This is a genomic window from Helicobacter pylori, from assembly GCF_003637685.1.
Taxonomy (GTDB): domain Bacteria; phylum Campylobacterota; class Campylobacteria; order Campylobacterales; family Helicobacteraceae; genus Helicobacter; species Helicobacter pylori_CJ.
This window is the reverse complement of sequence record NZ_MVWW01000004.1, coordinates 56759-164122: the sequence shown is the minus strand read 5'-3', so window position 1 is coordinate 164122 and position 107364 is coordinate 56759. Positions and strand designations below refer to the sequence as shown.

Sequence of the window (107364 nt, the reverse complement as noted above, 5' to 3'; positions counted from 1 at the left end):
GAAACCATCCCCATGAACCTAATCCTACACAAAAAGATTTAACAGATCAAGAGGATTTATTAAAAACAAGCGAAAATTTAAACGAAACCACCAAAGAAGCTACAAAATTAAGCCCGCTTGAACAAGCCAACGCAAAAAATCTTCTTAAAGAACAACACGCTATAACCCCACTCAAAGAGTTTGGCGCAAATTACCCCGAGTTTGCCTTAAAGCCTAAGGAAGCGTTAGAGAAATATTACAAGAAAAGAACGGACAAGTCGCAGGCGTAGCTTATAGGGACGATTTAGGAGGGATTGATTTTGTGTGGGGAACGCCAAAGACTAAAGACAGCGTAGGTTATGGGTTAGCGCATGTATTAGAACGAAGAGAACAGCAAGCGTTTTCTTTAGGCTTAAGTGAAGCAGAAGCTAAAGAATACGCCTTAAATATCGTTAAATCTATCCCTGAAGTGTTAGAGAAAGGCACTAAAGGCACGGATCATTTAGGGCGTGTGTTTGTAGATTATGGAAATAAGAGAGTAGGTTTAAATAACACATGGAATAACAAAGATTTAGAAAATCATTGGGTGATAAGCAGTTATGAATTACGAGATACAACAGAGAAGCCCACGCATTTTCCGACCTCGCAAGCAATCACTAAAGAAAAGGACATTTATTCTTTAAACTCCGTAGGACCTAATCCTACACCAAAACCGCTAAATAGTCAAGAGGATTTATTAAAAACAAGCGAAAATTTAAACGAAACCACACCAAAACCTACCCATTTAAGCCCTTTAGAACAAGCAGAAGCTGAAAAGTATGAATTAATACTAAAAACGAAGATAAAACGAAATTATAAGGATAGTGTAGCCCATAGAAAAACATTAGCAAAATCTCAGAATAGCGATCGAACATCAGTTATGAGCTGAGTGCTAGACATATTTGATAAAGCTAATGCGTTTTGAAACTTTAACATAAAAAATTAAACACAAGGAGTAAGGAATGAAAAGCATTAAAAAGCCTCACCTTGACCATACACAAGCCCTTGCGTCTTGTGTGTCAGGGTCTATTGGCACACTTAAAGTGTTTTTAGTGTGGGTTAGAAAATTATTCTCTAACCCATACTTTAGTAATCACACAAAAAGAAACAACAAGTCAATGAATGAAAAATGAATTAATCTTAAAAACGATATACCAATCAAAGCTTTAATACAAGACACCAAACTCTCTAAGGGGCAACCATAGGTCGATTTCCTATAGCGATGTCTGTAAGAATGTTACCATAAAAACCCTAACAAAGCCAAATAACGGCTTAAATCTTTTCAAGGAGAACGCAAGGAGAATAAATAAATGAAAAACAAAAAACGATGTTAAAGCAGAGATGAACAAGGCGGACATTATCCACTCTTTCATTCCGCAGGATAGCTGAAAATGCTAAAAAGCAATGAGTGGGCTACCATTGAAACTATAAAACAAAAACTTGAAAAAGCCAAGGAAGTCAGGAAATGAAAACTAACGAAGAGTATAGCTACAATCAAATCATAGAGGAAGCGAGAATGATAATGGATAAGGCGAATCATTAAAGAGTGAGTTGGTTATTACAAGCTATGAAGTGGATAAATCAAGGAATGGGCTAATTGAGTCGCCTTTAGCACCAAATTACAAGGGGAAAGATACTAATCCCCTAAACCTTGATAACCCCAATCCTACCACAAAAGAATAAGCAAGGCAATAAACTACCCAACCCAGTCAGTATGAGAAAAATAAGCCTAAAAACCCCTTTAAAAATTCTGGCTTTGTTCTAATCAAATGCCAATAATTGAGTTTTTAAAAAATGATTTTTTAAACTCTATAAAAATGAAATAACCCTTTTTATGGTTTAGTTTAAAGCCCAGTTGGTTTTAGTGAGATTTTCTCTGATGGAAAAAAGCTTGTCTTTGACTTCGTTACTGCTCAATTTCCTCACTTTATCCGAATTGTATTTCAAATCCTGGCTAAGAAGAGACAATCTGTTAGACAAATCGGCAATATCCACCCTTAGCCCTTCATCTCTGGCTAATTTGAGCGCGGGGATTAGATCCGTATCTTTTGAAAATATCAAAATCCTATCAGCTATTTTTTTAAAGGCTATTCTTTGAATGTCAAGACCCATGAGCATATCCACCTGTTTTTGTTCTAATAACGCCCTATAACTCCCATCAAACTCCACTCTTATTGCGTTTAACTTAGTCCTCCCTAATCTCAATTCCACTTGATCCAATGAAGCCAGATCGTGTTGGAAATTTTCCACATCGCTATAAATCTTCTCCCATTTAGTCGCTTCACTGCTTTGTAAGATTTCTTCAATGTCGCTGCTGGTGAAGATTTTCATTTCTGTTCCGGGATTTTTTTCATTTTGGAGGGTGTCATTCCTTTTATCCCATAACGCATGTTCAAAATCAAAGGGTGGGGTGGTATAAAAGTAAATACGACTGATCCATTCATCATCTAGTAAAAAAGCTCTGATAGTAACGATCACATCTAAAGCGATATTGTAATTAACGCATTTTGTTTGTTTAATATCGCGTCTGAAATTCTCCCAATCCACTAGTATGATTGTGTTTGCTTTCATTTATTGCTCCCTTATTTATACGCTAAATTTTTTAAAAATTCTTAATGCAATCTTGTATTTTGCACCAACAAGAAACATGGATATAATAATAGCGTTTTTTAAACCTTGCAATTAAATAATAGGAATGATTGATGCGTATTTTAGGAATAGACCCAGGCAGCAGGAAATGCGGGTATGCTATCATTTCTCACGCTTCTAACAAGCTTTCTTTAATCACGGCTGGGTTCATTAATATCACCACGACACGCTTGCAAGAACAAATCTTGGATTTGATAGAAGCCTTGGATTGCTTATTGGATCGTTACGAAGTCAATGAAGTAGCGATTGAAGATATTTTTTTTGGGTATAACCCTAAAAGCGTGATCAAGCTCGCGCAATTCAGGGGGGCGTTGTCCTTAAAGATTTTAGAAAGGATCGGAAATTTTAGCGAATACACGCCCTTACAAGTCAAAAAAGCCCTAACCGGTAACGGGAAAGCCGCTAAAGAGCAAGTGGCCTTTATGGTCAAACGCTTGCTTAACATCACAAGCGAAATCAAGCCTTTGGATATTAGCGATGCGATAGCCGTTGCTATCACGCATGCGCAACGCTTAAAGCCCCACTAACTACCATTTGTAAGCCACTTCAAAACGCGCATTAAAACCGGGCTCTGCGATCGCTCTTTTAACAGCGTCAGTGCCTGGCATATCCGGGCTCATGACATAGGGGCTTGTTTGATCCACATAGAATTTGTTAAAAACATTGTTAAACACGGCTGAAAGCAGCAAACCCTTCCAGCGGCTTTTGGTTTTAGGACTCCAATTGATATAAAAATTACTCACGCCATAGCCCGGTTTATGCATATGCACTAACCCTAATTGGGATCCACATTTGGCTAAATCGGTAGGGGTTTTGGGTTTCTCAGCCGTCCCATAATCAGGCAAGTAAATATCAAACCCGCAATAATCCAAACCGGTCACAAAACGGCTAAGCCATGCAAGATTGATCCCTGTTTTTGGAATGGTGTAATCCAATTTGATGATAAAAACATTACCGGTGCTTGCGGCAAGCTCATAGCTGTCCGCCATTAAATACCCCCTAGTGGTGGGCCAAGTGCGCGAGATCCCCACATTCAAACTCACGCCCTTGTATCTAAAAGTCCCACCCACTTCATAGCCATAAATGCGAATCGCTTGACTGAGATTATTCACAACTAGAGTTTGCGCGTATTGGGAGATGAAATTATCCAAAGCCTGATAAAACGCCGCAGCCCTCCCGCTAAAATACTGGCTTGAATAATCAATATTAAATTCAGCGTTAGAGCCCACTTCAGGCTTGATATTTTTAGCGTATCGCAAATCGTTTTGGCGCATATACACGCCATCTCCTGGCATAACCCCCCTTGTAACTTGAGAATAAGTGATTTTTAAAGATAAAGGCTCAATGGGGCTTAGCACAAGAGCCGCGCTAGGGCTAAAGCCTTGAGTGTAGCGGTGGTTCCAGTCTTTATCATAAAGCGTGTAAGCGTCCCACCTAACCCCAGCTCCAAAAGTGATGATTTTATGAGGCGAGTAATTCGCTTGCACATAGCCTCCATAAATATTCCCATTGGCTTTCCCTCTTTGGCACAGCGTAGGGTCATTGGGGTTATTGTCCACAAGAGTGCAAGCGATTTGTTTTTGCCCTTTATCATCAGTATAGACTTGATTAGGCCTGTATAATTCTGATTTGGGGATGCGAGCGTCAAAAACGCTTAAATTTTGGTAATTGAATCCGTATTCAAAAAGGCTGTCTGTGGCTTCATCAATCACATGTGCGACTTTTAGGTTTAACCCGGTGTTGTTTAAAAACAAATTCCTAGGCTGTGAGCTTGGTTTATCCACATCAGAAAAGCTTGGGGTGCAATACCCGCCTTCAACGCATGGGTAATTTTCTCTTTCCCATGCGCTCGCTAAAGAAGTGGGGAATTTAGCATAAACGCCATTAGGATCAAATAAAGGATCAAACTGAGCGTTTCTGATGCTTGTATAAAGGGTAAAATCCAACCGTGGGTCGCCAAAAGAATTTCCCGCTTCCCTTTTGTATTGTAATGAAAGATTGTTAGCGCTATTGATAGAGTGATACAAATACCTTGTGAAACTATCTAGCACATTAGGACACCCTTGAGCGCCATCAGGACTAAAAGGGGCTTCACAAGGATAGGCTAACCCTATAGCGTTACTTCTTAAAGGGCGTGTGGCGTTATCTCGTGTCATGTTCCAGCTAAAAGTGAGCGTGTCTCTGTCGCTCAAATAGCCATTCATTTTAATCAAAGCGTTGTTTTGCTCGCTAGGGGTTCCTGGCTCTTTATCGGCTTGTGTGGGATGAAAAAGGTTTTTCATCGCTGTGGCGCCGCTTCTATAATAGAAGATGTTTTGGTGCGTGTAGTAAGCGATAATATCAAAATGCGCGTTTTGATAAGCCGATCTGAAAGTCTCTCTGTCCCCAAAATTGGTATAAAAACTCACCGCCCCGCTAGCCGCATAACTTTTCCCCCTAGGGATAAAATCAGCCGCTCCTTTAGTCTCCATTTTAATCACTCCCGCAATCGCTCCTGGCCCTGCACTCGCATTAGCCGCACCTTTGGTAACTTCCACGCTTTTGAGCATGCCAGGGTCAATCACGGTGTTGCCTTGGTGGTGGTAGATATTGCCATTTTGTGCAGCCCCATCCACCGTAACCCTTAAAAGCCTGTCTTCAACACCTCTCACATAGATTTTCTGCCCCATCACGCTCCCTCCACCCACATTCACATCAGGGTTAGTCCTAAACAAGTCTTTGACTTCATTGCTTTGGCGTTGATCCAATTCTTTAGAAGTTACCTTAAACTCATTATTATAAGTGAAAATCCTTTTAGCTTGGGTGGTAACCTTATTTAAAGTGCGCTCCTCGCTATAGCAAGTCTCAGTGAGTAGGGGTAAACATAAAGCGTATCTAAGCTTTGGGTATGATCTTAAAAACATCCAACAACTCTCCTTAAATTTAAAAATTCAAAAAATAAAAATCAAAAAAAAAAAAACAAAATCCGCTAAAACATTGAGATAGAATAGTATGATAATTATTATTAAAACCAGATTAAAAATAAAATTTTGTTTTTAATCTTTCTTATTTTCATTAATTGTTACGAATAGAAATACTTAAGGGGGGTTTTTATTCTTAAAAAAAAGATTTTTTAAGGAAATTGAATCTTGTTAGTCTTTATATAACAAATTATGTAATAATCACCACAAGTAATTGGCCTAGTGTCGGATTACGAAGATTTAAGATCAAATAAAGGAAAAAAGATGGTTAATAAAGATGTGAAACAAACCACTGCTTTTGGTGCTCCCGTTTGGGATGACAACAATGTGATTACGGCCGGCCCTAGAGGTCCTGTTTTATTACAAAGCACTTGGTTTTTGGAAAAGTTAGCGGCGTTTGACAGAGAAAGGATCCCTGAAAGGGTGGTGCATGCTAAAGGAAGTGGGGCTTATGGCACTTTCACCGTGACTAAAGACATCACTAAATACACTAAAGCGAAAATTTTCTCTAAAGTGGGCAAAAAAACCGAATGCTTTTTCAGATTTTCTACTGTGGCTGGTGAAAGAGGCGCTGCGGATGCGGTAAGAGACCCTAGAGGTTTTGCGATGAAGTATTACACTGAAGAAGGTAATTGGGATTTAGTAGGGAACAACACGCCTGTTTTCTTTATCCGTGATGCGATTAAATTCCCTGATTTCATCCACACTCAAAAACGAGATCCTCAAACCAATTTGCCTAACCACGACATGGTGTGGGATTTTTGGAGTAGTGTTCCTGAAAGCTTGTATCAAGTAACATGGGTTATGAGCGATAGAGGTATCCCTAAATCTTTCCGCCACATGGATGGTTTTGGCAGCCACACTTTCAGTCTCATCAACGCTAAAGGCGAACGCTTTTGGGTGAAATTCCACTTTCACACCATGCAAGGCGTTAAGCACTTGACTAATGAAGAAGCCGCAGAAATCAGAAAGCATGATCCTGATTCCAATCAAAGGGATTTGTTCGATGCGATCGCTAGAGGGGATTTCCCAAAATGGAAATTAAGCATTCAAGTGATGCCAGAAGAAGATGCTAAGAAGTATCGATTCCATCCGTTTGATGTAACTAAAATTTGGTATCTCCAAGATTATCCGTTGATGGAAGTGGGCATTGTAGAGTTGAATAAAAATCCTGAAAACTATTTCGCAGAAGTGGAGCAAGCGGCATTCACTCCGGCTAATGTCGTTCCTGGAATTGGCTATAGCCCTGATAGGATGTTACAAGGGCGCTTGTTCTCTTATGGAGACACACACCGCTACCGCTTAGGGGTTAATTACCCTCAGATACCGGTTAATAGGCCAAGATGCCCGTTCCACTCTTCTAGCAGAGATGGTTACATGCAAAACGGGTACTACGGCTCTTTACAAAACTATACGCCTAGCTCATTGCCTGGCTATAAAGAAGATAAGAGTGCTAGGGATCCTAAGTTCAACTTAGCTCATATTGAAAAAGAGTTTGAAGTGTGGAATTGGGATTACAGAGCTGATGATAGCGATTACTACACCCAACCAGGTGATTACTACCGCTCATTGCCAGCTGATGAAAAAGAAAGGTTGCATGACACTATTGGAGAGTCTTTAGCCCATGTTACCCATAAGGAAATTGTGGATAAACAATTGGAGCATTTCAAGAAAGCTGACCCCAAATACGCTGAGGGAGTTAAAAAAGCTCTTGAAAAACACCAAAAAATGATGAAAGACATGCACGCAAAAGACATGCACCACACAAAAAAGAAAAAGTAACCCTTTTCTTTAAGCGTTCTTATTTTTTAGGAACGCTTTGTCTTTCAAAATTTAGGTTTTTGGATACTCATCAATCCTTTGGTGGTGTGTCCTACTTTTTCATTCATTCAACGGATTTAGAAATTACAATAAAGAGTTATAGTTATGAAACGAAGGGATTTTATTAAAACGACTGCTTTAGGCGCTACAAGCGCTGTTTTAGGAGCACAGATTTTGCAGGCAGAAGAAAGCAAAGGGAGTGTTGCAAAAAAATATAAAATAGAGGCTGAGTACAGCATTGATTTTGATTCTGCAGAACACACTTCACTTTTCATTCCCATGCCGAGTGTTGTAGCGAGCAATGTGCATTTACAAGGCAATCATGCCAGCTATAAAAGCATGCTCAATTTTGGAGTGCCTTATTTGCAAGTGGATTTTTTAAAAAGTGCTCAAAAAAAGCAAGTCCATTTGTCTTATGAGATCGCTAGCTATCAATTGAATGAGCGTTTGTTTGAAACGAGCGATTTTGTAGCAATGGGGCGTTATGAAAGAGACGATGCGAGCATGGCTAACATTGCCAACCAACTCAAGGGAACAACCCCCAAAGAAAGCGTCCGTAACTTTTATGCGTTCATCAAGCATGAGATGCCCAAGAGACAAAAGGCTCTAGAGGGTAAAGAAAATTTACCTAAACGAGATAGTTTGCCTTGGTTTGCAACTATCTCTAAAGAGAGCATGTTTGTGTCCTTATGCCATGCGTGCGGGATTAAAAGCGCTGAAGTGCAAGGCTTGAAATTGGCTCAAAACAGCGTGGTGAAAAACGCTCCTAGAGTGGAAGTGTATTTGAAAGATTCATTTCTAGCGTTTGATTTTCAAAATAACCACAAGGGAGTCTTTATCCCGTTGAATCGTCATAAAGACATGCAGTTAGATTCTGCCTTGTTGGCGACTTTTGGCGATGCCTTTGCCCTTGTAGATGGTAGGGATTTAGGCAATTACGAGAGCAAACTTTTTGAAAAAAGAGTGTCCTATACGATTGTCTAAAGGCATGAAATTTAGGAATATTCCTTGATAGCGGGCTTTCCTTTTTAGGGAGAGTTTGCAAAAAGGGTTTAAAGGATTGTCTTTATGCGAGAATTTTTTAAGAAACTTGGCACAGAATACGCTTCTAAGCTGTTTTTGGTTTATTGGCTTAGATGGATGTTGAGCGCGTTGGTGATGCTGCCTTTTATGGAGATTTTTTATTATTTCAATTTTCCGTTGTGGCTCAATCTTTTCTTGGGGCAAACCATTGGAGCGGTGATTTTTTTCAAGCTAGACAAGTTGATTTTTTCTAAAAAATGATTTTTACAAGCCTAAAAAGCCACTAAGTTTTTTCTTAAGCTTTTGTATTCTCCTAAGCTTTTTTGAGGAATTCAGATTTTAAAGACAGGCTCTGCCCTTCTATTTTACAATCCACATTGTGATCGCTATTGACAAGTTTGATGTTTTTGATTTTAGTGCCTTTTTTAAGCACTAAGGATGAGCCTTTAACCTTTAAATCCTTAATGAGAATGACCGAGTCCCCATTTTGTAAAAGATTATTATGGCAATCTTTAACGATCAATTCTTCATCATTAACTTCATTTTCATTCCACTCATACAAACAGCTAGAGCAAACCAATTGCGTGCCATCATGGTAGGTGTAGGCGTCGTTGCATTTAGGGCATGGGGGTAAATCTTGCATGATAATCGTCCTTATTGTGGTATTAGTGCGATGATATTACCTAAATCAAGGTTATAAAACGCTTTATTTTAGATAAGCACCAACCCCATAAGATCGCATGGTGAAAAATTATCGCCTGCTTTTCGCAAGCTATTTAATTTTTTAAAAAATTCTTTTAGCTTTTTTAATGTTATCAATTTAATTTTTTTCTAGTTATCATTCAAAAAATCTCTTTTTAAAATAGGTTACTAAATGTTACTAATAAGTTAAAATTTATTAAAATAATCATAATGATTAAAGATTTTAACCACTATTGTAGAAAAATAACAAGAGAGTTTGCAAAAACTCTTATTAAAAACAAGGAGCAAAAAAGATGAAAAAAGCGGGCTTTCTTTTTTTAGCGGTGGTGGCTATCGCTGTTATGAGTTTAAACGCTAAAGATCCGAATGTGTTGCGTAAGATTGTTTTTGAGAAATGTCTGCCTAATTACGAGAAAAGTCAAAATCCTTCGCCATGCATAGAAGTCAAACCCGATGCCGGCTATGTGGTTTTAAAAGATATTAACGGCCCGTTGCAATATTTGTTGATGCCAACAACTCACATTAGCGGTATTGAAAGCCCTTTGCTGCTTGATCTCTCTACGCCTAACTTTTTTTATTTATCCTGGCAAGCGCGTGATTTTATGAGTAAAAAATACGGCAAACCTATTCCTGATAGCGCGATTTCTTTGACGATTAACTCTAGCAAAGGGCGATCGCAAAACCATTTTCACATCCATATCTCTTGCATTAGCCTTGATGCGCGCAAACAGCTGGATAATCATCTAAAAAAAATCAACAGCCGTTGGTCGCCATTATCAGGGGGCTTGAATGGGCATAAATATTTGGCACGTCGGGTAACAGAGAGCGAATTAGCGCAAAAAAGCCCGTTTGTCATGCTTAATAAAGAAGTGCCTAACGTGCACAAACGCATAGGAGACTATGGCTTGGCGGTGGTGCAACAAAGCGATAACTCCTTTGTCTTATTAGCGACACAATTTAACCCATTGACTTTAAATCGCGCTTCAGCCGAAGAGATTCAAGATCATGAATGCGCGATTTTGCGCTAAAGCGAGTTAGATTTTTAAATTTGAGCGATAAGCTTTAAAAAGTGTAATTAAGGGGTGGTGTTACAAAACTCCCTATCCCCTTATGAATTTGGTCGATCTTTTTGATTAACAAAACTTAAAATCCGCAATCAATCATTCTAAAAAGCTATTTAGGAACAACTTTTGCTTTATTTGGCATAGATTGAATTTCTTTACATTAAAGGATAACCATGCTTAGGTCTTTATGGTCTGGTGTCAATGGGATGCAAGCCCACCAAATCGCTTTGGATATTGAGAGTAACAATATTGCTAATGTGAATACCACTGGGTTTAAATATTCTAGGGCTTCTTTTGTGGATATGCTCTCTCAAGTCAAACTCATCGCTACCGCGCCCTATAAAAACGGGTTAGCAGGGCAGAATGACTTTTCTGTGGGGCTTGGGGTAGGCGTGGATGCGACGACTAAAATCTTTTCACAAGGCAATATCCAAAACACAGATGTCAAAACCGATCTAGCGATTCAAGGCGATGGCTTTTTCATCATTAGCCCTGATAGGGGGATCACGCGCAATTTCACTAGAGATGGGGAGTTCCTTTTTGACTCGCAAGGGAGTTTGGTTACCACCGGCGGGCTTGTGGTGCAAGGGTGGGTGAGAAACGGGAGCGATACCGGCAATAAAGGGAGCGATACGGACGCTTTAAAAGTGGATAACACCGGCCCTTTAGAAAACATTAGGATTGATCCTGGAATGGTGATGCCAGCCAGAGCGAGCAACCGCATTTCTATGAGAGCGAATTTAAACGCCGGAAGGCATGCGGATCAAACAGCGGCGATATTTGCTTTGGATTCTTCAGCCAAAACCCCTTCAGATGGCATTAATCCGGTGTATGATTCAGGCACGAATCTTGCTCAAGTCGCCGAAGACATGGGATCTTTATACAATGAAGATGGCGACGCTCTTTTATTGAATGAAAATCAAGGGATTTGGGTGAGCTATAAGAGTGCAAAAATGGTCAAAGACATTCTCCCTTCTGCAGAAAACAGCACGCTTGAGTTGAATGGGGTTAAGATTTCTTTCACGAACGATTCAGCGGTGAGCAGGACTTCAAGCTTAGTGGCGGCGAAAAATGCGATCAATGCGGTCAAAAGCCAAACAGGGATTGAAGCTTATTTGGACGGCAAGCAATTGCGTTTGGAAAACACCAATGAATTAGACGGCGATGAAAAGCTTAAAAACATTGTGGTTACGCAAGCCGGGACCGGGGCGTTCGCCAACTTTTTAGACGGCGATAAAGATGTAACGGCTTTCAAATACAGCTACACGCATTCTATTAGCCCTAATGCGGATATTGGGCAGTTTAGGACCACTGAAGACTTGCGCGCCTTAATCCAGCATGACGCTAATATCGTAAAAGATCCTAGTTTAGCGGACAATTACCAAGACTCAGCCGCTTCTATAGGGGTTACAATCAACCAATACGGCATGTTTGAAATCAATAATAAAGACAATAAAAATGTCATTAAAGAAAACCTTAATATCTTTGTGAGCGGGTATTCTTCAGACAGCGTAACGAACAATGTTTTGTTTAAAAACGCCATGAAAGGGCTTAATACCGCTTCTTTAATTGAAGGGGGAGCGTCAGCGAGCAGTTCTAAATTCACCCACGCTACGCATGCGACAAGCATTGATGTGATAGACAGCTTAGGCACTAAACACGCCATGCGCATTGAGTTTTATAGGAGTGGGGGAGCGGAATGGAATTTTAGAGTGATCGTGCCTGAGCCTGGGGAATTAGTAGGGGGGTCAGCGGCTAGGCCTAATGTGTTTGAGGGAGGCCGTTTGCACTTCAATAACGACGGATCGCTTGCAGGCATGAACCCGCCTCTTTTGCAATTTGACCCTAAAAATGGCGCTGATGCCCCTCAACGCATCAATTTAGCCTTTGGTTCCTCAGGGAGCTTTGACGGGCTAACGAGCGTGGATAAGATCTCTGAAACTTACGCGATTGAGCAAAACGGCTATCAAGCGGGCGATTTGATGGATGTCCGCTTTGATTCAGACGGGGTGCTTTTAGGGGCGTTCAGTAATGGCAGGACTTTAGCGCTCGCTCAAGTGGCTTTAGCGAATTTCGCTAACGATGCGGGCTTACAGGCTTTGGGGGGGAATGTCTTTTCTCAAACTGGAAACTCAGGGCAAGCCTTAATCGGTGCGGCTAATACGGGGCGTAGGGGTTCGATTTCAGGATCCAAACTGGAGTCTAGTAATGTGGATTTGAGCCGGAGTTTAACGAATTTGATTGTGGTTCAAAGGGGGTTTCAAGCGAACTCTAAAGCGGTAACCACATCTGATCAAATCCTTAACACCCTATTGAATCTTAAGCAATAAACCAAAGGATTACTCTAATACAATATAATAGGGGCTAATTTAAAGATTAAGGTTTAGTATGCATGAATACTCGGTCGTTTCTTCTTTGATCGCTCTTTGCGAAGAGCATGCGAAGAAAAATCAAGCCCATAAGATTGAAAGAGTCGTGGTCGGTATTGGTGAAAGAAGCGCTATGGATAAGAGCTTGTTTGTGAGCGCGTTTGAGACTTTTAGAGAAGAATCTTTGGTGTGTAAAGACGCTATTTTAGACATTGTAGATGAAAAGGTTGAATTAGAGTGTAAGGATTGTTCGCATGTTTTTAAGCCTAACGCACTAGATTATGGAGTGTGTGAGAAATGCCACAGCAAGAATGTCATTATCACTCAAGGCAATGAAATGCGTTTGTTGTCTTTAGAAATGTTAGCGGAATAAAAACCGATGCAAGAAGAATTGAACGCTTACCAGCAAGAAATTGAAGACACTAGAGGAGTTTTAAAAAAGATCCGTTTGGAATTGAAGCAAGTCCAAGAAATCTTGCGTAAGAAAAAGAGCGTTTTAAAAGGTTTGAAGCAAGAAATCTATCAAAAAAAATCAGAAAAAGAAAACTCCCGCTCAAACAAAGAAACGCAAAATACAGAAGAGGATGTGATTTTCCCTAAATCCCTTGAAGAAGTGGAGGTTTTCACTAGTGATAATCAGGTTATCATGGCAAAACCAAGCAAGCGCGTGTTTGATGAAGGGATTTACTTGCAATACCGCAGCGTTTTGCGCGAAAACAGGCTTTTAAAAAACCATCTCTCTAAAAAAGATTTTGAAAATGCATTGCTCAAAATTGAATTGAGGGATTTGCATAAAGAAATCAAGCTCTATCAAGTCCAAAACCTTTTGAAAGACAAATAATGCCCACGATTTTAGTGAGCGCTTTAGAAGCGAGCTCTAATATTCATTTAGAGGAATTACGCCGCAATTTGCCTAAAGGTTATCGTTTTATTGGCGTGTTTGAAGGGAAAAACGCGCTCTATAGCCCTAGGGAATTTTCTGTCATGGGTTTTAGAGACGTGATAGGCCGTTTGGGGTTTTTACTCAAAGCCCATAAAGAAATGGTCCAATTAGCCAAACAAGCGGATATGGTGCTTTTAATGGATTCTTCTTCTTTCAATATCCCCCTAGCCAAAAAAATCAAAAAACAAGATCCGCATAAAAAAATCATGTATTATATTTTACCGCAAGTTTGGGCATGGAAAAAATGGCGCGCTAAAAGCCTTGAAAAATACTGCGATTTTTTGGGAGCGATTTTGCCTTTTGAAGTGAGCTATTACCAAAAAAAAGCCCAATATGTAGGACACCCTTTATTAGATGAAATTAAATACTATAAAAAAGATATTAAGGGCGAAACTCTAGTGTTTATGCCAGGAAGCCGAAAAAGCGAAATCGCTAAAATGTTCCCTTTGTTTGTCAAAGTAGCTCAAATTTTAGAACAAAACGAAGGGTTCAAAAGGCGTGTGTTGGTGGTGCCGAGTTTCTTTAAGGGGTTGGATTTGAAAGCTCTTTATGGAGAAGACATTCAATTATTTGAAATTTCTTATGATGCGCATAAGAGTTTGTTTGAAGCGGAATTTGCGTTCATTTGCAGCGGCACAGCGACTTTAGAAGCCGCTTTGATTGGCACGCCTTTTGTGTTAGCGTATAGGGCTAAAACGATGGATTTTTTGATCGCTAGAATGTTGGTCAATTTGCATTATATAGGTTTAGCGAATATTTTTTATAACGCCTTAAATGATGAAACTCCAGGGCTTGGGGAGAGCCAATTGCACCCGGAATTGATCCAGCATTTTTTGAGCGTAGAGGGTTTGTTAAAAGCGTATAAAGAAATGGACAGAGAGCGCTATTTTAAAGAAAGTTTGAGATTAAGGGAATATTTAAAACATGGGAGCGCGAGAAAAGTCGCCGAAGAGATGGCTTTTTTGCTGAATTTAACTTAATTTTTACTATAATCTCTACTGAATAAGCTTAGGAGATTAAATGAATAAAGAACCTATGAGTATGCATGGATACAATAAGATTTGTGCGGAATTAAAGCAATTAAAAGAGGTGGAACGGCCTAATATTGTGAAAGAAATTGATATTGCTAGAGGGCATGGGGATTTGAAAGAAAACGCTGAATACCATGCCGCTAAAGAAAAACAACGCTTCATTGAAGCGAGGATCGTGGATTTAAGCGAAATTGTCGCTAACGCTCAAGTGATTGATCCGAGCGCTTTAGCCCATAATAAAGTGAGTTTTGGGAGCACGATTAAAATCCTTAATTTAGACAACGATAAAGAGTTTTCTTACACGATAGTAGGGAGCGTGGAGAGCGATCCGGCTAAAGGGTTAATCTCTTTTGGTTCGCCGATCGCTAAGAGTTTGATCGGTAAGAGCAAGGGCGATGCGGTGAGCATTCAATTACCCAATGGCGAGAGCGATTTTGAAATTTTAGACATTTATTATAAAGAGATTTGTTTTGATGAAAATTAAAATCCAAAAAACCCACCCAAACGCCCTTATCCCTGAATACCAAACCGAGGGTTCTTCAGGCTTTGATTTGCACGCTGTAGAAGAAGTAACGATCAAACCTCATAGCGTGGGGTTGGTGAAAATAGGGATTTGTTTGTCTTTAGAAGTGGGGTATGAATTGCAGGTGCGCACCCGTAGCGGTTTGGCTTTGAATCATCAAGTGATGGTGTTAAATTCTCCTGGCACGGTGGATAATGATTATAGGGGCGAAATTAAGGTCATTTTAGCGAATTTGAGCGATAAAGATTTTAAAGTCCAGGTAGGGGATAGGATCGCTCAAGGGGTGGTTCAAAAAACTTATAAAGCCGAATTTATAGAATGCGAGCAATTAGATGAAACTTCAAGGGGGAGCGGAGGGTTTGGTAGCACGGGAGTGAGCAAGGCATGAGTATTAAGGAAAATTTAGAGCAGGTTAAAAGCGAATTTAAAAGCGATGAAAAGCTTTTAGAGGGGGCGTTTAGATTAGAAAAATTTTTCAAACGCTACAAGTGGGTGTTGTTGTTTATCGTGGTGGCTTTTATCGCTTATTTAGGGGATACAAAATTACAAGATTATAAGCATGAGCAAACCAGAGAGCGGATCACTCAAATTTATAACGAAGTGCTAGAGAGTCCTAATAATATAGCTTTGCAAAAAAGATTGAAAGAAGTCGCCCCAGAGTTGTATGATTTGTATCAATTCGCCAGAGCGAGTGAAAGAAACGATGCAAACGAGTTTAAAAAACTTTCGCAATCTTCTAATGAAATCGTTAAAACTTTTGCACAATATTCTTACGCATCGCTCTCTAGAGATAAAAACTTGCTTAAAAAAAGCCCCATTCTTAAAGAAATGAGCGCTTTACAAGAAGTGAACTTGTTGTATGAAGAAAATTCTAAAGACGCGATCAAAAAAGCGCATCAAAGTTTATCCACTATCCCTCTAAGTTCTTCACTCTATGCTATAATCTCTGTTTTAAAACACTATGGAATGTTAGAAGATATTCAGCAAAACCCTTCCAAACCAACCAATCTAAAAAAAGAAACTATTCAAGGAACGCATTGATTTGATGAATAAACCATTTTTAATCTTACTCATAGCCCTAATTGTCTTTAGCGGCTGTAACATGAGAAAATATTTCAAACCCGCTAAACACCAAGTTAAAGGCGAAGCGTATTTCCCTAACCATTTGCAAGAAAGTATCGTTTCGTCTAATCGTTATGGAGCCATTTTGAAAAATGGGGCGGTTATAGGCGATAAAGGTTTAACGCAGCTAAGAATCGGTAAGAATTTCAATTACGAAAGCAGTTTTTTAAATGAGAGTCAAGGGTTTTTCATCCTTGCGCAAGATTGTTTGAACAAGATTGATAAAAAAACAAGCAAAAAAAAGGTGGCTAAGACTGAAGAAACGGAATTGAAATTAAAGGGCGTTGAAGCGGAAGTCCAAGATAAAGTCTGTCATCAAGTGGAATTGATTAGCAATAACCCTAACGCCAGCCAACAATCTATCGTTATCCCTTTGGAAACTTTTGCCTTGAGCGCGAGCGTTAAAGGGAATCTTTTAGCGGTGGTGTTAGCGGACAATTCAGCGAATTTATACGACATCACTTCTCAAAAATTGCTTTTTAGCGAGAAAGGTTCTCCAAGCACCACGATCAATTCTTTAATGGCGATGCCTATTTTTATGGATACGGTCGTGGTGTTCCCTATGTTAGATGGGCGCTTGTTGGTCGTGGATTATGTGCATGGAAACCCTACGCCTATTAGAAACATTGTTATCAGCAGCGATAAGTTTTTTAACAATATCACCTACCTTATCGTAGATGGCAATAACATGATCGCTTCTACAGGGAAAAGGATACTCTCAGTGGTGAGCGGTCAAGAGTTCAACTATGATGGGGATATTGTGGATTTGCTTTATGATAAGGGGACTTTATACGTACTCACGCTAGATGGGCAGATTTTGCAAATGGATAAGAGTTTGAGGGAATTAAACAGCGTGAAACTGCCCTTTGCTTCGCTCAATACCATTGTGTTAAACCACAATAAATTGTATTCTTTAGAAAAGCGTGGGTATGTAATAGAGGTGGATTTGAATGATTTTGATTCGTATAATGTCTATAAAACGCCGTCTATAGGCAGTTTTAAGTTTTTTTCATCCAATCGTTTGGATAAAGGGGTGTTTTATGATAAAAATCGGGTGTATTATGATCGCTACTATTTAGATTATAATGATTTTAAACCAAAACTTTATCCTGTTGTAGAAAAACCGGCATCTAAAAAATCTCAAAAAGGCGAAAAAGGGAACGCTCCTATTTATTTGCAAGAAAGGCATAAAGCTAAAGAAAAGCCTTTAGAAGAAAACAAAGTTAAGCCAAGAAATAGCGGGTTTGAAGAAGAAGAGGTTAAAACCAGAAGGCCTGAGCCTATTAGGGATCAAAATAACGCTACCCAACAAGGCGAAAAACAAAACGCTCCTAAAGAAAACAAGGCTTCTAAAGAAGAGAATAAACCAAATTCTAAAGAAGAAAAACGCCGCTTGAAAGAAGAAAAGAAAAAAGCCAAAGCCGAACAAAGAGCGAGAGAATTTGAACAAAGAGCAAAAGAGCATCAAGAAAGAGATGAAAAAGAGCTTGAAGAAAGAAGAAAAGCTTTAGAAATGAATAAGAAGTAGGCCTATGCCAGCTAGGCAATCTTTTAAGGATTTAAAAGACTTGATTTTATGCGATATAGGTAATACGCGCATCCATTTCGCGCAAAATTATCAGCTCTTTTCAAGCGCTAAAGAAGATTTAAAGCGTTTGGGTATTCAAAAGGAAATTTTTTACATTAGCGTGAATGAAGAAAATGAAAAAGCCCTTTTAAATTGTTACCCTAACGCTAAAAATATTGCAGGGTTTTTTCATTTAGAAACCGACTATGTAGGGCTTGGGATAGACCGGCAAATGGCATGTTTGGCGCTAAATAATGGCGTGGTGGTGGATGCGGGGAGCGCGATTACGATTGATTTAGTCAAAGAAGGCAAGCATTTGGGAGGGTGTATTTTGCCCGGTTTAGCCCAATATATTCATGCGTATAAAAAAAGCGCTAAAATTTTAGAGCAACCTTTCAAAGCCTTAGATTCTTTAGAAGTTTTACCTAAAAACACCAGAGACGCTGTGAATTACGGCATGGTTTTGAGCGTCATTGCTTGTATCCAGCATCTAGCCAAAGATCAAAAAATCTATCTTTGTGGGGGCGATGCGAAGTATTTGAGCGCGTTTTTACCCCATTCTGTTTGCAAGGAGCGTTTGGTTTTTGACGGGATGGAAATCGCTCTTAAAAAAGCAGGGATACTAGAATGCAAATGATGCAGAATTTGAGTTTTTTGGGCATGTTTTTAGCCGCTTTGAGCATGTCTTTAGGGCATTGTGTGGGCATGTGTGGGGGGATTGTGAGCGCGTTTAGTCAAATAAGGTTTTCTAAAGTTACAAGCTTTTCTTACCAGATCGCTTGCCATGCCCTCTATAATGTGGGGAGGATCAGCACCTACATGCTCTTAGGGGCTATAACGGCAGGTTTAGGGCATAGTCTTAGCGTGGGCATGGGTTTTAGGGGTGTTTTATTGATGAGCATGGGGATTATTTTAATCTTTTTAGCGCTCTTAGGATCTAAAGTGGAAAAATTAAGCTTTCAAATCCCTTTCATCTCTTTTTTGATGAAAAAAACCTTGCAATCTCAAAACATTCTAGGGCTGTATTTTCTAGGCGTGCTGAACGGGTTTTTACCTTGCATGATGGTGTATTCGTTTTTAGCGAGCGTGATTCTCAGTCATAGCGCGTTTATGGGAGCGATGCTAGGCCTTTCTTTTGGGCTTGGCACCAGCATGCCGTTGTTTTTAATGGGGGTTTTTTTAAGCAAAATTTCCATTTCTTACAGGAAATTTTTCAATCTTTTGTCTAAAGGCTTAATGGGGGTTTTTGGGCTTTATGTCCTTTATATGGGGATCATGCTCATTAGCCACCAAACACCCCATGCAATGCACCACCAAAGCGATATGATGTGCCATCAAAACAACGCCACACCACAGCAAGAGAGCCACCATGACCGCTAACAAAGCCCTTTTTTTGGACAGAGACGGCATTATCAATATTGATAAAGGCTATGTGAGTCAAAAAGAAGATTTTGAGTTTCAAAAAGGGATTTTTGAATTGCTAAAGCATGCGAAATCTTTGGGCTATAAACTGCTTTTAATCACCAACCAATCTGGGATCAACCGGGGCTATTACACCCTTAAAGATTTTGAAAACCTCACCGAATACCTCCAAGAAAGCTTGCTCAAAGAATTAGGTTTTAATTTGGATGGCGTCTATTTTTGCAGGCACGCCCCAGAAGAAAATTGCGCTTGCAGAAAGCCAAAGCCTTTTTTGATTTTACAAGCCGCTAAAGAGCATCAAATTTGCTTGGATCAATCTTTCATGATAGGCGATAAAGAGAGCGACATGCTAGCCGGCTTGAACGCTAAAGTTAAAAATAACCTTTTATTGAGCGCAAATTTTTTAAAAACTCCTCATTCTTGGATACAATGTAAAAATCTTAAAGAGATGATCAATTGGATTAAATAAGGATAAATCATGCGTTATATTGATGATGGATTAGAAAATCAAACGATTTTAATCACCGGTGGGGCTGGCTTTGTGGGCAGTAATCTGGCCTTTTATTTTCAAGAGAACCACCCTAAAGCTAAAGTAGTCATTTTGGATAAATTCCGCAGTAACACGCTTTCTAGTAATGGCCGCCCGAGTTCTTTAGGGCATTTTAAGAATTTGATCGGTTTTAAGGGTGAAGTGATTGTAGCTGACATTAATAACCCCTTAGATTTAAGGCGTTTAGAAAAATTGCATTTTGATTATTTGTTCCACCAAGCCGCTGTCTCTGATACGACCATGCTCAATCAAGAATTAGTGATGAAAACCAATTATCAGGCTTTTTTAAACCTTTTAGAAATCGCTCGATCAAAAAAGGCTAAAGTGATTTATGCTTCTTCAGCGGGCGTTTATGGCAACACCAAAGCCCCCAATGTGGTAGGCTCAAACGAAAGCCCTGAAAACGTTTATGGCTTTTCCAAGCTTTGCATGGACGAATTTGTTCTTTCGCATTCAAGCGATAACATTCAAGTGGGCTTAAGGTATTTTAATGTCTATGGGCCTAGGGAATTTTATAAAGAAAAAACCGCTTCCATGGTTTTGCAACTCGCTTTAAGCGCAATGGCGTTTAAGGAAGTCAAGCTTTTTGAATTTGGCGAGCAATTAAGGGATTTTGTCTATATTGAAGATGTGATCCAAGCGAATGTGAAAGCGATGAAGGCTCAAAAAAGCGGGGTTTATAATGTGGGCTATTCGCAAGCCAGAAGTTATAATGAAATCGTTAGCATTTTAAAAGAGCATTTAGGGGATTTTAAAGTGAGCTATATTAAAAACCCCTACGCTTTTTTCCAAAAGCACACCCAAGCGCATATTGAGCCTGCTATTTTGGATTTAGATTACACCCCTTTATACGATTTAGAAAGCGGTATTAAAGATTATTTGCCCCATATCCATGCGATTTTTAAAGAGCAATACGCATGAAAAAAATCTTAGTCATAGGCGATCTGATCGCTGATTATTATTTGTGGGGGAAGAGCGAACGCCTTTCGCCTGAAGCCCCTGTGCCTGTTTTAGAGGTCAAAAAAGAGAGCAAGAATTTAGGCGGAGCGGCCAATGTGGCTAATAACCTTACCTCTTTAAAAGCTAAAGTCTTTTTATGTGGGGTAGTGGGCGATGATTTAGAGGGCAAGCATTTCATTAGCGCTTTAAAAACAAGGGGGATTGACACTTCAGGCGTTTTGATAGATAAAACCCGTTGCACCACGCTTAAGACGCGCATCATCGCGCAAAACCAGCAAATCGCGCGCGTGGATAAGGAAATCAAAGACCCCTTAAACGCTGATTTAAGAAACAAACTTTTAGATTTTTTCACAGAAAAAATCCAAGAAATAGATGGCGTTATCCTTTCAGATTACAATAAGGGCGTGTTGGATTTTGAACTCACTCAAACAATGATCGCTCTAGCCAACCAACACCACAAGCTCATTTTATGCGACCCTAAAGGGAAAGATTATAGCAAATATTCTCATGCGAGTTTGATCACGCCTAATCGCGCTGAATTAGAGCATGCGCTCCATTTGAAGTTAGACAGCCATGCGAATTTATCAAAAGCGCTCCAAATCTTAAAAGAAACTTATCAAATCGCTATGCCTTTAGTTACCTTGAGTGAACAAGGCATCGCTTTTTTAGAAAAAAACGAGTTAGTCAATTGCCCCACTATCGCTAAAGAAGTTTATGATGTAACGGGGGCAGGCGATACGGTGATAGCGTCTTTAACGCTCTCTTTATTAGAATCAAAAAGCCTAAAAGATGCTTGCGAGTTTGCCAATGCGGCGGCGGCTGTGGTGGTGGGTAAAATGGGGAGTGCGTTAGCAAGTTTAGAAGAAATCGCTTTGATTTTGAACCAAACGCACCCTAAAATCCTCCCTTTAGAAAAGCTGTTAGAAACTTTAGAACACAACCAGCAAAAAATTGTTTTCACTAATGGCTGTTTTGACATTCTCCATAAAGGGCATGCGAGTTATTTGCAAAAGGCTAAAGCTTTAGGGGATATTCTCATTGTGGGGTTAAATAGCGATAATTCCATTAAAAGGCTTAAGGGGGATAAACGCCCCATAGTGAGCGAAAAAGACAGAGCGTTTCTTTTAGCGAGTTTGTCTTGCGTGGATTATGTTGTGGTGTTTGAAGAAGATGCGCCTATAAAATTAATTCAAGCCCTAAAGCCTGATATTTTAGTCAAGGGAGCGGACTATCTCAATAAAGAAGTCATAGGGAGCGAATTTGCTAAAGAAACCCGTTTGATGGAGTTTGAAGAAGGTTATTCCACAAGCGCTATCATAGAAAAAATTAAAAGGACACATAATGATTGATGATTTGATTCAAAAAGAATTTTTAGCCCATAAGGAAGCGTTAGAAAAAAGTTTAGAAAGTTTGCAAGAAGCGTTAAAGCAAAGCGTTCATCTTTTGATAGAAACTTTAGAAAATCAAGGGAAAATCCTTATTTGCGGTAACGGGGGGAGTGCGAGCGATGCGCAGCATTTTGCCGCTGAATTGACTGGGCGCTATAAACTAGAAAGGAAAGGCTTGAGCGCGATAAGTTTAAGCACGGATACCTCAGCCCTCACCGCCATTGCGAACGATTATGGTTATGAAGAAGTGTTCGCCAGACAAGTGGAAGCGCTAGGGAATAAAGAAGATATTTTAATAGGGATTTCTACAAGCGGTAATTCCAAAAATGTCCTGAAAGCTTATGAAAAAGCTAAAGATTTAGGGATGAAAACGCTTAGCTTAGCGGGGCGTGATGGGGGGAAAATGAAGCCTTTAAGCGATATGGCTTTGATTGTCCCTAGTGATGACACCCCACGAATCCAAGAAATGCACATTCTTATGATCCACATCTTATGCGACTGCATTGAAAGGCATTTCGCTCGTAAAAGTTAAATTCAAAGACTATGCACTTGAATTAAAAAAAAGATCCCACAAAATGCAGTGAAATCAAAGAAAGGATCAAAAAACAATAAAAACCCAAGTCAAAACAAATTGTTTTTCATTGATTTTCTTTAGATCGTGTCCCCATTGAAAATTGAATTTTTCACAATCACATAATCCACTTTTCGAATCGCTTCAAGGTCTCTCCCGCCTGCATAGGAGATTGAAGATTGCAAATCTTGATGCATTTCAACCAGCGTGTCTTTTAACGAGCCTTTATGTTGGATCCAAATCTTCTTACCTTCAACATTTTTCTTTTCACCTTTTTGGAACTCTGATGCCGAACCGAAATATTCCTTATACACGACACCATTTTCTATTTTTGTTTCTCCAGATGACTCTTCATGCCCTGCAAAAAGCGAGCCAATCATTACCATTGTTGCGCCAAAGCGTATGGATTTTGCAATATCCCCATGCGTGCGAATGCCGCCATCTGCAATAATGGGCTTTCTTGCTGCTTTAGCGCACCACCTAAGAGCCGCCAGCTGCCAACCACCCGTGCCAAAGCCTGTTTTGATTTTAGTGATACACACTTTCCCAGGCCCGATGCCAACTTTCGTAGCGTCAGCACCGGCGTTCTCTAATTCACGGACTGCTTCTGGCGTGCCAACATTCCCGGCAATCACAAAAGTTTCGGGAAAATGCGTTTTGATGCGCTGGATCATTTCAATGACAGAATTTGAATGGCCATGCGCAATATCGATTGTGATGTAGTCTGGCGCTAATCCTTGTTTGGCCAACTCTTCTACAAAAAGATACTCTTCCTTTTTCACCCCCACGCTGATTGAACTGATCCATTGGCGTTCTTTCATTTTTTTGACAAACGGGATTCTTGCCGGTCCATTAAAGCGGTGCATGATATAGAAATAGCCATTTTCTGCTAGAAATTCTGCGATCGATTCGTTAATGATTGTTTGCATGTTGGCTGGGACTATAGGCATTTTAAACGCGTGTTTACCTAAAATAACGGTCGTATCGCACTCTGAACGGCTATTCACGATGCATTTATTAGGAATGAGTTGGACATCTTCGTAATCAAATACTTTCAATGACATGATCCTTTTTTGCTTTAAAACATTATTTTTACCTTAATTTGAATAAAAAATCAAGAGAAAATGATACAGGCTCGATCAAATTTTGGGCGTCAAAGACCTTATGAATAACCATAATAAGCAAGGGTTACAATATTGCAAAGAAAACGCTACAATAAACTTTCTCTGATCACAAAAAATAAGGAAATCATAAGATGTTGCAAACCATCAACTTAACGCAACGCTATGCGACTAAAAAATTGTTTGAAAACGTGAATATCAAGCTGGATAAAAACAAGCGCTACGGGCTTATTGGGGCTAATGGGGCAGGGAAGTCCACTTTTTTAAAGATTTTAAGCAAGAGCATTGATTGCAGCAGTGGGGAAGTCATTATCACAAGCGGGATGAAAATGGGGGTTTTAGGGCAGGATCAATACGCTTTTGAAGATTTGAGTCTTAAAGATGCGGTTTTGATAGGCAATAAGCGTTTGTATGACGCTATCAAAGAAAAAGAGCGCTTATACACCGAGGGCGATTTGAGCGATGATAAAGTGAATGCGAGATTAGGGGAGTTGGAAACCATTTGCGTAGAAGAAGATCCCATGTATGAATGCGAAGTGGTGATTGAAAAAATCCTAGAAGATTTAGGCATTCCTAGCTCTAGGCACAACGATTTGATGAAAACCTTGCCAAGCAGCGATAAATTTAAAATCCTTCTCGCTCAAGTCTTATTCCCTAAACCGGACATTTTGCTGTTAGATGAGCCTACGAACAACCTGGATTTAAACGCTATTGAATGGCTGGAAAACAACCTCAAACGCCATGAAGGCACGATGGTCGTCATCAGCCATGACAGGCATTTTTTAAATGCGGTATGCACGCATATTTTGGATTTGGATTTTCACAGCGTGCGCGAATTTAGCGGGAACTATGACGATTGGTATATCGCTTCTACTTTGATCGCTAAACAGCAAGAAGCCGAACGCAATAAAAAACTCAAAGAAAAAGAAGAGTTAGAAAAATTCATCGCTCGTTTTAGCGCTAACGCTTCCAAAGCCAAGCAAGCCACAAGCCGCCAAAAACAACTGGATAAATTAGACATTCAAAGCTTAGCGGTATCTAGTAGAAGAGATCCTAGCATTATTTTTAAACCCAAAAGAACCATTGGGAATGAAGCTTTAGAATGCGAAAATATCTCTAAAAGTTATGATGGGCAAATTGTTTTAAATCAAGTGAGCTTGAAAGTGATGCCTAAAGATAAAATCGCCCTCATAGGGCCAAACGGCGTGGGTAAATCCACGCTTTGTAAAATTTTAGTAGAAGAGTTAAAGCCGGATAAGGGCGTGGTGAAATGGGGGGCTACCGTTTCAAAAGGCTATTTTCCTCAAAACGTGAGCGAAGAAATTAGCGGCGAAGAGACCTTGTATCAATGGCTCTTTAACTTCAATAAAAAGATTGAAAGCGCCGAGGTTAGGAACGCTTTAGGGAGGATGCTTTTTAATGGCGAAGAGCAAGAAAAGTGCGTGAACGCTTTAAGCGGAGGCGAAAAGCATAGAATGGTTTTATCCAAGCTCATGCTAGAGGGGGGGAATTTCTTAGTCTTAGATGAGCCAACTAACCACTTGGATTTAGAAGCGATTATCGCTTTAGGCGAAGCGCTCTTTAAATTTGATGGGGCAGTGATTTGCATAAGCCATGACAGAGAGCTCATTGATGCGTATGCTAACCGGATCATTGAATTAGTCCCAAGCCCTAAAGGCGCTTCAATCATTGATTTTAAAGGCAGTTATGAAGAGTATTTAGCGAGTAAAAAATGAAACCGCAAGACATTGAAATCGTTCAAAGCGTTTTAGAGATTACAGGACCGATTAAGGTTACTTTGGTTTATGATAAAGCCAAAGAGCTTTATGAAAAAGGTGAGATTAAAAACATGTTTGATTGTGGGGGCAACACCCCACACCAGAGTGTTAACGCCTTTATTTATACAGCCCTAAACAATGGCGAAGAACTACCCTTTTTTAAGGTGCAAGAAAAGCCAGCTTTAATCGCTTTAAAAAGCGCAGCTAAAGAGCCGGTTTTAAATATAGAAAAGCCCGGCGTTTCAAGCACTAAAATCGCGCATAATAAAATCATGCATGAAAGGGATTTGCACCCCTTTTTAACTTACATGGCTTTTCATAATGAAAATTTGAAATGCTACACGAAAACCATTTTTCACGAAGAGAGTTTGAAATCGCCAAAAGGCATGGACAGGTGGCTTTATCCGGACATGGTGGGGGTTAGGTTTTTGCACGCTGAATTGTCTAATGAAAATTTAATCGCTTTTTCTAAAAAATTTGACACTTTGCCCGTTAAACTGGTGAGCTTTGAATTGAAAAAAGAAATCAGCGTGAATAATTGCAGGGAGTGTTATTTTCAAGCGATTTCTAACAGCTCGTGGGCTAATGAGGGGTATTTAGTGGGTCGTCATATTGATACGCACAATTCTAAACTCATGGATTTGTTGAAGCGTTTGCATGCGAGTTTTGGGATTGGCGTGATTGATTTGAGAACTGATGAGGACAAAAGCGCTATTTTATTGAACGCTAAATATAAGGAAAAAATTGATTACACTATGGCTCAAGAGCTTAGCGACAAAAATCCAAAATTCAGCGGTTTTTTAAAAAGCGTTGTGGATTATGACCCGGATTTCCCAAACCGCTATAAAGATGAATTTGATGAGGTTAAAAAGAAAGAGGAGTTATACCCTAACTCATCGCTTTCTTTTTAAAATGAGGTTTTAAAAAACGCTTTAAGCGTTTTTATAAGGGCGTTTCAAAAACCCTAAATAAAGCACTAAAGAGCAACACGACCAAGCCACGCCTAAACAAAACCCTCCTAAAACATCGCTAGGGTAATGCACCCCTAAATAAACCCTATCATACGCCATTAAAACAATCCAAAAAAGTAAAATAACAGCGCCAATAGTTTTGGTGCGATTGTTTGCGTTAGAGTAGCATAACAACAACGCCAAAGAGCCGTAAAAAAGCGCTGAAGCCAAAGCATGCCCGCTAGGGAAACTAAAGCCATGCGCAAAAACCAATTCGCCATTGGTTACAGGCCGTGGGCGCGCCACTAAAAGCTTAAGGAGTTTTAAGGTGAATTCACCTAATAAGATGCTAAGAAAAAACCACACCCCCAAAGCGATGCGTTTTTGAAACCCAAACCACACGCCAATGAGTAAAGCGATAGGAGTGGTGAGCTTGCTTTGCGCAAACCAAGTGCTAAAAAACACGAAAGAAAGCCACGCGCTCCCTTGAATGGGGGCAGGGTTACGGATTAGATCTATAAAAAATAAATCCAATTGTTGCACCCACTCTTGGCGCAAAGCCACCCCACTTATCATTATGCCAAATAAAATAAAAAAAACGACCCCAATAATCCCAAGCGTTTTAGCCGCTTTTTTCTCTCTTGTGCTTATCGTTCTGTCAAATACCATTCAAACCCCTTTTAAAAATGTCTTTTGAAAAATGGGATTATAGCTTATTTACCCCACAAATACATAGAAAACGCAAGGGAAAAAAAATAATATTCTTTGCTATAATGAAACCTTTAAAGGCTAACAACGCCAAACAAAACCGCCAATCAAAAAAACACAAAAAAGGGGCTTTTATGGAAAACAAAAACAAAGCGAACGAATCTTCTTCATTAGAACGCAACGAATTGCACAACACCATTTGGAAAGTGGCGAACGAATTGAGAGGCTCAGTGGATGGCTGGGATTTCAAGCAATACGTTTTAGGCATTCTTTTTTACCGCTACATTTCAGAAAACATGGCTAACCACCACAATGAATACGAGCGAAAGCTTGATCCTAACTTTGATTACGCTTCATTAAGCGATGAAGAGGCTGAAATCGTAAGAAAATCAACCATTGAAGAAAAAGGCTTTTTCATCCCGCCAAGCGCTTTATTTTGTAATGTTTTAAAAAATGCACGTAGTAACGAAGATCTCAATGTAACCTTACAAAATATTTTTAACGAAATAGAAAAATCTAGCCTTGGCGCTCCATCAGAAGAAAACGTCAAAGGCTTGTTTGCGGATTTAGATGTCAATAGCAACAAATTAGGGAGCTCTCATAAAACTAGGGTGGAAAAACTGACTAAAATCCTTGAAGCCATAGGGGGCATGCAATTAGGCGAATACCAACAAAGCGGGATCGATGTTTTTGGCGACGCTTATGAATATTTAATGGCGATGTATGCGAGCAATGCCGGCAAAAGCGGAGGGGAATTTTTCACCCCCCAAGAAGTGAGCGAATTACTCGCTAAAATCACCCTGCACAACCAAGAGAGCGTCAATAAAGTTTATGACCCATGCTGCGGGAGCGGGAGCTTGCTTTTGCAATTTTCTAAAGTGTTAGGCGATAAAAACGTCTTAAAAGGGTATTTCGGGCAAGAAATCAATTTGACCACTTACAACCTTTGCCGTATCAACATGTTTTTGCATGACATCAATTACTCTAAATTCCACATTGCGCTAGGGGACACGCTTTTAGACCCAAAGCATGAAGACGATGAGCCTTTTGATGCGATCGTTTCCAACCCTCCCTATTCCACTAAATGGGTAGGCGATAACAACCCCCTTTTAATGAACGATGAGCGTTTTAATAAGGCCGGTGCGCTAGCGCCCAAAGACAAAGCCGATCTCGCCTTCACCATGCACATGCTTTCTTATTTATCCAATCAAGGCACGGCTGCGATCGTGGAATTTCCCGGGGTGCTTTATAGAGGCGGTGCTGAAAAGAAAATCAGAGAGTATTTAGTCAAAGAGAACTTTATTGACTGCGTGATCGCTTTGCCTGACAACCTCTTTTTTGGAACGAATATCGCTACTTGCATTTTAGTGCTTAAGAAAAACAAAAAAGACGACACCACGCTTTTTATTGATGCGAGTAAGGAGTTTGTCAAAGAAGGCAAGAAAAACAAGCTCAAAGCGCACAACCGAGAAAAGATTTTGCAAACCTATATTGAAAGAAAAGCCATCAAACATTTTTCGGCTCTAGTGTCTATGGAGCAAATCCAAGAAAACGATTACAACCTTTCCGTCAACCGCTATGTGGAGCAAGAAGACACGAAAGAGATTATTGACATTAAAGCGCTTAATATTGAGATTTCTCAAATCGTAAAAAAACAGAGCGCTTTAAGAAACAGCCTTGATCTTATTATTAAAGAATTAGAAGCTTAAAGGGGGCAAAATGAACCAAATAGAGCAACTGCTCCACACTTTAGCGCCTAAGGGGGTGGGGTTTAGGAAGTTGGGGGATATTGGGGAATATATAAGAGGCGTTACTTATAAAAAAAATCAAGAAATCAATAACCTAGAATGTGGAATTAAAGTATTGCGAGCAAATAACATAACTCTATCAAATCATTTAAACTTTGAAGATATTAAGGTTATCAATAAAAATGTAAAAATTAGAAAAGAGCAATACCTTAAAAAAAACGATATTTTAATTTGTGCTGGGAGTGGAAGTAGCGAACATATAGGAAAAGTGGCTTTTATTAACACAGATTTTGATTATGTTTTTGGTGGCTTTATGGGAGTGATTAGAATTCGTGAGGTAAATAGTCGCTTTGTGTATCATATTTTTACAAGTAATATTTTTAAACAATATTTAGAAAAATCTTTGAATACAACAACAATAAATAACTTGAATGCAAACATATTACAAAATTTTTTAATCCCCATCCCACCCCTAGAGATCCAACAAGAGATCGTTAAGATTTTGGACGCTTTCACAGAATTAAACACAGAATTAAACACAGAATTAAACGCGCGCAAAAAGCAATACCAGTATTACCAAAACATGCTTTTAGACTTTGATGACATTAACCAAAACCGCAAAGACGCAAAAATTAGCGCAAAACCCTACCCCAAACGCTTGAAAACCTTACTCCACACTTTAGCGCCTAAGGGGGTGGGGTTTAGGAAGTTGGGGGAGGTGCTAGAATACGATCAACCCAATAAATATTGTGTAACAAGTAAAGAATTTGATAAAAGTTATCCTACTCCCGTTTTAACCGCAGGAAAAACCTTTATTTTAGGTTATACAAATGAAAAAGACAATATTTATCAAGCGAGTAAAAGCTCTCCGGTTATTATCTTTGACGATTTCACAACGGCGACCCAATGGGTTGATTTCCCTTTTAAAGTAAAATCAAGCGCTATGAAAATCTTACTCCCCAAAAATCCTACAATTAACATCAGATTTATCTTTTTTTACATGCAAACTATTCCTTATAATATCGGTGGGGAACATGCAAGGCACTGGATTTCTCGCTATTCACAATTAGAAATCCCCATCCCACCCCTAGAGATCCAACAAGAGATCGTTAAGATTTTGGATCAATTTTCAATCTTAACCACCGATTTATTAGCCGGTATCCCCGCTGAAATAGAAGCACGAAAAAAGCAATACGAATATTACCGAGAAAAACTACTGACCTTCAAACCCCTAAACCCACTAAAAAGAAGTTGACAAGGAATAGCATGAATTACGAAACGATCGCAGAAAGCAATGAAAGCACGGTGGTAGCGGAATTTCATAGCGATAGTGAGAGGAAAAGCGCTTATGAGAGCGAAGCAGAGCTAGAAAGGGCGTTTATTAAGCTTTTAGAAAAACAAGGCTATGAATTTAAACAAATCCACAACGAACAAGAATTAAAAGACAATTTAAAAGAGCAGTTAGAAAAGCTTAACGATCATCATTTCACGCCTAAAGAATGGGACGCTCTTTATTCTCAATTCATCGCTAATAAAAACGATGACTATAAAGCTAAAACAAAAAAGATCCAAGAAGATCCGATTTTTAACCTAACCCTTGAGAACGGAAAAACCAAAAACATTAAAATCATTGATAAGAAAAATATCCACAGAAACGCCTTGCAAGTGATCCACCAATACAGCAATAAAGGGGGGAAGTATCAAAACCGCTATGATGTGAGCATCCTTGTGAATGGCTTGCCTTTAGTGCATGTGGAATTGAAAAAAAGAGGCGTGGCGATTAGAGAGGCGTTCAATCAGATCAAGCGCTATAAAAGGGATAGTTTTAGCGCTGAAGACGGGCTTTTTGAATTCGTGCAGATTTTTGTCATCAGTAACGGCACGAGTAGTAAATACTATTCAAACACCACGAGGATAGCCCAAATTGAAAAAAACAGTAAAGCCGATACTTTTGAATTCACGAATTATTGGGCGGACAGCAAGAATCATAATATTGAGGATTTAATGGATTTTGCTCAGTCGTTTTTTGCGAAGCGCAGCCTTTTGAACGTTTTAACGCGCTATTGCGTTTTTACGAGTGAAGAGGTTTTATTGGTGATGCGGCCTTATCAAATCGTGGCGGCAGAAAGGATTTTGGAAAAAATCAAAGCCACGCATGATAGTAAAACTTATAAGAAAAGCCAAAGCGGAGGCTATATCTGGCACACGACAGGGAGCGGTAAAACCTTAACGAGCTTTAAAAGCGCGACTTTAGCTAAAGAATTAGAACACGTTTCAAAGGTTTTGTTTGTGGTGGACAGGAAGGATTTGGACTACCAAACCATGAAAGAATACGATAAATTCCAAAAAGATTGCGCCAATTCCAACACCAGCACCAAGATTTTAAAACAACAGCTAGAAGATTCTAGCGCTAAAATCATTATCACCACGATCCAAAAATTAGACAAATTCGTTAAAGCCCACCTTAAAGGGCATGCGATTTTTAATGAAGAGGTGGTGATGATTTTTGATGAATGCCACAGGAGTCAGTTAGGCTCAATGCATCAAATCATCACTAAAGCGTTTAAAAAATACCACCTTTTTGGATTCACTGGCACGCCCATTTTTAGAGACAATTGCGATAAAAACAACCCTTTAGGCACGACAGAGCAAAAATTTGGGAAATGCCTACACCAATACACCATTATTGATGCGATCAGGGATAAAAACGTGTTGCCCTTTAGAGTGGAATACCACAACACCATTAAAGCTAAAGAGGACATTAAAGATAAAGAGGTTAGAGCGGTTGATGAAAAAAACGCCCTTTTAGATACTAGGAGGATCAAAGAAATCGCTAAATGCATTGTTGAGCGTTTTAATCAAGCCACTAAAAATAAAAAATTCAATTCCATTCTGGCATGTTCTGGTATAGAAGCGCTGAAAAAATACTACCAAGCTTTTAAAGAAGAAAAACACAACCTTAAAATCGCTACCATTTTTAGTTATAGCGCTAATGAAGAAATTGAAGCGCTAGAAGATGAAAACAATGAAAGCGCTAGCGGGCTAGACAAAAGCTCAAGGGATTTTTTAGAGGGCGCGATTGCGGATTATAACGGGATGTTTAAAACTTCTTTTGACACTTCGGATCAAAAATTCCAAAGCTATTATAAGGATCTTTCTTTAAAAATGAAAGAGCGTGAAATCGATCTTTTAATGGTGGTGAACATGTTTTTGACCGGGTTTGACGCTACAAGGCTCAACACCCTTTGGGTGGATAAAAACTTGAAATACCATGGGCTAATTCAGGCTTTTTCACGGACTAACCGCATTTTAGACAGCGTTAAAACGCATGGGAATATCGTTTGTTTTAGGGATTTAGAAAAGGATCTGAATGATGCGCTCACGCTTTTTGGCAACAAGGACGCTCAATCTGTTGTGTTATTGAGAAAATATGAAGACTATTTGAAAGGCTACACGGATAACAATAAAGAATATGAGGGCTATGAGGGTTTGATTGGAAGGCTTTTAGCGGAGTTTCCTTTAAAAGAGCCGATCGTTTCAGAAAGCCAGAAAAAGGATTTTATCAAGCTTTTTGGCAAGATTTTGAAATTAGAAAATATTTTAAACAGCTTTGAAAATTTTAACAAAGACGATTACATCAATCCCAGGGATTTTCAAGACTATCAAAGCAAATACCTTGATTTTTACGATGAAATGAGGCCAGAAAAAGGGAGGGATAAAGAAGAGATTAACGACGATTTGATTTTTGAAATTGAACTCATCAAGCAAGTGGAAGTCAATATTGACTATATTTTAAACTTGATTGAAAAATATGCTAAAGAGGATGATCTAGAAATTCAAGGCGTTAAAACCAAAATAGAGCCGATCCTTAACTCCAGCATAGAATTAAGGAATAAAAAAGATTTGATCATGGGTTTCATTGACAAATACAACAAAGATGAAGAAGTCCATGCGCATTTTCAAAACTATATCCACCAAAAAAGAGAAGAGGAATTCCAAAACATTATAGAAGAAAACCGCTTGAATGAAGAAAAAGCCTATTCGTTCATGCAGCATGCCTTTAAAGGGGGCGAAATTGATTTTAGCGGGACAAAATTCCCTGAAATCATTGAAGAAAAAGTCTCCAGGTTTGACAAAAATTCGCGCTATCAAGAGGTGAAAGAAAAAGTCGCTGCAAGCCTTTCTCGCTTTTTCCACCGCTTTTGTGATCTAACTAGCGCTATATTTAAGAAAAATGGGGTTAAGAAAGATGAGGTTAATGGAAAATAGTTCATTTTTGAACGCTTCCACACTCAATTTCAAAAACAGCGTCGCTTAATGGGTTTTCTTGTAAAATAAAAGAAAGTTTAAGGAGGTTTATTATGTTAAAAGAATTACGCCAAAAACGCCCTTTAGTGCATAATATCACCAATTATGTGGTGGCGCAATTTGTGGCTAATGGTTTATTAGCCTTAGGGGCATCGCCTTTAATGAGTGATGCGATTGATGAGATGCAAGATTTAGCAAAAATTTCTGACGCGCTCGCTATCAATATTGGCACTCTCAATGAACGCACTATTTTATGCGCTAAAGAGGCTATCAAACATTACAAGGCTTTGAATAAACCCATCGTGTTAGATCCGGTGGGGTGTTCAGCGAGCGCTTTGCGCCATGACACAAGCTTAGAGCTTTTAGAAAGCGAAGGAATTAGCGCGCTTAGGGGTAATGCTGCCGAATTAGGCTCTTTAGTGGGTATTTCTTGCGAAAGTAAGGGGTTAGATTCCAAGCATTCCGCTACGCCTGTAGAAATTGTCAAACGAGCGGCTCAAAAATATTCTGTGATAGCGGTAATGACGGGTAAAATAGATTACGTGAGCGATGGGAAAAAAGTTTTTAGCATCAGTGGAGGGAGCGAATATTTGGCTGTGATTACTGGGGCTGGGTGTTTGCATGCAGCAGCATGCGCGAGCTTTTTGAGTTTGAAAAAAGACCCCTTAGATTCTATGGCGCAACTTTGCGCGCTCTATAAACAAGCCGCTTTTAATGCGCAAAAAAAAGTGTTAGAAAATAACGGCTCTAATGGTTCGTTCTTGTTTTATTTTTTAGACGCTCTAAGCTTGCCCATAAAGTTAGAAAATAGCCCTATTAAGGAAGAGTTATGAAAATTTATCCGCAAGTTTTAAGCATTGCTGGTAGCGATAGCGGTGGGGGCGCTGGGATACAGGCCGATTTGAAAGCGTTTCAAACTTTGGGCGTGTTTGGGACAAGCGTGATCACTTGTATAACCGCTCAAAACACACAGGGCGTGCATGGGGTTTATCCATTGAGCGTGGAGAGCGTGAAAGCACAAATCTTAGCCATTAGAGATGATTTTTCTATCAAAGCGTTCAAAATGGGAGCGTTATGCAACGCTCAAATCATTGAATGCGTGGCGGACACTTTAGAAACTTGTGATTTTGGGTTGTGCGTTTTAGATCCGGTGATGGTGGCAAAAAATGGGGCTTTGCTTTTAGAAGAAGAGGCGATTTTAAGCTTAAAAAAACGCCTTTTACCTAAAGCCAATTTACTAACCCCTAACCTCCCTGAAGTCTATGCGCTCACAGGCGTTCAAGTGCGAGATTATAAAAGCGCTTCAAAAGCGATGGGTGTTTTAAGGGATTTAGGCGTCAAAAACGCTGTGATTAAAGGGGGGCATACAGAGCATTTTCAAGGGGAGTTTAGCAACGATTGGGTGTTTTTAGAAGATATTGAATTTATCCTAAACGCCAAGCGCTTTAACACCAAAAACACGCATGGCACGGGTTGTGTTTTGTCTAGCTTGATTGTGGGCTTACTCGCTCAAGGGCTGGATTTAAAAAACGCTATCACAAAGGCTAAAGAGCTTTTAACTATTATCATTCAAAACCCCTTAAATATTGGGCATGGGCATGGGCCTTTGAATTTGTGGAGCGTTAAAAAGCATGTTTGATGCGAATTGTTTGAAACTCATGTTTGTGGCTGGTTCGCAAGATTTCTACCATATAAAAGGCGACAAAAACGATAGGACAAACGCGCTTTTAGACACTTTAGAATTAGCTTTACAATCTAAAATCACAGCGTTTCAATTCCGCCAAAAAGGCGATTTAGCCTTACAAGATCCTGTTGAAATCAAACGATTAGCCCTAGAGTGTCAAAAATTATGCAAAAAATACGGCACGCCTTTTATTATTAATGATGAGGTGCGACTCGCGCTAGAATTAAAGGCTGATGGCGTGCATGTGGGGCAAGAGGACATGGCTATAGAAGAGGTAGTAACTTTATGCCAAAAGCGCCTTTTTATCGGTTTGAGCGTCAATACTTTAGAGCAAGCCCTAAAAGCACGCCATTTAGACGGCGTATCCTATTTAGGGGTAGGCCCTATTTTCCCCACACCATCTAAAAAAGACATTAAACAAGTTGTAGGCGTCAATCTTTTAAAAAAAATACACGATAGCGGGGTAAAAAAACCTCTTATAGCGATTGGGGGCATCACGACAGATAACGCTTCAAAATTGCAAAAATTCAGCGGTATCGCCGTCATTAGCGCGATCACGCAAGCCAAAGATAAAGCCTTAGCGGTTGAAAAACTTTTAAAAAATGCATGAGGAATTCTAAAATTCCGCATGGATTAATGTAAAAAGAGGGTATCGCTCTTTTGTTGGATAAAAAAGCGCTTAAATCCATCATAAAGGCGTTTTTAAAACGCTAAAACTTACCCTAGCGTATCCAATAAGCGCTCTTCAAAGGCAAAAAGCATGGGGGTTTTTTCGCACACAATTTCCACAAAAGAAAAGCCTAAAAGGGTGTTTTGAGCCTCTTTTAAAACCTCTTGAGTCCTTTGGAGGGTGGTTTTTAAAAAAAGCTGTTTTTCTTTTTCCTTCAAATAAATAACGCCGCCAATTTCGCCCAAATTAGGATACAGAGCGTAAAAATCAACGCTTTGTTTTTTGGCTCTCATCTGCAAAAAGGCTTTTTTGCGTTCGTTTTCAACCACAAAGCTTAAAACCTGCGATTGCAAGCTTAAAAGCATGTTGGCTGTATTCAAAAACTCTTGCGGATTTTTAGCATGGACTAATTTTTCGCTCAAAAACTCTTTGTATTCTTTTAGGGGGGTGTTGTCTTTGGTGCTCAATATTTCTTTTAATTTCTTCATTTCAATGGTTGGCAAATCGTCTAATGCGTCTAAGATTTTTGGGGCAGGCACTAAATTTTTAAGCACAATATCGCCCAGCTGATTCCTTTGCATAGTCGCAAAATAAGGCTGATTGATTTTTAATTCCTGTTCGCTTTTGGTGGGGATAATTTTATTACCCACTTGCAAAAGAAAAAGATCTTTATCTTGTTTTTCTAGCGCTTTTAAAAGAATGGGTAAGGTAGCGTTAAAATGGTGCGCGGCGTTTTTGGAATGAAGAGCGTTAAGCTGGTTTAGGGCGTTTAGGGCTTCTAGCATTAAAGGGCGTTGTCTTTGATAAAATCAAGGATTTTAAAACTCGCTTCTAATTTATTCATAGAAGGGATTTTTTGGGTTTTTTTATGGCTAAAGAGCCACAATTCATTCTCTAATGAACCAAAGGGGCGTGAATCTTTAATGAGATTCAAAGCGGCCACAGAGCAATCCTTGCCGTTATCTTGAAAAGGTTTTAAAAGATTTTGCGCGTTTTTGATAGCGTTTTGTTGATCGTCTTCAGCTTTAAAACCGATTTTAACGAATTGGTTGGGATCAACAGAAGCTAACAAATCCTTATTTTGAACGCATTCAATGTTTAGGGTTTCGCCGATTTCGCTTTTTTTAAGCTTATGGTTAAAAGAAGTTTTAGGCAAATAATCGCTAATGGCGGCTAAATTGAAGAGCAGGGGTTTTAAGGCATGCTTTTGCAAGTTTTTAGCGGCGTTATTTAAGGCGTTTTCATAAGAAGCGGTGTCGCTAACTAAAACGCTTGCGATTTCTTTAGGCAAGGGGGTAGGGAAGTTTGATGCAATCAAAGTAACTTTGGCTCCCTTAAAATATAACGCTAGAGCCAAAGCGCTCGCTTGAATCCCGCTAGAAAGATTGCTAATCGTTCGAACGCTGTCAATCTTTTCCACGCTCGCACCGCCCATGATTATGACTTCTCTGTTTTCAAAATAAGCGTCTTTTAGGAGCGTTTGAGTGGCTTTAAAAAGGATTTCTAAAGGCTCAGCCATCGCCCCTTCGCCTTTAGTGTCGCATGCTAAAAGGCCGTTTTGCGTGTCTAAAATAATGTGGTTGGAATCTTTCAAGCGTTTTAAATTACTTTGAGTGATAGGGGAATTGAGCATGTTAGTGTTCATGCTAGGGGCTAGGATTTTAGGGGAAGCGCAAGCTAAAAAAGTCGCGCTAACGATATTATCCGCTAAAGCGTGAGCGATTTTAGACAAGCTGTTAGCGCTTAAAGGGGCAAAGATGAGTAAATCAGAATTAGCAGCGCATGCGATGTGGTTATGGTGCAATTTGTTTTGGTGGTTGTAATACCATTTTTCATTACGATCATGCAAGACTTTATGATGGCTCAAGGCTTCAAAGCTTAAGGGCTTGATGAATTTTTTTGCGCCCTCACTCATGACCACTTGGATACTAGCCCCGCTTTTAAACAACAAGCGCGTTAATTCTAGGGATTTATACGCCGCAATAGATCCGCTCACGAGCAATAAAACGCGCTTGTTTTCTAACAATCTTAAGGGGTAAAATAAATCTTCTAAAAAATTCATAGTAATTTTAACAAATCATCAGGCTCTAGCCATTGGTTATTATTATGGCTGCTGTATTCAAAATCAGGGGCGACTTTTTGGCCTTTTTCATGGAGTTTGGTGAGCGTGTAATCTTTAGGCGTTTGGAAACTTATAGTGGGCTGAATGATAAAAAAGTCTTCAAATTCTAGGGCTAAATGGCTTTCATCTTTGGGAATCATCACTTCATGGAGTTTTTCGCCCGGACGAATCCCTATGATTTTAGTAGGGGTATTGGGGGCTAGGGCTTTAGCGAGATCAGTCATTTTCATGCTGGGGATTTTAGGCACAAAAATTTCACCCCCATGCATTCTTTTCAAGCTTTTAAGCACAAAAGAAACCCCCTCATCTAAGGTGATCCAAAATCGTGTCATGCGAATATCGGTGATAGGGATTTCACTCGCTTTGTTTTGGACTAATTTTTTAAAAAACGGCACCACGCTCCCACGGCTCCCCACCACATTACCATAACGCACCACGCCAAATTGCGTTTGAGAAGCGCCTTTAAAGTTGTTCGCGCTCACAAAGAGCTTGTCGCTGCACAATTTGGTTGCGCCGTAGAGGTTAATGGGGTTAGCGGCTTTATCGGTGCTTAAGGCGATGACCTGGCTGATGGCATTTTTTAAGCATGCGTTAATCACATTGCTCGCTCCCATGATATTGGTTTTAATGCATTCTAGGGGGTTGTATTCAGCGATAGGCACATGCTTGAGCGCAGCCGCATGGATACAAATATCCACGCCCTCTAAAGCGTAATTCAAGCGCTCTAAATCCCTGACATCGCCGATAAAAAAACGCATCCTAGGATCATTAAATTCCATGGCCATTTCGCTTTGTTTTAATTCATCTCGGCTATAAACGATGATTTTTTTAGCGTTGGTGGTGTCTAAAACTTTACGAACAAAGCATTTGCCAAAACTCCCGGTGCCACCGGTGATTAAAATCGTTTGGTTATCTAGCATGTTTTGATTCTTTGGCATGCTTTACCAGCGATAGCCTAAAGAGGCGCTAAAGATTCTCAATTGCCCAATGGTTGGGGATTGATACAAACTAGAGCGGTTGCTTTTAAAAGTGAAACTCCCCGCTACGCCCAAATCAAAACCCCTAAAATTGTATTTCGTCCCAAAAGCCACAGTATAGCCATTAGAATCCGGAATGCCTATCGCGTCTTGGGGGCTTGGGGCTTGGTCATAATCAAAAGCGCCCATCAAACGCAAGCTTTTACCCATGTAAGTTACCCCTAATCTAAAGGTGTTGGTGTCCCTCCAGCCAGCCCCCATGTTCATCACGCTTTTAAAATTCGCTAGGCTTACCATTTTTTTAAGCGTTTCAGAGTCTAGTGAAGCCACCGTCCCGCTTAAGCCCTTGTAAGTAGCGTTCGCAAAATCAGGGGTGACTAAAAATTTATTCCCTTGACTCCAAAAGGTGCGCTCAAACACCCCTTCAACCCTTAGGTGATCTTTAAAAAATTGGTGGGCGTAGGCTAAGCTTAAAGTTTGGGGGAGTGAAACATTGATATTCAAGCTGCCTTTAGTCAAAACGCTCCCTAAAGAAGGGCCAAGCTCTGTGATAGCCACCAAACCGCCTTTCATGTTAAAGGTAACTGAAGAATTATACACCACAGAAAACATGCCATGATCAAACACGCGCAAACTCGAACCCACTCTATACCCCCCCGATACGCCTTGCCCGTTAGACTTTTGCACGACTTCAGTCGTGCCATAAAGATTCGCGCTCGCTTTGATTAAACCGCTATAACCCATGATTTTTTTCAAGCCGTTGTAAAACTCTTGACAGCTTTGATCGCTCATATCCCCACCGGCTTTTTGGCAATTAAGCGCCGGTTGGTAGCCAATATTGCCTAATAAAGTCATCATATTACTTGGCACTTGATTCGCAAAAACATTGTTGGGTAAGTTTAAAATTTGCTCCGCGCTCAAAACCGAAGCGCCCTCTAAAGGCACATAAACGGTGTTATTAAAGCTCCCGGTCGCATAAAGCCCCCTTAAACCCACACCCACAGAAAAGCGCTTATTGATAGTGTAGCTCATGCTAGGGGCAAGCTCTACCATCATGATAAAAACATCATGCAAAAATTCCCCCCCCTTACCATTCCATTTCATGCCTAACCCACTAGGAGCGGTAAAACTCCCCCCAAAAGTGAAGCCGTTATGCGTGCGCGTTTTATAAAAGAATTTGGGTAAAACAAAATTAGTCGTGCCCGTCCAGCCATTCACGATTTGAGAATCAGGATTTGAAGCGAGGGTTACAACTTTTTGATTGGTTAGATTCATAAGCCCTTGAACACGATTGATTGCTTGTGATAAGCCATTGGTAGCAGCCGTATTGCCAAGCGCTTTAAGGATATTGCCAAGCCCTATAGTGTTGATGATGCCTAAAATATTTTGTTGGCTTTTATCAATTTCTAAACTCGTAACTGAATACAAGCCTTGATTAGTCGTAGGGACTTTAAAGCTAAAGGCCGGGATATTAATCACGGTGGTGGTCATTTCAAATTCGCTTCTGTTTTCACCCCAATCGTTATTAAAGCCCATGTTCGCTGGGTTGTAAAAAGAAGCGTCAGCGCCCCTAGCCCCAGCGACATACGCCGAGCCTAAAGCCGTGCCATTTAGGCTTTGCTCTTGGATTTTAAAGCCATTGGCATAAGAAAGCAATGGTAGGCTCAGAGCGATTAAATGGCGTTTTTTGAGCTTTTTAAAATAACAGAATGGGGAAAAGTTTTTCATTGAAGCTCGCTATCAGCGTTTTCATTGTCTTCTAAATCTTGCAAAGAAGGCTCATAGGGTTCAATCCTAATAGCAATTTTTTGCGTCAAATTCTGGAAAGAAATCAGGCCATTTTTTCTTTCATAAAGGATAATTTCTCCGCTTTTTTGAAACCTTTGGATCACGTATTCAGGGGTTAGGTGGCGTTTCCCTAAGCCTTTAAAAATATCCCTCCCTAAAACAATGTCATCAAACAAATCCCCATAGCTCACCTTACCAAACAAATCCCTTGCGGCAATCCATTTAGCCGAACATTTTTGGCTAAAACAAATGTTTCGTTTAGTCATATAAATATCGCCCACTCTTTGGCTGAGCTTATAAAGGGTTACTTCAATATTATGGTCTTTATCGGTTTTAATCGTGCCGTAATCATAAAAGCGAAAAACCGGCGTGTTAATATAAATGAGCCTGAATTGGCGCAAGGCATTCAAAGTCTCTTCTCTTTTTTTATTGGCTTCTTCTTGTCTGATTTGCTCCCTAGTTTTGGGGGTTTGCTTAGAAAAAGGGTGCTTGGAGCAAGAGACAAAAAAAAGCGTCATGAAAAATAATAAAAAAGCACTTCTAAAATACCGCATGATTATAGAGTAAGAGGGTTTATCCTCTCGCTCCGCTCAAAATACGATACCAAATCCTGCCGTCTAATTTAAGCTCCATGCTCACTTGACACAAGCCGTCTTTATAGATGGTCTCAGTGATTTCAGCGTTACGAATGAGGGCGTTGACTCTGGTTTTAATCACGGAATTTTGTAAAACCATGTCTTTGACGGTGTCTTGAGCGTTCACCCTAATACCATACATTTTTTCACCCAACTGGCGGTAGCCATCAACGATAGCCGCCCGCTTGGCCAAAGCTAGGGCTTGAGAGGGCGAAATGGTGGATTCTGGAGCCACGCCCATGCCCACTGCGTTTAGTTCAATGACATTATTAGGCGTGAGAATAGGGGTGTTAGGGATAGCGTTAGTGGGATTAGAGCTAATAATGGGCTGATCGTTATTCTCAATGCGTGGGCTTGGGAGAGGCTGAATGCTCTTTCTTGGGGTGAAATTGGTTGGGGGATAAATGGGGGCTTGCAAGCCATTAGCTGAAGGGGGGATGAGCTGGGCGTTAGTGTTACGCTTTTTAAAAAGACTGCAACCACTTATCAAAAGAGCGGCAACAAGCAATGAATTAATACCAAAAAAGGCAGTGTGCAAACGCATGGGCATTTTCCTTAAAATGAGTTCATCAAGTCTATTATATCATTTTTGAAGGGATTTGTCATGCTAGTGTTTTACTGATTTGATATTGAAAAACATTGATCACAACATTTAAAAAATACCAAATGCATTTTTTACAATCTGATATAAAAAATCTTATGCAAGCAAGCAATAACTCCTTGAAATGCGGTCTTTTGGGTTAGGGGTTTTTTTAAAAAGGGGTTGTAATAGAGGGTTATTTCAAAATACTTTCTATGAGAGAACGGATTTTGCCATAGAAATCAAGCAAAGTTAAAAAACATTTTTTAATAAAAAGCTTTAATTGTCAATTATTAAAACAGATCCAAAGACTAGAAGTAAGATCAATTTTTTTTAAGATTCAAAAAGAGTTTTTAATTTCTTTAATCTCTTTATAATCACTAACCTTTTTTAAAACAACAACTATTTTAAATCCCTATAGTAGTAAAAATAATGCGAGTGGTGTCCTTGGCGGGATTCGAACCCACGACCTTACGATTAGGAATCATACGCTCTATCCAGCTGAGCTACAAGGACATTTTATAAGAAAGCAAGAAACTCTATTGATAAGCCCCTTGCTGAGTGGATCAAATTTACTTGCCTTCTCCAACTTTTTGTTTAAGGATTTTGCCGGGTTTGAATTTAGGCACTCGTTTGTCTTCGGTTTTATAAGTTTTATCGCTTCCTGGAACTTTACCCTCTTTGCCTTTTTGCTCTGCGGTTTCAAATTTGCCAAAACCAATCAACTCCACGCTCTCACCCTTGCTTAAAGCTGTTTCTACCGCCAAAGTAAAGGCGTTGATCGCTTCTTCGGCTTCTCTTTTGCTGTTGTATTTACCCGCTTCTTTAACCAAATCAATAAATTCCGCTTTGTTCATGTGGATAACCCCTTTTCTAATAGATGCCAAAACCAAGCGATTTTAATGCTTAGCCTGACTGATTGAGCGGTAATTATAATCAAATCCTAAAGATAAATCAAGCAAAAACGCTTTTTTAAGGGGGTTTAATGCATAAAAAATTTAATTTTGTTGGACGCTCTTTTTATCTCTAGCGTTAAGGATTAAAGGCGTGCCTAAAAAATTAAATTCTTTCCTTAAAGTGTTAATCAAATAGCGTTTGTAACTGAAATGCAAGGCTTTAGGGCGATTCATGATAAGAGAGATTTGAGGGGGTTTGGTGGCAAATTGCGTGGCGTAATACACTTTCACCAATTTCCCTCCATCGCTTGGCAAGGGGTGTTTTTGGGTGGCTTGAAAAATCACGCTATTGAGTGAGCTTGTGGGAATGCGTTTGGAAAAACACTCATAGACTTCTATGATTTTATGCTTGATTTCATCTATATGGTGCGCTTTTAAGCAGCTGGTTGTGATCACGGGGGCGTATTCTAAAAAACGGAATTTCCTTTTTAAGGTTGCCATGATCTCTTCATAAGGGGCGTAGCGGATGTCCCATTTGTTTAAAATAAGAATGATACCTAAAGAGTGTTTATCCGCTAAAGAGCTAATTTTTTCGTCCAATTCCACAAAAGGAGCGCTCACGTCTAAAACTAAAAGCGCGATGTGGGATTTTTCTAAGGCTTTTTGCGTGCGTTCTAGTGTGTATTTTTCAATGCCTAAAATTTTACCCCTATGCCTGATGCCAGCGGTATCCACAAAGCAGATTTTTTGATCGCCTATTAGAATGGTTTCATCTATGGGGTCAATGGTCGTGCCAGCCACGCTAGAGACAAGACTCCTTTCTTTTTTTGTGAGCGCGTTTAAAAGCGAACTTTTGCCCACATTCACCCTCCCAATGATGCCTACTTGAATGATTTCTTCTTCTTTAGTTTCTTCTAAAGCGTTATTAGGGGTTTCTAAGCTTTCTAAAATATCCGCATCAAAATCTTGCTCTATGATTTGGTTTAAATTCAATGCGTTCAATATAGCATCAATTAATGCACTAATGCCCCTATTGTGCGAAACGGAGATGTTAAAACTCTTGGGAATGCCAAAAGAAGAAAACGCATAAGCTCGCTCTTTTTCTTTGTCGTTATCAATCTTATTGATCACTAAAAAGCAGTTAGGGTTGATCTTAAAAACCTCTCTAAAAAGCTTGATGTCTTCATCGCTAGGGATAGACTTGCCATCCACAACATATAAAATCAAATCGCTCATTTGAGCGGCTTTTAAATTAAGGGCTTTGATTTCTTTAGACAAAAGAGCGTCTTTAGCCATGCCCCCTGTGTCTAGCAATTCCACTTCATGACCATTCAAGGCGATTTTTCGTTTGTTAATGTCTCGTGTAGTGCCTGCAAAATCTGAAGTGATAGCGATCCTTTCTCTAGCCAGGCGGTTAAATAACGAGCTTTTCCCCACATTAGGCTGGCCTAAAATCGCAATGGTTTTTAAAGTTTTAGGGCTTGTATTCATCTTTTTTATCGCTTCAATTTAATCAAAATTAGATTACAATATTATAGTTATTTAAAGCTTAAATAAGGGTCTAGTATTGTTTTTAGTCAAAAAAATAAGCGTGGCAATAATGATTTTAATATGCTTTTTAGCTTGCTCGCAAGAGAGGTTTATTAAGTTGCAAAAAAAAGCCCAAGAGCAAGAAAATGACGGCTCTCAACGCCCTAGCTATGTGGATTCGGATCATGAAGTCTTTAGCGAAACGATTTTTTTACAAAACATGGTGTATCAGCCTATAGAGGAAAGAAACGCTTTTTTCCAACTAACCAACGACGAAGACAATGACCCTAAAGAAACTCCTTTGATTTTATTGAATGAGCCAAGCGATAATAATGAAAAAAACCCACCCTTATACCCAAATGAGTCTCACAACAACACTAATAATGCCAATAATGATATAAAAAACCCGTTCCTTTACAAAAAAAGAAAAGCCAAAAATCCAAAGCTCATTGAATACTCCCAACAAGATTTCTACCCCCTAAAGAATGGGGATATTATTATGAGTAAAGAAGGGGATCAATGGTTGATAGAAATCAAATCCAAAGCCTTGAAGCGTTTTTTAAAAGATCAAAACGATAAAGATCGCCAGATCCAAACTTTCACTTTTAATGACACTAAAACGCAAATCGCGCAATTTAAGGGCAAAATTTCTTCGTATGTTTATACCACCAATGACAGCGATTTGAGTTTAAGGCCTTTTTATGAATCCTTTTTGTTAGAAAAAAAGAGCGATGATTTTTATACGATAGGGGATAAGGCTTTAGACGCCATTGAGATTTCAAAGTGTCAAATGGTGTTAAAAAAGCATTCAACCGATAAATTAGACAGCCAGCATAAAGCCATCAGTATTGATTTGGATTTTAAAAAAGAGCGTTTTAAGAGCGATACGGAACTTTTTTTAGAATGCCAAAGTTAGGGCGTTTATTACGACAATTTAGATTTTTTTGGGTAGCATGTTAGCGTTTCAAAGGCATGGATATTATTAAAAAGTAAGGAATGTTTATGTGGATCACCCAAGAAATCACGCCGTATTTGCGTAAAGAATACACCATAGAAGCGAAATTATTAGATGTTAGAAGCGAGCATAATATCTTAGAGATTTTTAAATCTAAGGATTTTGGTGAAATTGCGATGCTCAACCGCCAATTGCTGTTTAAAAATTTTTTGCACATTGAAAGCGAGTTGCTCGCTCATATGGGTGGTTGCACCAAAAAAGAGCTTAAAGAGGTTTTGATTGTGGATGGGTTTGATTTGGAATTAGCCCACCAGCTTTTTAAATACGACACGCATATAGATTTTGTGCAAGCGGATGAAAAGATTTTGGACAGCTTCATTAGTTTTTTCCCCCATTTCCATGAAGTGAAAAATAATAAGAATTTCACGCACGCTAAACAACTCTTAGATTTAGACATTAAAAAATACGATTTGATTCTTTGCTTGCAAGAGCCGGATATTCATAAAATAGATGGTTTAAAAAGAATGCTTAAAGAAGATGGCGTGTTTATTTCGGTGGCCAAACACCCGTTATTAGAGCATGTGAGCATGCAAAACGCCCTTAAAAACTTGGGCGACTTTTTTGCTGTTGCCATGCCTTTTGTAGCGCCTTTAAGGATTTTGAGCAATAAGGGTTATATTTACGCTTCTTTTAAAACCCACCCCTTAAAAGATTTAATGACGCCAAAAATAGAAGCGCTAACAAGCGTGAGATACTATAACGAAGACATTCATAGGGCCGCATTCGCTTTGCCTAAAAATTTACAAGAAGTCTTTAAAGACAATATCAAATCTTAAAATGATCTTAAAAAACGCTATCGCTCTCACAGGGGGGATAGGCACCGGTAAAAGCACCACCATTAAAATACTAGAATCGCAAGGCTATGAAATTTTAGATGCGGATAAGATCGCCCACCAATTATTGCAAGAGCATCGGTTAAAAATCGCCCAACATTTTGGATCAGATATTTTAGAAAAAGATATTTTAAACAGGAAAAAACTTGGCGCGATCGTGTTTAAAGACCCTAATAAATTAAAATGGCTAGAGGATTTTTTACACCCCTTAATCCGTGAGTGCATGCTTAAAAAAGCCTGTGAATTAGAAAAGAATCATCAAGCGTATTTTTTAGACATCCCTTTGTTTTTTGAAGTAGGGGGTAAAAAACGCTACCCTGTGAGTAAGGTGGTGTTAATCTATGCGCCTAGGGCTTTACAAATTGAGCGCCTTTTAGAGCGAGACCAACTCAAAGAAACTGAAATTTTGCAACGCTTAGCTTGCCAAATGGATATAGAGCAAAAACGCGCCATGAGCGATTACATTATAGACAACAGCTCCAGTTTAAAAGATTTGAATAAGCGAGTTGAACGCTTTTTAAAAACGCTCTTATAAGCTCGTTTTGTCTCTAAGCATGTTAAACTACCACTAAATTTTTTGTAAGGCTAAACACATGATCACTTTAAAACAAGCCCTTTCTTTATCCCAAGATGAATTAGAAACCCTTAAAAACGAAATTGACGCTAAGGTTAGAGCTTCAGATTTGAACGCTTATATTAAAGCCCCTAGCCTTAATGGCGCTAGCGCTAAAGGGGTGCCAATCCTTATTAAAGACAATATCAGCGTTAAGGGGTGGGAAATCACTTGTTCCAGTAAGATTTTAGAAGGCTATATTGCCCCTTATCATGCGAGCGTGATGGAAAACTTGCACCAAAACAGCATGGCAGGGTTTGGGCTTTCTAACATGGACGAGTTTGCGATGGGAAGCACCACGGAGTCTAGTTGCTATGGCACCACTAAAAACCCACGAGACAAAAACAGAGTGCCTGGAGGGAGTAGCGGAGGGAGTGCAGCAGCCGTAGCGGGTGGCTTAGCGGTAGCGGCTTTAGGGAGTGATACAGGGGGGTCTATCAGGCAGCCGGCGAGCTATTGCGGGTGCGTGGGGTTAAAGCCCACTTATGGGAGGGTGAGCCGTTATGGTTTGATTGCGTATTGCTCTAGTTTTGATCAAATCGGTCCTATCACGCAAAATGTAGAGGACGCTTCTATTTTATTTGACGCTATTAGCGGGCATGATAGTAAGGACTCCACGAGCGCGAATCTCAAGCCCACGCAAACTTTTAAAAACCTTAACAGAGACAGACGCTTTAAAATCGCTATCTTAAGGGATCACATTAAAGACGCGAGCAATGAAGTGCAACTCGCTTATGAAAACACCCTTAAAGCCTTGAAAGAAATGGGGCATGAGATTGTGGAAAAAAAGATGTTGGATTCGCATTATCAAATCTCTATCTATTATATTATCAGCATGGCTGAAGCGAGTTCGAATCTGGCCAGATTTGATGGGGTGCGTTATGGGAGGAGGGCTCAAAATATTAAAGATTTGAAAGAATTGTATCTCAAAAGCCGCAGTGAAGGTTTTGGCGATGAGGTGAAACGGCGCATCATGTTAGGGAATTTTGTCTTAAGCAGTGGGTATTATGACGCTTATTATTTGAAAGCCCAACAAATGCGTTTGATAATTAAAGAGCAATACAACAAGATTTTTGAAGAAGTGGATTTGATTTTCACTCCTGTAGCTCCCACGAGCGCCCACTTATTCAACTACCATGCAAGCCCTTTAGAAATGTATTTGAGCGATATTTACACGATTGGGGCGAATTTGAGCGGTTTGCCGGCGCTTTCCTTGCCGGTCGCTAAAGATCCTTTAGGCTTGCCCATAGGGATGCAATTCATTGCTAAGGCTTTTGATGAGCAAAGCCTTTTAGATGTTTCTTACGCTTTAGAGCAAGAATTAGATTTAAAATTAGATTAAGGATAGAAAATGAGAATTTTACAAAGGGCTTTGACTTTTGAAGACGTGTTGATGGTGCCTAGAAAATCCAGCGTTTTACCTAAAGACGTGAGCTTAAAGTCTCGCCTAACCAAAAACATTAGGTTGAATATCCCCTTTATTAGCGCGGCTATGGATACGGTTACAGAGCATAAAACCGCTATCGCTATGGCGCGCCTTGGGGGTATTGGCATCGTGCATAAAAACATGGATATTCAAACGCAAGTTAAAGAAATCACTAAGGTTAAAAAGAGTGAGAGCGGGGTGATTAATGATCCTATTTTTATCCATGCGCACAGGACGCTAGCGGACGCTAAAGTCATAACGGATAATTACAAGATTTCAGGCGTGCCTGTGGTAGATGATAAGGGGTTGTTGATTGGGATTTTAACCAACAGAGACGTGCGTTTTGAAACCGATTTGAGTAAAAAAGTGGGCGATGTGATGACTAAAATGCCTTTAGTTACCGCTCATGTGGGCATTAGTTTGGATGAAGCGAGCGATTTGATGCACAAGCATAAGATTGAAAAATTGCCTATTGTGGATAAAGATAATGTTTTAAAAGGCTTGATCACGATCAAGGATATTCAAAAACGCATTGAATACCCTGAGGCCAATAAAGATGATTTTGGGAGGTTGAGAGTGGGGGCGGCTATTGGAGTGGGGCAGTTGGATAGGGCTGAAATGTTAGTTAAAGCGGGGGTGGATGCGTTGGTGTTAGACAGCGCGCATGGGCATTCAGCCAATATCTTACACACTTTAGAAGAGATTAAAAAAAGCTTGGTAGTGGATGTGATTGTGGGGAATGTGGTGACTAAAGAGGCCACAAGCGATTTGATTAGCGCGGGAGCGGACGCTGTTAAAGTGGGTATTGGGCCAGGAAGCATTTGCACCACTAGGATTGTGGCTGGAGTGGGAATGCCCCAAGTGAGCGCGATTGATAATTGCGTAGAAGTAGCGTCTAAATTTGATATTCCTGTGATTGCAGATGGAGGGATCCGCTATTCAGGCGATGTGGCTAAGGCTTTAGCTTTGGGGGCATCAAGCGTGATGATAGGCTCTTTACTCGCTGGCACAGAAGAATCTCCAGGGGATTTTATGATCTATCAAGGGAGGCAATATAAAAGCTATAGGGGCATGGGTAGCATTGGGGCTATGACAAAAGGGAGTTCTGATAGGTATTTTCAAGAGGGCGTGGCGAGTGAAAAGCTAGTCCCAGAAGGCATTGAGGGGCGTGTGCCTTATCGTGGTAAGGTTTCGGATATGATTTTCCAATTAGTAGGGGGCGTGCGCTCTTCTATGGGGTATCAGGGGGCGAAAAATATTTTGGAATTGTATCAAAACGCTGAATTTGTAGAAATCACTAGCGCGGGGTTAAAAGAAAGCCATGTGCATGGCGTGGATATTACTAAAGAAGCCCCTAATTATTATGGGTGAATTTTAAAAGAAAACAAGACAAATCGTTAAAAAACTCGTTAAAAAGCTTGGTTTAATGAGTTTTTAAAACTTAATTGCTACAATTAAGGAAATTTTCAATAAGGCTTAGAGAAACTTTTTCATGGAACACAGAGTATTTACTATTGCTAATTTTTTTAGCTCCAATCATGATTTTATCACCGGGTTTTTTGTCGTTTTGACAGCGGTTTTGATGTTTTTCATTTCGCTTGGCGCGTCGCGCAAAATGCAGATGGTACCTATGGGTTTGCAGAATGTGTATGAGAGCATCATTAGCGCGATTTTGAGCGTGGCTAAGGATATTATAGGCGAAGAATTAGCCCGCAAATACTTCCCCCTAGCAGGCACGATCGCTTTGTATGTCTTTTTTTCTAACATGATAGGCATCATTCCTGGTTTTGAATCCCCTACGGCTAGTTGGAGTTTTACGCTGGTTTTAGCGCTGATTGTGTTTTTTTATTACCATTTTGAGGGCATTAGAGTGCAGGGCTTTTTTAAGTATTTCGCTCATTTTGCAGGCCCTGTGAAATGGCTCGCCCCTTTCATGTTCCCTATTGAGATCATCTCGCATTTTTCTAGGATCGTGTCTTTATCGTTTCGTTTGTTTGGGAATATTAAGGGCGATGACATGTTCTTGCTCATCATGCTTTTATTGGTGCCTTGGGCTGTTCCTGTAGCGCCCTTTATGGTTTTGTTTTTCATGGGGATTTTGCAAGCTTTTGTTTTTATGATTCTCACTTATGTGTATTTGGCAGGGGCTGTTTTAACCGATGAAGGGCATTAAGCAAAACATTCTTGTTTGGCTTTAATATTGTTTTTAAAATTTTGTTTTATGGTAAAGCTTTTAAAAGGATAGGGGGTGATTTTGAAACCATATTCCCCTTATCCTTTGATAACGCTTTTTAAAATTACCGCTTGCTTGTGTAAGTTCTATTTTATTATCAATACCCAATTTTAATAGCTTTTATAATTTTTTAAGCAATCATTAGATAAAATCCACCATACTTCTGTTTTGGATGTGTTTGGGTTTTAGAAGTGTTACTTTTTTATAACTTTTTCATATTCTTATGGGTATGTTGTCATTTTTTTACCGGAGAATTTTATCTTGAAAAACATTTATGTAGGGAATTTGGTTTATAGTGCTACTAGTGAGCAAGTCAAGGAGCTTTTCAGTCAATTTGGCAAAGTTTTTAATGTCAAGCTGATTTATGACAGAGAAACGAAGAAACCTAAAGGTTTTGGCTTTGTGGAAATGCAAGAAGAGGGCGTTAGTAAAGCGATCGCTAAATTGGATAATACGGATTTTATGGGCAGAACGATTAGGGTAACCGAAGCCAATCCTAAAAAGTCTTAATCTTAAAGCATTAGAAAATTAGAAAATAATTTTCTAATGCGCTTCATTCTTTTAATGCGTCTTATTTAGATTGCTTATAGAAGCTAAAAGGGGTTAAAACCCTTTTAAAATCCACTTAAAATTTTAATCCATTCTTAAAAGCGGTTAAAAACTAGTTTTGTTCTAATCAAACAGGGACAACTTTAAAACGCTCTTTAGTATTTTTATTATTGATTATACAAACTGCCAATATTTCAAATATTTGAAATGGAGTTCTCTCATTAAAGCGATTTTAGGGCTATAAGGTTCTTCTTTTCGCGCTATCGTAGAGATTTGCTCATCATCAGCGATCACAAAAGGTTGTAACACCAGATTTTTCACGCCATGGATAAAAGTAGCGTCCATTATCGTATCCACAGGAACAACCCATTTTCGGCTGTGTTTCAAAAAAACTTTGGCAATCTTGGGCGTGATCACATAGCCTTGAGTCCCCACCCCATGACTATAAGCTTTAATGATCCCCACACGCTCTTGTATCTCGTGGTTTTTATGAATCAATGGCTCACTTTTCACGCTGGCATCATACAATAAATGCATCAAGCGGATATAGCCTAACTCTTGGATGTGTTTTTCTAAAAAATCCAAGCCCTCTTTAAAATCCTCTTTTAAGGTTATATCGTCTTCTAAAATACAGATCGCTTCATTGAGTTCTATGCATTTTTCCCACAAGGAATAATGGCTCGCATAGCACCCAAGCTCTCCCAAGCTCATAAACTTCGCATGGTATTTTAAAGCGTAATAAAACTTAGAAACCTCACTGATGGGATTGGTTGTAATCCCCATGTCTTTGATGTTTTGCGTGATGAAATAAGGGTGTAAATGCTTTTTCACTAAGGGGTGCAACCCGCCTTCAAAAGTTTTAGAATAAATCGCATCAAAAATTTGCGCTTGGTGGTGGGTGGCATTGATGCTATTGAGTAAAGTCGTGGTGTCTCTAAAAACTAAACCAAATTTATCGCACACTTTTTGATTTAAAGAAATGATAAAAACACGCAAAGCTTAGACTCCCATAATTTTTAACAGAGTATATCGTTTTTAGGCTCTGTTTTACAATAAAACTTTTAAGAGAATAGGGGGTATTAAAATAGTTCTCCCCCCTACAACCCCTAACTAAATCCCCACAACCCCCTAAAGAGCGCTTTTTTAAGAGATTACTGCTTGATTAAACAAGTTCTTTTATTATATTGATTGTAAAAAATGTTTTGAGCGTTTTTAAATTTTATGATCAATATTTAATTAAAAACAAAGTAAGAGAACGAAATGATATTGTGGCTAAAATAAGATTAAAATAACAAGAAACCTAAAATACCTTACAAGTTTTGAGAATCCAATGAATGTTTGAAGCGAGAACTCATAACCCTAAAATCTAGGGTTATAAGCTATAATTTTAATGGTGTTCTAAATAAGAAATCACGCTTAAGGCTGCCGTAGCGCCATCGCTTGCCGCACAAACTACTTGCTTAGGGGCAAAAATGCGAATATCTCCTGCCGCAAACAAGCCTTGAACATTCGTCTTCATGGAAAAATCCACGACTATAGATCCATATTCATCGCATTTGCACAGCATGGAGTTATCTTCTTGTTTCAACACAGCGTTATTCACATCATAACCCACAAAAATAAAAAACCCCGGCACGACTAATTCTCTTTTTTCGTTAGTGGCTGTGTTTTTAATGCTTAAAGAAGACACGCCAGAAGCGTCGCCCTTGATTTCTTCTACCACATAAGGGGTTAAAAACTCAATCTTATCGTTCTTTTTGGCATGCTCTAAAGTGATAGGCGCGCACCTAAAACCATCTCTTCTGTGGATGAGATAGACTTTTTTGCAGATGTTGGCTAGATAAATCGCCTCTTCTACGGCGGTATCGCCCCCACCAAGCACCGCTACTTCTTTATTTTTGTAAAAGAAGCCATCGCATGTCGCGCAAGTGCTCACGCCTTTACCCCAATATTCTGACTCACCCTTGATGCCTGTGCGTTTAGGACTACCACCGGTAGCGATAATCACGCTCTTAGCTTCAAAGGTCTTGCCATCTTCTGCCAAAATAACAAAATGAGAGCCTTTTTTAGAAACCCTTTGAATAGCGGTCATCTCATGCTTTAAGCCAAAACGAAAGCACTGCTCTTGCCATGGCTGCATGAAATCCAACCCGCTCACCACTTCCTTAACGCCCGGATAGTTTTCAATCTCACTACTGCCAGTGATTTGCCCTCCAGGCATTCCTTTCTCAAATAAAACGGCGTTTTTAACACCGCCTCTAGTCGCATAAAGCCCCGCACTCAAACCCGCAGGACCACCTCCAATAATCGCACAATCTATCATGGCTACTAGCCTAGAAGTTTGTTCAATTGCTCTTTTAAAGCAACTTTAGTTTGCACGCCCACTAGCTGATGGACAACTTCGCCATCTTTTGTGAATAAAAGCGTAGGAATGCTCCTGATACCAAATTTCGCGCTCAATTCTTCTTGCTCATCGGTATTGACTTTACAAATCTTAGCCTTACCTTGATATTCGCTAGCTAATTCATCAATCACAGGGGATAGCATCTTACAAGGACCACACCATGGCGCCCAAAAATCCACTAACGCAACCCCTTTTTTAATGGTGCTTTCAAAATTTTCTTCAGTTAATTCAATATAGTGACTCATTGGTTACTCCTAAATATATGATTTTGATTAACGAGAATTATATTAGCTTAAGAATGTTAATGAAAACGCATTGATTTTTGATAAAAATCTAAAAAGTGATATTTTCTAAAAGCTCAAATTTACCATTTTTCACAATAAGGGCGTCAATGCAAAAATCGCTATTGGGATCTTTTTGAGACAAATAACAGCGGATCGTTTTAATCATCTTTTTTAATTTGCTCGGCGTGATCGCATAAATGGGATCAAAATTTTCCCCGCTTTTGACTTCAATGAAATGCAAAACCCCTTTTTTCAAAGCGATAATATCAATTTCGCCAAATTGTGAAAAAAAGTTCCTCTCCACCATTTCAAAACCCAGCGTTTTTAAAAATCCGCAAGCTTCTTCTTCAGCCTTTAAGCCCTTTTCTCTATGTTTGTTGTTTAAAAATCGCATTCAATTTTCCAAACGAATCATCTTAGGGGTATCCAACACGCTTTGTAAATTTTCAAGCTCTTTAAGAGCGTTCAGCATAGATTTTTCGTTGGTGGTGTGCGTGGAAAATAAGATTTTAGCCTTGTTGGAATGCAAGATTTCTTTTTGCAAAACATTGTTGAGTGAAATATCATTTTGTGCTAAAATCGCGCTGATTTGAGAAAAAACCCCTTTTTCATCGCTCACTAACAAGCGCGCATAATAAGCGCATTGGATTTCTTCTTTGGGTTTTAGGGGGAGTTTTTGAGGGGTTTCAAAGCCCAGCATTAGAGAGCTTTTTTTCCTTGCGATTTCTATAATATCGCTAATGACCGCGCTTGCGGTAGGCTCTCCCCCAGCCCCAGCCCCATAATACAAAGTCTCGCCCACCTTATCCCCTATAACGCTGATAGCGTTCATCACCCCATCCACTTTAGAGAGCATGCATTCGTTTTTAATCATGCTTGGATGCACCCTTAATTCAATGCAATCCTGGTGTTTTTTAGCGATGCCTAAAAGTTTGATGCTATAACCAAACTCTTTAGCAAACTCCATGTCGTCTGGCTCTATCTTTTCAATGCCTTCAATCAAGATTTCTTCTAATTTCGCGTCAATGCCATACGCTAAGGACGCTAAAATCAACAATTTGTGCGCCGCATCAATGCCTTTAATGTCAAATTCAGGGTTCAATTCCGCATAGCCTAAATGTTGCGCGTCTTTCAAAGCGTCCTTAAAGCTCGCTTGATTTTTAAACATCTGGCTTAAAATGTAATTGCTCGTGCCGTTTAAAATCCCTTTAAAAGAAAGGATATGATTAGCGCTCAAGCCGTCTTTTAAAGCCTTGATAATGGGGATACCCCCACACACGCTCGCTTCAAAGCCTATGGGGGTGTTTTTAGCGGTTTGCTCTAATTCATAGCGGTGGTACGCTAACATGGCTTTATTGGCTGTAACGAAGGCTTTTTGTTTGGCTAAAGTTTTTTTAGCTAGAAGATAAGGCGCTTCAACCCCACCCATAAGCTCCACAACAATATCAATCTCTTTATCTTCTATCAAGCTTTCTAAATCATCACTGATTTCAAAAGGATAGCCTTTGTGCTTTTGAATGTCTCGCACCACCGCTTTTTTAATTTTAATTTCCACGCCGGCCCTGTCTTTGATGATTTCTTGATTTTCTTGCAAGATTTTAGCGACCGCGCTCCCCACACACCCTAAACCCACAAGCCCTATATTCAATCTTTTTTTCATGCTTTTTCCTTTAATTTCGTTTTTTTAAAACGGCGTTTTTTTCCTGTTCGCTCGCTTTTTCTATCGCTTCAAAACTCCCAAAATAATCCAATAATTTTTTCACGCTGGCTTCTCCTATGCCCCTTTCTTTTAAAAGAGCGATTTGTTTCATGTTTTTAAGTTTAGTGGATCTGTGGAAGTTTATCGCATACCGGTGGCTTTCATCGCGCAATTTTTGCACCCATTGCAAGCGTTTGTCGCTAGGGAGCAATTTAAAAGTATTGCTGGGCGTATGGATAATGTCTTTAGCACCCCCTTTAGAACGATAAGCCTTAGAATCCCTTTTTTCTTTAGAAATAGCGATCACTTCTACAAAACTCCCGCTACTTTTTAAAATTTCTAAAGCGATGTTTAATTGCACCCTCCCTCCATCTATTACCCACAAATTAGGCGGTGGCTCTTTAGCAAAATCTAAAGCCCTTCTGGTGAGCAATTCGCTCATTTGATCGTATTCGTTCAAGCCTTTTAAATGGTAGCGCCGATAAGAGTTTTTTTGAAATGCATTGTTTTCATACACGACCATTCCCCCCACGCATTGGTTGTTGGCATGGTGGCTTGTGTCAAAGATTTCCACCCTATAAGGCACGCACTCTAAATTGAAAAGCGATCGCGCTTCTTCTAAAATCAGATCTTCATCAGAGATTTTTTCTTGGCTAAAAATCTCTTGAGCGTTTTTCATAGCGATTTCTATTAAAGCGAGCTTATCGCCCTTTTTAGGAATGCTAAGAGCGATTTTTTTAGAATATTGATGAGAGATAAATTCTTGCAATTCTTTAAGCACCTCATTAGAGCAAGTGCTCAATAAGATCTGTTCAGGCATCAAAGGCAAATGCGATTGGTAATGGTTGATAATGGCTTGTTTCATCGCCTCATCAGCGTCAAACCCATTGAGAGAGTGGATTTTTTCAAACGCTGAAGAAATGATTTTACCCCCGCGCATAAACATTTTCACTAACACCGCCTTATTGCTTGCGCCATAAAAAGCAAAAATATCCAAATCATAGAGTTTGGCTAAATCCATGCAAGTGAAGGGGGCGATTTTTTGGATTTTTGCAATCCTATCCCTGTAAATGAGAGCTTCTTCAAAACGCAAGTTACTAGAAAGACGCTCCATTTTCAATTCAAGCTCTTTGATGAGCCTGTCTTTATTTTCAATCATTTCTAAACATTCTTTAGCGATTTTTAAATACTCTTCTTTGGTGATTTTATCCTCGCATGGGGCTTTACAACGCTCTATTTGATAAAACATGCATGCTTTTTTATCCTTGATGCAATTTTTCTTTTGAACTAAAGGGAGCAATTCATACAAGCTGTCTAAAATGTCCTTAGCCCCACTCGTGAAAGGGCCAAAATATTTAACGCCAGGCTGTTTTAAAATTTTTCGTGTGATTAAAGGGATAGGGAAATCAGTGGAAAAATCCATGTAAATATAAGGGTAAGTTTTATCATCTCTTAAAAGAATATTATATTTAGGCTTGAGCTGCTTGATTAAAGAATTTTCCAAAATCAAAGCGTCTTGCTCGTTTTCCACTAAAATGGTTTCTAAAAAAGCGATTTGTTTGACCATCATTTGAATGCGTAAGCTTGCGCGAGGATTGGGCGTGATTTCATTATTGCGGATGGAAAAATAGCTTTTGATGCGCTTTTTTAAGTTTTTCGCCTTACCAATATAGAGTAATTGGCGGTTTTTATCAAAATATTGATACACCCCACTGCTATTAGAAAGGTTTTTTAAACTGGACAATAAATCAGCCATTCACTTCTCAAAAAAACTTCGTTGGTAGTAAATCAAAGCGCGCGCTTTTTCAAAACATTCATGCAAACGAGCGTCTTTAATGGGGTTATGGAACAACCCTAAAGCGCTAGGGCGAAAAAAACGGGCTTGTTTTTTAATGGGGGCATAAAAATTGGCTTTTTCTAAGGAATCTTTAGGCACATAACCTAAAATTTCTAACCCATTCAACCCATCAAACCCATAAGCATGCCCTTGTACGTTTAAAAAATGGCTGATTTCTTTAGCGAATCGCTGGTTAAATTCCTTAGAAGCCCAAAGATCTTTAAACGCAAAAAGCAATTTAGAGTCTTTTATGAAGATAAAAAGCAAATTTTCTTGTAAACTTAAAGGCATAAAAACCTTAAGCTTTTTGAGTTTCAAAAGAGTTTCAAGCTTTTTATAAGACTTTTTTTGAATGAGTAAGGAGAAAATATTTTGTTCCATAAACTGATCTTAACATGCTTTTTAACGCTTGTGGCAATAACGATTCAAGCTTGCGGCTATAAAGCCCCCCCATTCAATGAAAAACCCACCAAAAAAACTTCAAACAGCTCTAATTCTTCTATGCAAACGCCCACCAACAACACCACACCAGAATTTTTAAACGAGCCTTAAAATCACTGCTCTTATTTAAGGGCTTTGATTTCTAGGGTTTTTGTGGCTAACTTTTGCGCCTCGCTTTCATCATGCGTTACCATAATGAAAGTAGCGCGAGAATTTTGGTGGATTTCTTTGATGAGATCCTGTAAATTCTTACGATTTAAACTATCTAAAGCGCTAAAAGGCTCATCTAATAAAATGAGTTCTGGCCTGTGGATAATCCCCCTAATAATGCCCACTCTTTGGGCTTGCCCCCCACTCAATTCATTAGGGAATTTATCCATAAGGCTCTCATCTAACCCCATTTTTAACGCTAAGGCTTTGGCTTCTTTTTGAGCGGCTTGTTTGTTTATGCCTTGTAAATTAAGGCAAAAGGTCATGTTTTGCAGAGCGTTTAAATGAGGGAATAAGGAATTGCCTTGAGCGATATAGCCTATTTTTTGGCGTAAAAAAGCGTTATTTGAAAGGGTCTCATTAAAGATTTTAACGCTCCCCAAACTGGGTTTTAAAAGCCCTAAAATCAAACCTAAAAGCGTGCTTTTACCGCTCCCGCTCTCCCCTAAAACGCATAAAAAATCCCCTTTTTCAATGCTTAAATTAAAATCCTTAAAAATAGTGCGATTGTGGTAGTTAAAAGACACATTCTCTATTGTAACGATTTCTTTCATGCTATAACCCTAAGCTTTCTAAAAAATCTTTAGCTACGATTTTAGGGCTTTTTTTCAACACTTCCACCTGATAGTTTAAATCCTGCATCATCTCATCGTTAATTTTTGAATCCAATTTTTCTAAGATTTCTAGTGCTTTAGGATACTTTTTTACTATTTCTTTTCTTATAACAATACCGGCTTGATAATTAGGGAAAAACCCTTTATTATCCTTAAGCACCTTTAAATCCAATTCTTTGATTTGAGCGTCTGTGGTGAAGACATCTAAAGCGTTGATCTTATGGGATTCAAAACTTTTATAACGCAAATTAATATCCATTTCATGCAAACTTCTAAAATGAAAGCGATAAGCTTTCACTAAACCCTTAAAAGCGTCCTCTCTTTCAAAAAAGTCAAACTCCGCTCCAAAATCAAAATTTTGGCTATGAAAGGCTAAATCGCTGAAAGTTTCAATAGCGTATTTTTGAGCGTCTTCTTTAGAAATCGCTAAAGAATAGGTGTTGTTAAAGCCCAAAAGCCCCACCCACAAAAGATTAAATTCCTTCTCATAACGCTTTTTAATCGTTTCAAAATCCACTTTTTGAGTCAAAGGGTTTTTGAGCGTGTTCACCCAAGCGGTGCCGGTATATTCCACATACAAATCAAAATCGCCCCTAATTAATGCCGGATGGATATTCATCGTCCCCCCACCAATGCCAAACGCTCGCTTGATAGGGATATGGTGTTTTTCTAACAAAAGGCTTAAAATTTCGCCCAAAATATACTGCTCGCTGCTAGGTTTTGTCGCCACGACTAAGGGCTTTTCTTCTATGGCGTTTCTAGGAATGAGCCATAACACGCTCGCTAGCAATAAAAAAAGAAACACCGCTAAATTAGTATAAACTCTTCTTTTTTGTTTTTGGGTGGCGTTTTGAGAAAATAAGCGTTGCAAGGCGTTTTCATGCTGAAAGACGCTCACAAATTGATCCGCTAAAACGCTAAAAAGAGCAATGATGAAACTGCCCGCCACTAAAAGCGTGGTGTTTTGCGTGTTTAGCCCTCTAAAAATCGCCTGCCCTAAGCCTCCAGCCCCAATGAGCGCCCCGATCCCAGCCATCGCTACTAACATCACCACCGCAACCCTTAAGCCCGCTAAAATTTGGGGGATAGCGAGCAAGAAGTGCACCCTAAAAAACAACTCTTTGGGGTTACACCCTAGCCCAACAGCGGCCTTAATGACTTCTTCTCGCACTTCTTTTAAAGCGTTATAAGTGCTATGGACAATGGGCAATAAGCCGTATAAGACCAACACTAAAAGTGCGTTTTTTAACCCAACCCCAATCACAGGAATGAATAACGCAAATAACGCTAGCGATGGGATGGTGTAGAGGAAATTCACCACAGGGAGCAAAAACGCCCTAGCCTTTGAGTTATAAAACACAAAAACCCCAATCAAAACCCCAAACACCAGAACGATAAGACTAGAAAGCGCAACGATGATAAAATGCTGCGCGATCAAATCTATAAAATAAATAAAGCGATCATGAAATTCTTTTACCAAATATTTTACCATACTTATTTTTAACACCATAGCAACTAAATGCTGCGTAGCCACATCCACAGAATGGAGCAACCATTCATACAATTCTTTAATCAATTGTTTAAAAACGCCCATGCCTAGCATTATAACCAAACTTATTTGAATAAAGGGGTTTTAAAACGCTAAAGGCATTTTTTAATGTTGGTTGTAAGTTAAAACTGAAAGGTTCGTTTGCCTAAATTGGTGCTCACTTCTATCCATAGCGGCTGGTTTTCGCATAAAATTTCATAGGCTACGCTTTGATTCCTAACCAAAGAAACGCTTTTAGGCGTGGGGTAGAGCGAGCAAGAACGCCCTTGATTGATGTCAATTTTTAAAATAACCACGCTCTCCACTACAGCGCTCACCTTTAAATAATACGACTCCCTAGCCCCTTGCCATTCTAAATAGGGCGTTTCTTGAGGGACAATCTCTAACGCTACTAAAGGGCTTTGAGCCAGTTTCAAGCGCGTTTTTTGCTCCTGCTCTTTTAATTCTTGTTCTCTGTTGATCCCCTTATCAATCAAATCAAAAAGGTTTGAAGAAGCGTCCTTTTCTCTAGCAATAAGGCTCGCTAACAACAAAAAGATTAAAAGATAATTTTTATTCATGCGATTCATTCTTGCTGTTTGTGGGGATTAAATTCTTCATCTAAAATAGAATGGATTTTACTCAAATCGTTCGCATCGGTTGAAAAAAAGATTTCCACACGGTTGTTTTTCATTCTGTTTTCTAGGGAATCATTAGGCGCAATAGGGTTTGTAGAGCCGTAAGAAGAAAAAGACAATTGGTTAGGATCCACGCCGTATTGTATAAGGACTTTCATCACCCTATAAGCGCGATTGGCGGCTAATTCATAGTGGCTTTTAAAACGGGTTTTAGCTAAAGGCGTATTATCCGTAAAACCTCTCACATTAATATGCACCCTTTTAGGGAGTTTTTGAATGATTTTAGCGATCCGTTCAATATAGAGCATCATGTCTTGATTGATAGCGTCTGAAGTGGCGTTTTCAAACAACAAACTAGAGGGGAGCTTTAAAACAGAGCCTTGATCAATTTGCTCTAAAACACTGCCTTCGCCTTTACGAGCGATAGTGGCTTTTGTTTCAGTATTTTGCGAAGCCGGTTTGGAGCTTTCGCTTGCCATTTGCTCTTCTTCTTTCCCTGAATCAGGGGGGATCACTACAACCGGCTGCATCGCCTCTGGCTTGGGAGCGTAATTAAAAATCTTAATAAATTCGGTTTTTAAGGCTTCCACTTTGGATTTATTGACCGCTGAAATGGCATAAAGAGCGATAAAAAGCGCGAGCAACAACGACAAAAAGTCCGCATAAGGAACCGCCCATTTTTCGCCGGCAGGGCATTCGGTGGGTTTGTTTTTCTTAGCCATCTTTAGCCCTCAAATTGAGATTTTTTAGGCTCACCGGGAGCGATGTAGTTTAAGAGTTTGTTTTCTAAATCCCTTGGATTTTCCCCATTAGCGATGCCTAAAATCCCCTCTAAAAGAACGGTTTTTTCTTTGATAATGTCTTTAGACTTAGCCTTGAGCTTATGCCCAAAAGGGCCAAAAATCGCATAAGAACACATAATCCCTGTAACAGTAGCCGTAAAAGCCCCAGCGATCCCTGCTGCCATTTCAGCCGGGTTGTCTAGTTTTTGCAAGGCTAGCATAAGCCCCATAACCGCCCCCACTAACCCCATAGTAGGAGCGGTCTCACCGGCAGTCTCCCAATAATGAGCGGCGCCGTGGTAATACTCTTCCATTTCTTCAATGCTGATTTCTAAACTTTCCTTAACGGATTTTAAATCCTTGCCATCTATGATCATAGACAAGCCATTACGGGTGAAATCGTCTTCAATTTGCGCCACCCGCCCCTCCAAACTCAACACCCCATCTTTTCTAGCCAAAGTGGCTAATTCCACTAAATTTTTAATGGTTTCGTTTAAGTTGATTTTAGGGTTTAAAAAAACGATTTTTATCTCTTTGTAAGCGGCTTTCACATAACGCGCATGCGTGCCTGTCATGGCGGCAAAAAGCGAAGTAGGCACGATGATAATGACTGAACTCAAATGGATAATGTGCAACGGGTTACCATCTTCTAAAATATCGCCTAACGAAATAGAAGCGACCGCCAATACCAAGCCTAGTATGGTTGATAAATCCAAAACTTACCCCTTAATCTAAATTTCATAATCTTGTAAATGCGTGATTTTATGTGTGCCACAAACCCTACATTCAGGGTTTTTAGGTGCTTGAATTTTTTTAAAATCCATCGTTTTAATATCGGCTATAAGTAAAGTATTTATAAGTAAAGTTTCAAACCCTAAAAAATATTTAAGGCATTCGCTCGCTTGGATACACCCTAAAACCCCGGGCAAAACCCCAAAAAGCCCTGAAAGAGGATTTAATCCTTTTTTAGGAGGCTTATCAAAAACACACGCTAAGCATGCACTATTAGGTAAAACGCTCATGCTTTGCCCCCTGTATTTTAAAACCCCGGCATGCGAATAGGGTTTTTGGGCTAACACGCAAGCGTCATTGATCAAAAATTTAGCGTTAAAATTGTCCGTGGCGTCTATGATAAAATCGTAAGGCTCTATGAGAGGAAGAGCGTTATGGGCCTTAAAGCGTTCTTCAAAAGCCTCTATTTCAATACTAGCATTGAGTTGTTTTAAGCGAGCTTTCGCGCTAGAGGCTTTAGAATGGTTTAAAAAATCCTGTGAATGGATGATTTGGCGTTGCAGATTACTCATATCCACCACATCAAAATCCACAATACCTATTTTTCCTACCCCAGCAGCGCACAGATACATCAAAACCGCTGATCCAAGCCCACCGGCTCCAATGACTAAAACGCTAGATTTTAAAAGCTTCAATTGGCCTTCTTCGCCCACATCTTCTAGCATGATATGGCGCAAATAACGCTCTTTTTCTAGCCGGCTTAACAATTAAGCCATCCTTGAAACCCAGATTTTAGAATGCTCTCTTTCGGCAAAAAAACTTGTTTTATCCCCATGCCCTGGATAAATTTCTATGTCTTTAGAAAAATCTAAATTTTGAAACCTTATCAAGGACTCTTTCATGTCTTTTTCATTAGAATAAGGGAAATCATAGCGGCCAATGCTGCGATAAAAAATAAAATCCCCGCTAAAAATCACCCCTCCTATTTCTATGATAGAACAACCGGGCGTGTGTCCGGGAAAATGCCAGTATTTAATGGTAGTGTTTGCTATCTCTAAAGTGGTGCAACCCTTATTGCAAGGCACGCTAAATGTGGGGCTAAAAACCGGCATGCCCAAATGAAAAATATCATTTTCTAGCATGAACACATCGTCTTTTGGGGCGTAAATGGGGGTGTCTTTAAGGGTTTTTGACAATTGAGCGCTATCCCATACATGATCATAATGCCCATGCGTGATTAAAATCGCTTTAGGGTTTTTGGCGTTTTCTAACACCCATTCGCTGCTAGAAAATCCGGGATCGATAATAAAATCTATCCCACTAGAAAGCTTCACAATATAAGCGTTTTCTTCCACCGCCCCGCATTCTCGCCTTAAAATTTCCAAACTCCAAACTCCCTTCAAACTAGCCTAAAAAGTCATTATTATTGAATATCATAGCGCAAAAATAAGGCGATTTTGACTAGAATAGCGCTTCTATTATTGTTGGTTGAGATGAGTTTGAATGAAAGGAAAATCGTGCGTTCGTTTGGGAATTACATGCAAGAGTGGCTTTATGGAGAAAAAGGGTATTACAGAAAGGCGCTGATCGGTCAAAAAGGGGATTTTTACACTTCGGTGTCTTTGAGCAAGTTTTTTGGAGGCGCTATGGCGTTTTATATCATCAAGCTTTTAGAGGAAGAAAAATTATTTTTGCCTTTAAAAATTGTAGAAATTGGCTCTCACCATGGGCATTTTTTGAGCGATATAGCCAGTTTTTTAAACGCTTTGAGCGTGGGCGTAATGGAAAAATGCGAGTTTGTCAGCTGTGAGCCTTTAAAGGAATTGCAAAAACTCCAACGAACTATTTTCAAACAAGCCACGCAATTGGATCTAATCAGTTGCGCTTTAGAAGAGCTTGATTTTAAAGAGCGCGAAAGTGCGTTCGTTGTCTCTAATGAATTGTTTGACGCGTTCGCTTGCGAGATCATTAAAGACAATCAAATGCTTTTTATTACCCATGATCATCAGGGCGTTTGGGGCGGTATTGATGAACCCACTAAAGAACTTCTTAAAAATTTGAATTTAAAACAAGGGTGTGCGCCGTTGTTTTTAGAGGCTTTTATTAAGGGTTTGTTAGAAAAATTAAATCAGGCTTCTTCTTGGGTGTTTTTGAGCTTTGATTATGGCGATGAAATAGAGCGAAAAGACATGCATTTAAGGGCTTTTAAAAACCATCAAGTATTAGATTTTAAGGATATTTTAAATAATTTAGCTTCTTTGTATCAGCAAAGCGATTTGACTTATGATGTCAATTTTTCTTTGGTGCGCTTCTTGTTTGAAAAACACCATGCACAATTTTCATTCTTCAAATCGCAGGCTAACGCTTTGCTGGATATGGGGCTTATGGGATTGTTAGAAATGTTTTCAAAGAGCGTGAGTTATGAAAGGTATTTAAAAGAAGCGGCTAAAATCAAGCCCCTAATTAGCCCCGGGGGTTTGGGGGAGCGTTTCAAAGCGTTAGAGTTTGTGAAAAAAAGTAAAATATAAATTAAAAGCATTTTTACAATTTAAATAATATTTAATAATAAAGAGTTTGTGTTTTTTAAAGGGGGGGATTGGTATCTTGGATTTTTAGAATATTAAACACTAAGTATTTACTATTAAACATTACGCTTTCAAAATTAGTTTGTTTGAAAAGTTGAGAGGGGCTAACTTCTTTCTCAATTTAAGGTAAGAGCGTCAGGACATTTTAATGAAAAAGTTGATTAAAATGCTAAGTTATAGTAAAGAAGGAAGGAATATAATACGCCCTTCGCTCTTACCTTAAGCGGCATTATACCAAAAAAAAAAAAAAAAAGATGTTATTTGAGCTTTATTTTTAACATTCTGTTTTTCTTTTTTATAAAATGAAACACTTTTTAAGTTTATTTATTTATTTAATATTGGTGTTTAAAAGAAAGAATCGCTATAATTTTGAAACAATTTAAACCTATTGATGGGATAAAGGGGGTTTTTTGAAAATTTTTCTTTCTTGCAAGTCTTTGTTGAGCCAAAAAAGTTTGGAATTTTATTTGAGCGGTTGTCTCTCTCCTATAGAAGTTTGCGACTTTGTTTTAAGCGATGATGAAACGCTAGAGATTGATAAGCCCCTATGCTTTATAGAGAAATGCTTAAGAAAGCCTTTCACCAAACAGAGCGTGAAAGAAGATGTAAAAAATTTTTATCGCGCTTTAAAGACGAGCGAAAAACCTTGCGAAGAAATCCAATTTTCTAAAGAGCAAAAGATCCAACAATTGCTAGAAGAATACACCCACAAATTATGCCAAATCATCAGCCAGTAAAAAAATTCAAGATTATTGGGGGGGATTGTAAGGGATTGGGCTTGAATTTGCCTAACATTTCTAGCACGCGCCCCACCAAAGCGATCGTAAGAGAGTCGTTTTTTAACACTTTGCAAGCAGAAATTAAAGGGGCGCATTTTATAGAAGTGTTTTCAGGCAGCGCTTCTATGGGTTTGGAGGCTTTGAGTAGGGGGGCTAAAAGCGCGGTGTTTTTTGAGCAAAATAAAAGCGCTTATGCCACACTTTTAGAAAATATTTCCCTCTTTAAAAACCGCTTAAAAAAGGAAATGGAAATCCAAACCTTTTTAGATGACGCTTTTAAACTTTTGCCCGTGCTGGGTTTAAAAAATGGCGTTTTGAATATTATTTATTTAGATCCGCCTTTTGAAACAAGCGGGTTTTTAGGGATTTATGAAAAATGTTTTCAAGCTTTAGAAAGGTTATTGAAACGCTCTCATTCAAAAAATCTTTTAGTGGTTTTTGAGCATGAAAGCCTGCATGAAATGCCTAAAAGTCTTGTAACTTTAGCTATAATCAAACAGAAAAAATTCGGGAAAACCACTTTAACTTATTTTCAATAGGAATAGGCATGGCAGAAGAACAAGAAAATACCGCGCAACAACCCCAAAAAAAAAGCAAAGCCCTTTTATTTGTCATCATTGGAAGCGTGCTAGTGATGCTTTTATTAGTGGGGGTGATTATCATGTTGCTTATGGGGAATAAGGAAGAATCTAAAGAAAACGCTTCTAAAAACACCCAAGAAGTTCAAGCTAATCCTATGGCGAACAAAAATCAAGAAGCCAAAGAAGGCTCCAATATCCAACAATACCTAGTGCTTGGGCCTTTGTATGCGATTGATGCACCTTTTGCGGTGAATTTGGTCTCTCAAAATGGCAGACGCTACCTTAAGGCTTCTATCTCGTTAGAATTGAGTAATGAAAAGCTGTTAAATGAAGTCAAGGTTAAGGACACAGCGATCAAAGACACGATTATAGAAATTCTATCGTCTAAAAGCGTGGAAGAAGTGGTTACTAATAAGGGCAAAAACAAGCTTAAAGATGAAATTAAGAGCCATTTGAATTCGTTTTTGATTGATGGCTTTATTAAAAATGTCTTTTTCACTGATTTTATTATCCAATAGTTTTAAATGATTGGCGTAGATATTGTCTCTATTGCTAGGATAGAAAAGATTGCAAAACGCTTTGAAATGAAGTTTTTAGAGCGTTTTTTATCGCCAAGTGAAATTGTTTTGTGTAAGAATAAATCTAGTAGTATCGCTGGGTTTTTCGCGCTCAAAGAGGCTTGCTCTAAAGCCCTTCAAGTAGGCATTGGTAAAGAATTGAGTTTTTTAGATATGCGTATTTCTAAAAGCCCTAAAAACGCCCCCTTAATCACCCTTTCTAAAGAAAAAATGGACTATTTTAATATTCAAAGTTTGAGCGCAAGCATCAGCCATGACGCTGGTTTTGCAATAGCGGTTGTAATGGTTTCTTCTTCAAATAAATAAATAACGCATTCTAAAACCCCCATAACACTCTGTTTTTAAAAAACGCTAGCTGTTTAAAAAAACACTAAAAACCTTTTTCAAATCGTTTTAATAACAAATTGTAAATAAAAAAATCAAACTTCAAAATTTAAGTTAATTATAATAATTATTTTTATAATATGCATCGGTTTGAATTAAATAAGAAAGGTTATCATAATGAATGGTTATTTGAGGGTAAAAACCCCTTATTTTTTAGCGTTGGGTGTTTTGACTTTTTCTTTTAGCTCTTCGGTGGGCGCGAAAGATAAGCACCATTTTTTAAAAAAAGTTACAACCACTGAGCAAAAATTCAGCTCAAGCGCCCCGCTTTCTTGGCAAAGTGAAGAAGTGCGTAATTCCACAAGCTCTCGCACCGTGATTTCTAACAAAGAACTCAAAAAAACGGGTAATTTGAATATTGAAAACGCTTTGCAAAACGTGCCTGGGATTCAAATCAGAGACGCTACAGGTACAGGCGTGTTGCCTAAAATTTCAGTGCGCGGTTTTGGTGGGGGCGGTAACGGGCATAGCAACACCAACATGATTTTAGTCAATGGTATCCCCATTTATGGTGCGCCGTATTCTAATATTGAACTGGCGATTTTCCCTGTAACTTTCCAGTCAGTGGATAGGATTGATGTGATTAAGGGAGGCACAAGCGTTCAATACGGCCCTAACACTTTTGGAGGCGTGGTGAATATCATCACTAAAGAAATCCCAAAAGAGTGGGAAAATCAAGCGGCTGAAAGGATCACTTTTTGGGGGCGATCTTCTAATGGGAATTTTGTCGATCCCGAGGAAAAAGGCAAGCCTTTAGCCCAAACTTTAGGAAACCAAATGCTGTTTAACACTTACGGGCGAACGGCTGGAATGTTGGGTAAGCATATAGGCATTAGCGCTCAAGGCAATTGGATTAACGGGCAAGGTTTCAGGCAAAACAGCCCCACAAAGGTGCAAAACTACTTGCTTGATGCGATCTATAAGATTAATGCGACCAATACTTTTAAAGCTTATTACCAGTATTATCAATACAATTCTTACCATCCAGGCACTTTGAGCGCGCAAGATTACGCTTATAACCGCTTCATCAACGAGCGCCCTGACAATCAAGATGGAGGGCGAGCCAAACGCTTTGAGATCGTGTATCAAAATTATTTTGGCGACCCGGATAGGAAAGTGGGGGGAGATTTTAAATTCACTTATTTCACGCATGACATGAGCAGGGATTTTGGGTTTTCTAACCAATACCAAAGCGTGTATATGAGCAGTCAAAACCAGATTCTCCCCTTTAAAGGGAAAGGAAAGATTAGCGCAACTAACCCTAATTGCGGGTTGTATTCTTATAGCGATACGAACAGCCCTTGCTGGCAATTTTTTGATCAGATCCGCCGCTTCGTGGTGAATGCTTTTGAGCCCAAACTCAATCTCGTTGTCAATACCGGTAAAGTCAAACAAACTTTTAATATGGGAATGCGGTTTTTAACTGAAGATTTATACCGCCGCTCCACCACCAGGAAAAACCCTAGCGTGCCTAATAATGGCAGTGGGTTTGATGCAGGAACTTCACTCAATAATTTCAATAATTATACCGCCGTGTATGCCAGCGATGAAATCAATTTCAATAACGGCATGCTAACGATCACGCCTGGCTTGAGATACACTTTTTTAAATTATGAAAAAAAAGACGCTCCCCCTTTTAAAGAAGGCCAAACAGGAAAAACCATTAAAGAGCGTTATAACCAGTGGAATCCGGCAGTGAATGTGGGCTATAAACCCATTAAAGATTGGTTGTTTTATTTCAACTATCAAAGAAGCTATATCCCGCCCCAATTCAGCAATATCGGTAGTTTTGTAGGCACAAGCACGGATTATTTTCAAATCTTTAATGTCATGGAAGGCGGCTCAAGATATTATTTCAACAACCAAGTGAGTTTTAACGCGAATTATTTTGTGATTTTTGCGAATAACTATTTTACCGGGCGCTATGGGGATAACAGAGAACCAGTCAATGCGAGGTCGCAAGGCGTGGAGCTGGAACTCTACTACACGCCTATTAGAGGGCTTAATTTCCATGCGGCTTACACTTTCATAGACGCCAATATCACAAGCCATACGATGGTCACTAACCCTGCTGATCCTAAAGGGCCTAAAAAAGATATTTTTGGCAAAAAGCTCCCTTTTGTAAGCCCGCACCAGTTTATTCTAGATGCAAGCTACACTTACGCTAAAACCACGATTGGACTGAGCTCTTTCTTTTATAGCCGCGCTTATACAGATGTGTTAAACACCGTGCCTTTCATTCAATACGCGCCCACGATTAAAAATGGGGCTATCACCACCAAAACAGCGGGCATGACGCCGTACTATTGGGTGTGGAATTTGCAAATTTCTAGCACTCTGTGGGAGCGTAAAAAGCAAAGCGTTCATGCGAGCTTGCAAGTCAATAATATTTTTAACATGAAATATTGGTTTAGCGGGATAGGCACTAGCCCTAATGGTAAAGAAGCCGCGCCTCCTAGAAGCATCACAGCGTATGTGAGCTATCATTTTTAAGGTTTAGGGCTTTAATGTTTTAAGAAGTTGGGAATAAAAAATAATATTTTGTTTTAAATGATTTCTTAAGGTTTGATAATTGGGGCAAAAGGTTTTTACGCAACGCCAAAAATTTTGAGAATGGTTTTTGTGGATCGTGTGGGCGAGTTCATGGATGATGACATAATCAATGACTTCTTTTTGGGCGCAAATCAGTAAGAGAGCAAAACTCAAGCGGTTACGATAAGAGCAGCTCCCTAAAACTTTAGCGTTATTTCTAATGCTAAAACCGGTGTATGCAGTTTGCATTTTTTGAGCGATCAAAGGGAGTTTGTGATCCAAATAAGTTTTTAAGATTTTTTTAAGATCTGTTAGGGTGTAATCGTTGGCGTTTTTGACCTCATCAAACACAAGGATTTTATTTTGATAGGTTTCTAGGTTAGCGCGCAAGAGCGAGTGTTTTTCTTGCATGCTTAAAAAGGTTTTTTTTAGCCAAGCTTCTTGTTTTTTTAAAAAAGCGCTCGCCCTAGCTTGAGGGCAAGAATCAGGCATTTTTAGAATCACTTCCAAAGAGGGCGTGATATTCAAGCTTAGGGTTTTGATTTTTTTACTTTTTTGAATGGTAATAGGAATATCATCTAACATGATGCGTATTTTACTAAAATTTGCGCTAGAATGTAAGTCTGTTTAATATTGATTTTATTTGTATTAAGAATTAAGGTTAACATGCGTGTTTTTATTATTCATTTAAGCCCCAAAACCTGTCAAAATTTTTCTTTAAAAGAAACTTATATAACCCCCCTTTTAGAGAGCCTTAAACTTCAAGGGATCTCTTATGAAATTTTTGATGCGATCTATTCTAAAAGCTCTCCCACTCAATTACACCCCTTGATTTTAGAGCATTTGCACCCTTCTTTTATGGTTGAAGATTTATTGGCTTTTTGTAAGAATGAAAAACACCCCCCTTGCGCGTTCAAAAATTTCTTTTACGCGCTCAAGCATTGCGGGAAGAGGATGGGGTTTGGGGAGCTTGGGTGTTATGCGAGCCATTATTTGTTGTGGCAAAAATGCATAGAGCTCAATGAAGCGATCTGTATTTTAGAAGACGATATTGTTTTAAAAGAGCGTTTTAAAGAGAGCCTGGAGTTTTGTGATAAACACATCAACGAGTTAGGCTATATCCGCTTGATGCATTTAGAAGAAAATGTGGCTAAACAAAAAACTCCCGTTAAAGGGGTTTCTCAAATCTTGAATTTTAAAGATGGCATTGGCACTCAAGGGTATGTTTTAGCCCCCAAAGCCGCGCAAAAATTATTGAAATACAGCACGAAAAAATGGGTGATGCCTATAGATTGCGTGATGGATAGGCATTATTGGCATGGGGTCAAAAACTATGTGTTAGAAGAATTTGCGATCGCTTGCGATGAGATGAACGCTCAAAACTCCAACACAGAAAAACAAAGGCCTAAAAAATTACCTTTAAGCATCAGGATTGGCCGTTCTTTGCATAAAAGCGCAGTTAAAATCTTGGATAAAGTTTTAGGTATAACCCAAAACCAATCATTAGAAAAAACTAATCATTAGACTTTACAAACATTAGAATAAGTCTTTGAGCATTTCTTGCATGATAGGGGAAGTTTTATTCAATTGATTTAAAGACTTAAGCGGTTTGCTAAATAAAGCAATAAAGTAATAATCGTTATTAAACATGCTATATTTCTTTTTTCACAATCTCAATTAATTTTTTAATTGGATGAGACTAGGAGGGATGAAACTTAGGGAGTTAGAATGATCTTAAAACGAGTTACTGAAGCTTTAGAAGCGTATAAAAATGGCGAAATGCTCATTGTCATGGACGATGAAGACAGAGAAAATGAGGGGGATTTGGTTTTAGCTGGGATTTTTTCTACCCCTGAGAAAATCAATTTCATGGCCACGCATGCTAGGGGGTTGATTTGCGTGTCTTTGACCAAAGATTTAGCGAAAAAATTTGAATTACCCCCTATGGTTAGCGTGAATGATTCTAACCATGAGACCGCTTTCACGGTTTCCATTGACGCTAAAGAAGCCAAAACCGGGATTTCTGCTTTTGAGAGGCATTTAACGATTGAATTGTTGTGTAAAGACACCACCAAACCGAGCGATTTTGTGCGCCCGGGGCATATTTTCCCTTTGATCGCAAAAGATGGAGGCGTGTTAGCGCGCACGGGCCATACGGAAGCGAGCGTGGATTTATGCAAATTAGCCGGATTAAAGCCCGTGAGCGTGATTTGTGAAATCATGAAAGAAGACGGCTCTATGGCGAGAAGGGGGGATAAATTTTTGAGCGACTTTGCTCTTAAACATAACCTTAAAACCCTCTATGTCTCTGATTTGATTAGTTATCGTTTGGAAAATGAAAATCTGCTGAAAATGTTTTGTCAAGAAGAAAAAGAATTTTTAAAACACCAAACGCAATGCTACACTTTTTTAGACCACCAGCAAAAAAACCATTACGCTTTTAAATTTAAAGGCGCAAAAAACCATGATTTGGCCCCTTTAGTGCGTTTCCACCCTATCAAAGAGGATTTTGATTTTTTAACGACGGGTGCATTTGAAGTGTTTTTTAAAGCGTTAGAATATTTAAAGCGCGAAGGGGGTTATTTGGTTTTTATGAATACCCATTCTGAACAAAACAATATCGTTAAAGATTTTGGGATCGGAGCGTTGGTGTTAAAAAATTTGGGGATAAAGGATTTCAGGCTGTTAAGCTCTTGTGAAGACAGGCAGTATAAGGCTTTGAGCGGGTTTGGGCTTAAGCTTGTGGAAACGATTAGCCTTTGAGGCTTGTTGAGCTTCGTTGAATGTGTTGTAATGTTTTTAAGGTATAATAAACTCTTTTTAAGTCAAGCAATAAAGTTTGCAATCTGATGAGAGTAATAATAGAGTTTATGCTGATTTCATTAAAAACATTCCTAAAAATATTATTGAAAATATTCCTAAAAACCTTCCAAAAGATTTGGATGGTTTGCGTTATTATTTGGGGGTTAGGCTGTAGTTTTTTAAACGCTAACAGCATTCAATTAGAAGAAACGCTCAAACGAAGCCCTAAAAATCTTATTTGGCAACACTTTAAAAAGAAGTTTAAAAAGAGCAATACGATCCCTTATGCCCCAAATAGCCGTTGGAAATATTTAGGCACAAGTATAGGGATTTTGGGCGTGTCGTTGGTGATAGGGATTGTGGGGTTGTATCTCATGCCAGAGAGCGTAACGAATTGGGATAGAGAAAAGTTTGGCGTCAAAAGTTGGTTTGAAAATGTCCGCATGGGGCCAAAACTAGACAATGATAGTTTTATTTTTAATGAAATTTTGCACCCTTATTTTGGGGCTATGTACTATATGCAACCGCGCATGGCTGGGTTTAGCTGGATGGCATCAGCGTTTTTTTCTTTTATCACTTCCACGCTTTTTTGGGAATATGGCTTGGAAGCGTTTGTGGAAGTACCTAGCTGGCAGGATTTGGTGATCACCCCTTTATTAGGCTCCATTTTAGGGGAAGGGTTTTACCAGCTCACACGCTATATCCAACGCAACGAAGGCAAGCTTTTTGGCTCTTTATTTTTAGGGCGTTTAGCCATCGCCCTTATGGATCCTATAGGCTTTATCATTAGGGATTTAGGGCTTGGGGAAGCTTTAGGGATTTATAATAAACATGAAATCCGCTCTAACTTAAGCCCTAATGGCTTGAATTTGACTTACAAATTTTAAGAATTTAAAATTTAAGAAAATTATAAAGAGTTTTGATAGAATACCCTTTTTTAAAAGACGCGTTTTTAAAACTAATTTTAGGAGTATCCTTGAAACGATTAGAAGTCTCTAACCAAGCCAAATTACCCACTCAATTTGGGGAGTTTTATATCCAATGTTTTAGAGAAAAGGGTTCTAATGGCTCTAAAGATCATTTAGTCATTTTCACCCCTAATTTTTCTCAAAACCCCTTAGTGCGCTTGCATTCAGAATGCTTGACCGGCGACGCTTTAGGCTCTCAAAAATGCGATTGCGGGGGGGCGTTGCAAATGGCGTTAGAAAGGATTTCTAAAGAAGGGGGGCTAGTGATTTATTTGCGCCAAGAAGGGCGTGGGATAGGGCTATTTAATAAAGTCAATGCCTACGCTTTACAAGATAAGGGCTATGATACCATTCAAGCCAATGAAATGATAGGGTTTAAAGACGATGAAAGGGATTATAGTGTTGCGGGTGAGATTTTAGAATATTACCATATTAAAAAAATGCGCTTACTCACGAATAACCCTAAAAAAATCGCCGCTTTAGAAAAATACGCTGAAGTAACAAGAGAGAGTTTGATTGTGTGCGCTAACGAACACAATCAAGGGTATTTGGAAGTTAAAAAGCTCAAAATGGGGCATTTATTGTGAAAACTCTTTTAAAATAAGCTTTAAAAACATTTTAAAATCATGCTTTAAAGGGTGCAATATAAATATAGGGGTAAGATAATGATAGAAGTGCGATTCTTTGGACCCATAAAAGAAGAAAATTTTTTCATCAAAGCGAATGATTTGAAAGAATTAAGAGCGATTTTACAAGAAAAAGAGGGCTTAAAAGAGTGGTTGGGCGTTTGTGCGATAGCCCTTAATGATCGCTTAATAGACAATTTAGATGCGCCTTTAAAAGATGGCGATGTGGTAAGTTTGTTGCCACCAGTTTGTGGGGGCTAGGTGTTAAAAATCATTCAAGGGGCATTAGATACTAGCGAGCTTTTGAAAGCCTACCAAGAGGAAGCTTGCGCGAAAAACTTTGGAGCGTTTTGTGTGTTTGTGGGGATTGTGAGAGAGGAAAATAACATTCAAGGCTTGAGTTTTGATATTCATGAAGCGTTATTAAAGGCTTGGTTTGAAAAATGGCACCATAAAGCTAAAGATTGGGGCGTGGTGTTAAAAATGGCGCACAGCCTGGGCGATGTTTTGATAGGACAAAGCTCATTTTTATGCGTTTTAATGGGGAAGAATAGAAAAAATGCCTTAGAACTATACGAAGATTTTATTGAAGATTTTAAGCGTAACGCTCCTATTTGGAAATACGATTTAGTCAATAATGAACGCATCTACGCCAAAGAAAGAAGCCACCCTTTAAAAGGGAGCGGGCTTTTAGCTTAAAAAGGAGTTTAATGCAAACGATTCATATAGGCGTTTTGAGCGCAAGCGACAGAGCGTCAAAAGGGGTTTATGAAGATTTAAGCGGTAAAGCGATACAAGAAGTGTTGCGTGAATATCTGCTCAATCCTTTAGAATTTCATTACGAAATTGTCGCTGATGAAAGGGATTTGATTGAAAAATCGCTGATTAAAATGTGCGATGAGTATCAATGCGATCTAGTCGTTACCACAGGAGGCACAGGCCCTGCTTTAAGAGATGTAACCCCAGAAGCCACAGAAAAAGTGTGTCAAAAAATGCTTCCTGGGTTTGGAGAGCTTATGCGAATGACTAGCTTAAAATACGTGCCTACAGCGATTCTATCGCGCCAGAGCGCTGGCATTAGGAATAAGAGTTTGATCATCAATCTTCCTGGTAAGCCAAAAAGCATTAGAGAGTGTTTAGAAGCGGTTTTTCCGGCGGTTCCTTATTGCGTGGATTTGATTTTAGGGAATTACATGCAAGTGAATGAAAAAAACATTCAAGCGTTTCGCCCCAAACAATAGGATAAAAAAATGCCACTCACTCATTTGAACGAAGAAAATCAGCCTAAAATGGTGGATATAGGGGATAAAGAAACCACTGAAAGAATCGCTTTAGCAAGCGGTCGTATCAACATGAATGAAGAGGCTTATAACGCTATCATTAATCATTGCGTTAAAAAGGGTCCGGTATTGCAGACTGCTATTATTGCTGGGATCATGGCGGCTAAAAAGACAAACGAGCTCATTCCCATGTGCCATCCAATCATGCTCAATGGGGTGGATATTGACATTTTAGAAGAGAAAGAGACTTGCAGTTTTAAACTCTATGCGAGAGTCAAAACTCAAGCTAAAACGGGCGTGGAAATGGAAGCGCTAATGAGTGTGAGCGTAGGGCTTTTAACCATTTATGACATGGTAAAATCCATTGATAAGAGCATGACAATTAGCGGTGTGATGTTAGAATATAAGAGTGGAGGCAAAAGCGGGGATTATAACGCTAAAAAATAGAAAAAAACTAATAATCTAAAGATGTTAGGGTAAAATAACATTTTGACAACAAAAGCGTGTTGGTTGCTTCGGGTTTGTTGTTATAGAAGTCTAAAATATTACAATCAAGGATAGAACGATGAAAGCAAATAATCATTTTAAGGATTTTGCATGGAAAAAATGCCTTTTAGGCGCGAGCGTGGTGGCTTTATTAGTGGGATGCAGCCCGCATATTATTGAAACCAATGAAGTCGCTTTGAAATTGAATTACCATCCAGCTAGCGAGAAAGTTCAAGCGTTAGATGAAAAGATTCTGCTTTTAAGGCCAGCTTTCCAATATAGCGATAATATCGCTAAAGAGTATGAAAACAAATTCAAGAATCAAACCGCGCTCAAGGTTGAACAGATTTTGCAAAATCAGGGCTACAAGGTTATCAATGTGGATAGCAGCGATAAAGACGATTTTTCTTTCGCGCAAAAAAAAGAAGGGTATTTGGCTGTCGCTATGAATGGCGAAATTGTTTTACGCCCCGATCCTAAAAGAACCATACAGAAAAAATCAGAACCCGGGTTATTATTCTCCACTGGTTTGGATAAAATGGAAGGGGTTTTAATCCCGGCTGGGTTTATTAAGGTTACTATACTAGAGCCTATGAGTGGGGAATCTTTAGATTCCTTTACGATGGATTTGAGCGAGTTGGACATTCAAGAAAAATTCTTAAAAACCACCCATTCAAGCCACAGCGGAGGGTTGGTTAGCACCATGGTTAAGGGAACGGACAATTCTAATGATGCGATCAAGAGTGCTTTGAATAAGATTTTTACAAGCATCATGCAAGAAATAGACAAAAAGCTCACTCAAAAGAATTTAGAATCTTATCAAAAAGACGCCAAGGAATTGAAAAACAAGAGAAACCGATAAAGACAAATAACGCATAAGAAAAGAACGCTTGAACAAATTGCTTAAAAGGGGGTTTTTAGCGTTCTTTTTGAGCGTGTATTTAAGGGCTGATGATTTGGTTACTTATACGATCGCCAAAGAAGAAGATCTAGGATACCAGCGGTTTTTAGCCAAGAAGTGTTTAAGGGGTAAAACCCACCCTCCATGTTTTGCTGAGCCTAAAAAGTCCAAAAGAAAACTTTTTAACATAGACAAAAGCTCCCATTATTATGGCACAAGCGTGGTGCAAATGTCATGGCTACAGAGTAGGGAAAAATTTGAAAACCATTCAAAATACCGAAACATTCCTTTTGCTGAAGTCAGTTTGATTTATGGCTATAAACAATTTTTTCCTAAAAAAGAGCGCTATGGTTTCCGCTTCTATATTTCTTTGGATTATGCTTATGGGTTTTTTCTTAAAAATAAAGGCGTATTAGGCGATAGTTTGAGGGAGAGTTCGCAGATCCCTAAAAGCTATAGAGAAAAATTGCAAAGAAAAGAGACTTTTATTAACGCTATTTTTTATGGCGCGGGAGCTGACTTTTTATACAAACGCGCTTTCGGGACGCTGATTTTAGGGATGAATTTCGTGGGAGAAACCTGGTTTTATGAAACAAAGATTTTTAAAAAGTGGGCTAAAGATCCTTCAAGTATTTATCACCCTTACATGTTTCAAGTGATGTTGAATGTGGGGTATCGTTACCGCTTTTCAAGGTATAAGAATTGGGCGATAGAATTTGGTGCGCGCATCCCTTTTTTAATTAATGATTATTTTAAAACCCCTTTATACACCCTTGATCTCAAACGCAATATTTCTGTCTATCTCACTTCAACTTATGATTTTTAGTTTTTTAAATTTTTGAAAACCAGAATTAAAACCGCTTTTTATCAACCGGAATTAAAACAAATTAAGCTATAATGCCTATAAAACTTTAATTTTTTAACCATTAAGGAAAGAAATGAATCTTGAAGTGAAAAAGATTGACACCGCTAACGCCCATTTGAGCGCTAAACCTTCCATTGAAAATTTAGAAAAGCGTTATGATAAAATCGCTCAAAAAATCGCTCAAAAAGTTAAGATTGATGGCTTTAGAAGAGGTAAAGTCCCCCTTAGTTTAGTGAAAACCCGCTATCAAGCCCAAATTGAACAAGACGCTCAAGAAGAGATGATTCAAGAGGTTTTAAAAAACGCTTTTAAGGAATTAGGGATTGAAAATAAGGATCTCATCGGCAGCCCCAATCTCACTAAATTTGAAAAAAAAGACACGCATTTTGAAATAGAGGCGGACATCGGCTTAAAACCCACGATTGTTTTAGACAAGATCAAAGAGTGCGTGCCTAGCGTGGGAGTGGAAGTTCCAAATGAAGAAAAAATTAATGAGCGTTTGAAACAGCTCGCTAAAGATTACGCGAAATTTGTGGATGCTGACGCTCAAAGAAAAGCGCAAAACGACGATAAATTGACAATTGATTTTGAAGGCTTTATAGATAATGCGCCTTTTGAAGGGGGCAAGGCTGAGAATTTCACTTTGATTTTAGGCAATAAGCAAATGCTAGAAGATTTTGAAAAGGCTCTTTTAGGCATGCAAGTTGGCGGAGAAAAAGAATTTTATTTGACTTTCCCTAGCGGATACCACGCAGAGCATTTGGCCGGCAAAGAAGCCCTTTTTAAAGTGAAATTACGCCAGATTCAAGCGCGTGAAGCGTTAGAAATCAATGACGAACTCGCTAAAATCGTGCTAGCTAATGAAGAGAATGCGACTTTAAAGCTTTTAAAAGAAAGGGTTGAAGGGCAGTTGTTTTTAGAAAATAAAGCCAGGCTCTATAATGAAGAGCTGAAAGAAAAATTGATTGAAAATTTAGATGAAAAGATCGTTTTTGATTTGCCTAAAACGATCATAGAGCAAGAAATGGATTTGTTATTCAGGAACGCTCTTTATTCCATGCAAGCTGAGGAAGTCAAATCCTTACAAGAAAGTCAAGAAAAAGCCAAAGAAAAGCGTGAGAGCTTTAGAAACGATGCGACAAAAAGCGTGAAAATCACTTTTATCATTGACGCTTTAGCGAAGGAAGAAAAAATTGGCGTGCATGACAATGAAGTTTTTCAAACTTTGTATTATGAAGCGATGATGACAGGGCAAAACCCAGAAAATCTCATTGAGCAATACCGCAAAAATAACATGTTAGCGGCGGTGAAAATGGCGATGATTGAAGATAGGGTGCTGACTTACTTGTTGGATAAAAACCTGCCTAAAGAACAGCAAGAAATTTTAGAGAAAATGAGGCCCAACGCTCAAAAAACTCAAGCGGGTTGAACAGCTAAAAAGGAGAGATGATGGGATACATTCCTTATGTAATAGAGAATACCGATCGTGGGGAGCGTAGCTATGATATTTATTCGCGCCTTTTAAAGGATCGCATTGTTTTATTGAGCGGTGAGATTAATGACAGTGTGGCGTCTTCTATCGTGGCCCAGCTCTTGTTTTTGGAAGCTGAAGACCCTGAAAAAGACATTGGCTTGTATATCAATTCTCCCGGTGGGGTGATAACAAGCGGTCTTAGCATTTATGACACCATGAATTTTATCCGCCCTGATGTTTCCACGATTTGCATTGGTCAAGCGGCTTCTATGGGAGCGTTTTTACTGAGCTGTGGGGCTAAGGGCAAGCGCTTTTCATTGCCTCATTCAAGGATTATGATCCACCAGCCTTTAGGGGGGGCTCAAGGGCAAGCGAGCGATATTGAAATCATTTCTAACGAGATCCTTAGGCTTAAGGGTTTGATGAATTCTATTTTGGCTCAAAACTCAGGGCAGAGTTTGGAGCAAATCGCTAAAGACACGGATAGGGATTTTTATATGAGCGCTAAAGAAGCTAAAGAATATGGCTTGATTGATAAAGTGTTGCAGAAAAATGTGAAGTGATTGCATGGCGTTATTAGAGATTATCCATTACCCTTCTAAAATCTTAAGAACGATTTCTAAAGAGGTCGTTTCTTTTGATGCAAAACTCCACCAACAACTAGACGACATGCATGAAACCATGATCGCTAGTGAAGGGATAGGCTTAGCCGCTATTCAAGTGGGCTTACCCTTAAGAATGCTTATTATCAACCTCCCGCAAGAAGACGGCGTGCAACACAAAGAAGACTGCTTGGAAATCATTAACCCTAAGTTTATAGAAACTGGGGGATCAATGATGTATAGAGAGGGGTGCTTGTCTGTGCCGGGATTTTATGAAGAGGTGGAGCGTTTTGAAAAGGTTAAGATAGAATACCAAAACCGCTTCGCTGAAGTGAAAGCTTTAGAAGCGAGCGAGCTTTTAGCGGTAGCCATTCAGCATGAGATCGATCACCTCAATGGCGTGTTATTCGTGGATAAATTATCCATTTTGAAGCGTAAGAAATTTGAAAAAGAACTCAAAGAGCTGCAAAAACAACAAAAACGCAAGTAACAACCATGATCAACACGATATTTTGCGCAACCATGCAAAGGGGGGTGGCAGAAATCGTGGCTGTGGAGGCGACTTTCACAAGGGCTTTGCCGGCGTTTGTGATTTCAGGCTTGGCTAATAACTCTATCCAAGAAGCCAAGCAACGGGTTCAATCGGCTTTACAAAATAATGATTTCACTTTCCCGCCTTTAAAAATCACCATCAACCTTTCTCCCTCAGATTTGCCTAAATCCGGGAGCCATTTTGATTTGCCTATCGCTCTTTTAATCGCTTTACAAAAACAAGAGTTGGCTTTTAAAGAGTGGTTTGCTTTTGGGGAGTTAGGGCTTGATGGCAAGATCAAACCCAATTCCAACATTTTCCCCATGCTTTTAGACATTGCCATCAAACACCCTCATGCCAAAATCATTGCGCCTAAAGCGAATGAGGAACTTTTTTCGCTTATCCCTAATTTGCAATGCTTTTTTGTGGATCACTTTAAAGAAGCGTTAGAAATCTTACAAAACCCTGAAATCAAAGCAGACACTCACACGAAAAAATTACCTTTTAAAACGATAGAATTGAACGATAAAGAGTATTATTTTTCAGACGCCTATGCCTTAGATTTTAAAGAAGTTAAGGGGCAAGCTGTCGCTAAAGAAGCCGCTTTGATCGCTAGCGCTGGGTTTCATAACTTGATTTTAGAGGGAAGTCCAGGGTGTGGGAAAAGCATGATCATTAATCGCATGCGTTATATCTTGCCTCCCTTAAGCCTGAATGAAATCTTAGAAGCGACAAAATTACGCATTTTAAGCGAGCAAGACAGCGCCTATTACCCCTTAAGGAGTTTTAGAAACCCTCACCAGAGCGCTTCAAAATCCAGCATTTTAGGCTCAAGCTCTTTAAGAGAGCCAAAACCCGGCGAAATCGCGCTAGCGCATAACGGCATGCTTTTTTTTGATGAATTGCCTCATTTTAAAAAGGATATTTTGGAAGCTTTGAGAGAGCCTTTAGAAAACAATAAATTAGTGATCTCACGAGTGCACAGCAAGATTGAATACGAAACCTCTTTTTTATTCGTGGGGGCTCAAAACCCTTGCTTGTGCGGGAATTTACTCAGCGCCACCAAAGCATGCCGTTGCCAAGACAGAGAGATCACGCAGTATAAAAACCGCTTGAGCGAGCCTTTTTTGGATAGGATTGATTTATTCGTGCAAATGGAAGAGGGGAATTATAAAGACACGCCGTCGCATTCTTGGACTTCAAAAGAGATGCATGAATTAGTATTGTTAGCTTTCAAACAGCAAAAGTTAAGGAAGCAGAGCGCTTTTAATGGTAAGCTTAATGAAGAGCAGATCGAACGATTTTGCCCTTTAAATACTGAAGCGCAAAAGTTGTTAGAGCAGGCGGTTGAAAGGTTTAATCTGTCCATGCGTTCTGTTAATAAGGTCAAAAAAGTCGCTAGGACGATTGCGGATTTAAACGCTTGCGAGGATATAGAAAAATCTCATGTGCTTAAAGCGCTGAGTTTTAGAAAGATTTCTTAAAAGGATTTTAAATAAGGGAGAGAAAATGCAAGAATACCACATTCACAATTTGGATTGCCCTGATTGCGCGTCTAAATTAGAAAGGGATTTAAACAAACTGGACTATGTGAAAAAGGCTCAAATCAATTTCAGCACCAGTAAGTTGTTTTTGGACACGAGCGATTTTGAAAAGGTTAAGGATTTTATCAAGCAAAACGAACCGCATTTGAGCCTGTCTTTTAAAGAGACCGCAGAAAAGCCTTTGAGTTTTACCCCACTTATTAGCACGATCGCTATCTTTTTAGGCGCGATTTTAATCTTACACCTAAACCCTAGCCCTTTGATTGAAAAAGCGGTGTTTTTCGTGCTTGCTTTAGTGTATCTCATAAGCGGTAAAGATGTGATTTTAGGAGCGTTTCGTGGGCTTAGAAAAGGGCAATTTTTTGATGAAAACGCTTTGATGCTCATTGCGACTATTGCGGCTTTTTGCGTGGGGGCTTATGAAGAGAGTGTGTCTATTATGGTGTTTTATTCAGCGGGCGAATTTTTGCAAAAACTCGCTATCGCTCGCTCTAAAAAATCCCTTAAGGCTTTAGTGGATGTCGCTCCTAATTTGGCTTATTTGAAAAAGGGCGATGGGTTAGTGAGCGTTGCGCCTGAAGATTTAAGAATTAATGACATTGTGGTGGTGAAAGTCGGCGAAAAAGTGCCTGTGGATGGCGTGGTGATCAAGGGCGAAAGTTTGCTAGATGAAAGGGCGTTGAGTGGGGAGTCCATGCCTGTTAATGTCAGCGAACGCTCTAAAGTTTTAGGGGGGAGCTTGAATTTAAAAGCGGTCCTTGAAATTCAAGTAGAAAAACTTTATAAAGATTCTTCTATCGCTAAAGTGGTGGATTTAGTCCAACAAGCCACGAATGAAAAGAGCGAAACAGAGAAATTTATCACTAAATTTTCACGCTACTACACCCCAAGCGTTTTATTCATTGCTTTAATGATCGCTGTATTACCGCCCTTGTTTTCTATGGGGAGCTTTGATGAGTGGATTTATAGGGGGCTTGTGGCTTTAATGGTGAGCTGTCCTTGCGCGTTAGTGATTTCTGTGCCTTTGGGGTATTTTGGAGGCGTGGGAGCGGCGAGTAGAAAGGGGATTTTAATGAAAGGTGTGCATGTTTTAGAGGTGCTTACCCAAGCTAAAAGCATCGCTTTTGATAAAACCGGCACTTTGACTAAAGGCGTTTTTAAAGTGGTGGATATTGTGCCGCAAAACGGGCATTCTAAAGAAGAAGTTTTGCATTACGCTTCTTGTTCGCAGCTCTTATCCACGCACCCGATCGCTTTATCCATTCAAAAAGCATGCGAAGAAATGTTAAAGGACGATAAGCACCAGCATGACATTAAAAATTACGAAGAAGTGAGCGGAATGGGGGTTAAAGCGCAATGCCATACGGATCTAATCATCGCAGGGAATGACAAAATGCTCGATCAATTCAATATTGCGCACAGCCCTTCCAAAGAAAACGGCACGATCGTGCATGTGGCTTTTAACCAAACTTATATAGGCTACATCGTCATTAGCGATGAGATTAAAGATGACGCCATAGAGTGCTTAAGGGATTTAAAAGCGCAAGGGATAGAAAATTTTTGCATTTTGAGCGGGGACAGAAAAAGCGCGACTGAAAGCATCGCTCAAACTCTAGGCTGTGAATATTATGCGAGCTTGTTGCCTGAAGAAAAAACGAGCGTGTTTAAAACTTTTAAAGAACGCTATAAAGCCCCGGCGATTTTTGTAGGCGATGGCATCAATGACGCTCCGACTCTAGCGAGTGCTGATGTGGGGATTGGCATGGGGAAAGGCTCAGAATTGAGCAAGCAAAGCGCGGACATTGTGATCACCAATGACTCCTTAAGCTCTTTGGTTAAAGTTTTAGCGATCGCTAAAAAAACGAAAAGCATTATTTGGCAAAATATTTTGTTTGCTTTGGGGATTAAAGCCGTTTTTATCGTGCTAGGGCTTATGGGGGTAGCGAGCTTGTGGGAAGCGGTCTTTGGCGATGTGGGGGTTACGCTTTTAGCTTTGGCCAATTCCATGCGCGCGATGAGGGCTTAAAGCCTTGAATCCATCATCAAAGACAAATGGCTCAACAGCTTGAAAAACGCCCTAGAAAACAAGATCCAAAAACGCATCAATGCTTTGACTAGTGCCCTTAATGGAATCATTTCAAGCTATTCTAACAGCTTGTTAGAACTAGACAAAGAAGTCAAAGAGAGCGAATCAAAAGTTTTAGAGCATTTGAAAGATTTGGAGATTGTCGTTTGATATTAAAAAGTTTGGAGTGCCTTTTGACTAGCGTATCCTCGCTATGAGACCCCCAAACTGAAAACGATTATAGCGCAGGAAATTTAATGGAACTTGAAAATGAAGTTTTTAATCGTATTTTAAAACATCTAGCCCTAAAAAACCCTCTCGCTTTCAAAGATAAGGGTTTGGATCAATTAAAAAAATCTATCAGCGTGTTACACTACGACTACCTCATAGGCGCTAGTAAGGAATTGGGTATCGTGTTACAAAAATACCCTAATAAAGAAAATGAAATCAATAACCTTTTTGATTTTTTAATGCATTTTTACAACAAACGGATTAAAACGCACCACATGCTTTTTTTATGGATACATTTTTTTGAAACGGCTTTGCGCTCTAAAATGGCGGTTATTTTGGCTCAAAAACGCAGCAGCAAGGATATTGACGATTGGTTTTTGTCTGAAAAGCTTAGGCATAAGATTGAACGCTTAAAAAATACCCACCATTTAAAAAGTTTAGAAGGATACAATGGCTTTCAAATTTTAAATTTATTCACTCTTGGCACTTTAGAAACCATTATTAAAATGTATTGGAGCGATTTTAAACCCTTATTTGCAGACCGCAAAACACACAACGAACATGTCTTGCCAGCCTATGGCACTTGGGATCATTTTTTAAAGGCTTTCAGCCTGATACGAAAGGCTAGGAATGACTTATTCCACAACAACCCTTCTAAAATCAAAACAAGTTCGCTAGTTAAAAACATTGAGAATTTACTATTAAGGCTGGATTTTAACCCTAAAAACGCTTTTGATAACACCCTAAAATTAGAGCGCGTTATCTTTTTTAAAACCATTCAGGAGAACGCATGGACGCATTAATAACGCCCTCAAATTGGCAAAAAGTAAGGCTTGGGGATATATTATCTTACGAACAACCTACAAAATTTTTAGTTGCCACAACGCAATACTTACAAAAAGGCTTTACGCCTATTTTAACAGCAGGCAAAACTTTTATTTTAGGTTATACAAATGATAAACATGGAATTTATACGAATATACCTGTAATTATTTTTGATGATTTCACAACTGATAGCAAAATGGTAAATTTTCCTTTTAAGGTAAAATCATCAGCTATTAAAATTCTTAGCTTAAGAGATAATAATCAAGCAGATTTAAAATATATCTATGAAAAACTTACACTATTAAAACATCAAGTTACAGACCATAAACGCTATTGGATAGATGAATTTTCAAATATTGAAATCCTTTTACCCCCTCTAAACGAACAAATCGCTATCGCTAACATTTTAAGCGGTGTGGATCGTTATCTTTATTCTTTAGACGCTCTCATTCTCAAAAAAGAAAGCGTTAAAAAAGCTTTAAGCTTTGAACTATTGAGCCAAAGAAAACGCTTGAAAGGCTTCAATCAAACTTGGCAAAGAGTAAGGCTTGGGGATATTGCCAACTATTTAACATCAAATTTAAGCGTAGAACAAATCACGCAACAAGGAAAAATTAAAGTCTATGATGTGAATAATTTCATAGGCTATACAGATACAACTTTCATTAGTGATAAGCCTTATATTTCTATTGTTAAAGATGGAAGTGTAGGCAGAGTAAGGATTTTGCCGCCTAAAACCAATATTTTATCTACTATGGGAGCGTTAATTGCCAATCATAAGACAACAACAGAGTTTTTATTTTATTTGTTATCTAATTTTGATTTTAAAAATTTTACAAGCGGTAGCATAATACCGCATATCTATTTTAAAGATTATAAAGAAAAAACTATTTTTTTACCCCCTCTAAACGAACAAATCGCTATCGCTAACATTTTAAGCGGTTTGGATCATGAAATCATTAGCCTTAAAAACAAAAAACGCCAATTTGAAAACATCAAAAAAGCTTTAAACCACGATTTAATGAGCGCTAAAATCAGGGTTTTAAACAAATAAGTTTTACAACTAAAATAAAACCTAAAAAATACTAAAAGTATTTTTTACAATCAATAACAAAAGAGCTTGCACAGCAAGTGATAGCCTCTTGAAAAAGGCGGTCTTAGGGGGTTAGGGGGATCTTGGAGGTTGTAGGGGGAGAATTATTTCAAAATACCACCCTATCCCCTTATAAAATGAATTTGAAATATTTTTTAAAATGAGTTTTAAAATGACAAAACAAAGCAAAAAAGCCTATTTTAAAAAGTTTAGTATCACAGAGCCAAAAACACCCATAGCACAATAAAATAAAAAAGTTTAAAATTCCAACGCTTTTTAAAAACAAGCCCTAAAATAGGCACTAAAGCGGTTTTGAATGGCTACTTTATGGCTAGGCGTTTTAACAAACCCTTAAAGGGTTGTTATTTAAAAGGGGTTTTAAAGCTTCCACACTATTTCGGTAAAAATGTGGCTTCTGTCTTGATCGGTGGCAGGTTGGCTGTCTAATTTTGGCCCGTTCCACCCCATTTTATAGCCTTGATGCATCAACACATTATAATATTCAAATTTAATGTCGGCCGAGAAATTTTTAGTGAATTTATAGCCCAAGTTGAGCGATAGGACTTGTTCATTAGCTCTAGGCCCATAAGTCAAACGCCCTAATAAACCCCAAAGGAGTTTCCTATGCACGCCACCGCCAAAGGCAAACACGGTAAAAGCGTTCGCGTCCATCATGTAAGACAAAGAGTTAAGGGTGTTGGCATAAACGGTGTTCGTCCAAAAGTCAAAGCCCAAGCGGTTACCATGGTAGCCTATCATCCAGTTAGCGTTCCCAAAGGATTTGTAAATCCCAAAACCAAAATTGTATTCATTCCATTCAAATTTTTGTTTGATCATCAAGCTGTGTGCGTTTTTACCGGCTGGCATGCCAAACTGGTAGGTGTCCCAAAATCTTTTAGCGTAAAAGGGATTAAGCACGGTAACATCTGTTTGAGAGCGAAACCCTAATCCGGTAAAAGTGGGGTTACTATCATAAGTGATCGTGAAGTTGGGGTCGTATTCGTTAAAGGGTGAAAAATAGACAAAAGGCTGAATGCTGAAACCCTTGTAATTCCAAATGATATAAAAGGCATGCACCCCTGGGTTTATGGTTTGCCCGTTTTTAAGAGTGTAGGTTTTAGGCGAATAGAAATTATAAAGCCACTCGTTATAGGCAAAGCCACGACCAAACGAGCTAAACCACCAGAATTTGAAATTCCCTAAATTTAAGGTCATGTCCAAGCCTTGGTTGTAACCACTCATATAATCCGCTGGGGATTCGTACCTTCCGCCCCTAATTTGAAAAATATCTTTGTAGTTGTAGCGCAAGTAAGCGTTATAAATCACATAGTTTCTGGTGTGATCGGCGTAGGTTTTTGCGCAAGTGGAAGCCTCTAAAGCTTCTTGATTAGACAACTGCGTCATTTCAGCTTGAGTCATCTTATCGTATTGGCCTTGGGTCAAATTCCCTGTGGCTAACCCGCAACTAGCCCATGGTTTTTGCCCCACAAGACCACCCCAATAGCCCACATAGTTCCAAGCCATAGCCCCATAGGGTTTCCCTGTAACTTCGTTAATAAAATCCTTAGTGCTATCATAGATTACAGCACCCCCCCAACCCCCAAGACTCCCGTCTAAATGATGCCCATTAGCCGTAGCGCTTTTGGGTAAAAGCTCCGTAAAATCCACCTGCATGTAAGCCATAATCGTCATAAAGGTTTCGGTAGGGTAAAGCCCTTTATTAGTGTTGATAGGTTTGTTATTGAAACCGACTTTAGAGAAACTTTCAGCACCCGCTTTAATTTTAGCGATTTTACCCAAATCAAGAGCTTCACTTTGAGAAGAGAATAAAAAAAGAAGCGTTGCGATATTTTTAGCAGATGCAACTTTGTAGTTCATGTGTTTAACCTTTAGTATAAACCAAAAATTCTAAATAGAGTAAGCCAACACCGTTCAAAGAAAATTTTTTCTTACAGATCTCAAACATCTAATCAGTCTGTTCATCTTCCGTCCTTTTTTCTACGAAGTCCGACTTACAAAGTTAATTCTTAACTAAGTCGTGCGTTAATACTAGCATAATATTATGGTTTTTTTTAATTTTAAGAATAAAATTTGCCTTTGTTAGTCAAATATGGAAACTTAAAAGCCTTATTTAATCTCAATATTATTTATTTTTTTAATTTATTCATTCCTTAACACGCTTAAAGCGTCAATAGCAGAAGCTTTTTTAGACGGGTAATAAGAAGAAAGGGCTACGATAATCACAGAACCTATGAGAGTGAGCGTAAAATCCATTAAAGACAAATCTAAAGGCAAAGTGTTGATGCCATAGACATCTGCTGGGAGTGAAATGATAGGGAACACGCTTAAAAGATACATGCTTATAAACGCTAAAACCACCCCAAGAATCACACCGCCTAAACCAATGATATTACCCAAATAAAAAAAGGTTTTTTGGATTTCTTTTTGACTGCTCCCCATGCTAAAGAGTAGAGCGATTTCTTTACGCCTGTTCATCACTACCATTAAAAGCGAGCTGATGATATTCAAAGACGCCATTAAAATAATGAGCATGAGCACAATGAATAACGCTCTTTTTTCTAATGCCATAGCTGAGAAAAAATTCCCGTTTTGTTGCCACCACCCTTCAATGCCTATGCCATGGTGGTTGATTGTTTTTAAAGCGTTGCGGATATTTTCAATATCTTTCATGGGCGTTTTAGAATAGACATGCACCCCATCATAAAGCCCTAAGGGTAACCTCCTGATCGCGCTTATGGCTTGAAGGCTAGTATACATGTAGCTCATGTCGTAAGATTTTAGCCCTGAATCAAAATCGCCTTTGATAGTAAAACGCTTCATGATAGGGGAGAGCGTGAGACCGGTTGGCTCTAATTCAGTGAAAAACAAATCGGCTTTTTGATTGAGATCCAAATTCAAGCTGTATCTCAAGCTTTTCCCCACGATCAAATTAAAAGGGTTTTTAAAAAGATCGTTTGTATTGGTGTTTTTTAAAGCGTCGTTTAAAACTTCATTGATGCGCCTTTCTTTAGAAAAATCAACCCCAAACACCACGCCGCCATTCATGGAATGCGCGCTTTTGATTAGGCTTTGGGTTTGCAAATAGGGGCTAAAAAGCAAATTAGGGAACTTTTTTTCTAAAGCTTGAACCACTTCTTCGCTGATCCCATAAGGGCTTGTGGTATAGAGCGTTAAGGGGTAGTTCATCACAAAAAGCTTTTTTTCAAATTCCTTACTCATGCCGTTCATGATCGCCATAGCCACAATTAAAACCATCACGCCAACCGCCACGCCAAAAAAGGCTAACAAAGCGGTGATACTAATAAAAGGCTGGCTTTTATCAAAACGCAAATAACGCTTGATAAGGAAAAAGATTAAGGATCTATTTGGCAAATAAGCCCTTTTTAGGCCCGCTTTTAGCGCAACAATCTTTGTATTTTTTGCCGCTTTGACAAGGGCAAGGCTCGTTTCTTTTAGGGGTTTTAGAAAAAGCTTTCATGGCCACATTCAAATCTTCATCTAAAGTTTCTTCATGGCTGTAAGTTACGCTCTCATGCTCTCTTTCCTCGCTAAAGTTCTCTAAGTAACGATCCGCATCGCTAGAATCTTGCTCGTTTTCAAACTGGATCTTAGAAAAGGTTTTGATCGCTTCTATTTTAATGTCTTCAATGAGTTCTAAGAAAAGGTTGTAACTCTCTTTTTTGTATTCTACAAGAGGGTCTTTTTGGTTATAGCCTCTCAAATTGATACCGGTTTTGAGATTATCCATCGTGTAAAGGTGCTCTCGCCATGCGTTGTCTAAAATCTGCAAATACACGATGCGTTCAATCCGACTTCTTTGTTCGCTATCCAAAACTTTCATTTTGTTTTCATAATCGCTTTTTAATTTTTCAGCCACAAATTTTTCAATAGGGGAGGCTTTTTCTAAATCTTCTAATTCAACATGAGCGTTAAAATCTTCTTTTAAGATGTTTTTAAGCCCTAAAAGTTCCTCTTCAGACAGGTTTTGATGGTCAAAGGCTTTGAGTTTAGAAAAGATTTGATTGAGCGCGTATTCTCTGTTTTCAGCGATTTTAGCGCCAATATCGTAATTGGCATCTAACAATTCATCTCTAAATTTATACACGCTTTTTCGTTGCTCATTAGCCACATCATCGTATTCTAACAAATGCTTACGGCTTTCAAAATGCAAGTTCTCCACTTTTTTTTGCGCGTTTTCCACCGCTCTTGTTACAAGCTTGGATTCAATGTGTTCGCCGTCTTTAAGCCCTAATTTTTCCATCACCCCCTTAATCCTATCGCTCCCAAAAATGCGTAACAGATTATCTTCTAAACTCAAATAGAATTGGCTTATTCCCGGATCACCCTGGCGCCCGCTTCGCCCCCTTAATTGGTTGTCAATCCTGCGGCTCTCATGCCTTTCAGTGCCAATGATATACAGCCCCCCAAGCTCTTTGACTTCATCAGTGAGTTTAATATCAACGCCTCTGCCTGCCATGTTAGTTGCAATCGTAACCGCCCCTTTAAGCCCGGCGTCTTTGATGATTTCAGCTTCTTTGGTGTGTTGTTTGGCGTTTAAAACGGTGTGAGGGATGCGCTCTTTTTTGAGTAAAGCGTGCAAGGTTTCGCTCTTTTCAATGCTGGCTGTGCCAACTAAAACGGGCTGACCCTTATCGTGCAATTCTTTAATCTTAAGGATCACGGCGTCAAATTTTTCTTTTTCACTCTTATAGATCAAATCGTTCAAATCTTTTCGTTTGATCGCTAAATTAGTAGGGATAGACACCACTTCTAAATTATAGATTTCTAAAAATTCTGTGGCTTCGGTTTGAGCCGTGCCTGTCATGCCAGCGAGTTTAGAAAACATCCGGAAATAATTTTGGAAAGTAATATCCGCTAATGTTTGGCTCTCTTCTTTAATGCTCACGCCCTCTTTAGCCTCTAAAGCCTGATGCAGGCCCTCACTAAAGCGCCTCCCCTCAGACAAGCGGCCGGTAAATTCATCCACAATCACCACTTCATTATTGGCTACAATATAATCTTTATCAATAAAAAAGAGGTAATTCGCCTTTAAGGCTTGATCCAAATGGTGCGATAAGGCGGCGTTTTCAATCTTGTATAAATTGTCCACGCCAAAGAGATTTTCGGCTTTTTTAATTCCCTCTTCAGTGATCAAAATCGCGCGGTTTTTTTCATCGATCGTGAAATCCACTTCCACTTGCATGCTTTTAGCGACTTCATCAGCCTTGTTGTAATTTTCCATGCGCCTGTCCACAGGCCCTGAAATGATTAAAGGGGTTCTCGCTTCATCAATTAAAATGGAATCCACCTCATCAACAATAGCGAACGCATGCGATTTTTGCACTTTATGCTCTAAAGAATACTTCATGTTATCCCTTAGATAATCAAAGCCAAATTCATTATTAGTGCCATAAACAATGTCTTTAGAATAAATTTCTAAGCGCTCATCATCATCTCGCACGCTCGCAGTGATCGTGCCTACGCTATAACCTAAGAAATGATACAAAGGCTCCATTTCTTTAGAATCCCTATGCGCTAGGTAATCATTAACCGTTACCACATACACGCTCTCGCCTTTCATCGCGTTCAAAGCCACCGCTAAAGTAGCGACTAAAGTCTTACCCTCGCCGGTTTTCATTTCAGCGATTTTGCCATCATTTAAAACCATGCCCCCAATGAGTTGCACATCAAAATGGCGCATCTTTAAGATCCTTTTGCTCGCTTCTCTAGTGATAGCAAAACTTTCCGGTAAAACTTCTAAAAGGGTTTTTTCTTGCAAATCTTTTTCTGCGGATCGCACGCGATTTTTTAACTCTTCAAAAGCGTTTTGCAGCTCAACATCGCTCATTTTTTCATAAGCAGGCTCTAATGCATTGATAGCCAGGACTTGTTTTTTGTATTGTTTGATCCAGCGATCGTTTCTGGTGCCAATGATTTTTCCAATGATTGCTTTTATCATAGTAGTAATAACCTTATTAAGAGTGCTTCAATCTCATTTATTTTATTAAAGCGTCAGTTTTTAATCCCATTTTAGCATGGATAAAATAAAAGTCTTGTAAAATAAAGGGTTTTATTAAAGATGAGAGATTGTTTTAAGGTTTGATTAATGAAAGCTTTTTTAAAGATTGTAATGGTTTTGATTTTTATAAGCGTTGCTTACGCTAAAAATCCTCCAACGCTTTCTAAAGAAGAAGAGGTTTTGCAGCATTTGCAAAGTTTTAGTGCGCATTTCAAGCAGGTTTTAAAAAATGAAAAGCCTTTAGTTTATTATGGGGTTTTAAAGGCTAAAGCCCCTAATTGGGCTTTATGGGTTTATGAAAAGCCTTTAAAAAAAGAAATTTACATGAACGATAAAGAAGTGGTGGTTTATGAGCCTAATTTGTTTCAAGCGACCATTACGCCCTTGAAAGACAAGACGGATTTTTTCACCATCCTCAAGCAATTGAAAAAGCAGACTGACGGCTCTTTTCAAACGACTATCAACAAAACCACTTATCGTTTGATCTTCAAAGACGGCAAGCCTTTTTCGTTGGAATTTAAAGATGACATGAATAATCTCGTAACAATCACTTTTTCTCAAGCAGAAATCAACCCCACCATTGCTGATGGAATCTTTGTTTTTAAGCCTAAAGATGAAAATATTGACATCGTACGCCAATGATTTTTAGCTGCTCATTAATAAAAGTTAGTTACAATAGCCAAGCTTTTGAAAATCATGGGGCTGACTTGGATTTCGACAGATTTCTTGTCGCACAGATAGCATGCCAAGCGCTGCTTGTAAAACAGCAACAAAAATAACTGTAAACAACGCAGATTACGCTCCAGCTTACGCTAAAGCTGCGTGAGTTAATCTCCTTTTGGAGCTGGACTGATTAGAATTTCTAGCGTTTTAATCGCTCCATAACCTTAAGCTAGACGCTTTTAAAAGGTGGTTCGCCTTTTAAACTAAGAAACAAGAACTCTTGAAACTACCTCAAGGTTTTAGAAAGTTGGACCAGAGCTAGTTTTAAGGCTAAAAAATTAACCAATTTTCTAAGCATTGTAGAAGTTTGTGTTTAGGACAAGATTTTTGGACTGGGGTTCGATTCCCCACAGCTCCACCATATTAAAAAGTATCATTTTTATAGCGTATTTAAGGAAGGTAAATGCAGAAGTTTTTCTCTCGTTTTAGAAGGTGGGCGTTGCCCTTTTATTTTGTGAGCGCTTTAGCAGCGATTGATATTGATGAAGTGACAGAAGCTCAAGCTAACAGCGTGAAATTAAGCGATCAGTTAGTGAGCCTGAGCGATAAGCTTTTAGAAAAAGCGGTGGATAGGGGGCGCAATACCGATCACTTAAAAGATCTTAGCGATTTGCATGAAAAAATCAAACATTTGCGCTTGATCTTAGAGCCTAAGCCTAAGGACAAAGAAAATAATCCTAACTTAAAAGATCATCAAGGCTCTGAAACGATTGAAATCGGCGAAGCGGTTAAAAAGGCTTTAGGCGAGCCGGTATTCCCCCAAGACGCGCTAGACGCCGCTTTGCAAATTGACAAACAGCTGGATTCCTTCAAGCAAGACAATTTGATTGATGTTAAGCCCTTAAAAGATGTTTTAGCCCAACTAGAAGCCGAATTGAGAAAAGCCATTGATTTCCAAAAACAATGGCTCAATTCCACCAAGCCTAATTGAATGGGGTTTAAAAAAAGAATTTCAAACTCACCATGAGATTGCTCCTGTCTTGTGTGTTCGCCTTAAAGGCTTTATTAAAAGGGCTAGTGAGATCATTAACCTTATAGCCAGTGTGCATGCTCACCGCATAGTATTGTAAATTCACATCAACGCTAAAAAAAGAATTCCATTTATAGCCCAAGTTCAAGTTAATGGATCTTTCGCTCGCTCTAGTGGCGTAAGTGTATCTGCCTAAAATACCCCATAAAAATTTTTTATACACGCCCCCACCAAAGACATATCCGCTAACAGAGTCCGCGGTAATAGCGTTACTAAAAACCAAACCATAAATGCTGTTGCTTCTTATATCAAAAGGGATCGGGTTACCATACCAGCCAATCCTTGCGTTAGCGTTGCCAAAATTTTGGTAATAACCAAAGCCAAAGTTAAATTCGTTGCAGTCAAAGCGTTGGTGGATTAAAAGCGATGCGCCCCATTCGCCAATCTTAGAGTTACGCCAATACACATCGTATAAATCTTTAGCATAAATGGGGAAAATCACATTGATAAGGGTTTGAGATCGTAACCCTAAACCTATAAATTTTGGGTTGCTATCAATATGGATTTTAATCCCGGGCGCTTCGTAAGTTTTAGGTGAAAAATAAACAAAGGGCGTGGCTTTAACATGCTTGCTAGAAAAATAGAGTTGCGCGGCATGGATGCCATCATTAACATCTTTTCTGCCATCTTCAGTAATAATAGGAGAATACCAATCCCTAATCCATTGCCCCGCAGCTAAAGCCCTCCCAAAAGAGCTGAACCATTTTAACGACACCTTAGGTTTGATTTTATATTCTAATTCAAAACCCTCTGTATAACCGCTCATAAAATCCATGTTAGAGAGGTAGCGCCCTAATTTGATGTGGAATTTATCGCCGTAAGAATAAAACAGATAGGAATTATACAAAACATAATTACGAGTGTGAGCGTCAGATTCTATGCGGGAGTCTTTCCAAGGAGCATCGCCTAAATACCCCCACCAACGCCCTATGAAGAAAAAAAGTTCTGAGCCATAGACTTGATGCGTCGCTTGATCGATGAGCGTTTTGGTAGAATCGTAAGCGAGCGCTCCTAAAATCCCGCCAACGCCTATTTTTAAGCTGTGTTTTTCAATGTTTTTAGGGAGCAGATTGGAATCCACTTGAAGCTTGATTGTGGCGGTTACAAAAGTGGCTGTAGGGAAAATCCCTTCTTTGGAATTGAGTTTGGAATGGTTAAACCCCACTTTAGAAAAAGATTCCGCTACCCCGCTAAACTTATAATCAAAAGCCAATAAAGGGTTTTGATTGTAAAGAATAGAAACAAACAATAGAGATAATTTTTGAAATTTTAACACAGAATGAACTTTTATGTAATTTTTGCTCGTATCATACTCCAATTTTATTAAAAACCCATTAAAAATAAAAGTATTCAAATAATTATCTAAATATTATTCTTTTTTTGTTTCGCTTTCGTTTTTTATCGGCTCAAAAGAATACCCTAAAGCCTGATAAATTTGGTTGTGGTAACGGACTTGATTGTCTTCCAAACTCTCTTGAAAAGATTTTTTAAAATGCGGATCTAGCGTGTTTAAAAACATCTCTAGCCCTATCGCGCTGGAATAATTCACCCAATCATGCCTTAAATCGCTCTCTAATAAGGAAGCGTATTCTATCAGCGTTTCATCGCTGTTTTGCAAGGCATTGACAATGAATAAATTTTTCCTGTCTTTAGGCTGGGTGAGTAAGAGTAGAGAGGGGTTGAAATTGATTTGTGTGGAAAGGATTTTAAAGGGCTTGTATTCTAAAAGCCCTATTTGAGAAAGAATAAGGCCGCTTTTAGTGGTAGGGGTGTTTAAAATCAAAATAGAATTTTTAAAAAACGCATCGTTTTTTCTAAAATTTTTAGAAAAACTCGTGGCTTGCTTGTAAGAAATATTTTCTTGGTGTTTGACTTCAATGTTTAAAGACTCCGTGATTTGCCTCAAGCGTTCGCCTATTAAGCCATCATCATCGTATTCAATCACGGGTGAATTAGGGTTAATGAAAGCCGTGAGCATGCCTAATTGCTCTTTATAGTCAATCCCCCCAAAATACAAGCGCTCGCTTAAAGAAGGCTCGGTATGATTTTCTAGTTGCGTTTTATTCACCGTAGGCACATAAGTAGGGGTGCTGATGGTGGTGTTTTGGAGCAAATTTTCCACGCCCTCTTTAGTCAATAAGGCTATCACAAAAGGGAATTTTTCTTTTTCAATTTCTTTATAGGTTTGTTCTAATTTTTCAGGGCTTTCTTCATCGCTGTCAAAGACTTGGATATTGAAATCGTTGTTTCTGGTGTTCAAATACGCTAAAAGGGTGTTCATCACCGAAATCGCATAACGCCCCACGACTTTTTTAGGCAGTAAAATCGCTAATTCAATCTTAGGCTCATAGCTTTCTTTGGTTGGGGTTTGAGAAGCGATGGATACGGGGTTGAGTTTGTTTAAGATATCCTTGTAATAAGTTTTAAGGCTCTCATCTTGGTTATTGTCATCGTATTGGGATACAAAAGAAAAGATTTGATTTTGCAGCATCAAGTCTTTCAAACATTCCAAAGAACAAGGCTCTGTCTTAATGATTTGCTGGTGTGCTGGAGGCAGTGGGGAAAACAGATAGCTTTTAGCGTTCAAGCTTATCGCGCAAAAAGTGGAAACAATCAGCGCAAGGCGTTTGAAAAATCTTTTTCTTAAGGCGTATGGCATTTTTTAATATCTTTAAACTGAATTTCCTAAAATTTTATTATAGAATATTTAATAAGGGGACTGATTTCACCCCTACAATCCAACAAGAGAATTTTTTTAAGGCGTGTGGGATTAAACGCGCTTTTAACACTCAAACCCTGTAAAATCCCCATTATAAGGACACAAAGCGAAAACCAAAACCCCATCAACTTTAATTTCTTCAACCATTACCAAAGGATCGCATCAAAGGATCAAATGGCGCATGCTCTCAAGTTTTGAATCCTCTAGCGCCAATTATAGATATAAGGCCTTAAGCTAATGCAATAATCTCTAGTGCTTAATATATCCTTACGCATGTCCCCTAATTGCCCAGACAAGACTTCTTGCACTTTTCTTAAATTGTTGATCTCAGTGTTTTGCGTGCTGATGATTTTTTTTAAGTCCCTTATTTCTTTAATCAAATCCGCATTACTGATCGCTTTATCGGCTTGCGCTGGATTTGCGCTTAAAAAAGCCAACGCTACACACCAACTCACAACGATTTTTTTCACCACCACTCTCCTTTTTATCCTCTCTCAACACTCAGCCATAGCTCAATAAAAGGGATCACCCCTTTAATAAAAACAAAACTAGAGCCTGAAATTCTCCATTAAGTTAAAGTTCATGTAGCGATAGATCTTGTCTTTTTGGTTTTCTAGCTTTTCGCTCACTAAATTCATGTATTCTTCTTTAGTGGGGATTCTCCCTAGTAAAGCGCACGCCGCCCCAAGCTCCGCGCTGCCTAAATACACTTTAGCCCCTCTGCCCATACGATTATCAAAATTGCGCGTGGAAGTGGAAAAGACGACCGCATTATCCCTAACCCTCGCTTGATTGCCCATGCACAAGCTACAGCCTGGAACTTCAGTCCTTGCCCCAGCAGCCCCAAAAATCGCATAATAGCCCTCATTAATCAGCTCTTGTTCGTCCATTTTACTGGGTGGCACTACCCAAAGGCGCGCTTGACTGGGAGGAGCGTTTTTAACGATTTCGCCAAAGGCTCTAAAATGCCCAATATTCGTCATGCAAGATCCAATAAACACTTCATCAATAGCGTGCGGTCTTTTGCCGGTTGTATCCGCTAAAACTTCGCTCAAAGTAGCGACATCATCAGGGTCATTAGGGCATGCTAAAATAGGCTCCGTGATTTCTGCCACATCAATTTCAATGACAGCGGCGTATTGAGCGTTACTATCTGGCTCTAACAATACCGGATTATCCACCCAAGCTTGCATCGCGTCTCTGCGTTTTTTCAAAGTCTCTTTGTCTTCATAACCGCTTGCAATCATCTCATCAATGAGCTTGATATTGGATTTCAAGTATTCAATCATTGGCTCTTTATTCAAACGCACCACGCAAGCAGCCGCACTCCTTTCCGCACTCGCATCGCTTAATTCAAAAGCCTGCTCCATTTTAATATCAGGCAAGCCTTCAATTTCTAAAATACGCCCGTTAAAGACATTGATTTTGCCCTTTTTCTCCACCGTGAGTAACCCTTTTTTAATCGCATAATAAGGGATCGCATTCACTAAATCCCTTAAGGTGATCCCAGGATTCATTTCCCCTTTAAAACGCACTAATACGGATTCTGGCATGTTCAATGGCATCGTGCCTGTAACCGCTGCAAAAGCGACTAACCCGCTCCCTGCCGGGAAACTAATGCCTAAAGGGAAACGGGTGTGGCTATCCCCCCCTGTGCCTAAAGTGTCAGGCAATCCCATGCGGTTCAGCCATGTATGGATCACGCCATCGCCCGGATGCAACGCCACACCGCCTCTTTGAGTGATAAAGCTAGGCAAGGTTGCATGCAAACTCACATCGCTAGGTTTTGGGTAAGCGGCGGTATGGCAAAAACTCTGCAACACAAAAGGCGCATCAAATTTCAAACTCGCTAATTCTTTAACCTCATCTCTAGTCATCGCCCCTGTGGTGTCTTGACTGCCCACGGTGGTAACCTTTGGCTCACAATAAGCGCCAGGTAAGATCCCTTTTACCCCACAAGCATGGCCTACGATTTTTTGGGCCAAAGTGTAGCCTTTAGCGTCGCTTTTAGGAGCGGCTGGCTTTTTAAACGCTTCCGATTCGCCTAGCCCTAAAAATTTACGCGCTTTATTAGTCAAACCTCTACCAATGATTAAAGGGATACGCCCAGAAGCCCTGACTTCATCTAGCAAAGTTTCAGGCTCTAATTTAAAAGTGCTAACCACTTTATCGTTCAGCGTGATTTCGCCTTTATAAGGGTAAATTTTAATGATGTCGCCCTCTTTTAAATCCTTAACATCAGCCACAATGGGTAACGCCCCGCTATCTTCACAAGTCGCAAAGAAAATCGGAGCGATCACCCCCCCAATCACAATGCCTCCACTCCTTTTATTAGGCACAAAAGGAATGTCCTTACCAAAATGCCACATGATAGAGTTTGTCGCGCTTTTTCTAGAGCTTCCTGTGCCAACCACATCGCCCACATACGCTACAGGAACGCCTTTAGTTTTAATGGCTTCAATGCGTTGTTCGTAATTTTCAATCCGGTTTTTTAGCATGGCTTTGGCATGTAAAGGAATATCGCTTCGTGTGAAAGCGTCGCTCGCTGGGCTTAAATCATCGGTATTGGTTTCGCCATCAATCTTAAACACGCACGCTTCAATGCATTCATTCAAAGGCTCTTTATTCAAAAACCATTCGGCGTTCGCCCAAGACTCTAGCACTTCTTTAGCCAGGGCGTTAGTTTTACTCATTGCCGCAATTTTATCAAACGATCCATAGACTAAAAGAGTGGTTTTTAAAGCTTTCGCGCTCTCTTTAGCGATGTTTTTATCTTGACTTTCTAAGCCCACAATCAAAGGCTCTACATTATACCCCCCAAGCATCGTGCCTAAAAGAGTGGTCGCTTCTAAAGCGCTAATGTGCGCGCATTCTAGTTTTTTTTGAGACAATTTAGCTAAAAATTCCGCTTTCACTTTCGCCCCCTCATCAACCCCAGGGCTTACCCTGTGAATGAGTAATTCTTTAGCGAAAGCGGCGTTTGTGGGATCTTTCATTAAAATCTCAACAACCGCTTCCACTTGTTTAGCGCTTAAGGGGAGTGGCGGGATACCCTCACTTTTTCTTTCTAAAACGCTTTTTTTGTAATCTTCTAAAAAATCTTTCATCATTTCTCCTTTTTTAATAGCATTATTTGCTAATGCCCTAATCATTTGATCCATGATAACAAAACTCTTTTTACTTTTAGTTAAGTTGTAAGAAACTTTAGCTACCATGCGATACAAAAAAGGATTTTAAGTGCGTTTTGGTAAAATTGATTATTTAAACATGCTCCCTTTTGATGTGTTTATCAAATCCTACCCCACCCCTTGTTATTTCAAACAATTTTTACGGCTTAAAAAAACCTACCCCTCCAAACTCAATCAAAGTTTTTTATTCAGGCGTATTGATGCGGGGTTTATTTCTTCTATCGCCGGCTATTCATTCGCTCTTTGTTCTTATTCTCTAGGTATTGTCGCTTATAAGGAAGTTTTAAGCGTGTTGGTTGTGGATGCAAAAAACGCTTTGGATAAAGAGAGCGCTTCTTCAAACGCCCTCTCTAAAGTGTTAGGGTTAAAAGGCGAAGTCTTAATCGGCAATAAAGCGCTGCAATTTTATTATTCCAACCCCAAAAAAGATTTTATAGATTTAGCCGCTCTGTGGTATGAAAAAAAACGCTTACCGTTTGTTTTTGGGCGTTTGTGTTATTATCAAAACAAGGATTTTTACAAGCGTTTGTCTTTAGCTTTCAAACACAAAAAAACAAAAATCCCTTACTACATCCTTAAAGAAGCCGCTTTAAAAACCAACTTGAAACGCCAAGACATTCTAAATTACTTGCAAAAAATTTACTACACTTTAGGCAAAAAAGAACAATCAGGCTTGAAAGCGTTCTATCGTGAATTGTTATTCAAACGCATCCAAAAGCCTAAGCGTTTTTAGTGATTCGCTGAAAACAGGGGCTTAAAAAACCCAGAAAGGGTGTTTTTAAGCAAGATTAGGTTACAATCACAAGTTTTATTAAAATTTTATTAATTAATTAAGAAGGGATCATGCAAGCAAAGATAAAAAACAAACGGGTTTTGGTGAAATTTTCTGGGGAAGCGTTAGCTGGGGACAACCAGTTTGGAATTGACATTCATGTGTTAGATCACATCGCTAAAGAGATCAGAAGCTTAGTGGAAAACGATATTGAAGTGGGTATTGTGATTGGTGGAGGCAATATCATTAGGGGGGTTAGCGCGGCTCAAGGGGGGATCATTAGGCGCACCAGTGGGGATTATATGGGCATGCTAGCCACCGTGATTAATGCGGTAGCCATGCAAGAAGCTTTAGAGCATATCGGTTTAGACACAAGAGTGCAGAGCGCCATTGAAATCAAAGAGATTTGTGAAAGTTATATTTATAGGAAAGCGATCAGGCATTTAGAAAAGGGTAGGGTGGTGATTTTTGGCGCTGGCACGGGAAACCCGTTTTTCACCACCGATACGGCTGCCACTTTAAGAGCGATTGAAATTGGATCGGATCTAATCATTAAAGCGACTAAAGTGGATGGCATTTATGACAAAGACCCTAACAAATTCAAAGACGCTAAAAAATTAGACACTTTAAGTTATAACGATGCCTTGATAGGGGATATTGAAGTGATGGACGATACCGCTATTTCTTTAGCTAAAGACAATAAGCTCCCTATTGTGGTGTGTAACATGTTCAAAAAAGGGAATTTATTGCAAGTGATCAAGCACCAACAAGGCGTGTTTTCTATGGTAAAATAAGCTCTTTAAAATTGGATAGAGTTCAAAATAAAAGGATCAGTTTGAAAAAAGAGAGAACAGAGAGTTTAGTCGCTCAAGCCTTAAAAAATATTGGGAACGACCGCTACATGCTAGATAATTTAGTTTTCGCTCGGGTGAAGCAATTAAACGCCGGAGCCAAAACTTTAGTGAATATGGACCCTAAGCGTCATAAATTAGTGGATATTGCCATTAGAGAAATCGCTGAAGGGAAAATTGATATAGACAGGATAGATGAACGAAATTGATAAATCCGTTGATATCGGATTCTTACGGATTTTGGATGTTATCAAAAAAGTTACAACCCCAAAGGGTGGCATTGAAATCTTAAGGACTTTAATTGATTTCACGCCCAAGATTGAAAACGCCCTAAATTTAGCGACCAAAAGCCATAAGGGGCAATACAGAAAGAGCGGTGAGCCTTATATTGTCCATCCTATTTGCGTGGCGAGCGTGGTGGCGTTTTGTGGGGGCGATGAAGCGATGGTGTGCGCTGCGCTTTTGCATGATGTGGTAGAAGACACGCCCTGTGAGATTGAAACGATTGAGCGAGAATTCGGGCAAGATGTGGCCAATTTAGTGGATGCGCTCACTAAAATCACTGAAATCAGAAAAGAAGAATTAGGAGTGAGCTCTCAAGATCCCAGAATGGTGGTTTCAGCGCTCACTTTTAGAAAGATCCTTATTAGTGCGATACAAGATCCAAGAGCCTTAGTGGTGAAGATTAGCGACAGGTTGCACAACATGCTCACCTTAGACGCCTTGCCTCATGACAAGCAAGTGCGTATTTCTAAAGAGACTTTAGCGGTGTATGCCCCCATAGCGAGCCGATTGGGCATGTCTTCAATCAAAAATGAATTAGAAGACAAAAGCTTTTATTATATTTATCCAGAAGAGTATAAAAATATCAAGGAATATTTGCACAAAAACAAGCAGTCTTTACTCTTAAAACTCAACGCTTTTGCGAGCAAGTTAGAAAAAAAACTTTTTGACAGCGGGTTTAGCCATTCGGATTTCAAACTCGTTACAAGGGTGAAGCGCCCTTATTCTATTTATCTTAAGATGCAACGGAAGGGCGCGGTTAATATTGATGAAATTTTGGATTTGTTAGCGATTCGGATCTTATTGAAAAACCCCATTGATTGCTATAAAGTTTTAGGGATTATCCATTTGAATTTCAAACCCATTGTCTCTCGTTTTAAAGATTACATCGCTTTACCGAAAGAAAATGGCTATAAGACGATACACACGACCATTTTTGATGAATCTTCTGTTTATGAAGTGCAGATCCGCACCTTTGATATGCATATGGGGGCGGAGTATGGTAATTCAGCCCACTGGAAGTATAAAGCCGGGGGCGTAGATCATGAAGATCACCATGAGGGCATGAGATGGTTACAAAATTTTAAATACCATGACAGCGATTTGAAAAACGACCCTAAAGAATTTTACGAACTTGCTAAGAACGATTTGTATCGTGAAGATATTGTCGTTTTTTCGCCCCATGGGGACACTTACACCTTACCGGTGGGAGCGATCGCTTTAGATTTTGCTTACATGGTGCATAGCGATTTGGGCGATAAAGCCACGGACGCTTATATCAATAGTAAAAAAGCCTTACTCAATCAAGAATTAAGGAGTGGGGATGTGGTTAAAATCATTAAAGGCGATAAAATAATACCTCGTTTCATTTGGATGGATCAGCTTAAAACTTCTAAGGCTAAAAACCATTTGCGCATCCAAAGAAGAAACCGCTTGAAAGAAATTGACACTAAGAGCATGATAAATATTCTAACGACTTTTTTTGGGCGCTCTGTTTTTGAAGATGTGGATTTGAAGGATTATAAAAACTTTGAAGAAAAATTAACAGATTGTGGGGTGGAGATTACCTTAACAGAAGCGATGAAAAGCTTTGAAAATTTAGCCAAGCTCACTGAAGAAATTGAAAATAAGGTGTTTTCTTTAAAAGAAGATGCGATTTTAGAATACCAAGAGATGAGTTTATGGACTCGAGGTTTGAGGTATTTGGGTTTTAAAACCAATGTTTTGAATTTTTTAACCCCAAACCGGCAATGGCAGTGTAAGGAATTAGAACATTTTAGCGTTTGTTCAAGCAACGCTTTAGAAATCAAACAGGTGTTGTTGAATGATTGTTGTTACCCTAAATATGGCGATGAAATCATTGCGATTGTAACGGATTTGAAAGATCCAAAGGCGGTTGCGCACCATAAATTTTGCAAAAAAGCGATGGCGGAAGTGGATGCTAAAGCGCCGATGGTTTATATAGAATGGCACAAGCGCGATCGAACGATTTATAAAATGATGTTTTATTTAGGCGAAAAAAAGTCGGTTTTAGCGGGTTTGTTAACTTTTTTAAATAGGAATGAATGCAATATTGTGGGCGTGTCTTACTTGGGCTATAAAGACAAGTATTCTAGCCATTGCGAAGTGAGTTTTGAAATAGCTACGGATAAGGCGGATTGGATCAGATCCTTAATCAATCGCAAATATCAGGATAGGATTGTAGAATTATCCAGTCTAGATGACGCTTATGAGTCATAATAAGCCCTAATTAAGGAATAAACATGGAACAAAAAGTCAGTACCGCCTTAAAAGAGATCAAAAGAGGCGCTAATGAAATCATTGGATTAGAATATATTGAAAAGTTAGTGAGAAAATATTACGAAACCAATGAACGCTTTATCGTTAAAGCCGGGTTTGATCCGACCGCTCCCGATTTGCATTTAGGGCATACGGTATTGATCCAAAAATTAGCTTTATTGCAGCAGTATGGGGCTAGGGTCAAGTTTTTGATTGGGGATTTTACCGCTATGATAGGCGATCCTACGGGTAAAAATGAAACGAGGAAGCCCTTAAGCCGGGAGCAAGTCTTAGAAAACGCTAAAACTTATGAAGAGCAAATCTATAAAATTTTAGATCAACAACACACCGAAGTGTGCTTTAATTCCGCTTGGTTGGATACTTTAGGCACAAAGGGCATGATAGAATTGTGCGCGAAGTTTTCAGTCGCTAGAATGCTAGAAAGGGACGATTTTGCTAAACGCTATAAAGAAAACCGCCCCATTAGCATCGTGGAATTTTTATACCCTTTGTTGCAAGGTTATGATTCAGTAGCGATAGATGCGGATATTGAGCTTGGGGGCAATGATCAAAAGTTTAATTTGCTGGTGGGGCGTTTTTTACAACGCGCTTATGGCTTGAATAAAGAGCAGTCTATCATCACCATGCCTTTATTAGAGGGGCTTGATGGGGTGCAAAAAATGAGTAAAAGCTTGGGGAATTATGTGGGGATCACTGAAGAGCCTAATGCGATGTTTGGGAAGATCATGAGCGTGAGCGATGATCTCATGTGGCGATACTACACCCTTTTGAGCGCTAAGACTTTAGAAGAAATTGAAGACTTAAAACATGGTATTTTAAATCAAACCCTGCACCCTAAAGCCGTTAAAGAAGATCTCGCTAGTGAAATCGTGGCTCGTTATTATAACAATGATCAAGCCTTCAAGGCTAAAGAGCAATTTTCTAAAGTGTTTAGCGCAAACCTTTTGCCTGAAATTTTATTAGAGAGCGATTTTGATGAGGGGGTTGGGGTTTTAGATGTTTTAAAACAGATTGGCTTTTGCCCATCCACTTCACAAGCCAGGCGCGATATTCAAGGGGGAGGGGTAAAGATTAATCAAGAAGTGATAAAAGATGAGAGTTATCGTTTTGTTAAAGGAAATTATGTTATACAGCTTGGTAAGAAAAGATTTATGAAATTAAATATTAACTAATATTAAGGAAAGAGCTATGGTATCAACACTCAAACCGCTAAAAATCGGTAAGCACACCATAAAATTCCCTATCTTTCAAGGGGGAATGGGTGTGGGGATTAGCTGGGATGAACTAGCTGGAAATGTTGCCAAAGAAGGGGCTTTAGGAGTGATTTCAGCCGTAGGGACTGGTTATTATAAAAACATGCGTTTTGTAGAAAGGATTGTGGCTAAAAAACCCTTTGAAGCCTTGAATTTTTACTCCAAAAAAGCGTTGAATGAGATTTTTGCAAACGCTAGGAAGATTTGCGGGAACAAGCCTTTAGGAGCGAATATTTTATACGCTATCAATGACTATGGCCGTGTTTTAAGGGATTCTTGTGAAGCAGGAGCGAATATTATCATTACAGGGGCTGGTTTGCCCACTAACATGCCTGAATTCGCTAAGGATTTTAGCGATGTGGCGCTCATCCCTATTATTTCTTCAGCGAAGGCTTTAAAAATCCTTTGTAAAAGATGGAGCGATCGCTATAAAAGAATCCCGGACGCATTCATTGTGGAGGGGCCTTTGAGTGGGGGACATCAGGGCTTTAAATACGAAGATTGTTTCAAAGAAGAATTCCAATTAGAAAACTTAGTGCCTAAAGTCGTGGAAGCTTCTAAAGAATGGGGGAATATCCCTATCATCGCTGCGGGGGGGATTTGGGACAGGAAAGATATAGACACCATGCTAAGTCTTGGAGCGAGTGGGGTGCAAATGGCGACTCGTTTTTTAGGCACGAAAGAATGCGACGCTAAAGCGTATGCCGATCTTTTGCCCACGCTCAAAAAAGAAGATATTTTACTCATTAAATCGCCTGTAGGCTATCCGGCTAGGGCTATTAATACGGGAGTGATCAAGCGCATTGAAGAGGGTAACGCTCCTAAAATCGCATGCGTGAGCAATTGTGTAGCGCCTTGTAACAGAGGTGAAGAAGCTAAAAAGGTGGGCTATTGTATCGCTGATGGTTTGGGGCGCAGTTATTTAGGCAACAGAGAAGAGGGGCTTTATTTTACCGGGGCTAATGGCTATAGAGTGGATAAGATTATCAGCGTGCATGAATTGATTAAAGAGCTTACAGAGGGTTAATTTGTAGTGCTTGTGAGGTTAGGGGTTGTTGCATGTCTTTTTTGGTTGCATTTTGCTTGTGCTACAACCCTTAAAATTACCAACATTGTGCCTTTTGGCTCTAGTAGCGTTAAAGTGGTGTTCAATCAAGAAATTAAGAAATTCAAAGAAGTTCCGCTCAAAAATTTCAAGAGTTATTTGGAATTAGAAGCCGTTTTAACTATTCCTAAAAAGCATTACCAATTTTCCAAGCAATCTTTTATCACGATCGCGCAATTCAGCCCTAAATTAGCACGAGTGGTTATCGGCTATGCTCCTAAGATGACTTATGAGGTTAAAATCCTTAAAGACAAGCTCTATGTTTCTATCGTGGAGAAAAAGCCCTTAATTAGGCATCAAATGGTGCTAAAACCACCTAAACACCATGCACTCAAACACCAGACGCTAAAACCCACCTCTAAACCCATTAAAAAAGAGGCTAAAAAGTCTAAAGAAAAAACGCCCATTAAGCATGCGCGCTCAAAACACGCGCATTCTCCATTGAACGAAAGGAACGCTAAAAAAGAAATTCCTAAAAAAGAAGCAGAAAATGAGAGTAAGAACCAAGTTTTTATAGCAGAAAAAAATGATACTTTCATCAAAACCAAACGCAAAAAACACAAAAAGATCGTTTTAGACGCTGGGCATGGGGGGAAAGATTGCGGGGCGATGAGCGCGAATTTGGTGTGTGAAAAAGACATTGTTTTAGAAGTGGTGAAGTTTTTATACAAAGAGCTTAAAAAAAGAGGCTATAGCGTTTTATTGACAAGGGATAAGGATGTTTATATTGATTTAGTGGCTCGCACGGAATTAGCCAATAAAAAAGGGGCGGATTTATTCATCTCAGTGCATGCCAATTCCATCCCTAAACGCTCCACCTCTAACGCTCATGGTATAGAGACTTATTTTTTATCCACCGCAAGGAGTGAAAGGGCTAGGAAAGTGGCTGAGCAAGAAAATAAAGACGATGTGAATTTAATGGATTATTTTTCTAAAAGTTTGTTTTTAAATTCATTGAACACGCAGCGATTGATTGTTTCTAACAAATTAGCGATTGATGTGCAATACGGCATGCTCCAAAGTATCCGCAAAAATTACCCTGATGTGGTGGATGGGGGTGTGAGAGAGGGGCCTTTTTGGGTGTTAGCCGGGGCTTTAATGCCTTCAATTTTAATAGAAATTGGTTATAATTCCCATGCGATAGAATCTAAACGCATCCAAAGCAAACCGTATCAAAAAATCTTGGCTAAGGGCATTGCTGATGGCATTGATAGTTTCTTCAGCAAGAATGATTAGGCAATGATTAGGTTGTAGATGAATTTTTATCAAAAAATATACACGCATAAAGTCGTTTTTTCTTCATTGTTTTTTTTGTTGTTTTTGTTCAATGCGGAAACTTTGTTGTTTTCGC

101 protein-coding genes, 1 tRNA gene, 1 other RNA gene and 4 pseudogenes (1 of these 107 running past the window's edge) are annotated in these 107364 nt (G+C 39.2%); 71 read left to right on the top strand and 36 right to left on the bottom strand.

What is annotated here, in order from left to right:
• Positions 1 to 796, top strand: a pseudogene (locus tag EAL44_RS07975) (DUF3519 domain-containing protein); the annotation flags it as partial.
• Positions 797 to 1857: 1061 nt separating this feature from the next.
• Here EAL44_RS07975 and EAL44_RS04530 read toward each other — a convergent pair.
• Positions 1858 to 2589 (bottom strand): NYN domain-containing protein, encoded by a 732-nt coding sequence (locus tag EAL44_RS04530; RefSeq protein WP_000646774.1) that lies wholly within the window; start codon positions 2587 to 2589, stop codon positions 1858 to 1860.
• A 131-nt stretch (positions 2590 to 2720) separates the two neighbouring features.
• Between EAL44_RS04530 and ruvC the strand changes: the two genes are divergently transcribed.
• Positions 2721 to 3194: a crossover junction endodeoxyribonuclease RuvC gene (gene ruvC / locus EAL44_RS04525; protein WP_001221154.1), complete on the top strand. Its 474-nt coding sequence runs from the start codon at positions 2721 to 2723 to the stop codon at positions 3192 to 3194.
• Here the strand turns inward: ruvC and EAL44_RS04520 are convergent, their stop codons facing one another.
• On the bottom strand, positions 3195 to 5570 hold the full coding sequence (locus EAL44_RS04520; RefSeq protein WP_121075184.1) for a TonB-dependent receptor: 2376 nt from the start codon (positions 5568 to 5570) through the stop codon (positions 3195 to 3197).
• 321 nt (positions 5571 to 5891) lie between these two features.
• Here EAL44_RS04520 and EAL44_RS04515 point away from each other — a divergent pair, with 321 nt between their 5' ends.
• The 3 genes from EAL44_RS04515 (at position 5892) to EAL44_RS04505 (ending at position 8732) form a co-directional block, all read left to right on the top strand.
• Positions 5892 to 7409, top strand: coding sequence for a catalase (locus tag EAL44_RS04515; RefSeq protein WP_121075181.1), 1518 nt, complete (start codon positions 5892 to 5894; stop codon positions 7407 to 7409).
• A 144-nt stretch (positions 7410 to 7553) separates the two neighbouring features.
• On the top strand, positions 7554 to 8432 hold the full coding sequence (locus EAL44_RS04510) for a twin-arginine translocation signal domain-containing protein (protein ID WP_121075178.1): 879 nt from the start codon (positions 7554 to 7556) through the stop codon (positions 8430 to 8432).
• A gap of 84 nt (positions 8433 to 8516) precedes the next feature.
• On the top strand, positions 8517 to 8732 hold the full coding sequence (locus EAL44_RS04505) for a hypothetical protein (RefSeq protein WP_001206520.1): 216 nt from the start codon (positions 8517 to 8519) through the stop codon (positions 8730 to 8732).
• Between the two features lie 52 nt (positions 8733 to 8784).
• Here EAL44_RS04505 and EAL44_RS04500 read toward each other — a convergent pair whose 3' ends face one another.
• On the bottom strand, positions 8785 to 9114 hold the full coding sequence (locus EAL44_RS04500; protein ID WP_001153404.1) for a zinc ribbon domain-containing protein YjdM: 330 nt from the start codon (positions 9112 to 9114) through the stop codon (positions 8785 to 8787).
• A gap of 192 nt (positions 9115 to 9306) precedes the next feature.
• Between EAL44_RS04500 and cdh the strand changes: the two are divergent.
• The 15 genes and pseudogenes from cdh to gmhA form a co-directional block, all read left to right on the top strand.
• Positions 9307 to 10201 (top strand): annotated as a pseudogene (gene cdh, locus EAL44_RS04495) (CDP-diacylglycerol diphosphatase); the annotation flags it as partial.
• Positions 10202 to 10410: 209 nt separating this feature from the next.
• Entirely contained in the window at positions 10411 to 12567 is a 2157-nt protein-coding gene (flgE, locus tag EAL44_RS04490; protein WP_000946402.1) for a flagellar hook protein FlgE, read from the top strand.
• 58 nt (positions 12568 to 12625) lie between these two features.
• Positions 12626 to 12979, top strand: coding sequence for a hydrogenase/urease nickel incorporation protein HypA (gene hypA / locus EAL44_RS04485; protein WP_000545280.1), 354 nt, complete (start codon positions 12626 to 12628; stop codon positions 12977 to 12979).
• Between the two features lie 6 nt (positions 12980 to 12985).
• The gene (mua, locus tag EAL44_RS04480) at positions 12986 to 13447 is read left to right on the top strand and encodes a nickel-binding protein Mua (protein WP_121075172.1); all 462 of its coding nucleotides are present in this window, start codon (positions 12986 to 12988) and stop codon (positions 13445 to 13447) included.
• A complete protein-coding gene (gene lpxB / locus EAL44_RS04475) occupies positions 13447 to 14529 on the top strand; it encodes a lipid-A-disaccharide synthase (protein WP_121075169.1) in 1083 nt (360 codons plus the stop codon). The genes mua and lpxB overlap by 1 nt, the downstream gene beginning before the upstream one ends.
• A gap of 40 nt (positions 14530 to 14569) precedes the next feature.
• The gene (gene greA, locus EAL44_RS04470; protein WP_001031337.1) at positions 14570 to 15064 is read left to right on the top strand and encodes a transcription elongation factor GreA; all 495 of its coding nucleotides are present in this window, start codon (positions 14570 to 14572) and stop codon (positions 15062 to 15064) included.
• Positions 15054 to 15491: a dUTP diphosphatase gene (gene dut / locus EAL44_RS04465; RefSeq protein ID WP_121075166.1), complete on the top strand. Its 438-nt coding sequence runs from the start codon at positions 15054 to 15056 to the stop codon at positions 15489 to 15491. Before greA ends, dut begins: the two co-directional genes overlap by 11 nt.
• The gene (locus EAL44_RS04460) at positions 15488 to 16144 is read left to right on the top strand and encodes a hypothetical protein (protein ID WP_121075163.1); all 657 of its coding nucleotides are present in this window, start codon (positions 15488 to 15490) and stop codon (positions 16142 to 16144) included. The genes dut and EAL44_RS04460 overlap by 4 nt, the downstream gene beginning before the upstream one ends.
• A 4-nt stretch (positions 16145 to 16148) precedes the next feature.
• Positions 16149 to 17753 carry a plasminogen-binding protein PgbB gene (gene pgbB, locus EAL44_RS04455; RefSeq protein WP_121075160.1) on the top strand — a complete coding sequence of 535 codons (1605 nt, stop codon included), beginning with the start codon at positions 16149 to 16151 and terminating at the stop codon, positions 17751 to 17753.
• Positions 17754 to 17757: 4 nt separating this feature from the next.
• Positions 17758 to 18429, top strand: a complete 672-nt coding sequence (locus EAL44_RS04450; RefSeq protein WP_121075158.1) for a type III pantothenate kinase — start codon at positions 17758 to 17760, stop codon at positions 18427 to 18429.
• Positions 18420 to 19172, top strand: a complete 753-nt coding sequence (locus tag EAL44_RS04445; RefSeq protein ID WP_121075155.1) for a sulfite exporter TauE/SafE family protein — start codon at positions 18420 to 18422, stop codon at positions 19170 to 19172. Before EAL44_RS04450 ends, EAL44_RS04445 begins: the two co-directional genes overlap by 10 nt.
• Complete coding sequence (gene gmhB / locus EAL44_RS04440) at positions 19162 to 19683, top strand: D-glycero-beta-D-manno-heptose 1,7-bisphosphate 7-phosphatase (protein WP_121075152.1); 522 nt, start codon at positions 19162 to 19164, stop codon at positions 19681 to 19683. The genes EAL44_RS04445 and gmhB overlap by 11 nt, the downstream gene beginning before the upstream one ends.
• Positions 19684 to 19692: 9 nt before the next feature.
• Positions 19693 to 20685 carry an ADP-glyceromanno-heptose 6-epimerase gene (rfaD, locus tag EAL44_RS04435; protein ID WP_121075149.1) on the top strand — a complete coding sequence of 331 codons (993 nt, stop codon included), beginning with the start codon at positions 19693 to 19695 and terminating at the stop codon, positions 20683 to 20685.
• Positions 20682 to 22073, top strand: coding sequence for a D-glycero-beta-D-manno-heptose-7-phosphate kinase (rfaE1, locus tag EAL44_RS04430; protein ID WP_121075146.1), 1392 nt, complete (start codon positions 20682 to 20684; stop codon positions 22071 to 22073). The genes rfaD and rfaE1 overlap by 4 nt, the downstream gene beginning before the upstream one ends.
• The gene (gene gmhA / locus EAL44_RS04425) at positions 22066 to 22644 is read left to right on the top strand and encodes a D-sedoheptulose 7-phosphate isomerase (RefSeq protein WP_121075143.1); all 579 of its coding nucleotides are present in this window, start codon (positions 22066 to 22068) and stop codon (positions 22642 to 22644) included. The genes rfaE1 and gmhA overlap by 8 nt, the downstream gene beginning before the upstream one ends.
• Positions 22645 to 22763: 119 nt before the next feature.
• Here gmhA and guaC read toward each other — a convergent pair whose 3' ends face one another.
• Complete coding sequence (guaC, locus tag EAL44_RS04420) at positions 22764 to 23741, bottom strand: GMP reductase (protein WP_340137415.1); 978 nt, start codon at positions 23739 to 23741, stop codon at positions 22764 to 22766.
• Positions 23742 to 23938: 197 nt separating this feature from the next.
• On the opposite strand from guaC, the gene EAL44_RS04415 reads away from it, so the two are divergent.
• Together EAL44_RS04415 and EAL44_RS04410 are read left to right on the top strand one after the other, a co-directional pair.
• Positions 23939 to 25540, top strand: a complete 1602-nt coding sequence (locus tag EAL44_RS04415) for an ABC-F family ATP-binding cassette domain-containing protein (RefSeq protein WP_121075137.1) — start codon at positions 23939 to 23941, stop codon at positions 25538 to 25540.
• Positions 25537 to 26493, top strand: coding sequence for a COG2958 family protein (locus tag EAL44_RS04410; RefSeq protein WP_121075134.1), 957 nt, complete (start codon positions 25537 to 25539; stop codon positions 26491 to 26493). The genes EAL44_RS04415 and EAL44_RS04410 overlap by 4 nt, the downstream gene beginning before the upstream one ends.
• A gap of 21 nt (positions 26494 to 26514) precedes the next feature.
• Here the strand turns inward: EAL44_RS04410 and EAL44_RS04405 are convergent, their stop codons facing one another.
• Positions 26515 to 27201: a phosphatase PAP2 family protein gene (locus EAL44_RS04405; protein ID WP_121075131.1), complete on the bottom strand. Its 687-nt coding sequence runs from the start codon at positions 27199 to 27201 to the stop codon at positions 26515 to 26517.
• A gap of 173 nt (positions 27202 to 27374) precedes the next feature.
• On the opposite strand from EAL44_RS04405, the gene EAL44_RS04395 reads away from it, so the two are divergent.
• The 6 genes from EAL44_RS04395 to thiE all read left to right on the top strand — a co-directional run bounded on the left by EAL44_RS04395 (position 27375) and on the right by thiE (position 35590).
• Entirely contained in the window at positions 27375 to 28949 is a 1575-nt protein-coding gene (locus tag EAL44_RS04395; RefSeq protein ID WP_121075128.1) for a type I restriction-modification system subunit M, read from the top strand.
• A gap of 10 nt (positions 28950 to 28959) precedes the next feature.
• Positions 28960 to 30243, top strand: coding sequence for a restriction endonuclease subunit S (locus tag EAL44_RS04390; RefSeq protein ID WP_121075125.1), 1284 nt, complete (start codon positions 28960 to 28962; stop codon positions 30241 to 30243).
• An 11-nt stretch (positions 30244 to 30254) separates the two neighbouring features.
• Positions 30255 to 33257, top strand: a complete 3003-nt coding sequence (locus EAL44_RS04385) for an HsdR family type I site-specific deoxyribonuclease (protein WP_121075122.1) — start codon at positions 30255 to 30257, stop codon at positions 33255 to 33257.
• Between the two features lie 92 nt (positions 33258 to 33349).
• A complete protein-coding gene (thiM, locus tag EAL44_RS04380) occupies positions 33350 to 34129 on the top strand; it encodes a hydroxyethylthiazole kinase (protein WP_121075119.1) in 780 nt (259 codons plus the stop codon).
• Positions 34126 to 34935, top strand: a complete 810-nt coding sequence (gene thiD, locus EAL44_RS04375) for a bifunctional hydroxymethylpyrimidine kinase/phosphomethylpyrimidine kinase (RefSeq protein WP_121075116.1) — start codon at positions 34126 to 34128, stop codon at positions 34933 to 34935. The genes thiM and thiD overlap by 4 nt, the downstream gene beginning before the upstream one ends.
• Positions 34928 to 35590 carry a thiamine phosphate synthase gene (thiE, locus tag EAL44_RS04370; protein WP_121075113.1) on the top strand — a complete coding sequence of 221 codons (663 nt, stop codon included), beginning with the start codon at positions 34928 to 34930 and terminating at the stop codon, positions 35588 to 35590. The genes thiD and thiE overlap by 8 nt, the downstream gene beginning before the upstream one ends.
• A gap of 107 nt (positions 35591 to 35697) precedes the next feature.
• Here the strand turns inward: thiE and EAL44_RS04365 are convergent, their stop codons facing one another.
• The 9 genes from EAL44_RS04365 to der all read right to left on the bottom strand — a co-directional run bounded on the left by EAL44_RS04365 (position 35698) and on the right by der (position 44139).
• Positions 35698 to 36435 carry a hypothetical protein gene (locus EAL44_RS04365; RefSeq protein ID WP_121075110.1) on the bottom strand — a complete coding sequence of 246 codons (738 nt, stop codon included), beginning with the start codon at positions 36433 to 36435 and terminating at the stop codon, positions 35698 to 35700.
• On the bottom strand, positions 36435 to 37712 hold the full coding sequence (coaBC, locus tag EAL44_RS04360; protein ID WP_121075107.1) for a bifunctional phosphopantothenoylcysteine decarboxylase/phosphopantothenate--cysteine ligase CoaBC: 1278 nt from the start codon (positions 37710 to 37712) through the stop codon (positions 36435 to 36437). Before coaBC ends, EAL44_RS04365 begins: the two co-directional genes overlap by 1 nt.
• Positions 37709 to 38692, bottom strand: a complete 984-nt coding sequence (gene pseB, locus EAL44_RS04355; protein ID WP_162970356.1) for a UDP-N-acetylglucosamine 4,6-dehydratase (inverting) — start codon at positions 38690 to 38692, stop codon at positions 37709 to 37711. The genes coaBC and pseB overlap by 4 nt, the downstream gene beginning before the upstream one ends.
• A 21-nt stretch (positions 38693 to 38713) precedes the next feature.
• Positions 38714 to 40477 (bottom strand): OmpP1/FadL family transporter, encoded by a 1764-nt coding sequence (locus EAL44_RS04350; protein WP_121075102.1) that lies wholly within the window; start codon positions 40475 to 40477, stop codon positions 38714 to 38716.
• Positions 40474 to 41091 carry an HP0838 family lipoprotein gene (locus EAL44_RS04345; protein ID WP_001268719.1) on the bottom strand — a complete coding sequence of 206 codons (618 nt, stop codon included), beginning with the start codon at positions 41089 to 41091 and terminating at the stop codon, positions 40474 to 40476. The genes EAL44_RS04350 and EAL44_RS04345 overlap by 4 nt, the downstream gene beginning before the upstream one ends.
• A gap of 19 nt (positions 41092 to 41110) precedes the next feature.
• Positions 41111 to 41716 (bottom strand): LPP20 family lipoprotein, encoded by a 606-nt coding sequence (locus EAL44_RS04340; RefSeq protein WP_001236589.1) that lies wholly within the window; start codon positions 41714 to 41716, stop codon positions 41111 to 41113.
• Between the two features lie 475 nt (positions 41717 to 42191).
• A tRNA-Arg gene (locus EAL44_RS04335) sits at positions 42192 to 42268 on the bottom strand.
• Positions 42269 to 42324: 56 nt separating this feature from the next.
• Positions 42325 to 42609, bottom strand: coding sequence for an HU family DNA-binding protein (locus tag EAL44_RS04330; RefSeq protein WP_045004700.1), 285 nt, complete (start codon positions 42607 to 42609; stop codon positions 42325 to 42327).
• Between the two features lie 141 nt (positions 42610 to 42750).
• A complete protein-coding gene (der, locus tag EAL44_RS04325) occupies positions 42751 to 44139 on the bottom strand; it encodes a ribosome biogenesis GTPase Der (protein WP_121075099.1) in 1389 nt (462 codons plus the stop codon).
• A gap of 76 nt (positions 44140 to 44215) precedes the next feature.
• On the opposite strand from der, the gene EAL44_RS04320 reads away from it, so the two are divergent.
• From EAL44_RS04320 to EAL44_RS04290, 7 genes are all read left to right on the top strand, one after another.
• On the top strand, positions 44216 to 45094 hold the full coding sequence (locus tag EAL44_RS04320; RefSeq protein ID WP_121075096.1) for a hypothetical protein: 879 nt from the start codon (positions 44216 to 44218) through the stop codon (positions 45092 to 45094).
• Between the two features lie 86 nt (positions 45095 to 45180).
• Positions 45181 to 45969 carry a spermidine synthase gene (locus EAL44_RS04315; protein WP_120828698.1) on the top strand — a complete coding sequence of 263 codons (789 nt, stop codon included), beginning with the start codon at positions 45181 to 45183 and terminating at the stop codon, positions 45967 to 45969.
• Between the two features lies 1 nt (position 45970).
• Complete coding sequence (coaE, locus tag EAL44_RS04310; protein WP_121075093.1) at positions 45971 to 46561, top strand: dephospho-CoA kinase; 591 nt, start codon at positions 45971 to 45973, stop codon at positions 46559 to 46561.
• Between the two features lie 58 nt (positions 46562 to 46619).
• On the top strand, positions 46620 to 47981 hold the full coding sequence (gatA, locus tag EAL44_RS04305; protein ID WP_121075090.1) for an Asp-tRNA(Asn)/Glu-tRNA(Gln) amidotransferase subunit GatA: 1362 nt from the start codon (positions 46620 to 46622) through the stop codon (positions 47979 to 47981).
• Positions 47982 to 47990: 9 nt separating this feature from the next.
• A complete protein-coding gene (gene guaB / locus EAL44_RS04300) occupies positions 47991 to 49436 on the top strand; it encodes an IMP dehydrogenase (protein ID WP_053575352.1) in 1446 nt (481 codons plus the stop codon).
• Between the two features lie 121 nt (positions 49437 to 49557).
• The gene (locus EAL44_RS04295) at positions 49558 to 50238 is read left to right on the top strand and encodes a F0F1 ATP synthase subunit A (RefSeq protein WP_000401209.1); all 681 of its coding nucleotides are present in this window, start codon (positions 49558 to 49560) and stop codon (positions 50236 to 50238) included.
• Positions 50239 to 50559: 321 nt separating this feature from the next.
• On the top strand, positions 50560 to 50808 hold the full coding sequence (locus EAL44_RS04290; protein WP_121075088.1) for an RNA-binding protein: 249 nt from the start codon (positions 50560 to 50562) through the stop codon (positions 50806 to 50808).
• 213 nt (positions 50809 to 51021) lie between these two features.
• Here EAL44_RS04290 and EAL44_RS04285 read toward each other — a convergent pair whose 3' ends face one another.
• The 7 genes from EAL44_RS04285 to EAL44_RS04255 form a co-directional block, all read right to left on the bottom strand.
• Positions 51022 to 51843: a glycosyltransferase family 25 protein gene (locus tag EAL44_RS04285; protein WP_121075085.1), complete on the bottom strand. Its 822-nt coding sequence runs from the start codon at positions 51841 to 51843 to the stop codon at positions 51022 to 51024.
• A 391-nt stretch (positions 51844 to 52234) separates the two neighbouring features.
• Positions 52235 to 53170 (bottom strand): thioredoxin-disulfide reductase, encoded by a 936-nt coding sequence (gene trxB, locus EAL44_RS04280; protein WP_121075082.1) that lies wholly within the window; start codon positions 53168 to 53170, stop codon positions 52235 to 52237.
• A gap of 5 nt (positions 53171 to 53175) precedes the next feature.
• Positions 53176 to 53496: a thioredoxin gene (trxA, locus tag EAL44_RS04275; protein WP_000020206.1), complete on the bottom strand. Its 321-nt coding sequence runs from the start codon at positions 53494 to 53496 to the stop codon at positions 53176 to 53178.
• 88 nt (positions 53497 to 53584) lie between these two features.
• Complete coding sequence (locus EAL44_RS04270) at positions 53585 to 53929, bottom strand: YraN family protein (protein WP_001211718.1); 345 nt, start codon at positions 53927 to 53929, stop codon at positions 53585 to 53587.
• Positions 53930 to 55195: a homoserine dehydrogenase gene (locus tag EAL44_RS04265; protein WP_121075079.1), complete on the bottom strand. Its 1266-nt coding sequence runs from the start codon at positions 55193 to 55195 to the stop codon at positions 53930 to 53932.
• Between the two features lie 10 nt (positions 55196 to 55205).
• Positions 55206 to 56990, bottom strand: coding sequence for an excinuclease ABC subunit UvrC (uvrC, locus tag EAL44_RS04260; protein WP_121075076.1), 1785 nt, complete (start codon positions 56988 to 56990; stop codon positions 55206 to 55208).
• Entirely contained in the window at positions 56991 to 57452 is a 462-nt protein-coding gene (locus tag EAL44_RS04255) for a hypothetical protein (RefSeq protein ID WP_121075073.1), read from the bottom strand. It lies immediately after the preceding gene.
• On the opposite strand from EAL44_RS04255, the gene EAL44_RS04250 reads away from it, so the two are divergent.
• The gene (locus tag EAL44_RS04250; protein WP_077657862.1) at positions 57444 to 57623 is read left to right on the top strand and encodes a hypothetical protein; all 180 of its coding nucleotides are present in this window, start codon (positions 57444 to 57446) and stop codon (positions 57621 to 57623) included. The two genes, EAL44_RS04255 and EAL44_RS04250, sit on opposite strands and share 9 nt — an antisense overlap.
• 11 nt (positions 57624 to 57634) lie before the next feature.
• Here the strand turns inward: EAL44_RS04250 and egtV are convergent, their stop codons facing one another.
• From egtV to EAL44_RS04215, 7 genes are all read right to left on the bottom strand, one after another.
• Positions 57635 to 58276, bottom strand: a complete 642-nt coding sequence (egtV, locus tag EAL44_RS04245) for an ergothioneine transport ATP-binding protein EgtV (RefSeq protein ID WP_121075070.1) — start codon at positions 58274 to 58276, stop codon at positions 57635 to 57637.
• 1 nt (position 58277) lies between these two features.
• Entirely contained in the window at positions 58278 to 59939 is a 1662-nt protein-coding gene (gene egtU, locus EAL44_RS04240; protein ID WP_121075067.1) for an ergothioneine transport permease/ergothioneine binding protein EgtU, read from the bottom strand.
• 68 nt (positions 59940 to 60007) lie between these two features.
• Positions 60008 to 60454 carry a hypothetical protein gene (locus tag EAL44_RS04235; RefSeq protein ID WP_001081239.1) on the bottom strand — a complete coding sequence of 149 codons (447 nt, stop codon included), beginning with the start codon at positions 60452 to 60454 and terminating at the stop codon, positions 60008 to 60010.
• Positions 60451 to 61224 (bottom strand): flagellar motor protein MotB, encoded by a 774-nt coding sequence (gene motB / locus EAL44_RS04230; protein WP_001085349.1) that lies wholly within the window; start codon positions 61222 to 61224, stop codon positions 60451 to 60453. Before motB ends, EAL44_RS04235 begins: the two co-directional genes overlap by 4 nt.
• Positions 61225 to 61226: 2 nt before the next feature.
• Complete coding sequence (gene motA, locus EAL44_RS04225; protein WP_000366185.1) at positions 61227 to 62000, bottom strand: flagellar motor stator protein MotA; 774 nt, start codon at positions 61998 to 62000, stop codon at positions 61227 to 61229.
• Between the two features lie 15 nt (positions 62001 to 62015).
• Positions 62016 to 62783 carry a HesA/MoeB/ThiF family protein gene (locus tag EAL44_RS04220; RefSeq protein ID WP_121075064.1) on the bottom strand — a complete coding sequence of 256 codons (768 nt, stop codon included), beginning with the start codon at positions 62781 to 62783 and terminating at the stop codon, positions 62016 to 62018.
• Positions 62784 to 63401, bottom strand: coding sequence for an MBL fold metallo-hydrolase (locus EAL44_RS04215; RefSeq protein ID WP_121075061.1), 618 nt, complete (start codon positions 63399 to 63401; stop codon positions 62784 to 62786).
• Between the two features lie 108 nt (positions 63402 to 63509).
• Here EAL44_RS04215 and EAL44_RS04210 point away from each other — a divergent pair, with 108 nt between their 5' ends.
• From EAL44_RS04210 to EAL44_RS04185, 6 genes are all read left to right on the top strand, one after another.
• Positions 63510 to 64544 carry a class I SAM-dependent methyltransferase gene (locus EAL44_RS04210; RefSeq protein ID WP_162970355.1) on the top strand — a complete coding sequence of 345 codons (1035 nt, stop codon included), beginning with the start codon at positions 63510 to 63512 and terminating at the stop codon, positions 64542 to 64544.
• Positions 64545 to 65011: 467 nt separating this feature from the next.
• Positions 65012 to 65338: a dihydroneopterin aldolase gene (locus tag EAL44_RS04205; RefSeq protein WP_121075058.1), complete on the top strand. Its 327-nt coding sequence runs from the start codon at positions 65012 to 65014 to the stop codon at positions 65336 to 65338.
• Entirely contained in the window at positions 65317 to 65919 is a 603-nt protein-coding gene (gene rsmD / locus EAL44_RS04200) for a 16S rRNA (guanine(966)-N(2))-methyltransferase RsmD (protein ID WP_121075055.1), read from the top strand. The genes EAL44_RS04205 and rsmD overlap by 22 nt, the downstream gene beginning before the upstream one ends.
• Positions 65920 to 65927: 8 nt before the next feature.
• Complete coding sequence (gene fliL, locus EAL44_RS04195) at positions 65928 to 66479, top strand: flagellar basal body-associated protein FliL (RefSeq protein WP_000797032.1); 552 nt, start codon at positions 65928 to 65930, stop codon at positions 66477 to 66479.
• A gap of 6 nt (positions 66480 to 66485) precedes the next feature.
• Positions 66486 to 66845: a holo-ACP synthase gene (gene acpS / locus EAL44_RS04190; RefSeq protein WP_121075052.1), complete on the top strand. Its 360-nt coding sequence runs from the start codon at positions 66486 to 66488 to the stop codon at positions 66843 to 66845.
• Positions 66846 to 67040: 195 nt separating this feature from the next.
• Positions 67041 to 69416, top strand: a complete 2376-nt coding sequence (locus EAL44_RS04185; protein ID WP_121075049.1) for a TonB-dependent receptor family protein — start codon at positions 67041 to 67043, stop codon at positions 69414 to 69416.
• Between the two features lie 3 nt (positions 69417 to 69419).
• On the opposite strand, the gene EAL44_RS04180 is transcribed toward EAL44_RS04185, so the two are convergent.
• A complete protein-coding gene (locus tag EAL44_RS04180) occupies positions 69420 to 70040 on the bottom strand; it encodes a M48 family metallopeptidase (RefSeq protein ID WP_121075046.1) in 621 nt (206 codons plus the stop codon).
• Between the two features lie 81 nt (positions 70041 to 70121).
• On the opposite strand from EAL44_RS04180, the pseudogene EAL44_RS04175 reads away from it, so the two are divergent.
• The 18 genes and pseudogenes from EAL44_RS04175 to EAL44_RS04090 all read left to right on the top strand — a co-directional run bounded on the left by EAL44_RS04175 (position 70122) and on the right by EAL44_RS04090 (position 85710).
• Positions 70122 to 70972: pseudogene (locus EAL44_RS04175) on the top strand (glycosyltransferase family 25 protein).
• 211 nt (positions 70973 to 71183) lie between these two features.
• On the top strand, positions 71184 to 72218 hold the full coding sequence (locus tag EAL44_RS04170) for a bifunctional 3,4-dihydroxy-2-butanone 4-phosphate synthase/GTP cyclohydrolase II (protein WP_121075039.1): 1035 nt from the start codon (positions 71184 to 71186) through the stop codon (positions 72216 to 72218).
• Positions 72219 to 72397: 179 nt separating this feature from the next.
• Positions 72398 to 73144, top strand: a complete 747-nt coding sequence (locus tag EAL44_RS04165) for a DUF3943 domain-containing protein (RefSeq protein ID WP_240448890.1) — start codon at positions 72398 to 72400, stop codon at positions 73142 to 73144.
• 89 nt (positions 73145 to 73233) lie between these two features.
• On the top strand, positions 73234 to 73812 hold the full coding sequence (ribA, locus tag EAL44_RS04160) for a GTP cyclohydrolase II (protein ID WP_000825060.1): 579 nt from the start codon (positions 73234 to 73236) through the stop codon (positions 73810 to 73812).
• A 78-nt stretch (positions 73813 to 73890) separates the two neighbouring features.
• Complete coding sequence (locus EAL44_RS04155; protein ID WP_162970351.1) at positions 73891 to 74112, top strand: MoaD/ThiS family protein; 222 nt, start codon at positions 73891 to 73893, stop codon at positions 74110 to 74112.
• Entirely contained in the window at positions 74113 to 74550 is a 438-nt protein-coding gene (locus EAL44_RS04150; protein WP_121075033.1) for a molybdopterin synthase catalytic subunit, read from the top strand. It abuts the gene before it with no gap.
• Between the two features lie 11 nt (positions 74551 to 74561).
• Positions 74562 to 75092, top strand: a complete 531-nt coding sequence (mog, locus tag EAL44_RS04145) for a molybdopterin adenylyltransferase (RefSeq protein ID WP_121075030.1) — start codon at positions 74562 to 74564, stop codon at positions 75090 to 75092.
• Positions 75093 to 75101: 9 nt separating this feature from the next.
• Positions 75102 to 75578, top strand: a complete 477-nt coding sequence (moaC, locus tag EAL44_RS04140) for a cyclic pyranopterin monophosphate synthase MoaC (RefSeq protein WP_121075026.1) — start codon at positions 75102 to 75104, stop codon at positions 75576 to 75578.
• Between the two features lie 118 nt (positions 75579 to 75696).
• Positions 75697 to 76479 (top strand): flagellar sheath lipoprotein HpaA, encoded by a 783-nt coding sequence (hpaA, locus tag EAL44_RS04135; protein ID WP_121075023.1) that lies wholly within the window; start codon positions 75697 to 75699, stop codon positions 76477 to 76479.
• 28 nt (positions 76480 to 76507) lie between these two features.
• Complete coding sequence (locus tag EAL44_RS04130; protein ID WP_121075020.1) at positions 76508 to 77344, top strand: outer membrane protein; 837 nt, start codon at positions 76508 to 76510, stop codon at positions 77342 to 77344.
• A gap of 112 nt (positions 77345 to 77456) precedes the next feature.
• A complete protein-coding gene (gene tig / locus EAL44_RS04125; protein ID WP_121075017.1) occupies positions 77457 to 78812 on the top strand; it encodes a trigger factor in 1356 nt (451 codons plus the stop codon).
• A 20-nt stretch (positions 78813 to 78832) separates the two neighbouring features.
• Positions 78833 to 79420 (top strand): ATP-dependent Clp endopeptidase proteolytic subunit ClpP, encoded by a 588-nt coding sequence (gene clpP, locus EAL44_RS04120; RefSeq protein WP_000540573.1) that lies wholly within the window; start codon positions 78833 to 78835, stop codon positions 79418 to 79420.
• Between the two features lie 4 nt (positions 79421 to 79424).
• Positions 79425 to 79949: a peptide deformylase gene (gene def / locus EAL44_RS04115; protein ID WP_121075014.1), complete on the top strand. Its 525-nt coding sequence runs from the start codon at positions 79425 to 79427 to the stop codon at positions 79947 to 79949.
• 5 nt (positions 79950 to 79954) lie between these two features.
• On the top strand, positions 79955 to 81475 hold the full coding sequence (locus EAL44_RS04110) for a YifB family Mg chelatase-like AAA ATPase (RefSeq protein WP_121075011.1): 1521 nt from the start codon (positions 79955 to 79957) through the stop codon (positions 81473 to 81475).
• Positions 81476 to 81500: 25 nt separating this feature from the next.
• A complete protein-coding gene (locus EAL44_RS04105; RefSeq protein WP_121075008.1) occupies positions 81501 to 83561 on the top strand; it encodes a heavy metal translocating P-type ATPase in 2061 nt (686 codons plus the stop codon).
• Positions 83562 to 83573: 12 nt separating this feature from the next.
• Positions 83574 to 83771, top strand: a pseudogene (locus tag EAL44_RS04100) (hypothetical protein); the annotation flags it as partial.
• 86 nt (positions 83772 to 83857) lie between these two features.
• Positions 83858 to 84634 carry a CAAX protease gene (locus EAL44_RS04095; protein WP_121075005.1) on the top strand — a complete coding sequence of 259 codons (777 nt, stop codon included), beginning with the start codon at positions 83858 to 83860 and terminating at the stop codon, positions 84632 to 84634.
• Positions 84622 to 85710, top strand: a complete 1089-nt coding sequence (locus tag EAL44_RS04090) for a restriction endonuclease subunit S (RefSeq protein ID WP_121075002.1) — start codon at positions 84622 to 84624, stop codon at positions 85708 to 85710. Before EAL44_RS04095 ends, EAL44_RS04090 begins: the two co-directional genes overlap by 13 nt.
• 417 nt (positions 85711 to 86127) lie before the next feature.
• Here the strand turns inward: EAL44_RS04090 and hofF are convergent, their stop codons facing one another.
• From hofF to secA, 3 genes are all read right to left on the bottom strand, one after another.
• The gene (gene hofF, locus EAL44_RS04085; protein WP_121074999.1) at positions 86128 to 87627 is read right to left on the bottom strand and encodes an outer membrane beta-barrel protein HofF; all 1500 of its coding nucleotides are present in this window, start codon (positions 87625 to 87627) and stop codon (positions 86128 to 86130) included.
• A 282-nt stretch (positions 87628 to 87909) separates the two neighbouring features.
• Positions 87910 to 89142, bottom strand: a complete 1233-nt coding sequence (locus EAL44_RS04080; RefSeq protein WP_121074996.1) for an ABC transporter permease — start codon at positions 89140 to 89142, stop codon at positions 87910 to 87912.
• Positions 89132 to 91729 (bottom strand): preprotein translocase subunit SecA, encoded by a 2598-nt coding sequence (gene secA, locus EAL44_RS04075; RefSeq protein WP_121074993.1) that lies wholly within the window; start codon positions 91727 to 91729, stop codon positions 89132 to 89134. Before secA ends, EAL44_RS04080 begins: the two co-directional genes overlap by 11 nt.
• Positions 91730 to 91876: 147 nt before the next feature.
• Here secA and lolA point away from each other — a divergent pair, with 147 nt between their 5' ends.
• The 3 genes from lolA to EAL44_RS04060 all read left to right on the top strand — a co-directional run bounded on the left by lolA (position 91877) and on the right by EAL44_RS04060 (position 93443).
• The gene (gene lolA, locus EAL44_RS04070) at positions 91877 to 92431 is read left to right on the top strand and encodes a LolA-like outer membrane lipoprotein chaperone (RefSeq protein WP_121074990.1); all 555 of its coding nucleotides are present in this window, start codon (positions 91877 to 91879) and stop codon (positions 92429 to 92431) included.
• Positions 92432 to 92487: 56 nt separating this feature from the next.
• Positions 92488 to 92873, top strand: a transfer-messenger RNA (tmRNA) gene (ssrA, locus tag EAL44_RS04065).
• Positions 92874 to 92915: 42 nt separating this feature from the next.
• Positions 92916 to 93443, top strand: a complete 528-nt coding sequence (locus tag EAL44_RS04060; protein WP_024369286.1) for a hypothetical protein — start codon at positions 92916 to 92918, stop codon at positions 93441 to 93443.
• Positions 93444 to 93450: 7 nt separating this feature from the next.
• Here the strand turns inward: EAL44_RS04060 and EAL44_RS04055 are convergent, their stop codons facing one another.
• From EAL44_RS04055 to acnB, 4 genes are all read right to left on the bottom strand, one after another.
• Complete coding sequence (locus EAL44_RS04055; protein WP_121075199.1) at positions 93451 to 94818, bottom strand: outer membrane family protein; 1368 nt, start codon at positions 94816 to 94818, stop codon at positions 93451 to 93453.
• A 93-nt stretch (positions 94819 to 94911) separates the two neighbouring features.
• The gene (locus EAL44_RS04050; RefSeq protein WP_121074987.1) at positions 94912 to 96201 is read right to left on the bottom strand and encodes an IS701 family transposase; all 1290 of its coding nucleotides are present in this window, start codon (positions 96199 to 96201) and stop codon (positions 94912 to 94914) included.
• Positions 96202 to 96464: 263 nt separating this feature from the next.
• Entirely contained in the window at positions 96465 to 96731 is a 267-nt protein-coding gene (locus EAL44_RS04045) for a hypothetical protein (protein ID WP_162970350.1), read from the bottom strand.
• A 78-nt stretch (positions 96732 to 96809) separates the two neighbouring features.
• A complete protein-coding gene (gene acnB / locus EAL44_RS04040) occupies positions 96810 to 99368 on the bottom strand; it encodes a bifunctional aconitate hydratase 2/2-methylisocitrate dehydratase (protein ID WP_162970349.1) in 2559 nt (852 codons plus the stop codon).
• Positions 99369 to 99498: 130 nt separating this feature from the next.
• Here acnB and EAL44_RS04035 point away from each other — a divergent pair, with 130 nt between their 5' ends.
• The 8 genes from EAL44_RS04035 to EAL44_RS04000 form a co-directional block, all read left to right on the top strand.
• Complete coding sequence (locus EAL44_RS04035; RefSeq protein ID WP_121074981.1) at positions 99499 to 100182, top strand: MqnA/MqnD/SBP family protein; 684 nt, start codon at positions 99499 to 99501, stop codon at positions 100180 to 100182.
• A gap of 110 nt (positions 100183 to 100292) precedes the next feature.
• Positions 100293 to 101015 carry a UMP kinase gene (pyrH, locus tag EAL44_RS04030; protein WP_001148063.1) on the top strand — a complete coding sequence of 241 codons (723 nt, stop codon included), beginning with the start codon at positions 100293 to 100295 and terminating at the stop codon, positions 101013 to 101015.
• Between the two features lie 41 nt (positions 101016 to 101056).
• A complete protein-coding gene (locus tag EAL44_RS04025) occupies positions 101057 to 101281 on the top strand; it encodes a DNA-directed RNA polymerase subunit omega (protein WP_000712202.1) in 225 nt (74 codons plus the stop codon).
• On the top strand, positions 101268 to 103595 hold the full coding sequence (locus EAL44_RS04020; RefSeq protein ID WP_121074979.1) for a RelA/SpoT family protein: 2328 nt from the start codon (positions 101268 to 101270) through the stop codon (positions 103593 to 103595). The genes EAL44_RS04025 and EAL44_RS04020 overlap by 14 nt, the downstream gene beginning before the upstream one ends.
• A gap of 23 nt (positions 103596 to 103618) precedes the next feature.
• Positions 103619 to 104827, top strand: a complete 1209-nt coding sequence (gene tyrS / locus EAL44_RS04015) for a tyrosine--tRNA ligase (protein WP_121074976.1) — start codon at positions 103619 to 103621, stop codon at positions 104825 to 104827.
• A 16-nt stretch (positions 104828 to 104843) separates the two neighbouring features.
• Positions 104844 to 105935 carry a decanoate oxidase/trans-2-decenoyl-[acyl-carrier protein] isomerase FabX gene (gene fabX / locus EAL44_RS04010; protein ID WP_000255226.1) on the top strand — a complete coding sequence of 364 codons (1092 nt, stop codon included), beginning with the start codon at positions 104844 to 104846 and terminating at the stop codon, positions 105933 to 105935.
• Between the two features lie 6 nt (positions 105936 to 105941).
• The gene (locus tag EAL44_RS04005) at positions 105942 to 107249 is read left to right on the top strand and encodes an N-acetylmuramoyl-L-alanine amidase family protein (protein ID WP_121074973.1); all 1308 of its coding nucleotides are present in this window, start codon (positions 105942 to 105944) and stop codon (positions 107247 to 107249) included.
• 18 nt (positions 107250 to 107267) lie between these two features.
• Positions 107268 to 107364: the 5' end (the start) of a hypothetical protein gene (locus EAL44_RS04000; protein ID WP_121074970.1), read on the top strand. The gene runs 641 nt beyond the window's last position; only the first 97 of its 738 coding nucleotides appear in the window; the start codon lies at positions 107268 to 107270; the stop codon falls past the right edge of the window.

Bases quoted from the DNA above. Each gene is read 5' to 3' on its own strand.
- EAL44_RS04365 (WP_121075110.1), bottom strand. From the start codon at position 36,435: ATGCTAGAAGCCCTAAACGCCCTAAACCAGCTTAACGCTCTTCATTCC.
- lolA (WP_121074990.1), top strand. From the start codon at position 91,877: ATGAAAGCTTTTTTAAAGATTGTAATGGTTTTGATTTTTATAAGCGTT.
- coaE (WP_121075093.1), top strand. From the start codon at position 45,971: ATGATCTTAAAAAACGCTATCGCTCTCACAGGGGGGATAGGCACCGGT.
- EAL44_RS04520 (WP_121075184.1), bottom strand. From the start codon at position 5,570: ATGTTTTTAAGATCATACCCAAAGCTTAGATACGCTTTATGTTTACCC.
- EAL44_RS04395 (WP_121075128.1), top strand. From the start codon at position 27,375: ATGGAAAACAAAAACAAAGCGAACGAATCTTCTTCATTAGAACGCAAC.
- clpP (WP_000540573.1), top strand. From the start codon at position 78,833: ATGGGATACATTCCTTATGTAATAGAGAATACCGATCGTGGGGAGCGT.
- pgbB (WP_121075160.1), top strand. From the start codon at position 16,149: ATGAATAAACCATTTTTAATCTTACTCATAGCCCTAATTGTCTTTAGC.
- EAL44_RS04090 (WP_121075002.1), top strand. From the start codon at position 84,622: ATGGACGCATTAATAACGCCCTCAAATTGGCAAAAAGTAAGGCTTGGG.
- trxA (WP_000020206.1), bottom strand. From the start codon at position 53,496: ATGAGTCACTATATTGAATTAACTGAAGAAAATTTTGAAAGCACCATT.
- EAL44_RS04265 (WP_121075079.1), bottom strand. From the start codon at position 55,195: ATGAAAAAAAGATTGAATATAGGGCTTGTGGGTTTAGGGTGTGTGGGG.
- EAL44_RS04180 (WP_121075046.1), bottom strand. From the start codon at position 70,040: ATGTTAGATGATATTCCTATTACCATTCAAAAAAGTAAAAAAATCAAA.
- fliL (WP_000797032.1), top strand. From the start codon at position 65,928: ATGGCAGAAGAACAAGAAAATACCGCGCAACAACCCCAAAAAAAAAGC.
- tig (WP_121075017.1), top strand. From the start codon at position 77,457: ATGAATCTTGAAGTGAAAAAGATTGACACCGCTAACGCCCATTTGAGC.
- trxB (WP_121075082.1), bottom strand. From the start codon at position 53,170: ATGATAGATTGTGCGATTATTGGAGGTGGTCCTGCGGGTTTGAGTGCG.
- EAL44_RS04350 (WP_121075102.1), bottom strand. From the start codon at position 40,477: ATGAAAAACTTTTCCCCATTCTGTTATTTTAAAAAGCTCAAAAAACGC.
- coaBC (WP_121075107.1), bottom strand. From the start codon at position 37,712: ATGAATTTTTTAGAAGATTTATTTTACCCCTTAAGATTGTTAGAAAAC.
- uvrC (WP_121075076.1), bottom strand. From the start codon at position 56,990: ATGGCTGATTTATTGTCCAGTTTAAAAAACCTTTCTAATAGCAGTGGG.
- EAL44_RS04315 (WP_120828698.1), top strand. From the start codon at position 45,181: ATGTGGATCACCCAAGAAATCACGCCGTATTTGCGTAAAGAATACACC.
- EAL44_RS04155 (WP_162970351.1), top strand. From the start codon at position 73,891: ATGATAGAAGTGCGATTCTTTGGACCCATAAAAGAAGAAAATTTTTTC.
- EAL44_RS04110 (WP_121075011.1), top strand. From the start codon at position 79,955: ATGATCAACACGATATTTTGCGCAACCATGCAAAGGGGGGTGGCAGAA.
- EAL44_RS04020 (WP_121074979.1), top strand. From the start codon at position 101,268: ATGAACGAAATTGATAAATCCGTTGATATCGGATTCTTACGGATTTTG.
- EAL44_RS04390 (WP_121075125.1), top strand. From the start codon at position 28,960: ATGAACCAAATAGAGCAACTGCTCCACACTTTAGCGCCTAAGGGGGTG.
- pyrH (WP_001148063.1), top strand. From the start codon at position 100,293: ATGCAAGCAAAGATAAAAAACAAACGGGTTTTGGTGAAATTTTCTGGG.
- EAL44_RS04165 (WP_240448890.1), top strand. From the start codon at position 72,398: ATGGTTTGCGTTATTATTTGGGGGTTAGGCTGTAGTTTTTTAAACGCT.
- greA (WP_001031337.1), top strand. From the start codon at position 14,570: ATGAATAAAGAACCTATGAGTATGCATGGATACAATAAGATTTGTGCG.
- EAL44_RS04510 (WP_121075178.1), top strand. From the start codon at position 7,554: ATGAAACGAAGGGATTTTATTAAAACGACTGCTTTAGGCGCTACAAGC.
- motB (WP_001085349.1), bottom strand. From the start codon at position 61,224: ATGGCTAAGAAAAACAAACCCACCGAATGCCCTGCCGGCGAAAAATGG.
- pseB (WP_162970356.1), bottom strand. From the start codon at position 38,692: ATGCTAGATAACCAAACGATTTTAATCACCGGTGGCACCGGGAGTTTT.
- acpS (WP_121075052.1), top strand. From the start codon at position 66,486: ATGATTGGCGTAGATATTGTCTCTATTGCTAGGATAGAAAAGATTGCA.
- EAL44_RS04460 (WP_121075163.1), top strand. From the start codon at position 15,488: ATGAGTATTAAGGAAAATTTAGAGCAGGTTAAAAGCGAATTTAAAAGC.
- flgE (WP_000946402.1), top strand. From the start codon at position 10,411: ATGCTTAGGTCTTTATGGTCTGGTGTCAATGGGATGCAAGCCCACCAA.
- EAL44_RS04095 (WP_121075005.1), top strand. From the start codon at position 83,858: ATGGAACTTGAAAATGAAGTTTTTAATCGTATTTTAAAACATCTAGCC.
- acnB (WP_162970349.1), bottom strand. From the start codon at position 99,368: ATGAAAGATTTTTTAGAAGATTACAAAAAAAGCGTTTTAGAAAGAAAA.
- hpaA (WP_121075023.1), top strand. From the start codon at position 75,697: ATGAAAGCAAATAATCATTTTAAGGATTTTGCATGGAAAAAATGCCTT.
- moaC (WP_121075026.1), top strand. From the start codon at position 75,102: ATGCCACTCACTCATTTGAACGAAGAAAATCAGCCTAAAATGGTGGAT.
- secA (WP_121074993.1), bottom strand. From the start codon at position 91,729: ATGATAAAAGCAATCATTGGAAAAATCATTGGCACCAGAAACGATCGC.
- EAL44_RS04505 (WP_001206520.1), top strand. From the start codon at position 8,517: ATGCGAGAATTTTTTAAGAAACTTGGCACAGAATACGCTTCTAAGCTG.
- EAL44_RS04410 (WP_121075134.1), top strand. From the start codon at position 25,537: ATGAAACCGCAAGACATTGAAATCGTTCAAAGCGTTTTAGAGATTACA.
- rsmD (WP_121075055.1), top strand. From the start codon at position 65,317: ATGCCAAATCATCAGCCAGTAAAAAAATTCAAGATTATTGGGGGGGAT.
- EAL44_RS04235 (WP_001081239.1), bottom strand. From the start codon at position 60,454: ATGAATCGCATGAATAAAAATTATCTTTTAATCTTTTTGTTGTTAGCG.
- lpxB (WP_121075169.1), top strand. From the start codon at position 13,447: ATGCCCACGATTTTAGTGAGCGCTTTAGAAGCGAGCTCTAATATTCAT.
- EAL44_RS04385 (WP_121075122.1), top strand. From the start codon at position 30,255: ATGAATTACGAAACGATCGCAGAAAGCAATGAAAGCACGGTGGTAGCG.
- EAL44_RS04415 (WP_121075137.1), top strand. From the start codon at position 23,939: ATGTTGCAAACCATCAACTTAACGCAACGCTATGCGACTAAAAAATTG.
- EAL44_RS04105 (WP_121075008.1), top strand. From the start codon at position 81,501: ATGCAAGAATACCACATTCACAATTTGGATTGCCCTGATTGCGCGTCT.
- thiM (WP_121075119.1), top strand. From the start codon at position 33,350: ATGTTAAAAGAATTACGCCAAAAACGCCCTTTAGTGCATAATATCACC.
- EAL44_RS04445 (WP_121075155.1), top strand. From the start codon at position 18,420: ATGCAAATGATGCAGAATTTGAGTTTTTTGGGCATGTTTTTAGCCGCT.
- egtU (WP_121075067.1), bottom strand. From the start codon at position 59,939: ATGCTAGGCATGGGCGTTTTTAAACAATTGATTAAAGAATTGTATGAA.
- gatA (WP_121075090.1), top strand. From the start codon at position 46,620: ATGATCACTTTAAAACAAGCCCTTTCTTTATCCCAAGATGAATTAGAA.
- rfaE1 (WP_121075146.1), top strand. From the start codon at position 20,682: ATGAAAAAAATCTTAGTCATAGGCGATCTGATCGCTGATTATTATTTG.
- EAL44_RS04185 (WP_121075049.1), top strand. From the start codon at position 67,041: ATGAATGGTTATTTGAGGGTAAAAACCCCTTATTTTTTAGCGTTGGGT.
- thiE (WP_121075113.1), top strand. From the start codon at position 34,928: ATGTTTGATGCGAATTGTTTGAAACTCATGTTTGTGGCTGGTTCGCAA.
- EAL44_RS04170 (WP_121075039.1), top strand. From the start codon at position 71,184: ATGATCTTAAAACGAGTTACTGAAGCTTTAGAAGCGTATAAAAATGGC.
- dut (WP_121075166.1), top strand. From the start codon at position 15,054: ATGAAAATTAAAATCCAAAAAACCCACCCAAACGCCCTTATCCCTGAA.
- ruvC (WP_001221154.1), top strand. From the start codon at position 2,721: ATGCGTATTTTAGGAATAGACCCAGGCAGCAGGAAATGCGGGTATGCT.
- EAL44_RS04500 (WP_001153404.1), bottom strand. From the start codon at position 9,114: ATGCAAGATTTACCCCCATGCCCTAAATGCAACGACGCCTACACCTAC.
- der (WP_121075099.1), bottom strand. From the start codon at position 44,139: ATGAATACAAGCCCTAAAACTTTAAAAACCATTGCGATTTTAGGCCAG.
- hypA (WP_000545280.1), top strand. From the start codon at position 12,626: ATGCATGAATACTCGGTCGTTTCTTCTTTGATCGCTCTTTGCGAAGAG.
- EAL44_RS04340 (WP_001236589.1), bottom strand. From the start codon at position 41,716: ATGCGTTTGCACACTGCCTTTTTTGGTATTAATTCATTGCTTGTTGCC.
- gmhA (WP_121075143.1), top strand. From the start codon at position 22,066: ATGATTGATGATTTGATTCAAAAAGAATTTTTAGCCCATAAGGAAGCG.
- EAL44_RS04050 (WP_121074987.1), bottom strand. From the start codon at position 96,201: ATGCCATACGCCTTAAGAAAAAGATTTTTCAAACGCCTTGCGCTGATT.
- hofF (WP_121074999.1), bottom strand. From the start codon at position 87,627: ATGAACTACAAAGTTGCATCTGCTAAAAATATCGCAACGCTTCTTTTT.
- egtV (WP_121075070.1), bottom strand. From the start codon at position 58,276: ATGAAAGAAATCGTTACAATAGAGAATGTGTCTTTTAACTACCACAAT.
- EAL44_RS04255 (WP_121075073.1), bottom strand. From the start codon at position 57,452: ATGGAACAAAATATTTTCTCCTTACTCATTCAAAAAAAGTCTTATAAA.
- EAL44_RS04405 (WP_121075131.1), bottom strand. From the start codon at position 27,201: ATGGTATTTGACAGAACGATAAGCACAAGAGAGAAAAAAGCGGCTAAA.
- EAL44_RS04330 (WP_045004700.1), bottom strand. From the start codon at position 42,609: ATGAACAAAGCGGAATTTATTGATTTGGTTAAAGAAGCGGGTAAATAC.
- mua (WP_121075172.1), top strand. From the start codon at position 12,986: ATGCAAGAAGAATTGAACGCTTACCAGCAAGAAATTGAAGACACTAGA.
- EAL44_RS04270 (WP_001211718.1), bottom strand. From the start codon at position 53,929: ATGCGATTTTTAAACAACAAACATAGAGAAAAGGGCTTAAAGGCTGAA.
- thiD (WP_121075116.1), top strand. From the start codon at position 34,126: ATGAAAATTTATCCGCAAGTTTTAAGCATTGCTGGTAGCGATAGCGGT.
- EAL44_RS04515 (WP_121075181.1), top strand. From the start codon at position 5,892: ATGGTTAATAAAGATGTGAAACAAACCACTGCTTTTGGTGCTCCCGTT.
- EAL44_RS04530 (WP_000646774.1), bottom strand. From the start codon at position 2,589: ATGAAAGCAAACACAATCATACTAGTGGATTGGGAGAATTTCAGACGC.
- mog (WP_121075030.1), top strand. From the start codon at position 74,562: ATGCAAACGATTCATATAGGCGTTTTGAGCGCAAGCGACAGAGCGTCA.
- rfaD (WP_121075149.1), top strand. From the start codon at position 19,693: ATGCGTTATATTGATGATGGATTAGAAAATCAAACGATTTTAATCACC.
- EAL44_RS04295 (WP_000401209.1), top strand. From the start codon at position 49,558: ATGGAACACAGAGTATTTACTATTGCTAATTTTTTTAGCTCCAATCAT.
- EAL44_RS04060 (WP_024369286.1), top strand. From the start codon at position 92,916: ATGCAGAAGTTTTTCTCTCGTTTTAGAAGGTGGGCGTTGCCCTTTTAT.
- gmhB (WP_121075152.1), top strand. From the start codon at position 19,162: ATGACCGCTAACAAAGCCCTTTTTTTGGACAGAGACGGCATTATCAAT.
- def (WP_121075014.1), top strand. From the start codon at position 79,425: ATGGCGTTATTAGAGATTATCCATTACCCTTCTAAAATCTTAAGAACG.
- fabX (WP_000255226.1), top strand. From the start codon at position 104,844: ATGGTATCAACACTCAAACCGCTAAAAATCGGTAAGCACACCATAAAA.
- EAL44_RS04345 (WP_001268719.1), bottom strand. From the start codon at position 41,091: ATGCGGTATTTTAGAAGTGCTTTTTTATTATTTTTCATGACGCTTTTT.
- EAL44_RS04210 (WP_162970355.1), top strand. From the start codon at position 63,510: ATGAGTTTGAATGAAAGGAAAATCGTGCGTTCGTTTGGGAATTACATG.
- tyrS (WP_121074976.1), top strand. From the start codon at position 103,619: ATGGAACAAAAAGTCAGTACCGCCTTAAAAGAGATCAAAAGAGGCGCT.
- guaB (WP_053575352.1), top strand. From the start codon at position 47,991: ATGAGAATTTTACAAAGGGCTTTGACTTTTGAAGACGTGTTGATGGTG.
- EAL44_RS04450 (WP_121075158.1), top strand. From the start codon at position 17,758: ATGCCAGCTAGGCAATCTTTTAAGGATTTAAAAGACTTGATTTTATGC.